The sequence below is a fragment of the Aurantiacibacter sediminis genome (genome assembly GCF_016019885.1).
Classification (GTDB): Bacteria; Pseudomonadota; Alphaproteobacteria; order Sphingomonadales; family Sphingomonadaceae; genus Alteraurantiacibacter; species Alteraurantiacibacter sediminis.
This window is the reverse complement of record NZ_JAEANY010000003.1, coordinates 225,762-337,814: the sequence shown is the minus strand read 5'-3', so window position 1 is coordinate 337,814 and position 112,053 is coordinate 225,762. Positions and strand designations below refer to the sequence as shown.

Annotated in this window: 111 protein-coding genes and 1 tRNA gene (2 of these 112 running past the window's edge); 43 read left to right on the top strand and 69 right to left on the bottom strand. The window is 60.6% G+C overall.

Features of this window, described 5'->3' with window-relative positions; translation table 11 throughout:
• The 5 genes from I5L03_RS11020 to infA form a co-directional block, all read right to left on the bottom strand.
• Positions 1-53, bottom strand: a tRNA-Phe gene (locus I5L03_RS11020) (it extends 22 nt beyond the left edge of the window).
• Positions 54-143: 90 nt separating this feature from the next.
• Positions 144-308: a DNA gyrase inhibitor YacG gene (locus I5L03_RS11015; RefSeq protein ID WP_197921818.1), complete on the bottom strand. Its 165-nt coding sequence runs from the start codon at positions 306-308 to the stop codon at positions 144-146.
• Positions 305-1,264: an Rne/Rng family ribonuclease gene (locus I5L03_RS11010; RefSeq protein ID WP_197921817.1), complete on the bottom strand. Its 960-nt coding sequence runs from the start codon at positions 1,262-1,264 to the stop codon at positions 305-307. Before I5L03_RS11010 ends, I5L03_RS11015 begins: the two co-directional genes overlap by 4 nt.
• On the bottom strand, positions 1,257-1,838 hold the full coding sequence (locus I5L03_RS11005) for a Maf family protein (RefSeq protein WP_197921816.1): 582 nt from the start codon (positions 1,836-1,838) through the stop codon (positions 1,257-1,259). The genes I5L03_RS11010 and I5L03_RS11005 overlap by 8 nt, the downstream gene beginning before the upstream one ends.
• Before the next feature lie 10 nt (positions 1,839-1,848).
• Positions 1,849-2,103: a translation initiation factor IF-1 gene (infA, locus tag I5L03_RS11000; protein WP_197921815.1), complete on the bottom strand. Its 255-nt coding sequence runs from the start codon at positions 2,101-2,103 to the stop codon at positions 1,849-1,851.
• A 212-nt stretch (positions 2,104-2,315) separates the two neighbouring features.
• Between infA and I5L03_RS10995 the strand changes: the two genes are divergently transcribed.
• Positions 2,316-5,126 (top strand): TonB-dependent receptor, encoded by a 2,811-nt coding sequence (locus I5L03_RS10995; RefSeq protein WP_197921814.1) that lies wholly within the window; start codon positions 2,316-2,318, stop codon positions 5,124-5,126.
• Here I5L03_RS10995 and I5L03_RS10990 read toward each other — a convergent pair.
• Both I5L03_RS10990 and I5L03_RS10985 read right to left on the bottom strand, forming a co-directional pair.
• Positions 5,123-6,304 carry a BaiN/RdsA family NAD(P)/FAD-dependent oxidoreductase gene (locus tag I5L03_RS10990; protein ID WP_197921813.1) on the bottom strand — a complete coding sequence of 394 codons (1,182 nt, stop codon included), beginning with the start codon at positions 6,302-6,304 and terminating at the stop codon, positions 5,123-5,125. The two genes, I5L03_RS10995 and I5L03_RS10990, sit on opposite strands and share 4 nt — an antisense overlap.
• Positions 6,305-6,308: 4 nt before the next feature.
• The gene (locus I5L03_RS10985; RefSeq protein WP_197921812.1) at positions 6,309-7,607 is read right to left on the bottom strand and encodes an APC family permease; all 1,299 of its coding nucleotides are present in this window, start codon (positions 7,605-7,607) and stop codon (positions 6,309-6,311) included.
• A gap of 76 nt (positions 7,608-7,683) precedes the next feature.
• Here I5L03_RS10985 and uvrC point away from each other — a divergent pair, with 76 nt between their 5' ends.
• Both uvrC and I5L03_RS10975 read left to right on the top strand, forming a co-directional pair.
• Positions 7,684-9,642, top strand: coding sequence for an excinuclease ABC subunit UvrC (gene uvrC / locus I5L03_RS10980; protein ID WP_197921811.1), 1,959 nt, complete (start codon positions 7,684-7,686; stop codon positions 9,640-9,642).
• A 10-nt stretch (positions 9,643-9,652) separates the two neighbouring features.
• On the top strand, positions 9,653-10,090 hold the full coding sequence (locus I5L03_RS10975) for an energy transducer TonB (RefSeq protein WP_197921810.1): 438 nt from the start codon (positions 9,653-9,655) through the stop codon (positions 10,088-10,090).
• A 1-nt stretch (position 10,091) separates the two neighbouring features.
• On the opposite strand, the gene I5L03_RS10970 is transcribed toward I5L03_RS10975, so the two are convergent.
• From I5L03_RS10970 to I5L03_RS10910, 13 genes are all read right to left on the bottom strand, one after another.
• Complete coding sequence (locus tag I5L03_RS10970; RefSeq protein ID WP_197921809.1) at positions 10,092-11,711, bottom strand: serine hydrolase; 1,620 nt, start codon at positions 11,709-11,711, stop codon at positions 10,092-10,094.
• Between the two features lie 22 nt (positions 11,712-11,733).
• Positions 11,734-12,630: an acyl-CoA thioesterase gene (locus tag I5L03_RS10965; RefSeq protein WP_234035206.1), complete on the bottom strand. Its 897-nt coding sequence runs from the start codon at positions 12,628-12,630 to the stop codon at positions 11,734-11,736.
• Positions 12,631-12,663: 33 nt separating this feature from the next.
• Positions 12,664-13,548, bottom strand: coding sequence for a cupin-like domain-containing protein (locus I5L03_RS10960; protein ID WP_197921808.1), 885 nt, complete (start codon positions 13,546-13,548; stop codon positions 12,664-12,666).
• A 306-nt stretch (positions 13,549-13,854) separates the two neighbouring features.
• Positions 13,855-16,008 carry a sodium-translocating pyrophosphatase gene (locus tag I5L03_RS10955; protein ID WP_197921807.1) on the bottom strand — a complete coding sequence of 718 codons (2,154 nt, stop codon included), beginning with the start codon at positions 16,006-16,008 and terminating at the stop codon, positions 13,855-13,857.
• A gap of 135 nt (positions 16,009-16,143) precedes the next feature.
• On the bottom strand, positions 16,144-17,013 hold the full coding sequence (gene thiL / locus I5L03_RS10950) for a thiamine-phosphate kinase (RefSeq protein WP_197921806.1): 870 nt from the start codon (positions 17,011-17,013) through the stop codon (positions 16,144-16,146).
• 115 nt (positions 17,014-17,128) lie between these two features.
• Entirely contained in the window at positions 17,129-17,581 is a 453-nt protein-coding gene (gene nusB, locus I5L03_RS10945; RefSeq protein ID WP_197921805.1) for a transcription antitermination factor NusB, read from the bottom strand.
• Positions 17,578-18,873: a histidinol dehydrogenase gene (hisD, locus tag I5L03_RS10940; protein ID WP_197921804.1), complete on the bottom strand. Its 1,296-nt coding sequence runs from the start codon at positions 18,871-18,873 to the stop codon at positions 17,578-17,580. The genes nusB and hisD overlap by 4 nt, the downstream gene beginning before the upstream one ends.
• Complete coding sequence (gene hisG / locus I5L03_RS10935) at positions 18,873-19,553, bottom strand: ATP phosphoribosyltransferase (RefSeq protein ID WP_197921803.1); 681 nt, start codon at positions 19,551-19,553, stop codon at positions 18,873-18,875. Before hisG ends, hisD begins: the two co-directional genes overlap by 1 nt.
• Positions 19,554-19,613: 60 nt before the next feature.
• The gene (locus I5L03_RS10930) at positions 19,614-20,513 is read right to left on the bottom strand and encodes an alpha/beta fold hydrolase (protein ID WP_197921802.1); all 900 of its coding nucleotides are present in this window, start codon (positions 20,511-20,513) and stop codon (positions 19,614-19,616) included.
• Positions 20,510-21,010 (bottom strand): FKBP-type peptidyl-prolyl cis-trans isomerase, encoded by a 501-nt coding sequence (locus I5L03_RS10925; RefSeq protein WP_197921801.1) that lies wholly within the window; start codon positions 21,008-21,010, stop codon positions 20,510-20,512. Before I5L03_RS10925 ends, I5L03_RS10930 begins: the two co-directional genes overlap by 4 nt.
• Before the next feature lie 171 nt (positions 21,011-21,181).
• Complete coding sequence (locus I5L03_RS10920) at positions 21,182-22,069, bottom strand: pirin family protein (protein WP_197921800.1); 888 nt, start codon at positions 22,067-22,069, stop codon at positions 21,182-21,184.
• A gap of 14 nt (positions 22,070-22,083) precedes the next feature.
• A complete protein-coding gene (locus tag I5L03_RS10915) occupies positions 22,084-22,791 on the bottom strand; it encodes a glutathione S-transferase (protein ID WP_197921799.1) in 708 nt (235 codons plus the stop codon).
• Positions 22,788-23,081 (bottom strand): BolA family protein, encoded by a 294-nt coding sequence (locus I5L03_RS10910; protein ID WP_197921798.1) that lies wholly within the window; start codon positions 23,079-23,081, stop codon positions 22,788-22,790. The genes I5L03_RS10915 and I5L03_RS10910 overlap by 4 nt, the downstream gene beginning before the upstream one ends.
• A gap of 55 nt (positions 23,082-23,136) precedes the next feature.
• Between I5L03_RS10910 and I5L03_RS10905 the strand changes: the two genes are divergently transcribed.
• Positions 23,137-23,727 carry a J domain-containing protein gene (locus I5L03_RS10905; protein WP_197921797.1) on the top strand — a complete coding sequence of 197 codons (591 nt, stop codon included), beginning with the start codon at positions 23,137-23,139 and terminating at the stop codon, positions 23,725-23,727.
• 1 nt (position 23,728) lies between these two features.
• Here the strand turns inward: I5L03_RS10905 and I5L03_RS10900 are convergent, their stop codons facing one another.
• Positions 23,729-24,592, bottom strand: coding sequence for an oxygenase MpaB family protein (locus tag I5L03_RS10900; protein WP_197921796.1), 864 nt, complete (start codon positions 24,590-24,592; stop codon positions 23,729-23,731).
• Between the two features lie 73 nt (positions 24,593-24,665).
• Entirely contained in the window at positions 24,666-25,025 is a 360-nt protein-coding gene (locus I5L03_RS10895; RefSeq protein WP_197921795.1) for a DUF1428 domain-containing protein, read from the bottom strand.
• Positions 25,026-25,098: 73 nt separating this feature from the next.
• On the opposite strand from I5L03_RS10895, the gene cobS reads away from it, so the two are divergent.
• The 3 genes from cobS (at position 25,099) to I5L03_RS10880 (ending at position 30,099) form a co-directional block, all read left to right on the top strand.
• Complete coding sequence (cobS, locus tag I5L03_RS10890) at positions 25,099-26,082, top strand: cobaltochelatase subunit CobS (RefSeq protein WP_407647623.1); 984 nt, start codon at positions 25,099-25,101, stop codon at positions 26,080-26,082.
• A 99-nt stretch (positions 26,083-26,181) separates the two neighbouring features.
• Positions 26,182-27,807, top strand: a complete 1,626-nt coding sequence (locus tag I5L03_RS10885; protein WP_197921794.1) for a M28 family peptidase — start codon at positions 26,182-26,184, stop codon at positions 27,805-27,807.
• Positions 27,808-27,930: 123 nt separating this feature from the next.
• Entirely contained in the window at positions 27,931-30,099 is a 2,169-nt protein-coding gene (locus I5L03_RS10880) for a transglycosylase domain-containing protein (protein WP_197921793.1), read from the top strand.
• 5 nt (positions 30,100-30,104) lie between these two features.
• Here the strand turns inward: I5L03_RS10880 and I5L03_RS10875 are convergent, their stop codons facing one another.
• From I5L03_RS10875 to fmt, 4 genes are read right to left on the bottom strand one after another with little or no spacing between them, the layout of a single operon-like run.
• Positions 30,105-30,512, bottom strand: coding sequence for a hypothetical protein (locus I5L03_RS10875; protein WP_197921792.1), 408 nt, complete (start codon positions 30,510-30,512; stop codon positions 30,105-30,107).
• Entirely contained in the window at positions 30,505-31,614 is a 1,110-nt protein-coding gene (locus I5L03_RS10870; RefSeq protein ID WP_197921791.1) for an alcohol dehydrogenase catalytic domain-containing protein, read from the bottom strand. The genes I5L03_RS10875 and I5L03_RS10870 overlap by 8 nt, the downstream gene beginning before the upstream one ends.
• Positions 31,615-31,623: 9 nt before the next feature.
• Complete coding sequence (gene truA / locus I5L03_RS10865) at positions 31,624-32,373, bottom strand: tRNA pseudouridine(38-40) synthase TruA (RefSeq protein WP_197921790.1); 750 nt, start codon at positions 32,371-32,373, stop codon at positions 31,624-31,626.
• The gene (fmt, locus tag I5L03_RS10860) at positions 32,370-33,275 is read right to left on the bottom strand and encodes a methionyl-tRNA formyltransferase (protein ID WP_197921789.1); all 906 of its coding nucleotides are present in this window, start codon (positions 33,273-33,275) and stop codon (positions 32,370-32,372) included. Before fmt ends, truA begins: the two co-directional genes overlap by 4 nt.
• Positions 33,276-33,319: 44 nt before the next feature.
• Between fmt and recR the strand changes: the two genes are divergently transcribed.
• From recR to I5L03_RS10845, 3 genes are all read left to right on the top strand, one after another.
• Positions 33,320-33,916 carry a recombination mediator RecR gene (gene recR, locus I5L03_RS10855; RefSeq protein ID WP_197921788.1) on the top strand — a complete coding sequence of 199 codons (597 nt, stop codon included), beginning with the start codon at positions 33,320-33,322 and terminating at the stop codon, positions 33,914-33,916.
• Between the two features lie 122 nt (positions 33,917-34,038).
• Entirely contained in the window at positions 34,039-34,605 is a 567-nt protein-coding gene (gene def / locus I5L03_RS10850; RefSeq protein ID WP_197921787.1) for a peptide deformylase, read from the top strand.
• Positions 34,602-34,805, top strand: a complete 204-nt coding sequence (locus tag I5L03_RS10845) for a hypothetical protein (protein WP_197921786.1) — start codon at positions 34,602-34,604, stop codon at positions 34,803-34,805. The genes def and I5L03_RS10845 overlap by 4 nt, the downstream gene beginning before the upstream one ends.
• 55 nt (positions 34,806-34,860) lie before the next feature.
• Here the strand turns inward: I5L03_RS10845 and I5L03_RS10840 are convergent, their stop codons facing one another.
• Positions 34,861-36,933, bottom strand: coding sequence for a spermine/spermidine synthase domain-containing protein (locus tag I5L03_RS10840; protein WP_325100175.1), 2,073 nt, complete (start codon positions 36,931-36,933; stop codon positions 34,861-34,863).
• Positions 36,934-37,036: 103 nt separating this feature from the next.
• Complete coding sequence (locus I5L03_RS10835) at positions 37,037-37,441, bottom strand: four-helix bundle copper-binding protein (RefSeq protein ID WP_197921785.1); 405 nt, start codon at positions 37,439-37,441, stop codon at positions 37,037-37,039.
• A gap of 102 nt (positions 37,442-37,543) precedes the next feature.
• Between I5L03_RS10835 and rmuC the strand changes: the two genes are divergently transcribed.
• A complete protein-coding gene (gene rmuC, locus I5L03_RS10830; protein ID WP_197921915.1) occupies positions 37,544-38,941 on the top strand; it encodes a DNA recombination protein RmuC in 1,398 nt (465 codons plus the stop codon).
• A gap of 18 nt (positions 38,942-38,959) precedes the next feature.
• Here the strand turns inward: rmuC and I5L03_RS10825 are convergent, their stop codons facing one another.
• From I5L03_RS10825 to I5L03_RS10795, 7 genes are read right to left on the bottom strand one after another with little or no spacing between them, the layout of a single operon-like run.
• On the bottom strand, positions 38,960-39,760 hold the full coding sequence (locus I5L03_RS10825; protein ID WP_197921784.1) for a TrmH family RNA methyltransferase: 801 nt from the start codon (positions 39,758-39,760) through the stop codon (positions 38,960-38,962).
• A 35-nt stretch (positions 39,761-39,795) separates the two neighbouring features.
• On the bottom strand, positions 39,796-40,071 hold the full coding sequence (locus I5L03_RS10820; protein ID WP_197921783.1) for an HPr family phosphocarrier protein: 276 nt from the start codon (positions 40,069-40,071) through the stop codon (positions 39,796-39,798).
• A gap of 15 nt (positions 40,072-40,086) precedes the next feature.
• Positions 40,087-40,491, bottom strand: coding sequence for a PTS sugar transporter subunit IIA (locus I5L03_RS10815; RefSeq protein ID WP_197921782.1), 405 nt, complete (start codon positions 40,489-40,491; stop codon positions 40,087-40,089).
• A gap of 55 nt (positions 40,492-40,546) precedes the next feature.
• A complete protein-coding gene (gene rapZ, locus I5L03_RS10810) occupies positions 40,547-41,455 on the bottom strand; it encodes an RNase adapter RapZ (RefSeq protein ID WP_197921781.1) in 909 nt (302 codons plus the stop codon).
• Between the two features lie 45 nt (positions 41,456-41,500).
• Positions 41,501-41,932 carry an HPr kinase/phosphorylase gene (locus I5L03_RS10805; RefSeq protein ID WP_234035205.1) on the bottom strand — a complete coding sequence of 144 codons (432 nt, stop codon included), beginning with the start codon at positions 41,930-41,932 and terminating at the stop codon, positions 41,501-41,503.
• A 19-nt stretch (positions 41,933-41,951) separates the two neighbouring features.
• The gene (locus I5L03_RS10800; protein WP_197921780.1) at positions 41,952-43,508 is read right to left on the bottom strand and encodes a sensor histidine kinase; all 1,557 of its coding nucleotides are present in this window, start codon (positions 43,506-43,508) and stop codon (positions 41,952-41,954) included.
• Between the two features lie 8 nt (positions 43,509-43,516).
• Positions 43,517-44,314, bottom strand: coding sequence for a response regulator transcription factor (locus I5L03_RS10795; RefSeq protein ID WP_197921779.1), 798 nt, complete (start codon positions 44,312-44,314; stop codon positions 43,517-43,519).
• A 238-nt stretch (positions 44,315-44,552) separates the two neighbouring features.
• On the opposite strand from I5L03_RS10795, the gene I5L03_RS10790 reads away from it, so the two are divergent.
• From I5L03_RS10790 to I5L03_RS10775, 4 genes are all read left to right on the top strand, one after another.
• A complete protein-coding gene (locus tag I5L03_RS10790; protein WP_407647622.1) occupies positions 44,553-46,160 on the top strand; it encodes a phosphoenolpyruvate carboxykinase in 1,608 nt (535 codons plus the stop codon).
• Positions 46,161-46,295: 135 nt separating this feature from the next.
• Positions 46,296-46,616 carry a hypothetical protein gene (locus I5L03_RS10785; protein WP_197921777.1) on the top strand — a complete coding sequence of 107 codons (321 nt, stop codon included), beginning with the start codon at positions 46,296-46,298 and terminating at the stop codon, positions 46,614-46,616.
• Between the two features lie 3 nt (positions 46,617-46,619).
• A complete protein-coding gene (locus tag I5L03_RS10780) occupies positions 46,620-47,135 on the top strand; it encodes a DUF937 domain-containing protein (RefSeq protein WP_197921776.1) in 516 nt (171 codons plus the stop codon).
• A gap of 37 nt (positions 47,136-47,172) precedes the next feature.
• The gene (locus I5L03_RS10775; RefSeq protein WP_197921775.1) at positions 47,173-48,075 is read left to right on the top strand and encodes a glutaminyl-peptide cyclotransferase; all 903 of its coding nucleotides are present in this window, start codon (positions 47,173-47,175) and stop codon (positions 48,073-48,075) included.
• A 7-nt stretch (positions 48,076-48,082) separates the two neighbouring features.
• Here the strand turns inward: I5L03_RS10775 and I5L03_RS10770 are convergent, their stop codons facing one another.
• The gene (locus tag I5L03_RS10770; protein ID WP_197921774.1) at positions 48,083-49,942 is read right to left on the bottom strand and encodes a DUF885 domain-containing protein; all 1,860 of its coding nucleotides are present in this window, start codon (positions 49,940-49,942) and stop codon (positions 48,083-48,085) included.
• A gap of 62 nt (positions 49,943-50,004) precedes the next feature.
• Between I5L03_RS10770 and I5L03_RS10765 the strand changes: the two genes are divergently transcribed.
• On the top strand, positions 50,005-50,211 hold the full coding sequence (locus tag I5L03_RS10765) for a hypothetical protein (protein ID WP_197921773.1): 207 nt from the start codon (positions 50,005-50,007) through the stop codon (positions 50,209-50,211).
• Between the two features lie 56 nt (positions 50,212-50,267).
• Here I5L03_RS10765 and I5L03_RS13545 read toward each other — a convergent pair whose 3' ends face one another.
• Both I5L03_RS13545 and I5L03_RS10755 read right to left on the bottom strand, forming a co-directional pair.
• Positions 50,268-50,954 (bottom strand): energy transducer TonB, encoded by a 687-nt coding sequence (locus I5L03_RS13545; RefSeq protein WP_197921772.1) that lies wholly within the window; start codon positions 50,952-50,954, stop codon positions 50,268-50,270.
• A 190-nt stretch (positions 50,955-51,144) separates the two neighbouring features.
• Positions 51,145-51,801 (bottom strand): alpha/beta hydrolase, encoded by a 657-nt coding sequence (locus I5L03_RS10755; protein ID WP_197921771.1) that lies wholly within the window; start codon positions 51,799-51,801, stop codon positions 51,145-51,147.
• 117 nt (positions 51,802-51,918) lie between these two features.
• On the opposite strand from I5L03_RS10755, the gene I5L03_RS10750 reads away from it, so the two are divergent.
• Genes I5L03_RS10750 through I5L03_RS10735 form a run of 4 tightly spaced genes read left to right on the top strand, consistent with a single transcriptional unit; the run spans position 51,919 to position 55,164 of the window.
• Complete coding sequence (locus I5L03_RS10750) at positions 51,919-52,956, top strand: cysteine desulfurase family protein (RefSeq protein ID WP_197921770.1); 1,038 nt, start codon at positions 51,919-51,921, stop codon at positions 52,954-52,956.
• Entirely contained in the window at positions 52,953-54,023 is a 1,071-nt protein-coding gene (locus I5L03_RS10745; RefSeq protein WP_197921769.1) for a cysteine desulfurase family protein, read from the top strand. The genes I5L03_RS10750 and I5L03_RS10745 overlap by 4 nt, the downstream gene beginning before the upstream one ends.
• Entirely contained in the window at positions 54,020-54,349 is a 330-nt protein-coding gene (locus I5L03_RS10740; RefSeq protein ID WP_197921768.1) for a 2Fe-2S iron-sulfur cluster-binding protein, read from the top strand. The genes I5L03_RS10745 and I5L03_RS10740 overlap by 4 nt, the downstream gene beginning before the upstream one ends.
• Before the next feature lie 26 nt (positions 54,350-54,375).
• Positions 54,376-55,164 carry an ion transporter gene (locus I5L03_RS10735; protein WP_197921767.1) on the top strand — a complete coding sequence of 263 codons (789 nt, stop codon included), beginning with the start codon at positions 54,376-54,378 and terminating at the stop codon, positions 55,162-55,164.
• A gap of 17 nt (positions 55,165-55,181) precedes the next feature.
• Here the strand turns inward: I5L03_RS10735 and I5L03_RS10730 are convergent, their stop codons facing one another.
• Both I5L03_RS10730 and I5L03_RS10725 read right to left on the bottom strand, forming a co-directional pair.
• Entirely contained in the window at positions 55,182-56,888 is a 1,707-nt protein-coding gene (locus tag I5L03_RS10730) for a mechanosensitive ion channel family protein (RefSeq protein WP_197921766.1), read from the bottom strand.
• Between the two features lie 107 nt (positions 56,889-56,995).
• Complete coding sequence (locus I5L03_RS10725) at positions 56,996-57,556, bottom strand: type 1 glutamine amidotransferase domain-containing protein (protein ID WP_197921765.1); 561 nt, start codon at positions 57,554-57,556, stop codon at positions 56,996-56,998.
• 104 nt (positions 57,557-57,660) lie between these two features.
• Here I5L03_RS10725 and parC point away from each other — a divergent pair, with 104 nt between their 5' ends.
• Complete coding sequence (parC, locus tag I5L03_RS10720) at positions 57,661-59,958, top strand: DNA topoisomerase IV subunit A (RefSeq protein WP_197921764.1); 2,298 nt, start codon at positions 57,661-57,663, stop codon at positions 59,956-59,958.
• 100 nt (positions 59,959-60,058) lie between these two features.
• Here parC and I5L03_RS10715 read toward each other — a convergent pair whose 3' ends face one another.
• The 6 genes from I5L03_RS10715 to I5L03_RS10690 all read right to left on the bottom strand — a co-directional run bounded on the left by I5L03_RS10715 (position 60,059) and on the right by I5L03_RS10690 (position 64,926).
• Positions 60,059-60,553 (bottom strand): hypothetical protein, encoded by a 495-nt coding sequence (locus I5L03_RS10715; RefSeq protein ID WP_197921763.1) that lies wholly within the window; start codon positions 60,551-60,553, stop codon positions 60,059-60,061.
• 247 nt (positions 60,554-60,800) lie between these two features.
• Positions 60,801-61,982 carry a CCA tRNA nucleotidyltransferase gene (locus I5L03_RS10710; protein ID WP_325100173.1) on the bottom strand — a complete coding sequence of 394 codons (1,182 nt, stop codon included), beginning with the start codon at positions 61,980-61,982 and terminating at the stop codon, positions 60,801-60,803.
• Positions 61,975-62,577 carry a CoA pyrophosphatase gene (locus I5L03_RS10705; protein WP_197921762.1) on the bottom strand — a complete coding sequence of 201 codons (603 nt, stop codon included), beginning with the start codon at positions 62,575-62,577 and terminating at the stop codon, positions 61,975-61,977. Before I5L03_RS10705 ends, I5L03_RS10710 begins: the two co-directional genes overlap by 8 nt.
• A complete protein-coding gene (locus I5L03_RS10700; RefSeq protein ID WP_197921912.1) occupies positions 62,574-63,125 on the bottom strand; it encodes a DUF1285 domain-containing protein in 552 nt (183 codons plus the stop codon). Before I5L03_RS10700 ends, I5L03_RS10705 begins: the two co-directional genes overlap by 4 nt.
• A 26-nt stretch (positions 63,126-63,151) precedes the next feature.
• On the bottom strand, positions 63,152-63,667 hold the full coding sequence (locus I5L03_RS10695; RefSeq protein WP_197921761.1) for a GNAT family N-acetyltransferase: 516 nt from the start codon (positions 63,665-63,667) through the stop codon (positions 63,152-63,154).
• 59 nt (positions 63,668-63,726) lie between these two features.
• Entirely contained in the window at positions 63,727-64,926 is a 1,200-nt protein-coding gene (locus tag I5L03_RS10690) for a PQQ-dependent sugar dehydrogenase (RefSeq protein WP_197921760.1), read from the bottom strand.
• Between I5L03_RS10690 and I5L03_RS10685 the strand changes: the two genes are divergently transcribed.
• The 5 genes from I5L03_RS10685 to folP all read left to right on the top strand — a co-directional run bounded on the left by I5L03_RS10685 (position 64,925) and on the right by folP (position 70,212).
• A complete protein-coding gene (locus tag I5L03_RS10685) occupies positions 64,925-65,563 on the top strand; it encodes a ribonuclease HII (protein ID WP_197921759.1) in 639 nt (212 codons plus the stop codon). The genes I5L03_RS10690 and I5L03_RS10685 overlap by 2 nt on opposite strands.
• Before the next feature lie 9 nt (positions 65,564-65,572).
• Positions 65,573-66,493, top strand: a complete 921-nt coding sequence (locus I5L03_RS10680; protein WP_197921758.1) for a calcium/sodium antiporter — start codon at positions 65,573-65,575, stop codon at positions 66,491-66,493.
• Between the two features lie 60 nt (positions 66,494-66,553).
• The gene (locus I5L03_RS10675) at positions 66,554-67,456 is read left to right on the top strand and encodes an oxidoreductase (RefSeq protein ID WP_197921757.1); all 903 of its coding nucleotides are present in this window, start codon (positions 66,554-66,556) and stop codon (positions 67,454-67,456) included.
• Positions 67,457-67,658: 202 nt separating this feature from the next.
• Entirely contained in the window at positions 67,659-68,792 is a 1,134-nt protein-coding gene (locus I5L03_RS10670; protein WP_407647627.1) for a site-specific DNA-methyltransferase, read from the top strand.
• Positions 68,793-69,099: 307 nt separating this feature from the next.
• Positions 69,100-70,212: a dihydropteroate synthase gene (folP, locus tag I5L03_RS10665; protein ID WP_197921756.1), complete on the top strand. Its 1,113-nt coding sequence runs from the start codon at positions 69,100-69,102 to the stop codon at positions 70,210-70,212.
• Positions 70,213-70,385: 173 nt separating this feature from the next.
• Here the strand turns inward: folP and I5L03_RS10660 are convergent, their stop codons facing one another.
• Positions 70,386-71,804 carry a sigma-54-dependent transcriptional regulator gene (locus tag I5L03_RS10660; protein ID WP_197921755.1) on the bottom strand — a complete coding sequence of 473 codons (1,419 nt, stop codon included), beginning with the start codon at positions 71,802-71,804 and terminating at the stop codon, positions 70,386-70,388.
• Positions 71,805-71,995: 191 nt separating this feature from the next.
• Between I5L03_RS10660 and I5L03_RS10655 the strand changes: the two genes are divergently transcribed.
• The 10 genes from I5L03_RS10655 to I5L03_RS10610 all read left to right on the top strand — a co-directional run bounded on the left by I5L03_RS10655 (position 71,996) and on the right by I5L03_RS10610 (position 79,277).
• Positions 71,996-72,118: an aa3-type cytochrome c oxidase subunit IV gene (locus I5L03_RS10655; RefSeq protein WP_197921754.1), complete on the top strand. Its 123-nt coding sequence runs from the start codon at positions 71,996-71,998 to the stop codon at positions 72,116-72,118.
• Between the two features lie 19 nt (positions 72,119-72,137).
• Complete coding sequence (locus I5L03_RS10650; RefSeq protein WP_197921753.1) at positions 72,138-73,259, top strand: NAD(P) transhydrogenase subunit alpha; 1,122 nt, start codon at positions 72,138-72,140, stop codon at positions 73,257-73,259.
• Positions 73,256-73,639, top strand: coding sequence for a hypothetical protein (locus I5L03_RS10645; RefSeq protein WP_197921752.1), 384 nt, complete (start codon positions 73,256-73,258; stop codon positions 73,637-73,639). The genes I5L03_RS10650 and I5L03_RS10645 overlap by 4 nt, the downstream gene beginning before the upstream one ends.
• A 1-nt stretch (position 73,640) precedes the next feature.
• A complete protein-coding gene (locus I5L03_RS10640; protein ID WP_197921751.1) occupies positions 73,641-73,922 on the top strand; it encodes an NAD(P) transhydrogenase subunit alpha in 282 nt (93 codons plus the stop codon).
• 104 nt (positions 73,923-74,026) lie between these two features.
• On the top strand, positions 74,027-75,496 hold the full coding sequence (locus tag I5L03_RS10635) for an NAD(P)(+) transhydrogenase (Re/Si-specific) subunit beta (protein WP_197921910.1): 1,470 nt from the start codon (positions 74,027-74,029) through the stop codon (positions 75,494-75,496).
• Between the two features lie 73 nt (positions 75,497-75,569).
• On the top strand, positions 75,570-76,262 hold the full coding sequence (locus I5L03_RS10630) for an aspartate/glutamate racemase family protein (protein WP_197921750.1): 693 nt from the start codon (positions 75,570-75,572) through the stop codon (positions 76,260-76,262).
• Between the two features lie 94 nt (positions 76,263-76,356).
• Positions 76,357-77,517, top strand: a complete 1,161-nt coding sequence (locus I5L03_RS10625) for a deoxyguanosinetriphosphate triphosphohydrolase (RefSeq protein ID WP_197921749.1) — start codon at positions 76,357-76,359, stop codon at positions 77,515-77,517.
• Entirely contained in the window at positions 77,510-78,220 is a 711-nt protein-coding gene (locus I5L03_RS10620; RefSeq protein WP_197921748.1) for an NAD(P)H-binding protein, read from the top strand. The genes I5L03_RS10625 and I5L03_RS10620 overlap by 8 nt, the downstream gene beginning before the upstream one ends.
• Entirely contained in the window at positions 78,217-78,687 is a 471-nt protein-coding gene (locus tag I5L03_RS10615; protein ID WP_197921747.1) for an ABA4-like family protein, read from the top strand. Before I5L03_RS10620 ends, I5L03_RS10615 begins: the two co-directional genes overlap by 4 nt.
• A complete protein-coding gene (locus I5L03_RS10610) occupies positions 78,684-79,277 on the top strand; it encodes a DUF938 domain-containing protein (RefSeq protein ID WP_197921746.1) in 594 nt (197 codons plus the stop codon). Before I5L03_RS10615 ends, I5L03_RS10610 begins: the two co-directional genes overlap by 4 nt.
• 66 nt (positions 79,278-79,343) lie before the next feature.
• Here I5L03_RS10610 and I5L03_RS10605 read toward each other — a convergent pair whose 3' ends face one another.
• Together I5L03_RS10605 and I5L03_RS10600 are read right to left on the bottom strand one after the other, a co-directional pair.
• Positions 79,344-79,472: an Entericidin EcnA/B family protein gene (locus I5L03_RS10605; RefSeq protein WP_197921745.1), complete on the bottom strand. Its 129-nt coding sequence runs from the start codon at positions 79,470-79,472 to the stop codon at positions 79,344-79,346.
• 74 nt (positions 79,473-79,546) lie between these two features.
• Positions 79,547-80,488, bottom strand: coding sequence for a DMT family transporter (locus I5L03_RS10600; RefSeq protein ID WP_234035203.1), 942 nt, complete (start codon positions 80,486-80,488; stop codon positions 79,547-79,549).
• 35 nt (positions 80,489-80,523) lie between these two features.
• On the opposite strand from I5L03_RS10600, the gene I5L03_RS10595 reads away from it, so the two are divergent.
• The gene (locus I5L03_RS10595; RefSeq protein WP_197921744.1) at positions 80,524-80,754 is read left to right on the top strand and encodes a hypothetical protein; all 231 of its coding nucleotides are present in this window, start codon (positions 80,524-80,526) and stop codon (positions 80,752-80,754) included.
• 262 nt (positions 80,755-81,016) lie between these two features.
• Here I5L03_RS10595 and I5L03_RS10590 read toward each other — a convergent pair whose 3' ends face one another.
• The gene (locus tag I5L03_RS10590; RefSeq protein ID WP_197921743.1) at positions 81,017-82,546 is read right to left on the bottom strand and encodes a CpaF family protein; all 1,530 of its coding nucleotides are present in this window, start codon (positions 82,544-82,546) and stop codon (positions 81,017-81,019) included.
• Positions 82,547-82,730: 184 nt separating this feature from the next.
• Here I5L03_RS10590 and I5L03_RS10585 point away from each other — a divergent pair, with 184 nt between their 5' ends.
• A complete protein-coding gene (locus tag I5L03_RS10585) occupies positions 82,731-83,918 on the top strand; it encodes a glycosyltransferase (RefSeq protein WP_197921742.1) in 1,188 nt (395 codons plus the stop codon).
• Here the strand turns inward: I5L03_RS10585 and I5L03_RS10580 are convergent.
• The 4 genes from I5L03_RS10580 to I5L03_RS10565 are packed head-to-tail and all read right to left on the bottom strand — an operon-like array spanning position 83,902 to position 88,485.
• Positions 83,902-84,912: a hypothetical protein gene (locus I5L03_RS10580; protein ID WP_197921741.1), complete on the bottom strand. Its 1,011-nt coding sequence runs from the start codon at positions 84,910-84,912 to the stop codon at positions 83,902-83,904. The genes I5L03_RS10585 and I5L03_RS10580 overlap by 17 nt on opposite strands.
• 3 nt (positions 84,913-84,915) lie before the next feature.
• The gene (locus I5L03_RS10575; protein ID WP_197921740.1) at positions 84,916-85,818 is read right to left on the bottom strand and encodes a hypothetical protein; all 903 of its coding nucleotides are present in this window, start codon (positions 85,816-85,818) and stop codon (positions 84,916-84,918) included.
• On the bottom strand, positions 85,805-87,487 hold the full coding sequence (locus tag I5L03_RS10570) for an ArnT family glycosyltransferase (protein WP_197921739.1): 1,683 nt from the start codon (positions 87,485-87,487) through the stop codon (positions 85,805-85,807). Before I5L03_RS10570 ends, I5L03_RS10575 begins: the two co-directional genes overlap by 14 nt.
• Entirely contained in the window at positions 87,484-88,485 is a 1,002-nt protein-coding gene (locus I5L03_RS10565) for a glycosyltransferase family 2 protein (protein ID WP_197921738.1), read from the bottom strand. The genes I5L03_RS10570 and I5L03_RS10565 overlap by 4 nt, the downstream gene beginning before the upstream one ends.
• A gap of 174 nt (positions 88,486-88,659) precedes the next feature.
• Here I5L03_RS10565 and I5L03_RS10560 point away from each other — a divergent pair, with 174 nt between their 5' ends.
• Positions 88,660-89,586 carry a DMT family transporter gene (locus tag I5L03_RS10560; RefSeq protein WP_197921737.1) on the top strand — a complete coding sequence of 309 codons (927 nt, stop codon included), beginning with the start codon at positions 88,660-88,662 and terminating at the stop codon, positions 89,584-89,586.
• On the opposite strand, the gene I5L03_RS10555 is transcribed toward I5L03_RS10560, so the two are convergent.
• Positions 89,561-91,051, bottom strand: coding sequence for an ArnT family glycosyltransferase (locus tag I5L03_RS10555; protein WP_197921736.1), 1,491 nt, complete (start codon positions 91,049-91,051; stop codon positions 89,561-89,563). The two genes, I5L03_RS10560 and I5L03_RS10555, sit on opposite strands and share 26 nt — an antisense overlap.
• A gap of 54 nt (positions 91,052-91,105) precedes the next feature.
• On the opposite strand from I5L03_RS10555, the gene I5L03_RS10550 reads away from it, so the two are divergent.
• Positions 91,106-91,390 carry an HNH endonuclease gene (locus I5L03_RS10550; RefSeq protein ID WP_197921735.1) on the top strand — a complete coding sequence of 95 codons (285 nt, stop codon included), beginning with the start codon at positions 91,106-91,108 and terminating at the stop codon, positions 91,388-91,390.
• Positions 91,391-91,457: 67 nt separating this feature from the next.
• Here I5L03_RS10550 and I5L03_RS10545 read toward each other — a convergent pair whose 3' ends face one another.
• Positions 91,458-93,605 (bottom strand): prolyl oligopeptidase family serine peptidase, encoded by a 2,148-nt coding sequence (locus I5L03_RS10545; RefSeq protein WP_197921734.1) that lies wholly within the window; start codon positions 93,603-93,605, stop codon positions 91,458-91,460.
• Between the two features lie 153 nt (positions 93,606-93,758).
• Here I5L03_RS10545 and I5L03_RS10540 point away from each other — a divergent pair, with 153 nt between their 5' ends.
• Positions 93,759-94,397: an SOUL family heme-binding protein gene (locus tag I5L03_RS10540; RefSeq protein ID WP_197921733.1), complete on the top strand. Its 639-nt coding sequence runs from the start codon at positions 93,759-93,761 to the stop codon at positions 94,395-94,397.
• A 71-nt stretch (positions 94,398-94,468) separates the two neighbouring features.
• Here I5L03_RS10540 and I5L03_RS10535 read toward each other — a convergent pair whose 3' ends face one another.
• The 8 genes from I5L03_RS10535 to I5L03_RS10500 form a co-directional block, all read right to left on the bottom strand.
• The gene (locus tag I5L03_RS10535; RefSeq protein ID WP_197921732.1) at positions 94,469-94,726 is read right to left on the bottom strand and encodes an ATP synthase F1 subunit epsilon; all 258 of its coding nucleotides are present in this window, start codon (positions 94,724-94,726) and stop codon (positions 94,469-94,471) included.
• A gap of 2 nt (positions 94,727-94,728) precedes the next feature.
• Entirely contained in the window at positions 94,729-95,199 is a 471-nt protein-coding gene (locus I5L03_RS10530; RefSeq protein WP_197921731.1) for a hypothetical protein, read from the bottom strand.
• A 6-nt stretch (positions 95,200-95,205) separates the two neighbouring features.
• Positions 95,206-96,663 (bottom strand): F0F1 ATP synthase subunit beta, encoded by a 1,458-nt coding sequence (gene atpD, locus I5L03_RS10525; RefSeq protein WP_197921730.1) that lies wholly within the window; start codon positions 96,661-96,663, stop codon positions 95,206-95,208.
• A 43-nt stretch (positions 96,664-96,706) separates the two neighbouring features.
• Positions 96,707-97,048, bottom strand: coding sequence for a hypothetical protein (locus I5L03_RS10520; protein WP_197921729.1), 342 nt, complete (start codon positions 97,046-97,048; stop codon positions 96,707-96,709).
• 16 nt (positions 97,049-97,064) lie between these two features.
• On the bottom strand, positions 97,065-97,934 hold the full coding sequence (locus tag I5L03_RS10515) for a F0F1 ATP synthase subunit gamma (RefSeq protein ID WP_197921728.1): 870 nt from the start codon (positions 97,932-97,934) through the stop codon (positions 97,065-97,067).
• A 29-nt stretch (positions 97,935-97,963) separates the two neighbouring features.
• Positions 97,964-99,493, bottom strand: a complete 1,530-nt coding sequence (gene atpA, locus I5L03_RS10510; protein WP_197921727.1) for a F0F1 ATP synthase subunit alpha — start codon at positions 99,491-99,493, stop codon at positions 97,964-97,966.
• Between the two features lie 29 nt (positions 99,494-99,522).
• Complete coding sequence (locus I5L03_RS10505) at positions 99,523-100,080, bottom strand: F0F1 ATP synthase subunit delta (RefSeq protein ID WP_197921726.1); 558 nt, start codon at positions 100,078-100,080, stop codon at positions 99,523-99,525.
• 214 nt (positions 100,081-100,294) lie between these two features.
• Positions 100,295-101,866, bottom strand: a complete 1,572-nt coding sequence (locus I5L03_RS10500) for a S1C family serine protease (RefSeq protein WP_197921725.1) — start codon at positions 101,864-101,866, stop codon at positions 100,295-100,297.
• Positions 101,867-101,945: 79 nt separating this feature from the next.
• Between I5L03_RS10500 and ada the strand changes: the two genes are divergently transcribed.
• Positions 101,946-102,983: a bifunctional DNA-binding transcriptional regulator/O6-methylguanine-DNA methyltransferase Ada gene (gene ada, locus I5L03_RS10495; RefSeq protein WP_197921724.1), complete on the top strand. Its 1,038-nt coding sequence runs from the start codon at positions 101,946-101,948 to the stop codon at positions 102,981-102,983.
• A 124-nt stretch (positions 102,984-103,107) separates the two neighbouring features.
• Positions 103,108-104,805: a SulP family inorganic anion transporter gene (locus I5L03_RS10490; protein WP_197921723.1), complete on the top strand. Its 1,698-nt coding sequence runs from the start codon at positions 103,108-103,110 to the stop codon at positions 104,803-104,805.
• A gap of 11 nt (positions 104,806-104,816) precedes the next feature.
• Here I5L03_RS10490 and I5L03_RS10485 read toward each other — a convergent pair whose 3' ends face one another.
• The 5 genes from I5L03_RS10485 to metF form a co-directional block, all read right to left on the bottom strand.
• Positions 104,817-106,391 carry a cryptochrome/photolyase family protein gene (locus tag I5L03_RS10485; protein ID WP_197921722.1) on the bottom strand — a complete coding sequence of 525 codons (1,575 nt, stop codon included), beginning with the start codon at positions 106,389-106,391 and terminating at the stop codon, positions 104,817-104,819.
• A gap of 85 nt (positions 106,392-106,476) precedes the next feature.
• A complete protein-coding gene (locus tag I5L03_RS10480; RefSeq protein WP_197921721.1) occupies positions 106,477-108,111 on the bottom strand; it encodes a tetratricopeptide repeat protein in 1,635 nt (544 codons plus the stop codon).
• Between the two features lie 84 nt (positions 108,112-108,195).
• Entirely contained in the window at positions 108,196-110,811 is a 2,616-nt protein-coding gene (metH, locus tag I5L03_RS10475) for a methionine synthase (RefSeq protein ID WP_197921720.1), read from the bottom strand.
• A 14-nt stretch (positions 110,812-110,825) separates the two neighbouring features.
• Positions 110,826-111,872 carry a homocysteine S-methyltransferase family protein gene (locus I5L03_RS10470; protein ID WP_197921719.1) on the bottom strand — a complete coding sequence of 349 codons (1,047 nt, stop codon included), beginning with the start codon at positions 111,870-111,872 and terminating at the stop codon, positions 110,826-110,828.
• On the bottom strand, positions 111,869-112,053 hold the end of the coding sequence (metF, locus tag I5L03_RS10465) for a methylenetetrahydrofolate reductase [NAD(P)H] (protein ID WP_197921718.1). The gene runs 778 nt beyond the window's last position; the window shows 185 of its 963 coding nt (coding positions 779-963); the start codon falls outside the window, past its right edge; it ends in the stop codon at positions 111,869-111,871. The genes I5L03_RS10470 and metF overlap by 4 nt, the downstream gene beginning before the upstream one ends.

Genomic DNA, 112,053 nt, shown 5'->3' with positions numbered 1-112,053 from the left:
ACCACCGACACGACGATTTTCAGTCGTCTGCTCTACCCCTGAGCTACCCAGGCATTCTCAGGCTGCGGGCCGCCACATGGCTTGCTCGCGGTCAAGGGAAGCGCGCCTATGGCGAAGCGCGCGCCGCTTGGCAAGGGGGTAATCTAATCTTCGCGCGCGATATCTTCAGGCGCGGCCGGCTCGCCCGGCACGGCGTAGCCGTCGGTAAACCACTGGGCGAGATCCTTGTCGCGGCAGCGCTCCGAACAGAACGGCGTGAATTGTTGTGTACGCGGCTTTTTGCAGATGGGGCAGGGGCGTGTGCTCATTGCGAAATGATCTGGGCATGCCAGCCAAAGTTCGCAAGTGCCGCGTCCTCTCTCAATTCAATCGGCCGCGCAGTCCGCCTTTGCAATTGAGTGAGCCAGTCCTTTTGCATCGCTTTCAGCACCGAAGGATGTGCCGTTATTTGTGTGACCCCCGGGTCCCGAAGTGCGGCAGCGTGATTCACGGCGTAGCGTGCTGCAGCCCCGGCACGATCAAAGTGAAGGCGGTGCAGAAGCGAAGGTCGCTCCAGCCGTGCGACGATCTGGACGAAGCCAAATCCGTTCATTGCGGTGTGTTCGTGCGGCCAATCAGACAAAGCGCTCTGCAAAGCCTCGTCCACCGCCTTGCGATCCGCCCGATTGGCCAGGGTGGGAAAATCGATCCCGATCGAACCGGCGAGGCCGAGCCATCCCAATGCAGTCGCCAGAGGCTTGACCGCAGCCAAGGCCAATTCTCGAGGAGGGCGGTCACCATCGATATCGATTAGCGTCATTGCCGGCGTGGCATGAAAAACCAATTCGCCGTTCGGGAATTCCCATTTGCCCTCCCACGCCGCGCTCCAGACTTCAGCCCAGTCATCACGATAAAGAGTTCCCAGGACCGTCGCGCCCAACTGCTCCGCCAGCGTTGGTGCTGGACGGACTTCCTGCTGCGTGGGGCGAGCCTGCGCCAATTTGGCGCGCCCGAATTCGCGCATCGCAGATCGGGTAACGCGAAGGCGGATGCGCGCACCTTCGCTGGCGTCACGCGGGAGACGATCCAAAAGCGCCTCTTCACCGCTGTCGAAGCGTGCGCGACCACGCGGTGACCGGCTTCGTCGCTCCAGAAGGACCGCGTCTTCCACCTGCCCGGGCGACAATGTCCCTGGCCAATCGATTTGTGCTGCAAGAATGCGGTGTCCTTCCTTCAGAACCGCCCGGTGTTCACCGATGCCTTCCGTGACGAACCACTCAGCCAAGGGTGAAGCCCGCCGCTTTCAGCAGCGCCCGCGTCTCAAACAGTGGAAGGCCGACGACGCCCGAGTGGCTACCTTGGATCCAAGGGATCAGCGCTTCGGCCATGCCCTGGATGGCATAGCCGCCCGCTTTGCCTTCCCATTCGCCGCTGGCGATGTAAGCGTCGATTTCTTCTGCTGAGAGGCGTTTGAATTTGAGCTGCGTTTCGCTCAGCCGCTCGCGCATACTGCCATCAGGCGCGGCCAGGGCGATAGCGGAGAGTACGCGATGACGACGTCCGGAAAGCAATTCCAGGCAACGGCGCGCTGTCGCCTGATCCTCAGCCTTAGGCAGGATTCGGCGACCGCAAGCAACCACGGTGTCCCCCGCCAACACGTGAGCATTACCGCCATCCACCGCAGCCGCCTTTTCGCGAGCCATGCGTGTCGCATAGTTGCGGGGAAGCTCGCCCTTACGCGGACTCTCGTCGATATCGGCGGGCGCAATCGCGTCGGGCTCGACACCAAGGCGTGCGAGCAGCTCCCGCCTGCGTGGGCTGGCCGATGCGAGAATTAGCGTGGGTGCGGGCGTGCTCATGCCCGGCAGCTTAGGACGGGTTATAGCCCGGCGGGCCACCGCGGCCCGGCATAAAGCGGTAGGTGATGCGCGCCTTCGTCAAATCGTAAGGCGTCAATTCGCACAGCACTTCGTCGCCCACCAGCACGCGGATGCGGTTCTTGCGCATGCGTCCGGCGGTGTGACCCAGCACTTCGTGGCCGTTTTCGAGCTCTACCCGGAACATCGCGTTGGGCAGCAGCTCTACTACCTTGCCGCGCATTTCGAGGAGTTCTTCTTTTGCCATTCAGTCCTGTATCCTTGCGTGAGGTGTAGAAAAATCTGTCGGGCGCGCATAGCGGCCTCCCTGCGAAAAGGAAAGGGCGGTGATGCGCGGGAACGCCGGATCGGTTTCAAGCCTTGTTCATTTAGTGCAAAATACCAGCTTGTAACATTTCGGGGTCACGACCATTCCCGCAACCGGCGGAATTGGATTGCGCTCAAAATCAGGGAGTGACCGTGCGTTCGAGATTTACTGTCAGTACGCTCGCAGTTGCAGCGGCTCTTATCTGCCAGCCATACGGCATCGCGCTTGCCCAGGACGCCCCGCCGGAACCTGAGCAGGACGGCGATGATAGCGCAGTGGAGCCGCCTGAGACGGACGACGATCTCGACACCATTGTCGTGATCGGGACGAGCCTTGCGGGGCGTGTCGATGCTGCAGAGCCCCCCATCCTCTCGCTCGATGAAGATGAGATTGCCGCCTATGGCGCAGGCTCAATCGCCGAGCTCGTGCAATCTCTCGGCCCCGAAATTTCGAGTGGGCGCGGCAGCGGACCGCCGGTGTTCCTCGTCAATGGCGTGCGTATCTCGTCATTTCGCGAATTGCGTAGCTACCCGCCCGAAGTGATCGAACGCACCGAAGTGCTGAGCGAGGAAGTCGCGCAGCAATATGGTTATTCGGCTGACCAGCGGGTGGTGAACTTTATCCTCAAGGATAATTTCCAAACCCTCGCGGTCGAGCTGGAATATAATCAGCTTTTCGATGGCGGACTTTCCGGCAATGAAGTCGAGGCGACGTATCTGCGGATCGACGGGCCAAACCGCATCAATCTCAACGTAGAAGCGGAAGACGTTTCGACGCTGACAGAAGGCGAGCGCGGCATCATCCAGTCAACCGGTGGCGCGCCAATACTCGCCAGCGATCCGGACCCTGCCAATTTCCGTACCCTGGTCTCCGATACGTCCAGCTATCAGGCCGACGTAAACTGGACGACAGGCCTTGGTGAAGGGGGCGATTCGCTGTCTCTGAATGGCAGTTATGAACGCAACAACAGCCTCAGCCTGCAGGGCCTCGATAGCGTGGTGCTGACCGATCCGAATGGCGACACGCTGCTGCGGACATTCAATTCACTGAACCCGCTGGCTGTGGATCGTACGAGTGACAGCTATTCGCTGGGCGGTGGTATCGCGACCCGGGTTGGCCTGTGGGAGCTGAACCTCACCGCCGACGCCAATCTCACCGATACCCTGACGCGCATCCAGCAACGCATAGACACGTCCGACCTCGTGACATCGGCAGCCAACGGGACACTCGCCCTTGATGCGGAGCTTGGGCCATTCGGTGAAGCCGGTTTCGATGAAGCGGAAAGTTCGACCTACCGGGTCGCCAGCCTGGCCACTGCACGCGGCATCCTGCTTGCGTTGCCAGCCGGCGATGTGAACGCCACGCTGTCGGCCAATTTCGTCGCCAATGGCATCGAAAGCACTGATACGCGCAATCCCGGCATCGTGACCGACCTCGATCGCCAGCGCTTGGGCGGAGCGGCTAATCTGGCGATCCCACTGACGAGCCGCGATGAAGATTTCGGCGGCGCGGTGGGCGATTTCACGCTCAATTTGAATGCGAGCCTGAGCGACGTATCCGATTTCGGCACTTTGTACAGCCTGTCGGCAGGGCTCACCTGGGGCATTACCGACACACTGACGCTGGGCTACAATCGCGAGCTTTCGGAGGAAGCGCCATCGCTCACCCAGCTGGGCTCGCCGCAAATCGCAACTCCCAACGTGCCAGTATTCGATATCGTCAACAACGAAACGGTGCTCGCAACGGTTATTTCCGGCGGTAACGATGCGCTGCCCGCACGCTCGCAGGATGATTGGCGCGTCAGCCTGAACTGGCAGATGCCCATTTTAGACCGCGCCTCCATGCGCCTGGAATATTTCAACAATTCCTCCGAGGATGTGACCGAAGGATTTCCGCTGCTTACACCGGAAATTGAGGCAGCTTTTCCTGACCGGATTACGCGTGACAGTGCGGACCAGTTGATTACGCTCGACAATCGCTTCGTGACCTTTGCCGAGCGCGATGTGGAGCGCGTGCGACTCGGGCTATTTCTGGGCGGCGAAATCAATCCGCGAGGATCGGATGAGAATGAGGGCGATGCGCCGCCGGGCGAAGGCAGGCGCGGTCCGCCTCCGGGTGCAGGTGGCCCCGGCGGTGGAGGCCGCGCAGCGCAATTCGCTGCCATGCGCGAACGTTTCTGCTCGACCGAGCCTGATGTCCTGATCGATCTCTTCAACCGCGCACTCGCCGCGCAGGCTGCCGGTGAAGACCCGCCGCTCGATGAGAACGGCGAGCCCATTTATATTCCGCCGCAGATGTTGCAGAGACTGGCTGGCGAAGACGGTCAGATCGATCCCGAACGCTTCGCCAGCGTGCGCGAGCGGATCTGCGGCAGCGAAGGTCGCCCGCAGGCCGGGCAAGGCGGCGGCGGTGGCAACCGTGGCGGTCGGCGCGGCGGCCGCGGATTCAGAGGTGGATTTGGTGGCGGCGACGGACCGCCGGTAATCCGCTGGTTCGCCAATCTGACCTATTCGCTGGAGCTGGAAGACAGCGTTCTGATCGCTCCGGGTCTCGCGCGCCTAGACCTCCTCGATGGAGATGCCCTCTCGGGCGGCGGCACAGCGCGCAATTCCGTGAACTTTCGCAGTGGCGCGTTTTACGATGGCTGGGGCACGTTGCTCTTCGCCGATTATCAGGGATCATCGCGCATTAATGGGTCCGGGCTCCAAGGGAGCACAGACCTGTTCTTCAGCGATAATTTGACCGTGAATTGGCGCGGCTTCGTCGATCTTTCGGAGCGTACTTCGCTAATCGAATCTGCGCCCTTCCTCGACAATGTGCGCATTTCGGTTCGGGTTGATAATCTTTTCGATTCTCGCCAGAGCGTGGTGGACAGCAATGGCGAAACCCCGCTGCGTTACCAGCCCTTCCTCATCGACCCGCGCGGGCGCAGCTTCGGGGTAGAGGTCCGTAAGTTGTTTTAGAGAGCCTGGGCAGCAGCATAGCCGCTCGCCCAGGCCCATTGGAAGTTATATCCGCCGAGCCATCCGGTGACGTCTACCGCTTCGCCGATGGCGTAGAGGCCGGCCACTTTCTTCGCTTCCATGGTCTTGGACGATAGCTCTGCCGTCGAAATCCCGCCTGCGGTTACTTCGGCTTTGGCGAACCCTTCGCTGCCATTCGGGTTAAAGCGCCAGTTTGCAAGGCGATCCTCTGCTGCGCGCAGCTTCTTGTCCGGTACATTTCCAAGGTCGCCGTCGATCCCGATCTGATCGGCGAGCACATCGGCTAGACGATCTGGCAATTCCTCCCTCAGGATCGAACGGAACCGCGCGGATGGCGACTCGCGCTTGGCATCGAGCAGCCACCCTTGCGGCTTGTCTGGCAGGAAACGGATCGCGACAGGATCGCCGTGCTTCCAATAGCTGGAGACTTGCAAGATGGAGGGGCCTGACAGACCGCGATGGGTGAACAGCGCAGCTTCACGAAATTTGGTTTTGCCTGCCTCCGCCTCGACTTCTGCCGAGACGCCTGACAGCTCGCGAAACAGCACCTCCTCGCCGCCTAGTGTCAGCGGTACGAGGGCAGGGCGCGGCTCGACGATTTTGAGGCCGAATTGGCGCGCCAGACCGTAGGCGAAATCGCTCGCACCCATTTTTGGAATACTCGGCCCGCCGGTGGCGATGACGAGAGCAGGCGCGGTGAATGAGCCATATTGCGTGGTGACGCGATAGGTCTCGCCATCGCGCGACCACTCGGACACTTCTTCATTGCAGCGGATCGTCACATTGCCGGGACCGGCGTTGCACTCCTCCAGCAGCATGTCGACAATTTGGCGCGACGAGCCGTCGCAGAACAGCTGGCCCAGAGTTTTCTCATGCCACGCGATGTCGTGCTTCTCGACCAGATCGAGGAAATCGCGCGCTGTATAGCGGCTGAGCGCGCTCTTCGCGAAATGCGGATTGGCGCTCAGATAATTGGCCGGACCAGCGCCAATATTGGTGAAATTGCAGCGCCCGCCGCCCGAAATCAGGATTTTCTTGCCGACCTTCTCGCTCTTTTCGAGCACCAGCACATTGCGCCCGCGCTGCCCCGCCATTGCTGCGCAGAACAGGCCGGCTGCCCCGCCGCCGAGGATGATGGCATCGAAGGTGTCGCTCATGAAATCAGCTTGCGGTTTGCGCCGTTTCTCCATCGCTGCCGCGTCGGGCTATGAAATAGAGCGCCGTGCCAGCGACAAGCAACACGCCGAACATCTGCCACGCCTCCATATTGGCATGGCTGGCAATCCACGCTGCGGCGATGAATGCCAGCACGGCGACTACGGCATGGAGAGCGTTAAGCGCGCCTTCGCGCTTCTCAATCACCGGCAGGGCGGCGGCAGTGATGGCATAGGTGAGCAGGCGGCACAGCGTGCTCGCGGCGGCAAGGGCGATGAACCCATCCCACACGGCGAAGGCAGCGGAGAAAATGCCGTAAAACACGATGGAGTTGGCAGGAGTCTTGTGCCGGTCGCTGATTTTGGCGAACCAGGCGGGCAGCATGTTCTGCTGCGCCATGCCGTAAGCCATACGTGGCACGATGATCAGTCCGCCGAAGCTGTTCGCCGCGATTGAGAAGCCTGCGCACAAAACGATCATCAGCGCGCCCCATTCGCCCAGTGCCACATCCGCCGCACCAGCCAGCGCGCTGACATCGGCATCGGGTGCGGGAGCGATGGTCTGATACGCCCAGATGATAATCGCATAAAGGATCGTCACCCCTGCCAGTACCGTCACCAGCACGCGCGGGATATCGCGCTTCGGGTCGCGCACTTCGCCCGCCGGGACGGTCACGCCTTCAAAGCCGATAAAGGCGTAGAATAGCAGCAGGACGATGGATTCGACCTCGCTAAACTGCGGCAACACGATCGCTGGCGATGTGAAATTGCCGAATACTGCAGCAAGGACCAGCACGCCCAGCGGCACCAGCTTGAGCGCCGTCAACCCGCCGAGCGTATTCACCGATTGGCGCATGGAGAACAAATTGATCGCGGTGAAAACCAGAATGGTGATCACAACCACGATTGTGGCGACGGTCACGTCCTCCAGCGCCGGAAAGATCGCCGCGAAATAGGCGACCATCACGTGCGTATTGGCCGCCATCGCAACCATGCCGGACGCGTAACGCCCCCAGCCTGCCTGAAAGCCTACGAAACTGCCAAATGCAGTCTTGCCGTAAAGGATCGGTCCGCCCGTCTCGTCAAACCGGGCAGAAAGCCATGCGAAAACGAGGATCAACGGCAGGAAGATGATCCCGCCGATCAGAATCATAACGGGTGCGAAACTGCCGACAGCGGCAAACAGAACCGCAGGCAGCGCAAAAATTCCGCTGCCAATCATTCCGTTCAGCTGGAAAAGGGATGAACCCCAGAAGCCGACGGTGCGCGGCGGTGCCGAGGTGGTGCTGGGTTCAATGCCTGCCATGGCGAAAACTCGTGCCTGCAAAGCCGCGTTGACGCAAGCAATTGAGAATTGCGCATCCCCCGCCTATCTCCCTTGCATGAGCCGCAGTGACGCCGGATCCCCGCCCAATCCCCATGGTGCCGAACGCTTCAACGAGGAGCGCGCGGCCTATACCGTGAAAGGCAGCGGCAAAGCAGGGGCCCAACCCGATCTGGAAGCGGGTGTGGGTGCGATCAGGGAAGTTGTGGCGACGCTCAAGCCCAAGCCCGGCGTATATCGCATGCTCGATGCTCGGGGCGATGTGCTTTATGTCGGCAAGGCGCGCAGCCTGAAGGCGCGCGTGGCGAATTATACGCAGATCAATGGGCTGACGAACCGCCTTCAGCGCATGGTCAGCCAGACGCGCGGCATGGAAATCGTCACAACCAATTCAGAGGCCGAGGCGCTGCTGCTTGAGGCGCAGTTCATCAAGAGATTTCGCCCGCCTTACAATGTGTTGCTGCGCGATGATAAGAGCTTTCCTTTCATCCTGTTGCGCGAGGGGCATGACTATCCGCGCATCATGAAACACCGCGGCGCGCGCCGGGCGAAGGGAAGCTATTACGGGCCGTTTGCGAGTGCGGGTTCGGTCAACACCACTATCAATGCGCTGCAAAAACTCTTTCTACTGAGAAGCTGCACCGACACTTTCTTTGAACGGCGCGAGCGGCCATGCCTGCTCTACCAGATCAAGCGCTGCTCGGCCCCCTGCGTCGGACGCATCGACCAGCAGGGCTATGACGAGCTGATCCGGCAGGCGAAGGATTTCCTCGGCGGTAAGTCCGGCGCTGTTCAGGCCAAGATCGAGAAGCAGATGGCGGAGGCTGCGGAAGCGCTCGATTTCGAGACCGCGGCTTTGTTGCGTGACCGGCTGCGTGCGGCAACATTCATCCAAGGCTCGCAAGCCATCAATGCGGAGGGTGTAGGCGATGCGGACGTGTTCGCGCTTCACGCAAAGGGCGGCCAGATCGGTATCCAGGCCTTCTTCATGCGGGGCGGGCAAAATTGGGGCCATCGCGCCTTCTTCCCTAAGAACATCAAGGAGACGGAAGAGGTAGAGGTGCTCGCCAACGTGCTGCTGCAATTCTACGAAGAGGTGCCGCCGCCGCCCACCATCCTCGTCGATCGCGAGCTGCCCGAACGCGAATTGCTGGAGGAGGCGTTTTGCGAGCTGGCGGGGCGCAAAGTCAGCATTTCCATTCCCCAGCGCGGCGATCGGCGCAAGTTGATGGCGCAGGCCAAGCGCAATGCTGTCGAAGCGCTGGACCGCCGCCTCGCCGAAAGCGGCACGCAGGCAAAAATCATGCGCGAAATGGCGGAATTCCTTGAGCTTCCCGAAGTGCCAGCGCGGATCGAAGTTTACGACAACTCGCACATTCAAGGCTCGAAAGCGGTCGGCGCAATGGTGGTCGCGGGGCCGGAAGGGTTCATCAAAAACCAGTATCGCAAATTCAACATAAAATCGGCGCAGACCAATGACGATTTCGGCATGATGCGCGAAGTGATGAAACGCCGTTTCAGCCGCGCGATGAAAGAAGATCCGGACCGCGAGAAGGTGGGGGTATGGCCCGATCTGGTGCTGATCGATGGCGGCAAAGGGCAGATGTCATCCGTACGCGATACGCTGGCCGAACTGGGCATCGAAGACGTGCCGCTGATCGCCATTGCTAAGGGACCGCATCACGGGCGCGAGGGTCGTGAGGTCTTTCACTTCCCCGATGGCCGCGAAAAGACGCTGCCGACAAATTCGCCCGTGCTGTTCTACCTCCAGCGCCTCCGCGACGAAGTGCATCGCTTCGCCATCGGCGCACACCGGGCAAAGCGTAGCAAGGCGATCACTGCATCACCGCTGGACGAGATTCCCGGCATCGGCCCGGCCAGAAAACGCGCGCTGCTGCTGCATTTCGGCACGGCGAGCAAAGTCCGCGCTGCTGCGCTGGATGATTTGAAAAGGGTGCCTGGCGTGAGTGAGAGCGTCGCGCAAACCGTTTTTGATTTTTATCACGCGAGTGGCTAGGGCGAGCGTAATGAACATTTCTCGGATAGTTCGCAAAAGTGGTTTTCCTGCTCTGGCGCTCGGAAGTTTGCTTTCAGTTGCCACGCCTTCGACAGCGCAAGAAATCGATGCCGAAATAGGTGATATAGAAACCGAGAAGCCCGAGACACCCGATCTCTCACGGCCCGTGCAACCTGAAAATCAAATTGTATGGGTTCGGAGGACAATGCGCGATTATCCTGCCGAAGCGATCCGCCAGAACCTTGCTGGCAGAGTCGCATTCGAATTGACGATCGATGCGAACGGAAACGTCACTGATTGTGATGTCGTTGGAAGCAGCGGACATCGTATACTTGACCGCGCCGCATGCCGCAGCATGTCACGATACGCGCGTTTTCAGCCGGCATTGGATGAGAACGGCAATCCCGTATCCGCGACGTGGGGCACGTCCATAGTTTACGGCAGGTAGTCTATTCCCTTCCCGCCACCGGCTCTAACCGCAAATCGTGGAAGTCATAGCTGAAATCGGTGAGGCTTGAGATGGCCTGCATCGTCACCAGCGTTACCTCGCCATCTTCAACCGTGAAGTCGACGAAGGCATCTGCTTTCAGCGAGCTGTCCGGCCAGAAGGCAGCGAAGCGGTTGCCATCGTAGTGAGTCAGCGCGCCGTCGAGCACTTCGCTGCGGCCCATGTCGATGTACAGACTCCCATCCTCGGTCTGTGAGATCACGACATCACCATACCACGGATCGCGATAGGTGCCGACATAGTCTGCCAGCGATAGCGCGTGCGGCTGCGCTGTTTCGGGCGCGACGAGCGTATCCGAAATCTGCTCGACCCCGCGCGCTTCGGCGGCGGCAAAGGCTGCCCCCCAATCGGCGATGAAGTCATTCTCCGGCGCACCGACGAGTGCGCTGGCCACGTGGTAATTGAACGCGCTCGCCGCTCCGCGATAATCGTTGGTGGCGGAGAAAATCACCGCGTCATATTCGGGCAGGATCAGGAAGTTGCTCACCACGCCCGGCGCACCGCCGCCATGGCCGACTGCTAGCGTTCCTTCGAAATCGTGAATGCTCCAGCCCAGCGCATACATGGCGAGATTGGTGGAGCCTGCCGCGCGCAATCCGCCGCGCGGACTCTGCGGAGTGACGCCCTGCCACAGTTCGCGTGCCTGGCCTTCGCTGATCAGGCGCACCCCATCGGCGGTCACTCCGCCATCTAGCCAGAATTGGCCCCATTCCATCATTTCGCCGGCTGGGCACCACAATCCGCCAGCTGCTGCCCAGGTGGTCGAGAAGTCGATGCGCGGATCGGTCGGCACGCCATCCTCCGCACCGGCAGCGCGTTCATGCCCGGAAACCACCGGAGCACCCGCAGAGATTAGCGGTTTGTCGGCTGCGCACTGATCCATGCCCACAGGAAGCAGGATTTCCTGCGTGACAAACTCGGTCCAGCTCTGGCCGGAAACGCGCGCCACGATTTCGCCCGCCACGATGTAGAGCAGATTGTCATACGCGTACTCGCTGCGAAAACCGCTGCTGGGGCGAAGGTGTTGGAGCGCGGCAATCACATCATCAGGCTCCGCATTGCCATCGGGCCAGATCAGCAGGTCACCCGCACCCAGCGGCAGACCAGAGCGGTGGGTGAGGGCATCGCGCACGGTGAAGTTCTCGCTCACCCAAGGATCCCACATGGCGAATTCCGGGATGTAAGTGCGGATCGGAGCGTCCCATTCCACCTCGCCGCGATCGACAAGGATGGCGAGGGCCGTGGTGGTGAAAGCCTTGGAGATCGAGGCGATCGGGAAGAGCATGTCTTGCGTAACGGGGCGGTTCGTGCCTTCCTCGGCCAGACCTGCGGCATCCAGATAGACGAGCTGTCCATCCACCTGCACGGCAGCCACCATTCCGGTAGAGTCGTAAGCTTCCATCGTTCGCCGCATGGCGTGATCGAAGTGAGGCGCCGACGAGACCTCATCCGCAGCCACGGCCATCTCTACCGGTGTATCGACGATCGGGCTTTCAGGCGTGTGTGCGCATCCGGTAAGCGTCACCAGGACTGTGAGAGAGATGACTGCGGTTTTGATCATGACACTTTGCTCTATCTCCTGCTTAATCGACGTGACGAAGCATTCCCTCTTGCGAAACGCTGGCAACCAATTTGCCTGAGCGGTCGAACACTTGGCCTCGCGCATAGCCGCGCCCACCGCCGCTCCACGGCGCTTCGGTAACGAAAAGCAGCCACTCATCGACCGCAAGGGGCTCGTGAAACCAGACTGCATGATCGAGGCTGGCGCCTTTTACCTGGCCGCTATGAATGCTCTTGCCATGCGGCTGCAGAGCGGTCGCAAGGATCTGGAAGTCAGAGATATATGCCAGCACAGCCCGGTGCAGCGCGCGATCGCTCGGCAGCGGCGCGACCGTCTTGAACCAGATATGGCTGATTGGCGGACGCTCCTGAGGACGCAGCCAGTCCCGCGGCTCAACCGAGCGGAAATCCACCGGGAAAGGCCGCATCAGGATATTTTTGATCGGGCCTTCTGGAACGACTTTCGCAATCTCGAGGCGGATTTCCGCATCTGGTCGCAAATCCTCGGGGCCAGGCACATCGGGCATTCGCGGATGCTGGTGGCCGGGACCTTCGACTGGTTCCTGAAAAGACGCGACCAGATTGAGGATCGGCTCGCCCTGCTGGCTCGCCACAACGCGGCGGTTGGAAAAGCTGCGTCCATCAAGATCGCGCTTCACCCGGAATTCGATTGGTAAATCATCGCTCCCGGGTCGCAGGAAATAGGCGTGGAGCGAGTGCACTTCGCGGGCGGCATCCACTGTACGGCTCGCCGCGCCCAGCGCCTGTGCAATCGCCTGTCCGCCGAACACGCGGCCCGTCCCGTCAGGCCGCCTGCGGCCGATGAAGACGTCAGCACCCTTGGCTTCCAGTTCGAGCAGGAAGACAAGATCGGCGAGAATGCGTTCGGGAGTCGGGTGATCGGGAGGCATCGTCGTCATTTGCGGCAGCCATGCGCGCGGGCGTTCGCGCCGTCAAGCGATGCCGCGAAACCGGCGCCAAAGGCGCATCGCCCTGGCTTTACCTGAATTGGTAGCGGGCCAGCGCTTGGGAGGCTTGGGGTCGATGCCGAGTTTTCGGATCAGTCCGTTGAATGCCCGGGCATCCGCCTCCGCATAGCTCCATTCGCTGCGCCACGTGAGCGACAGCGAAACCGACACAGCGGAACCGTATTGCACGTGATGTGGTGACATCGCAGGCACATAGACCCCTTCTGCCGGGCCAAGGGCGAAGGGCAAGCCTGCGCGTTCATGATTGCGGTGCCAGGGCAGTTCGCCCGTTCCGCCAAGATGATAATTCTCGTGGCTCTTATCCGAAGCGAAACGCCGATCTCCTGCCGGATAGACCGTTACCGTCTTGCTGCCGCGTAGCTGCATCAAGATGTTGTGCTCTGCATGGAAATGCAGCGGAGTGACGGCGTGGGGGCTGGAGACAACGATAAAGGCCTGCGGATTGAGAAGCGGTCCTGTCCGCTCTTCGATGACCGGCCTCAGCTCCTCCAGCAATTCGTGCAGCAATTCGGCGAAGGGCTTTTTCTGTTCGACATTTTTCAGGACCGCCCAACTGGCGGTCTTTTCAATATTGCGGATCGTCTCACCGATCGAAAGAGACTTGGCGCCCGGCTTGCTGTCGACACCTCGGGATGGATTGCTGCCGTTAAAATCAATACTCGCCGGCGGCAAGGATTCAGCCAGCAGGGCTAATTTGTCGATTTCCAGGAGCGGGTGATCGACCAGATTATGTTCGATTTTCAGCGCACCCTCGGGATAGGAAGTCGCGAGGAAGCTTTGTACGGCCGACGGGAATATTCGCCGCCCACCGAGCGAGCGCCCGTGAAAATTTTTGTATTGCCGCGTCATCAGTTTGCTTTCGTCGCAGCAGCAATGGGGACGCGACGCAGATGCGGATTGGCTGAGATCGCCACCGGATTTGGGCGCGTCTGTGCAATTGCTCCCACCAGGGGCCCTTGCATATTGGCGAAGGCAAAATCCTTACCCAATCCGTACGTTAACCTGTCCAGAGTTGTGACCGACTTGCGACAAGCTCTCTCTAAGGGGCAGAGGAGAAAGATTGCCTAAGGCAAGCGGTAAACAAAACCCTGCCAGGCGCAAACCTGGCAGGGCAGTGTTAACCAATATTGGCTGGTGGGACCAGCCGTTCGCGCCCTAGGCGGCCAGTGCTGCGAGCAGCAGTAGCGCGACGATATTGGTGATCTTGATCATCGGATTAACGGCAGGTCCCGCAGTATCCTTGTAAGGATCGCCAACCGTATCGCCCGTCACCGCGGCCTTATGGGCTTCGGAGCCCTTGCCGCCGTGATTGCCGTCTTCGATATATTTCTTCGCATTGTCCCATGCGCCGCCACCGGCGGTCATGGAAAGCGCGACGAAGATACCGCCGATAATCACGCCCAGCAGCAGAGCGCCGACAGCCGCAAACGCGTTTTCCTGACCTGCAAGCAGCAGGATCGAAAAATAGACGACGATCGGGGCGAGCAGTGGCAGCATCGAGGGAATAATCATTTCCTTGATGGCAGCCTTGGTCACCAGGTCGACCGTCCTAGCGTAGTTGGGCTTGGAGGTACCGGCCATGATGCCCGGATCATTCTTGAACTGATCACGCACATCGACAACCACGTCGCCCGCAGCGCGGCCCACGGCCGTCATGCCCATCGCACCGAACAGGTACGGGAGCAGTGCGCCGAGCAGAAGGCCGACGATGACGTATGGGTTCTCGAGACTGAAATCGACGTCAGCATCGGGGAACAGCTTCGCCAGATCGGTCGTATATGCCGCAAACAGCACCAGCGCGCCGAGGCCCGCCGAACCGATGGCATAGCCCTTGGTCACAGCCTTGGTGGTGTTGCCTACCGCATCGAGAAGGTCGGTCTTTTCACGAACGCTTTCATCGAGGCCGGACATCTCGGCAATACCGCCGGCATTGTCCGTCACCGGACCGTATGCATCGAGCGCGACGACCATGCCAGCGAGAGCCAGCATTGCGGTCGCCGCATAGGCGATGCCCATCAGGCCAGCGAGCTGGAAGGTGGCGATGATACCGGCAACGATCACGATCGTCGGCAGTGCCGTCGATTCAAGGCTGATGGCGAGGCCCTGGATCACATTGGTGCCGTGGCCCGTTTCCGAACTCTTGGCGATCGAGCGGACCGGACGGTAGTTCGTGCCGGTGTAATACTCAGTAATCCAAATGATGAGGCCGGTGATGGCAAGGCCGATGATCGAGCACCAGAACAGGTCCATGCCGGTAAAGCCTGTGACCTGTTCTGCGGTGCCTTCTTCCGCCAGCGGAGCACCCGGGTCCACACCCGCCACAGCCGCACCGATTTCCGTACCCATGCCGCCAAGCGCGTAGCTGATGACGAAATAGATGAGCGGAATGGCGAGCACCGCGGAGACGATGAAGCCCTTATACATCGCTCCCATCACATTCGTGCCGCCCTTGGATAGCTTCACGAAATAGGTGCCGATGATGCTGGTGACGATGCAGGCACCGCCGATCAGCAGTGGCAGGGCCATCATGGGCAACAGCAGATCGCCCAGAACCTCGCTGAAAAGCAGCGCTGTCAGGACCATCGTGACGCCCACGGTCACCACGTAAGTTTCAAACAGGTCGGCGGCCATACCGGCACAATCGCCGACATTGTCGCCCACATTGTCCGCGATCGTGGCAGGGTTACGGGGATCGTCTTCCGGAATACCGGCTTCGACCTTGCCGACAAGGTCCGCGCCAACGTCTGCGGCCTTGGTGAAGATACCGCCGCCAAGACGCGCGAAGATCGAAATGAGCGAGGCACCGAAAGCGAGGCCGACGAGGCCGTAAACGACTTCATCGCTATCCGCCGCATAGCCGCTCGGACCGACAAGGACGTAGAAGAACACGGCAATCGCCAGCAGCGCGAGGCCAGCCACCAGCATGCCGGTGATGGCACCTGCGCGGAAAGCTATGGTGAGGCCCTGCTGCAGGCCTTTCTCAGCCGCAGCAGCGGTCCGCACGTTGGCGCGCACCGAAATATTCATGCCAATATATCCGGCAACACCCGACAGCACGGCACCGATCAGGAAACCGACAGCGGGAATGACGCCGAGAAAAACGCCGACCAGGACGGCCACCACAACACCCACGATACCGATCGTGGTGTACTGGCGGTTCAGATAGGCCTGTGCGCCTTCCTGAATGGCTCCGGCAATTTCCTGCATCTTTTCGTTACCGGCAGATGCGCCAAGCACCTGTCGACTGGTAATAAAGCCGTAAACGACGGCAAGCGCACCAAGCGCAATACTTATGAGAACGAGTTCCATGACCCCGTTATCCCCTCTCTCCAAAATGAAACGACCCGGTTTGCCCGGGTTCGTATGTGAAGCAGGATTAACGAGGTTGCGCGGTTCTACAAGCGTAAATGCGGGGTTATGCCGCCTTTGAGAGCGGTGCCGCTGTTATTCGTGCAAATATCCGAGTCCTTCTGCGTTCACCAGCGGCTCTCCATCCAGAAACAGCGGCGCAAAGCCGCGCGGCTCGACAGCGCCGATGCATGCGGCGGGCACGGGAGGCAGCGTGCCTTCAGGCAGGGTGAAAAGCAGTTCGTAATCATCGCCCCAGCGCAACGCATCCTCGCGTCGCTCGGGGTCGGCTACAGGCACTTTGGTGCTATCGATGGCGAATGTAAGCTCGCTTGCCTCTGCCATGCGGAATGCATCGAGCAGCAGCCCGTCCGAGACATCCATGATGGCATTGGCAAGCGGCGCAAGGTCCATCCCTTCCATCACCCGCGCCATCGGGCGGGCATAGGCCGTGTCATCGCCGCCCGTCCCGTCGCGCAGCGCTTCAAAGCCGAGCATCGCCGCGCCAAGCGTGCCGGTCACAAAGATGGCATCGCCGATCTTTGCGCCTGCGCGTGACGGCACTGGAGTGCGGCTCGCGCGGCCAATCGCGGTTAGGCCGAAGGCGCGTGGTGCATCTCCGGACACGGTATCGCCGCCGAGCAAAGGCACGCCATAGTGCGTAAGCACTTCGTCCAGCCCTTCGACAAAACGCTCATCGTCCCCGCCGAGCATGTGTCCAAGGACTATGCCCAGCGGTTCCGCACCTTTCGCGGCAAGATCGGAGAGATTGGTCGCAACCAGCTTCCAGGCGACATCGGCCATGTCCTGCTGGGGAAGAAAGTGGCGGCCTTCCACGAGCATGTCATGGGTGATGATCAGCGTTTCGGAGCCGACTTCGAGGACAGCCGCGTCGTCTTCCAGACCGCGTGCGCTTTTATGCAACGGAAGCTTTCGCAGCGCCGCGATGAAGTCAGCTTCGTTCACAAGGATGCCCCCCAATTCCGCTCATCCTGAGCCTGTCGAAGGATTGTTTTTCCTTCTGGCGCAGCATTTAAAGTAAGGGCAACCCTTCGACAAGCTCAGGGTACTCGGGAATGACCTAAACCCGAACGTCTTTCGCCACGGCATCGAGAATGCCGTTCACGAATTTCGCCTCACGCTCGTCGAAAAACGCGTGCGCCACATCGACATATTCGGTGATCGCCGTGGCCTTAGGCACATCGGCGCGCGCCATCAGCTCATAGGTGCCGCAGCGCAGGATTTGCAGCATCGTCTTGTCGAGACGGGCGAGCGTCCAGCCCTCGGCCAATTTCTCGGTCAGTTTCCCGTCGATCTCGTCCTGCCGCGCGGCAACGCCGGACACCACATCGTCGAAGAAGTCGACTTCAGCATCTTCATACTGGTCGTCCTCGATTTCCTGACCCAGTCGGTGCTGGTGAAATTCGTCGAGCAGCTTGGCGAGCGCGGTCTTTTCCATGTGCTTCTGGTAAAGCGCCTGCACGGCGGCAAGACGCGCGGCGGAGCGGGCGCGGGAACGGGAGGATGCGGTCATTTCAAACGTACTTTCACACTGGCGGCATGGGCGGGAAGCCCTTCAATATCGGCGAGGATGGCTGCCGCCGGACCGATCGCGGCTAGCGCATCGGCATCGGCTTCGAGGAAACTGGTCCGCTTCATGAAATCGAGCACCGAGAGGCCGCTCGCGAAACGCGCACGGCGACCTGTCGGCAACACGTGGTTCGGCCCGGCAACATAATCGCCGATGGCTTCGGGCGTGTGACGACCGAGGAAAGCGCTTCCGGCATGGCGGATCTTGGTGAAGAAGGTGTCGGGTTCATCGACCATCAGCTCAATGTGCTCGGCAGCCAGCCGATTGGCGAGCGGCGGCGCATCGCGCAGCAGGTCTTCCACCACGATCAACACGCCGTGATCGTCCCAGCTCTTGCGCGCGGTTTCCTTCGTGGAGAGCTGCGCACAAAGGACGTCGACCGCATCTTCCACCATTTCGGCGAACACTGCATCATCGGTAATGAGGATGCTCTGCGATGTCGGATCGTGTTCGGCCTGGCTCAGCAGGTCGGCGGCCACCCAATCGGGATCGGACTTGTTATCCGAAATGACGAGGATTTCGCTGGGCCCCGCGACCATGTCGATGCCGACCACGCCGTACAGCTGACGCTTCGCCTCCGCCACCCAGGCATTGCCCGGCCCGGTGATCACATCGACGGGGCGGAATTTCTCTGTGCCATAGGCCATCGCGCCCACCGCATGGGCGCCGCCAACTCGCCAGATTTCTTCGATCTCGCACAGATGCGCAGCGGCCAGCACCATGTCGTTGACTTCGCCATTGGGTGTCGGTGTGCAGACAACAAGCCGCTCAACGCCTGCAACCTTTGCGGGGATCGCATTCATCAGCAGGCTGGACGGATAGGCCGCGCGGCCACCGGGCACGTAAAGTCCAGCCGCCTCCACCGGAAACCACTTCGCGCCCAGCCTCACATTGGCATCGTCGCGGAAATCGCGGTCTTTGGGCATTTGCCCTCCGTGATAGGCGCGGATGCGCGATGCGGCGAGTTCCAGCGCGCCGCGCGCTTCATCGCTGAGTGCTTCGAATGCGGCGGCGCAGCGGTCCTTCCCGATCGACCATGTTTCGGGGTCATCGGTCAGCGCGTATTTGTCGAACCGCATGGTGAGATTACGCAGGGTGTTGTCGCCATCGCGGCGGACTTCGGCGAGGATTTCCTGCACGTCCCGCGCCACGCCAGCATCGCTTTCGCGCCGGTCGTCCACGATCCGCGCGAACTTTGCTTCGAAATCGTCAGCGGTGGAGTTCAGGCGCTGCATCAGGCGGCATCCTTCATCATCGCAATGCGGAAGCGCTCAACCAGCGCGGCGACGCGCGGGTCTTTCTTCAATGCTGCGCGATTGACGATCAGGCGGCTGGTGACCTGCATGATTTCCTGCTTCTCGACGAGGCCATTCGACTTGAGTGTCTGCCCGGTGGAAACAAGGTCGACGATCCGCCCGGCAAGCCCGCTAAAGGGGGCAAGCTCCATCGCACCGTTCAGCTTGATGCATTCGGCCTGGATGCCTTGTCGTTCAAAATGGCGGCTGGTGATATTGGGATATTTGGTCGCCACGCGCAGATGGCTGGCATTGCCATATTTGTATTCGACCGGCTCCTTCGGCTCAGCGACCGAGAGGCGGCACGCCCCGATGCCGAGATCGACGGGAGCATAGAGTTCCGAATAATCGAATTCCTCGATGACATCGGAACCGACAATGCCTGCCTGCGCTGCACCGAAAGCCACGAATGTGGCGACGTCGAAAGCTCGCACGCGGAAAATGCGCATGTCGCCGCTGGTATCGGCAAAGCTCAGCGATCGGTCTTTCTTGTCGTGAAAGGCTGCCTCGGGCACAACGCCCGCACGTTCCATCAGCGGCACCGCTTCTTCAAGAATGCGGCCCTTGGGAACTGCGAAAATCAGCGGTCCGTGATCGGGTGTGGCACTGGTGTTTGTCATCGCCGCGCGATGTAGGGGCAAGCGGGCGAAAGGGCAATGAATATGGGTGCGGCGGAAAGGCTAGGTCTTCAGAAACGCATCCAGCGAAGCATTGACCGCGTCGGGCGCTTCCCAGGGGATGAAGTGAGCAGCGCCTTCGACACGCTCCACAGTAAGATTTTGCACCCAGTCGTCCAGCCCATCGAGATTGGCCGGAAGCAAAGCTTCATCGTCCGTACCCCACACAACCAGTGTCGGGATGGTGATGGGTGGGAAAGGCGGGTCGATATAGCCTTTCGGCAGGCCGATAGGTTCTTCCATCGGTGGAACGGCAATCCCGCTCGCGCGATACCAGTTCAGCATGGCGAAGGCGTTGTCCGGATTGGCCCATTGCGCGGCCAGCAGAGCCATTTCTTCAGGCGGATATTTCGGGCGGCTCGCCCAGCTTAGAGCCGTTTGCAGAAGACCGATCAGACCGCTCTCGCGAATGGCATCGTCATGCGCCGGATCGCGGAAGGCGCGCATATATTGGCTTGCTGCACGCTGCGCCTCGTCTTCGAACAACAGGCGCTGGAAAACCGCCGGATGCGGCGCATTGGCGATGACCAGGCGCTCCACAATTCCCATGGCTTGGCCGAATGCCGCAACGCCCCAAGCCAGCGCGCCGCCCCAATCGTGGCCGACAATGGTGAATTTTTCGACGCCCAGCTCCTTCGCCAGTGCGAAAATATCGCCGATCAAGGACTGCGCATCGTAATGCTCTGGCCCCCCAGGCTTGGAGGAATTGCCATAGCCGCGCTGGTCTGGCGCGATGCAGCGAAAGCGCTCGCTCAAGTGTGCGATCTGATCCCGCCACGTCCGATGATTTTCTGGAAAACCGTGCAAAAAGATGAGCGCAGGCGCATCTGTCGGCCCGCTATCCCAGACATCGAGCGTAATGCCGCTGGGCAGCTTGACGGGCGTCAGATCGCTCGGGGTCATACACCCTCGCTGGGGATGCCGAGAAGCTCGATCGTAAACAGCAAAGTTGCTCCGCCTGGAATCGGGCCGCGCCCGTCAAGGCCGTAGGCCTGCTCTGCCGGAATGACGATTTCAGCGGTGTCGCCTACGCCCATATAGGGGATCGCGGTCTGCCAGCCGGTGATAAGGCGTGAAAGCGGGAAGGTCGCCGGCTCGCCGCGCTCGACCGAACTGTCGAACACCTCGCCATCGGGGAAAGTGCCGGTGTAATGGATGGTGATTTCGTCAGAGACTTCGGGCGCAGGGCCGGAGCCATCGCCTGCAGTCCGCCGGAACATCACGCCTCCATCGAGCCTGTACCAGCCATCTTCAGCCGAAAGCGAATGCAATGCCTGCTGCTGCGCATTGTGCCACTCGATCGTGCCGGGAGTTCCGGGTTCCGGCGCGGCGGGTGCATCCTGCGCTACAGCGGGGGCGGAGAAAAGTAGGAGGGCGATGGGGAGAAATGCGTTTTTCATGGTTTCCCTTTTTCTTCTCCCTCGACGGGAGAAAGATGCGAAGACTTGCTGACTTGTTAGCTAGTCGAAGTTGGATGTGGGTGAAAGACCTGCACGGCACCCTCTCCCAAGCTTCGCTAGGGCGCTGCGCGACCAAGCTGCGCTATCCCTCTCCCGTCGAGGGAGAGGGGATTACGGATAGCTCACAGTTTTGGGCTGCCCATCGGGCAGCGGAATCCACTCGGCTTCATCACCGGGGACCTTGGCGAAACGGCCTTCGCGCCAGTCTACCTTGGCCTGCTCGATGCGCTCGCGATCGCTGCTAACGAAATTCCACCAGACATGGCGCTTGGTCTGGAAAGCTTCTCCGCCCAGCAGCATCGCGCGCGCTCCGTAGCGGCTCGAAAGCGTCATGGTCTCGCCGGGTTGAAGCACGACGAGATCGTAAAGCTTCAAGGCTTGACCATCGAGTGAGGCTTCGCCGCCGACCAGCATCACTGCCCGTTCGTCGGCCTCCGCATCGATCGGGATGGAGCCGCCTTCCTGCAGCACGATTTCGGCATAGATGGTCTCGGCGTGGCAAGTGGTGGAGGCACGCTCGCCCCACAGCTCACCCATGATCACGCAGGCACGCGCGCCATCGCCATCGATCCACGGCAAATCGCTGACCGACTCAAAGGCCGGGTCGATTTCTTCCTTGCCATCGGGCAGAGCGAGCCAGGTCTGCATGCCGTAGAGCGAAGGACCTTTTTCGCGCTCCACCATCGGGCTCCGCTCGGAATGAACGATGCCCGTTCCTGCGGTCATCAGATTCACCGTGCCAGGCCGAATGGTCGAAAACGTATCAAGGCTGTCACGGTGATCGATCGCGCCATCGAACAGCCATGTCACCGTCGCGAGATTGATATGCGGGTGCGGGCGCACATCCATGCCGCCGCCAAGATCAAGCTGCGCCGGCCCAAACTGGTCGACGAAAACGAAGGGCCCTACCATGCGGCATTCCTTGCTCGGCACGGCACGGCGCACGGTAAAGTCGCCAAGGTCATGCGACGTGGGCGTGACAGTCTTGAGTATGCTCATGCCCAATCAAGCCCCTACTGGTCGTCCAGTTCCTCATAATGGCGGAAGATGCCGTCTTCGTTGAATTCCATTCGCTGCTCGCTGGCAAGGTATTCAGCGAGTCCCTCGATTTCGGGCACTGCGCCCTGCAGCCCTTCGAGATAGGTCCACGTCCCCTGCATTTCCTTCATATAATTGGGGAACATGTAATCGAGCCCCTCCATGATCTGGAACAGGCTGGTGTCGACATGGCTGGGCTGCTGGCCAAGGCTGAAAGGCCCGCCATTGGCGGCGATCGCATTGTCGAAATGGATGAGGTATTTGGGGATGCGCTGGGCGCGGAAATAACCGGCCTTTTCGAAAGCCGAGTCCATCTGGTCAGCGTAATATACTTCGCTGGCGATGGGGTGATGGACGCTGTGCACTTCCTCCACGAAATCGGCGATATCGAGTTGGAGTTGGAGCAATTGCAGGTCGACCTCCATCTCGCCCGAGCCGTGCCCTTCCTTGTCGGAGAGATATTGCAGGATCAGCGGGGTCTGACCGATAGTGACATCGCCATCGACAATATAGGGCGGGGCGAACGGTCGGATGCCCTCAAGCCCGTGCATATGCTCGACAAGTGCGTCGGCATTCTGTTCACGCGCCATATCGGTATAGTCGATCTGGAAGGCCTCGCAGAACAAGCGGATGAATTCGCCGCGACCGGGAATATTCGGCCAATACCACAGCTCTACGCTCATTGCGCGCCTCCCCCTGAGGCCTCACCGGGCGCGTAGCATTTCATCGCAAAGGCGTGGACCCGCTCGCCCGGAATATCGCCCAGCGCGGCAAGCACCATGCGCTGGCGGACGAGGCGGTTCTTGCCTGCAAATTCGGGGCTTTCCACGATGACGGTGAAATGGCTTTCACCGCTGCCGTCATCGCCCGAATGGCCCGCGTGATGCGCGCTATCGTTGATGACTTCGAGCCGTGTGGGCTTGAGAGCATGGGTGAGGAGCTGGGTGATCTCGTTTGCAACTGGTCCGGTCATGCGGACTAAACTGGGGGTTTCCAACAGCGGGTGCAATCCCCATTTGTCGCGGCTCATGCGAAACGAGAAGTTCCACGGCCGGTATGAGAGCGAGGGAAGGGTGTGCGAGCATCCCACCTGCCGCGAACCCGGAGAATTCCGCGCGCCGGGCGGGGCAGGCAATTCCTTCGATGGTCCGGGCGAATGGCGCTGGTTCTGCCTCGAACATGTGCGGGAGTTCAACGCCGGGTACGACTGGTTCGAAGGAATGAGCGCTGACGAGATTTATCGCGCTCAGGCTCCCGGCTCCGGCTGGCAGACCGAGTCTCCGGCGTTCAAGCCGACCGCTGGCGTCGATGGCATGCCGCGCTGGGCGGACTTTGCCGATCCACTCGACGCGATTGGCGCGCGGGCGGGCGATATCAAGCGCGCCGCCGCTGGGCGCAAGCATGAGAATTTCAGCCGTTTCACGCCGCGAGAGCGCGAGGCTTTGCAAGTCATGGGGCTGGGGCCGAAGACGGACAGGCCCGAGCTGCGGCGCCGCTATTCCGCGCTCGTCCGGCGTTACCACCCTGATCGCAATGGCGGAGACCGCGCGCATGAAGCGCGTTTGCAACGCGTGGTAGAGGCCTACCAGCTGCTGCGGCGCGCGGCGGCTTTCGCCTGATCTAGCCGCGCGGTTTTTGCTGGAATGCCCAGCGCATCGTCCCGCCAAGCGCGCCTGTCACAAGCTTTGACGGCAAAGCCGAAAGGCCCGGCGCATCGAGATCGAGCATGGTGCGCGCAAAAGGCGGTAGAAGCGACACGGCAGCGTTCGCCATAAACGGCTGGATGGTTCCCGTTGCGCCTTGCGGTCGATGCTCAAGCACCAGCTCGGCGACTTCGCGCGCTTGCGGCGTCGCGCGCAGGTCAGACCGCAAGGTGCGGAACACCTCTTGTGCCTCTGCCTTCGACTCCGGCACGGGATCGGCGCCAAGCTTGCGCGCGATCAGAGCAAATTGGCGAAAGTATTCGTCCTGTTCGGAAAGCGGCATTTCCGGCCGGACGTGGACAAGCCAAGCTTCGAGAAACATCAGCGCTTCTGTCACATGGACCCAAGCCAGCGTGCGCGGATTGGTCGCTTCGTAGGCGGAGCCATCGGGAAGAGTGCCGCGAACCTTGGAGTGGATGCGATTGACCCGCTCAATTGCAGCCTCCGCATCGTCACGATGGCCGTAGGTCGTCACCGCGATAAAGCGAGCAGTGCGGCGCAACCGGCCGTGCATGTCCGCGCGAAAATTCGAAAAATCGAGCACACCTTGCAGGGCATGTGGGTGCAGCATTTGCAACAGCAGCGCGGACATCCCGCCTATCATCATGCCGACGAGATCGGCATGCACCATGCGGATCGGCGTATTGGCAGCGAAGTATGCTTCATCGGAAGGAGGGATGGGTGCCTCGCCCTTGGACGCATCGTTAAACGCCGCGCGCACCCGCTCGACCAGCTTCAGCCGGGTGAATTCGACCGGATCGGGGAAGGGGCGGCGCGCCATTGGCTTAATCTAGGCGCATTGCTGCCGAATGCGAGTGGTCTTAAGTCTGGCGACGTCCGTATTGCAAAGCTTGCTATTCCGCCTCACTCATTACGATTGGCCGGAAGCCGCCCCACATCATTCGCATGCCGTCGAACGGCATTGCGGAAAATTCTTCCTTCCAGAAAGAATCGTTCTCCATCTTCTCATGCGAGGCATCGTAGGCAGCCTTGTCGCGCCAGATCATCCACGAAAAGACGATCCTTTCACCTTCCTTGGCAAGCGTCGCGCGGCGGAAATCGGTGACGCGGCCGTCGGCTATTTCATCCTCCCACGCCTCCACGATTTGGACGACGCCATATTCGTGAAACTTCGTCGCCGCGCGCTTCGCCATCGCCACATATTCGGCCTTCTTGTCCTCCGGCACGGCGAGCAGAAAACCCTGAATGTACATTCCCCATTCCTCCTCCATACGGCCCCAATACCTTGTTGCAGCATGCGGCGCGCGCGTCTAGGCAGCGCGGCATATGAACGAGATGACAAACAGCAGCGAAACCGGAACCACCGTAATGGCCGCGCCCGACATGGAAGTCGATGTGCGTGAAACCTTTGGCATCGATATCGACATGAAAGTGCCCGCCTTTTCCAAGGCTGATGAGCGCGTGCCCGACACCGATGAAAGCTATGTTTTCGATCCGGACACGACGCTCGCGATCCTGGCCGGCTTTGCCCATAATCGCCGGGTGATGATCCAGGGTTATCACGGCACGGGTAAATCGACTCACATCGAACAGGTTGCCGCGCGTCTCAATTGGCCGACTGTTCGCATCAACCTCGACGCGCATATCAGCCGTATCGACCTGATCGGCCGCGATGCGATCGTGCTGCGTGACGGCTTGCAGGTGACCGAATTCCGCGAAGGCCTGCTGCCCTGGGCTTTGCAGCATCCCGTCGCGCTTGTGTTCGACGAATATGACGCTGGCCGGCCGGACGTGATGTTCGTGATCCAGCGTGTGCTGGAGCAGGCGGGCAAGCTGACTTTGCTCGATCAGAACCGCGTGATCCGCCCGGATCCGCATTTCCGCCTGTTCGCGACGGCCAACACTGTCGGCCTCGGCGATACGAGCGGCCTCTATCATGGGACGCAGGCAATCAATCAGGGCCAGATGGATCGCTGGAATATCGTGGTCGGCCTGAATTACCTGCCTGCCGAAACCGAGCGCGAGATCGTAGGCGCGAAGACCACGCTCGGCGCCGATCTGGTGGCAGACATGATCCGCGTGGCAGACCTCAGCCGTCAGGGCTTCATGAATGGCGATATCTCCACGGTGATGAGCCCGCGTACGGTCATCACTTGGGCGCAGAACACCGAAATTTTCGGTGATCCCGGCTTCTCTTTCCGCCTCAGCTTCCTCAACAAATGCGATGAGGCAGAGCGGATGCTGGTGGCGGAGTATTACCAGCGCGTATTCGGCACAGAATTGCCCGAAAGCGTCGTTTCGAAGGATTGATGCGCGCCCTGCCGTTGCGGCAAGGCTCTTGCACGTCACGCATTAGCGTGTAGCACTCGGCGCTGCTTGAGATTTGCGCTGATGGGCGGGGGAATTTCCATGAGAAAACTGAGTGTTCTTGCCGCTTTGGCTGCGTCCTTCCTGGCGATGCCGGGTTCGGCGCAGCAAGCGATTTCCGACCGGGCTACGTTGGAAGACGACGTCCGCATCCTCGCCGATGACGACATGGAAGGGCGCGAAGCGGGCACGCCCGGCTATGATCGCGCCGCGGAATATGTCGCTGGCCGCTTTGCCGAGGTCGGCCTGCTGCCGGGCGGAGACGATGGCAGCTGGTATCAGAATTTCGAGCTGGTCCGCGTCCGCCAGGCGCGCGACACAAGCGTTTCTATCGTCGATGCCGAGGGCAATTCGCGCAAAGTCGATTACGGCACGGATATCGTCGGCGGAGGCCTGCCGAATGCAGGCAGTGGCAGGTTCGAGGCCGAGATGGTCTTCGTCGGCTACGGCTATGATCGGCCCGATCTTGGTTATGACGATCTTTCCGGCGTCGATCTCGAAGGCAAGATCGCCCTGTGGGTCTATGGCGCGCCCGAAGGGCTCGATCCGCTCGAAACGCGCATCCTGCAGAACCAGGCGACTTCGCGGCTTGCGGAACGGGGCGCTATCGGTGCGATAATGCTGTGGACGCCGGAGCTTTCGGCGCGCATCCCCTTTGCTCGCGGGGCTGCTTTTTTCGCAGGTGGCGGTGGGCTGACCTGGCTCGGCCCGGACGGTGTGCCGGGTCATCCGGTCGACGGCGTGCAGGTCTCGCTTGTGGCATCGGAAGAGCTGTCCCGGAGCTTGCTGCAAGGCGAGCAAATCTCCCTCGATGAAGTGTCGATGGCGCAGGCAAATGGCATGGCCCCGCTTCCCAGCTTCGACATTTCATCGCGCGCCCGGATCAGCTTCGCGAATGAAATCCAGCCGGCACTGGCAACTTCGAATGTCATCGGGATGCTGCCCGGCACCGATCCGGCATTGGCAGACCAATATGTCGTCGTGACAGCGCATCTCGATCACGAAGGCATCTCGCGATATCCGACCGAGGACGGTGATCGCATTTATAACGGCGCGATGGATAATGCGACGGGCGTTGCAGCGCTGATGGAAATGGCCCGGCTTCTTCGCGAGGAGCCGGTACGCCGTCCCACGCTGTTTGTCGCATTGGGAGCAGAGGAATTGGGGCTGATCGGATCATCCTATCACGCGGCCAATCCCGGCCTTGGCGAGGGCGAATTGGTCGCAAACGTGAATGTCGACATGCCTATCCTGACATGGCCCTTCTCCGACATCGTGGCCTTTGGCGCGGATCGCTCCAATCTCGGCCCGGCAGTGGCCACTGCAGTGAGCGAATATGGCCTTGAGCTGGTGCCCGATCCCAACCCGGGCGAAGCTTTCTTTTTCCGGTCCGACCAATACTCCTATGTCGAGCGCGGTATCCCGGCAGTCTATGTAGACCTCGGCTTCGGCAATGGCGGAGAGGCGATCCAGACTGGTTTCCTGGCCACGCATTACCATGAGCCTTCGGATGAAGCCGACCTGATCGAATATGAGCAGCTCGGCCGCTTTACCGATATCGCTTATCTCGTGCTGCGCAATGTTGCCAACATGGATGCGCGCCCCGGTTGGTTGCCGGAAGACTATTTCGGCCGCGCCTTCGGTGGCCATATAGCGGCCAGCGAATAGGCGGTCATCAGCGAGCATTCAGCTTGGGTGGGCGAGAGGTCCGGCTTCGCCATAGAGGCCGCTGCGACCAATGACCAAAATTCGCTCGCAAAGGCTGTATTGCCTTGCTAACACAGCTGGGTAATGGGAATTTTCCGCAAGCTCTTTGTGCGGCGTCAGCCGGACAACCTCTGGTCTGAGCGCGATCTCGCATTGGAGAACGCGCCGTGGAGCCCGTTGCATGGGCTCGACGATGATGATGATCTCCCTGGCCGCTATGACAGCGCCGGTTTCACTCGTCCGCATCCCAAATATTCGCGCGGCTGGCGGCGCATCATTCCCGCGCGCTTGCAGGACAAGAGCTGGCTTTGGTGGATCAGCCGCTGGGCCGCTCTCTTTCTGGCGATAGTCATACTGCTGATCGGCTATCTGGCTGTCACCGCGCCGCTTTCCAAAAGCCTGGAGCCGATCGCCGCGCCGCAAATCACCCTGCTCGCCGCAGACGGCACACCGATTGCTCGCAATGGCGCCGTGGTGGATGAGCCGGTGCAGGCAGCACACCTGCCGGACCATGTGATAGAGCCGTTTCTCGCTATCGAGGACAGGCGCTTCTATTCGCATTGGGGCATCGACCCGCGCGGTGTCGGGCGCGCCGTTTTCACAGGCGTGGGCGGCGGCTCCACGATCACGCAGCAGCTCGCCAAATTCACGTTTCTGACCCCAGAACAGACGCTGACGCGCAAGGCGCGAGAGGCGCTCATTGCACTTTGGCTGGAAGCGTGGCTTACCAAGGATGAGATCCTTGAGCGGTACCTCTCCAACGCCTATTTCGGCGACAATATGTATGGCATCCGTGCCGCAAGCCTGCACTATTTCTACCGCCATCCGGAGAATTTGCGGCCCGAACAGGCGGCGATGCTGGCGGGGCTGCTGCAAGCTCCCAGCCGCCTCGCGCCCACGCGCAATCCCGATCTCGCCGCCGCGCGATATGGGCTGGTGAAAAACGCCATGGTCGCTGCCGGCTACATCACGCAGGAAGAGGCCGCTGCGATGGCGGTGCCAACGCTCGACGTGCGTACGCGCAACGATCTGCCCACAGGAACTTACTTCGCCGATTGGGCGCTGCCAGAAGCGCGCGAAATTGCGGGCATGTCCTATTCGCGCGAGACGCTGACCACGACGCTGGACTCGCGTCTTCAGAACATTGCCCGCCGCGTGGTCGAACGCGCGCCGCTGGGTGAAGCGCAGGTCGCACTGGTGGCCATGCGCACCAATGGCGAAGTTGTGGCGATGATCGGTGGGCGCGATTATTCCGAAAGTGCGTTCAACCGCGCAACGCAGGCGCGCCGACAGCCGGGGTCCACTTTCAAGCTGTTCGTGTATCTCGCCGCCCTGCGTGCAGGGTGGAGCCCGGGCGATACCATCGCGAATACCGAGTTCACGCAAGGCAGCTACCAGCCCGGCAATTACGGCGATCGATATTCGGAAGAAATCACGCTGCGCAATGCCTTTGCGCAAAGCTCCAATGTCGCCGCAGTTCGGCTGTTCAACGAAGTGGGCAGCGAGGCTGTGATCGAGACTGCGCGAGAGCTGGGTATCACGACCGCTCTGCCACAAGGCGACCCCTCACTTGCGCTGGGCACGTCCACCATGAGCCTGCTCGAACTCACCGCTGCCTATGCCGGAGTGGCAGGCAATTCCTTCCCGGTTCGCCCGCGCGCCTTTCCGTTAGAAGAGGAGGGGTGGTTCGAATGGCTCTCCAGCGGCCGGGGCAGCCTGAATGCAAGCGATCACGAGGACATGCAGGACATGCTGCGCGCCGCGATAAACGATGGCACGGGCAGGGCGGCCAGTCTGTCAGTCGCCAATTTCGGCAAGACAGGTACAACGCAGGACAATCGTGATGCACTGTTCGTTGGCTATGCGGGCGATCTGGTGGTCGGCGTGTGGATCGGGAACGATGACAATTCATCGCTAGACGGCGTGACCGGCGGAGGCCTGCCTGCACGCATTTGGCGCGATTTCATGCGCGGCGCTCTGGGCGCGGAAGCCGCGCCCCCGCGCGCCACACCATCGCCCGACCCTAGCGGGCCGGTGGAGCCATTGGACGTTCCCAACCTTGAGGACATCCCCATGGGCGAGCGCAGTCGCCTGACCATTCGCGATGGCGAAGCCGTGCTCAGCACAGATTTCGAAGGCGTGCCGCTGCAGATCGGCGTGCGCGATGGTGAGCTTACGTTAGATGTTGACGAGGACGCTGCTGCACAGGGGTTGGAGGAGACTAACAATCAGCCTGCCGGCCAGCAACGCTAATTTGTCTAGCCTTCGCTAGCCTCGGAAGCAGGCTTAAAGCGGGGCAATAATTCCAGCACGATGACCATTGCAGTCCATACCGCCAATGTCGGCTGCAATTTTGGCGGCACTGCGATCTGGGCCATTTCCAGAAGTTCAGGCAGAGCGGCGACCAGACCGATGGCCATCAGTCCGTAGAACAGTTTGTAGACGCTCGATCCCAAGTAAAGAATGATAACGACTAACGTCGCCGACATCAGCAGCAACAGAGCAAAGTCATAGTTCTCGAGTGAGCGACTGTCTGCCAGCACAAAACCAAGCACGGCACCGAATACAACATTCAAGCCGCGAATATTCGCGTGATACTCAGCTTCCGTTACGGCGAGCGTTATCGGGATGTGATACCACTTAGGTGTCGAAGGCGTTTTAGCCATGCGGCGTCACCAGGTATTTCTCGCCCGTCTTCATTTGCGAATAATCCATGATCGCATCCTTCGTAAGCATCTCTTCCAGCCCGACACGCTCTTTGTAAGAACTTGCGAACGTCGTTTTCAGCCCGTTCGCCACACGTTGGCGGAGGGCCATCATCGTAGGAAGATCGCAGCTTTCAAGGAAGGGCATCAGCAGCCACCCTGAGACAGTCCAGCCGAAACCGTAGCTTGGCGTCAGGATCGTGGGCGAGAGATCGAGGCGGCCGTAGATGTACATCTTCTTGGCCTGATTGGAGCCGTAGCGGCTGTATTCGGTCATCTGCGATGCCGCCACCCGCTCCATGGCGCGCAGGCAGGTGTCGGTGGTCGCGCCGCCGCCGATTGGATCGAAGCCGAGATAGGCACCGCTATCGGAAATTGCCGAGGCGAGATCTTTCTCGAAATCGCCATCGGATGAATTAACGACATGGCTCGCGCCGATGCCTTTCAGCAGCTCGACCTGCTCCTGCTTACGCACGATATTGACGAGCGCGATCTCGTCTTCCTGACAAATGCGATTGAGCATTCGTCCAAGGTTTGACGCGGCAGCGGCATGGATGATCGCATCATGCCCTTCGCGCTTGGCGGTCTCGACAAAACCCAAAGCAGTCAATGGGTTGACGAAGGAACTTGCCCCTTCTTCTGCAGTGTGATCGCCAAGCGGCAGGCACATCATCGCATCGGCGATCGCATATTCGCTGAAGGCATTACCGGGCACGCAGGACACGCGCTGGCCCATCAGCGCCTGCGCCATCTCGCCATCGCCCGCCGCGATGACTGTGCCAGCACCTTCATTGCCCACCGTCTGCGGCTTTCCATGCCGCGCAGCTTGCCCGGCGGCCACTTGCGGATGCACCTTGGCGACTATCTTGCCAGCAGAATATTCCGCATTTCCCAGATCGGCACCCGTCGTCATCAGGAAAAGGTCCGACGGGTTGATTGGCGCTGCCTCCATCTGCACCAGCACCTGATTACCTGTCGGCGCAGGAAATTCTTTTGTCTCGAGCGCCAAGGTCAGCGTTCCGTCGGAAGTGAGCGTCGATACAAGCTGGCGTCCGGTGGTCATGGTTCTCTCCTAATCCTCGTCTGGATAATGCGCGGCGACGAAATAGAGCCCCTCTGGCGGGGCGTTGAGGCCGAGCGCTGCGCGGTCTTTCGCTTCCAACGCCTCGGCTACCTGATGGGTCCGCCACTGCCCCTGGCCGACAAGAGCCAGCGTGCCGACCATTGAGCGGACCTGATGATGCAGGAAACTGCGCGCGGCGGCGCGGATAATCACGGCGTCGCCTTCACGCGACACATCGAGCCTATCCAGAGTCCTTACCGGGCTGGCAGACTGGCAATGCGCGCTGCGAAAAGTCGTAAAGTCGTGGCTTCCAACAAGCAGCTGTGCAGCCTCATGCATGGCGTCGCTGTCGAGATCGCGGGCGATGTGCCAGGCGCGGCCTTTCTCGATTGTCAGCGGCGCACGGCGATTGCGGATGCGATATTCATAAGAACGGCCAATGCAGGAAAAGCGCGCGTGCCAGTCATCGGGTTTCTCCTCGCAACCGATGATGGCGATGGGATCAGGGCGAAGGTTCGCGTTGAGCGCTTCCATCAGCCGGAATGGCGCGATGTCTTTTGCGATATCCATATGGCTGCGCATCGCGAGGGCATGCACGCCGCTATCGGTGCGGCCAGCGCTGTGCAACGTCACCGCTTCTCCCGTTACCGTGTGGGCCGCCTCCTCGATCGCCTGCTGGACAGAGGGCGAGTGCTGCTGGCGCTGGAGGCCGCAAAACGGCCCGCCATCGAATTCGATAGTAAGGGCAAAGCGTGTCACGAAAGCTGCGTTCCCTCGCACACGGGATTTCCGCGCAGGAATTGCTCCCGGCTCATGGTCGGTTTGCCGGCCTTTTGCAGCGTCACAGGCCGGAGAGCTTTCTCTCCGCAAGCAATCGTCATCTCATCGTCGATCAGCGTACCGGGTTCGCCCGAAGCATTGATGATCTCGGCCCGCAGCAATTTGACGCGAACATCGTTTAGCTCGAACCATGCGCCCGGAAATGGCGCGAAGGCGCGGACATTGCGCTCGATATCCTCGGCCGGCTGGGCAAAATCGATATGAGCTTCGGCCTTGTCGATCTTCGGCGCGTAGGTGGCGAGCGTATCGTCCTGCTCCTCCGGCTCCAGCTCCTCCAGCTGCGCCAGCGCCTCCACCATTAGCCGCGCACCCATCTGCGCCAATTCGTCGTGCAATTCGCCGGTCGTCTTGCAAACAATTGGAGTGCTACTCTTCAGCAGCATGGGGCCTGTATCGAGGCCCGCCTCCATCTGCATGATGGTGATGCCGGTTTCCTCATCGCCTGCCTGGATCGCCCGATGGATCGGCGCAGCACCACGCCAGCGCGGCAACAGGGATCCGTGGACGTTTAAGCAGCCATGCTTGGGTGCGTCGAGAACAGCTTGCGGCAAGAGCATTCCATAGGCAGCGACCACCGCAACATCCGCGCCCAGGGCGGCCAAAGCCTCCTGCTCCTCTGCGCTTTTCAAGCTGGTCGGCGTGCGCACTTCGATCCCCAGTTCCTCAGCGCGCGCATGGACCGGGGAAGGGCGCTCTTTCTTGCCGCGGCCCGAACGGCGCGGGGGCTGCGAATAGACTGCCGCCACATGATGATCCGCCTCCACCAGCGCATCGAGCACCGGCACGGCGAAATCGGGCGTTCCCATAAAGATTATGCGCAAACTGCACCTTCCTATCTGCTCCGCATGGCCCTATCTGCGAGGGGATGGCATCGCAAGAGATTGAAAATCTGGCAGCAGCCTTGGCCCGCCTTCCCGGGCTCGGGCCGCGATCCGCGCGGCGGGCGGTGCTGTGGCTGGTCAAGCATCGTGAGACTGCTTTGAAACAGGTTCTGGATGCTCTGGGTGCCGTTCAGGACAAGCTCGTCGAATGCGACTCTTGCGGCAATGTCGACACACAGAACCCCTGCACGATTTGCGCCGATCCGCGCCGCGATGCCAAGAGCATTTGCGTGGTGGAAGATGTTGCCGACCTATGGGCGCTCGACCGGGCGCGGCTGTTCACCGGCAAATACCATGTGCTCGGCGGGAGGCTGTCCGCGCTGGACGGCGTAAGGCCCGAGGACCTGACCATCGACCAGCTGCTGGGCCGCGTGGCAGAAGGCGGAGTAGATGAAGTGGTCCTTGCGATGAATGCGACGCTGGAGGGGCAGACTACCGCGCATTACATCGCCGAAAAGCTCGAAGACCGCCCCGTTCGGATCACCCAGCTCGCCCACGGCTTGCCGGTAGGCGGAGAGCTCGATTACCTCGACGAAGGGACGCTGGCGCAGGCGCTGCGGGCGCGGCGACCACTTGGTTAGCCCACCCCGCTGCGACTAGCTCGCTGCGCTCGACAAGTCTCGCTCCCCTCCCGCAGGCGGCAGGGGTTGGGGGTGGGCCAGCGGCGTTGAATACTTTGTTCAGCGGAACTATATCTCGCCCCATGGCTATCAGAGAAATCCTTGAAGCGCCGGATCCCCGGCTCAAAACCGTGTCCAAGCCCGTCGATACCTTCGACGATGATCTCAAAACGCTCGTCGATGACATGTTCGAGACGATGTATGCAGCGCATGGCATCGGCCTTGCGGCGATCCAGGTGGGCGAACCCATCCGCCTGCTGGTGATCGACCTGCAGGAAGAGGACAAGGACGCAGAGCCTGTCGAATGCGAGCATGACGGCACGAAGCACACCCACCAGCCGGTTATCAATGACCCGCGCGTTTTCGTGAATCCGGAAATCCTCGACCCCAGCGATGACATGGGCACCTATCAGGAAGGCTGCCTTTCGGTCCCCGATATCTATGCCGATGTGGAGCGCCCAGCGCGATGCCGCGTTCGCTATCAGGATCTGGACGGCAACCAGCACGAGGAAGAAATGTCAGGCATGCTGGCGACCTGCATCCAGCATGAAATGGACCATTTGAACGGCATCCTCTTCATCGATCACCTCAGCCGCCTAAAGCGGTCGATGGCTTTGAAGAAGCTGAAGAAGATGCGCGAAGCCGCGTGAACGGGCCGCTGAGCCTGCGCAAGGCTGCGATTGGCGGGTTTCTCTACGCGGTCGCGATGTGCATCTGGCGCTATGTCACCTCTGATGACACGCTGGATGTGCTGAGCGTCAAGTTCGCGGTCTATTTCGCGTTCTTCACGACGGGCTTCTGGATCCTCTACAATCTCTTCGCCACGTGGAAGTCGCGCGGCGACGACTGAAAAGAAAAAGAGCCGCTCCATCGGGGCGGCCCTTTTCGTTCTTTGGTGTCGCAGGTTAGCCAGCGCCGGTAACCTGCGGTCGGACCTTCGGGATGAGAGCGAAGGCTAGCAGGTAGAGCGCACCGACCACAATCAGCAGATTGTTGTAGCCGGTGAACAGCGCCGCATATTCCAGGCATCCGCCAAGGATTGTGCCGAGCAGGTTCACGGCAAAGGCGCTGCGCGTATCGCCGCTTTCGCGGAAACGCTTGGAGAAGGCCACATTCGCGATGAAGATCGGAATGAAGGCCAGCAGCACCGCAGCCACGACGCGCGGCCAGAACGGCATGGCGAGCAGCCATTCTTCGGGGACAAAGAAGGCAGCAAGCAATGATGCGAGCATCGCCGCATAGCACCAGCCAATGGGCGGTGTTTTGAATTTACGGGTATATTCCACCGCTGCCAGCACGACCACCAGCACTCCGCCAAACACCAATGCGTTGACGAACCATGTCGTGCCAAAGAGCAGCGCGTAGGTCGCGATATTCTTTGTTTCCAGCAGCATGAAAGCCGCGCCCATGAAGAACAGGTCTGCATAGGCACGCATTTCCTTCAGCGGGCCGCCGAGCGTGCGGACGGTGATAAGCGATGCCAGCAGGATCAGCCCCAACGTCACGATGTATAGTGGCGGGAAGTTGTCGCCTTTGAAGTAAATGAAAGGCGAATTGTCAGTTGCGGGCTGCATATCCGCTTCTGCGCTGACAGGCTCCCACACGCCTTGGCACGCCTGGTCTGCCGGGGTCAGGCCGATCGTAATCACGGCCTGCGCATCGTCGAACGTGTCGACACAGGGCGCGTGGCCGAACGCCGCTGTAGTGGTGTTAGCTAACCGATCGATCAGCCAGTCCTCGCGATAGTAATTGTACATCGCGAAAGTGCCGCCGGGATTGAGGCGATCGCGAACCGATTGCATGGCTTCTTCGGTGAAGAGGAAGCTTTCCAGGCGGATCTGCGATGCACCGTTTACCAGCGTCAGACTGTCCGGCAGTGCGAAGAGGATGAAATCGTAGGTCTTGTCGGTGCCTTCCAGAAAGGCGCGGCCATCATTGATATGACGGGTGACGCGCGGATCCTGATAGGGGCGGTCGATATTTTGCTCGACACCGACTTCCATGATGCGCGGATCAATATCGACAGCATCGACACTTCGCGCTCCATTATCGAGCGCGATAGCCAGATCGGAGCCGGAACCGGCCCCCACGATCAGAACATCGCCAAGCTCTGCAGACGCCCTGCGCTCGTAAGGAGTGAAATAGATATCATATTGCATCGCCCGGCGAAGCTCGAGCGGAGCCATGATCTGGTGGGGTACGCCATTGGCGCGGATATTGACCACGCCATCGATGGGCGGATCGGAATCGAGAGTCTGGATCTTGTAATAGGGCGACCAGCTGATATTCTCATCGGTGCTTTCGTTGAAAAGTATGACGAGCAGCGGCAAGGTCCATGCCGCCATCGCAAGGCGGCGCTTCTTCTCAGACAGGGCGACATATAGGACGCCGGCGACCAGGCCCCAGATCAGGCTTGGTGCATGCATGAAGCTGAGCATGGAAAAGGCGACGATGCCTGCGAGCGAGCCGATCAAATCCCAGCGATAGGCCTTGAGCGCAGGCAGCTTGGCAAAGCAGCGCCCGACCAGCTCGGCAGGGCCGGCAAGGATTACGGCGACAAGGCAGAAGATTAGCGGAAGCGCGAGCCATGCGGGCGGTCCGCCCAGTTCCAGCGCGGTCCAATAGAGTATCTCTCCGCCCTCATGCTGGATGCTCATCGGGTAACGGATCACGCCGACGGTCAGCAGGGTGAGCAGTGGGAGCGACCACGGCCAGATCGACCAGCTTTTGCGGCTGATCAGAAAGCCTGCGCCGATGCCGAGAAAGCTTCCCAGCAGCACGAAGTTGGAAAAGTAGGAAAGGTGGATCACATTCGATCCGAGCCAGCGGATCAATGCCAGCTCCACAAACAGCATCAGCGTGGCCGACGCGACCAGCCGCGTGGCGACTCTGCCCTCGCTCTCGGCGCGGTGGCCTTCAGCCGATACTTTTTCCGGCGCGTCGGTCAGAGCGGCCGGATTCTTTTCTGCAATGTCCACGTAGACGTCCCCTGTATCTCGATCAGGCCGAGCTACAGGGGACGCGTTAAAAAGGTTTTAACCATAACAGCCGCGCGATGACGCGACTTGGCGCAGGCTCAGATCAGGCGGTCGCTGCGTCGACCATGCCGTCCAGCGCTTTCATGCAATCTTCCATGCATTCGCGGCACATTTTCTCGCAGCGGCGGCAGTGGTCATTATCGTGCTTGGCGCATTCTTCTGCGCAGACCTTGCAGGCGATGATGCAGGCTTCCAGCAGCGACTTGATGACGACAGTATTGCCATGCGTACGCCGAGCGGCAACGGTGCTGACGGCTTGGCAAATGTCGGAGCAATCCGAGCATTTGCGGATGCACTCTGACATATCGCCGGCTTCGGCATTGCACGCATCGACGCAAGAATTGCAGATTGCCGCGCAATACATGGCGTATTTCACTGCCTGAGCGAGCTGCTCGTTGTAATCGTCACCTACATTGGGATGCTCGCTAATCATTTCCTTGATCGACATGGCTTTTCTCCTTGGTTGTCTGGAGAGCGAACGGGGCGGGGGATTGGTTCCAACTGAAGGTTTGACGGTTGGTGCGTTCCGGCTATGTTCACGCCTATGGAAATGACTGCTCTTATCGTGGGACTGGTGGCGCTGGTGATCGGCGCTGGCCTTGGCTGGTTCTTTGGATCGCGCCCCGTCGCCGATTGGAAAGCCCGCCATGCCGAACGCGATGTGGAGGCGAAGGCGCTGGATGAGAAATTCCGCAAGGCCATCGTCGATCTGGAGAACGCGACCGTGCGTGCGGAGCGGGCTGACGGGCTCGAAAAGCGGCTGGATGAAGCGCGTGAGGAGCTGACCGGGCTCAAGGCCCAGGCAGCAGGTTTTGCCGAGCAAAAGCGCCTGCTCGAGGAAAGCCGCGAGAAGCTGTTGAAGGAATTCGAGAATACCGGCGCTGCGGTGCTGGGGAAGGCGCAGGAAGCGTTTCTCGCCCGGGCGAACGAACGCTTCGCCCATTCGGAAAAGGCTAGCGCGGAGAAGCTTTCGACATTGCTGAAGCCGGTCGATGATCGCCTGAAGAAATACGAGGCGCAGGTCGAGCAATTGGAAGCCAAACGCGTCGATGCCTTCGGTCAGCTGACGGGCCTGATCGAGAATATGCGGCGCGGGCAGGAAGAGGTGCGGCGCGAGGCGCAGCGGCTCGGCAATTCGCTCACCAATGCTCCCAAGGCTCGCGGGCGCTGGGGAGAGCGGGCACTGCAGAACGTGCTCGAGCAGTGCGGCCTATCCGAACATACGGATTTCCACCTGGAGCAATCGGTCGATACCGAAGACGGACGGCTGCGGCCCGATGCCATCGTGCATGTCCCGGGGCAGAAGAAACTGGTGATCGATGCCAAGGTCTCGCTCAACGCATATCAGGCTGCATTCGAGGCGGATGACGATGATGAACGCGCGCGTTTAATGGGGCTGCATGCGAAAAGCATGCGCAACCATGTGCAAACGCTGGGTGCTAAAAGCTACCAGAGCCAGTTCGACGATGCGCCTGACTATGTGGTGATGTTCGTTCCGGGTGAGCACTTCGTCGCCGCTGCATTGGAAGCCGATCCCAAGCTGTGGGACTTCGCGTTTGAGAACCGTGTTTTGCTCGCAACACCGACCAATCTGGTCGCCATCGCGCGGACTGTCGCGCAGGTCTGGCGGCAGGACAAGATGGCTGCGGAAGCGCAGGAAATCGGCAAGATGGGCGCGGAGCTCTACGATCGGCTGCGTGTGGCCGCCGAACACATGAAGCGCGTGGGTGGCGGGCTCGAAACGGCAGTCAGCAACTACAACAAATTCGTCGGCAGCTTTGAGCGCAACGTCCTCACATCGGGCAAGCGCATGGCGGAGAAAGGTCTCGAAATCTCCAAGGAAATTGAAGATGTGCCGCTCGTCGAAGGCGCGCCGCGCTATACGGCGGAAGACATTTCGGAAGATGATCCCGCGCTGCTGTTACAGGGTGATGGTGAGAAGAAATAAGCGGCGGCGTTTGCCAAGCTAGCAATCAAGGCTAGCCAGCACCTCATAGCCTAACACCGCCGCTGCCACAGCCGCGTTGAGCGAGTCAGCGCGACCGCGCATCGGCATGGTGACGCGCAAGTCGCAGGAAGTTTCGTACTCTTCTGGCAGGCCTTGGGACTCATTACCCACCATCACGAAGCACGGCGCGGCATAGGGTGCCCCGCGATAGGGCACAGCATCGCGCAAGGATGCGGCCACGAGTTGGCCTTCACCTTCGCGCAGCCAGTCATGAAAGTCGCTCCACGGCGCGCGGGCGATGTTCTGGGTGAAAATCGCGCCCATGCTGGCGCGCACGGCCTCCACGCTGAAGGGATCGGCGCAATCATCGATCAGGATGAGCCCGCCTGCGCCGATGGCATCGCCTGTACGCAGCATTGTGCCGAGATTGCCGGGGTCGCGCAGCGCTTGCGCCACCAGCCAGATATTCGCGTTGGTCCGGTCCAGCGCAGCGAGCGACGTGTCGAATTCGGCAAAGACGCCGGCCACGCTTTGCGGATTGTCCTTACCGGTGATCTTGCCGAGAATCTCCGGGCCGGTGGTGATAACCTCGCCCCCGGCACTATCGACCGCGTTTTCCAGCGCGCTGAGCAGCGGATGGTCATCGCGCTGCTGCGCCATCACCAGCACTTCGGGCACACGGCCACTTTCGCGCGCATCGGTGAGCAATCGCAGACCCTCGGCAAGAAATTTGCCTTCGCGCTTGCGGTGCTTTTTCTCGCGCAGGCTGCGCAGATATTTGACCGTGGGATTGGAAAAGCCGGTGATGTGCTTGCGCATGGCGCTGTCTATTCGCCGCGCAAACGGCGCTCCATTCAGTCTTCGCCGAAGCCGTTTTCCACCAGCATGACAAGCTCGGCCAGCCGCTCCTCGGCGTTGTCGCCCTCAACCGACAGGACGACTGTATCGCCCTTCGCTGCGCCGAGCATCATCAGACCGAGGATCGAGGTGCCAAGCGCATCATTGCCATCCTTGGCAACTTTGACCGTGGTGCCTTCCATCTCCGCCGCCGCAGCGACGAATTTGGCGCTGGCGCGTGCGTGCAGGCCGCGTTTGTTGACGATCAGAACTTCCTTGATGTTGTCGCTCAACCCCAAAAACCCCTTTCAGGCATCCTGGCCGAGAAACTCGGATGCCATCGTAATGTAATTGCGCCCCGCGTCGCGGGCGGCTTCGGCTGCCGCAGCCAAGGCCATTTCCTTGCGCGCACCAGCCAAGCGGATCAGCATCGGCAGATTGATTCCGGCGATCACCTCGGTCTTGCCCGGCTGCAGCAGCGAAATCGCGAGATTGGATGGCGTGCCGCCGAATAGATCGGTCAGCAGGATCGCGCCTTTTCCGGTGTCCACGTCCTTGATTGCCTTGGCAATATCGGCGCGGCGCAGTTCCATGTCGTCATTGGGACCGATGCAGATCGTGGCAACGCCTTCCTGCTGCCCCACCACATGTTCCATGGCGGACACGAACTCATCGGCCAGCTGGCCATGCGTGACGAGGATAATTCCGATCATCGACGAATAAAGCTCTTAGTGGGCGACCAGCTTTTCTGCGGAACCATCACACTCATCACGTTTGCTGCGTGCCTTCTACCAGTTCCGCTGCGCGGGACCCCAGATTGCGATGCAGGACCGTGGGCGAAAAGCCGCCATCGCGCAAGACCTGCGCCATTTTCTCGGCGGTGTAGACGCTGCGATGTCTCCCTCCGGTACAGCCGAAGGCAATGTTCACATAAGCCTTGCCCTGATCGGCATAGCGCGGGAGCAGTTCCAGGAGCAGCGATTTGATCTTGTCGAAAGTGGAGGCGAAAACTGCGCTCTTCTCGATAAAATCGCCGACATCTTTATCGAGCCCTGTCTGCTCTTTCAGCCCCGGCTCCCAATGCGGATTGTCGAGATAGCGCATGTCGAAGACCAGATCGGCCGTCGGCGGCTTGCCTCGCGCAAAGCCGAAGCTGGAAACAGTGACAGTCATATCCTTGGGCGCGGTCTGCGAAAATTGGTCGCGAATCGTCTGTTTCAAATCGTTGACGGTAAAGTCGGTGGTGTCGATCAGAACATCGGCCCAGCGGCGCAGCGGTGCGAGCAGTTCCCGCTCCGCCGCGATGCCGGATGCGACCGGCAAATCCTGCGCCAGAAAATGGCGCCGCCGTGTCTCGTTGAAGCGGCGTTCCAGCTCATTGCCCGCGCAATCGAGGAAAAGCGTGGTGATCGGAATATCGTCTTCTTCAAGCCAGCCTTTGACCTGTTCGATGATATCTTCCGGCTTGAACCCGCGCGTGCGGCAGTCGAAGCCGATGGCGAGCGAGAAAGGCTCATCATCATGGCCGACAAGCCTGTCGAGCAGGCGGATCGGAAAATTATCGATCGACTCCCAGCCCAGGTCCTCCAGCTCGCGCAGGGCGGTGGATTTGCCGGCGCCCAGCATGCCGGTGACCAGCAGGATGCGTTGCGGCTTGGGGCGAGTTGGATCAGCCATACAGTGCGATGTGCGCCTTCATTCTGCAAAAGGGAACACTAAACCTTAGGCGGTATTGGCAATTTGCCCATGGATTTCGAGCGCGGCCTCGGCGCGCAAGGGAAGGGCGGGTGTGTCCGGATAGAGATCGACCTGCGGAACCGGATGGCCGAGCAGCAGCGCTTCATTCGCACCCAATGGCATCCGCTCCGCATCGGGATTGAGATTGATGATGATTGAAATGGGCGCGCTGGTGGTCGGCACTTCCAGCAGGCCGACATTGCGGATCTCGATCAATCCCTCGGTGATGGGCGGCGGTGACGCGACGATCTGCCCGTCCTGTTCGGCCAGTGCGACACCATCATCGCCGACCAACTCAGCCCCGCGATCGAGCAGGGCAAGCGCGAGGCTCGATTTTCCGCTTCCGGGTTCGCCTGTAATCAGCATTCCGCGCCCGCGCATGGAAACGCAGCTTACATTCGCCATCACGTCAGTCATGTTTCTTTGTCACCATCCTTCAGGCAGCCGGCAGTTCCAGCACCAAGCATGCGCCGCCCAATTCTCCACCATCATCATCCACGCTCAGCGACCCGTCATGCGCCTCTGCAATTGTCCGGCCGATGGCGAGGCCCAGGCCGCTATGATCGCCAAAGGTTTCCGCATCGGGCCGGTGGGAGTGGAAACGGCGGAAGACTTTCTCGCGCTCATTTTCGGGGATGCCCGGCCCTTCATCGCACACGCTCGCCTGCACGCGGCCCTCGCTGTGGCGAATCTCTACGAGAATGCGTCCACCATCGGGCGAGAAGGATATGGCGTTATCGAGCAGGTTTTCGGCGATCCGCTCCAGTCGGATGGGCACGCCCATGACGGTCGCCCGCTCGCTTGGACAGCGCACTTCGATCGAGGAGCCGCTCGCTTCGCCGCGATCCTCTTTTCGCGCGACGACATTAGTGAAAAGAGCGCACAGATCGACCGGCTCGAATGTCGCGCGGCTCAGCTCTGCATCGATACGGCTGGCTTCGGAAATTTCGGTGACGAGGCGATCGATCCGGCGCACATCATGCGCCGCGACATCGACCAGCTGCGCGCGTAGGTCCGGATCCTCGACCTTGGGCAGGCTTTCGGTCGCACTGCGAAGGCTAGCAAGCGGATTCTTGATCTCATGCGCGACATCGGCGGCGAAGGTCTCCACCGCGTCGATCCGCTGGCGGAGCGTTGCGGTCATGTCGGACACTGCGCGGGCGAGCAGGCCGATCTCATCGCGCCTCTCCTGCATGCGCGGCACTTCGATATCGCGTTCGCGGCCGAGCCGAACGCGCTGGGTCGATTGCACCAGCCGTCGCAGCGGTTCGATGATCGTATTGGCGAGATAAAGTGAAAGGATTGTCGACACTGCCAGCGCGAGAAGGATAATAGTCATCAAGCTTGTGCGCGCAGAGCGCACGGCCTGGGTGATATCGACAGCGTTGCGCGTCGTCAGCAGGCTCGCACCATTCACGCCGACAGGCGCGGCGGCGTTGATAACGGGTGTGCCATCGGGCGCGCGCCGCAATTCGATTTGCGAGAGGCCCTGTTGCCGAACGCGGGCGAGCTCTGGCCAATTGTCGGCCATGGTATCGGCAGGCTCGACGTAGTCGGGAGGGCTGGGCGCCCCCACCACGATATTGACGGCATTATCGGTCCAGCGCGCCAGATCTTCGACAAGAGGCTCTGCAACCGGGTCATCGAAGGCGAAGCTTGGCTCATCAAGCGTGAAGCTATCTGCGATAAGCGTTCCGGAGGCATCATACATGCGCAACCGCATTCGCTGTTCACGGCCGATCTGGCTGAGCAGGGCCTCTTGCCGCTCAACCGTGGCTCCTGCCAGAGCTTCGGCCGTGATCTGTGCCTCGATACGAGCTAGCTTGAAGCGCTCATCAAGCAATTGGCGGCGATAGGAGTCGAGAAAGAACAGGCTGCCCGCCAACACTAGCAGCGGGATCAGATTCACCATCAGGATGCGCGTAGTGAGCGAAACGCCGAGCGGGAAGGCGAGCCGTTCGAAGCGCGAGGATGCCTGATCGGTGTCAGCCATGATCGGTCTCAACCATCGGCGAAGCTGTAACCGGCGCCGTACAGCGTTTCGATCGCGCCGAATTCAGGGTCTGCCTTGCGGAATTTCCGGCGCAGCCGCTTGATGTGCGAATCCACCGTGCGATCATCAACAAAGATGTCGTCCGGATAGGCGGCATCCATCAGCTGGTTGCGGCTCTTGATAACGCCGGGGCGCTGGGCGAGCGCTTCCAGGATCAGGAATTCGGTGACTGTCAGGCTGACCGGATCGCCTTGCCACGTCACTTGGTGCCGTGCCGGATCCATAACCAATCGGCCGCGCACCATCATGCCGTTATCAGCAGATGCGGGTGCGGCAGAGCCCTCGCTGGCTGGCTCCAGCGGAGCGGCACGGCGCAGGATAGCGCGTATGCGGGCGAGCAGGAGGCGTTGGCTGAAAGGCTTGGCGATGTAATCGTCCGCGCCCATGGCAAGGCCGGCTTCCTCGTCCGCTTCCTGATCTTTGCTGGTCAGGAAGATCACCGGCAGGTCCGACGTCGCCCGCAGTTTCTGCAGCAATTCCATCCCATCCATGCGGGGCATCTTGATGTCGAATACAGCCAGATCGGGCGGGTTGCTTTTCAGCGCATCGAGCGCTGCTTCGCCGTCCGAATACACACGGGTGGCATAACCTTCTGCCTGTAGGGCGATGGAAAGAGTGGTCAGAATATTGCGATCATCATCGACCAAGGCGATGACGCGCTGGCTCGTTTCAGGCACGGCGTCGCCACCTCCTGCGTTCTCGCCTGCAATCGTGGTGTCTGCATTATCCTGATTGGGATGCGTCATTGCGTGCCTCTCTTGCGACGGGCCTAACTTTTCGCTCACAGATAAACAACTTTTGTCGGCCTGCACGCATGGGAAAACCTCGATTTCGTAAATGTGAACGATAACAATACGATTGGGCCGGGAATTGCGCTGCACTGCAAATTGACGCAGGTCATTTCGGCTCCTATGCGGACCTCAAACCGGTCACGCATACGAATGCGTAATGAGCCGGATTCGCCGCATATTGAGGAGCTTAGTCTTGTCCGTTTCGCTTTCCGTGCCGTTGTCCGAACAGGGCATTGCCACCTCCGCCACGATCCATGCCAATCTGGGTACGCCTGCCTTGGTGGAGCACGCAATCGCGAATGGAGAAGGTCGACTCGCAAAGCATGGTCCTCTGGTGGTGGAAACCGGCAAGCACACGGGGCGCAGCGCGAAGGACAAGTTCATTGTGCGCGATGGCGAGACCGAAGACACCGTATGGTGGGACAACAACGCCAGCATGAGCCCCGAGCATTTCGCCAATCTGAAAAAAGATTTCATGGCGGCGCTGGGCGAGAAGGACACGCTCTATGTGGCCGACCTGTTTGGTGGCAGCCAGCCAGAACACCGCGTCAAAGTGCGCGTGATCAATGAATTCGCGTGGCACAACATGTTCATCCGCACGATGCTGTGCCGCCCCACGGCGGAAGAGCTGGATGGGTTCATGCCAGAATACACCGTGATCGACCTGCCGAGCTTCAAAGCCGATGCGGAACGCCACGGCACGCGCAGCGAGACTGTTGTTGCGGTGAACCTGTCCGAAAAGCTGATCCTAATCGGTGGCACGCAATATGCGGGCGAGATGAAGAAGAGCGTCTTCGGCATTCTCAATTATCTGCTGCCGGTGAAAGGCGTGATGCCGATGCATTGCTCGGCCAATACCGGCCCTGACGGCAAGACGGCGGTGTTCTTCGGCCTTTCCGGTACTGGCAAGACGACGCTTTCCGCCGATGCCAGCCGTACGCTGATCGGCGATGATGAGCATGGCTGGAGCGATCAGGCGGTCTTTAATTTCGAAGGCGGCTGCTATGCGAAGATGATCCGCCTGTCCGAAGAGGCAGAGCCGGAAATCTACGCCACCACACGCATGTTCGGCACGGTGCTGGAAAATGTGGTGATGGACCCGGACACGCGCGAGCTCGATTTCGACGACAACTCGCTCGCCGAAAATAGCCGCGGCGCTTACCCGATCGACTTCATCCCGAACACGTCGGAGGAAAACCTCGGGCCGGTCCCGAGCAATGTCATCATGCTGACGGCTGACGCTTTCGGCGTGCTGCCTCCGATCGCGCGGCTGACGCCCGATCAGGCCATGTATCACTTCCTTTCAGGCTATACCGCGAAAGTTGCAGGCACCGAAATCGGCGTGACCGAGCCTGAGGCAACCTTCAGCACCTGCTTCGGCGCGCCTTTCATGCCACGTCACCCGAGCGTTTACGGCAATTTGCTGAAAGAGCGCATTGCCGAGGGCGGGGTGCAGTGCTGGCTGCTCAACACCGGCTGGACCGGCGGCAAGTACGGCGTCGGTAATCGCATGCCCATCAAGGCGACGCGCGCCCTGCTGAATGCGGCGCTCGACGGCAAGATGGACAATGTCGAATACCGCAAGGATGCGAATTTCGGGTTTGAAGTGCCGGTGAGCGTGCCTGCTCTTGAAGAAGCGAGGATCGATCAGGGCATTCTCGATCCGCGCAGTACTTGGTCTGACAAGGACGAATATGATCGCACCGCCGAGAAGCTGGTGCAGCTCTTCGTCGACAATTTCGAACCCTTCGCAGCCCATGTCGATGAGAGCGTCCGTCAGGCCGCTCCGCAACCCGCATAATCGCACCGCGACACGATTTTACAGTTGGAGAGGAAGGCCCCGATCGGTTTATGCCGGACGAGGCCTTTTTCTTGCAACTTTCATCCGCTAGCCTTGTTCTGTCTTCAGATACGCAATTAGCAAGGAGAGAGCACGATGAGCATTTTCGACCAGATCAAGAACATGGCCCATAATCACCCGACGGTGAAGAACATGGCAGACAAGCTGGGCATCGATCAGGAAACCGCAGAAAAGGCGATTGCGGCTCTTACCGAAGGCCATCAGGCCGAGGGCGATACGCTGGACGTTGCCGCTGACAAGAGCGGCATCGACAAGGGCATTTTGGGCCAGGTGATGGAGCATGTCGGCGGCGAGGGTTCGCTTAACGGCTTTATGCAGATGCTGGACAAGGATCACGATGGTAATCCGATGAACGATGTCGCCGATATGGCGGGCAAATTCTTCGGAAAGAAGTAAGTCATGAGCCTTGCACAAATCCTGCAGCAGACCGGCGTCATCGATAGCATGGCGCGCGAGCTCAATATCGATGAGCAGACCGCGCGCGCCGGCGCCGGTGCGCTTTTGCCCGCAATCGTCGCGGGGATGGGGCGCAGCTCGACATCGGGCGGCGGCTCCGATCCGCTTGGTGGATTGGGCGGTCTCGCAGGCGCTGTGCTGGGCGGTTCTGGTGGAGGGGGCGGCCTTGGCGGCGGCCTCCTCGACATGGTGCTGGGTCAGCAGCCTACGCCGACACAGCCGGGTAACGACATTCTCGGCAATATCTTCGGCTCGAAAGATGTGAGTCGGTCTGTGGCAGGCGAAGTCGCTGCGGTGACCGGGCTCGATGAGAACCTGCTGAAGCGCATGCTTCCCATTCTCGCGATGGCGGTCGTCGGATATATGACCCGGCAGGCGAGCGAGGACGCTCCCGGCGCTCAGGGCGGCGGGCTTGGAGGCATACTCGGCTCCATCGTCGGCGGCCTCGCCCGGCGATAACGCTTCATTCGACAGACAGACAAACCATGCGAGGGGGATGGTTATGAAAGACTGGCTGAAAGGTACCTCTGCGCCTGTCGCGCTGTTCGCGGCAGTAGCTATTGGCGGTTGCACTCCGCTAGCGGCACAGACCGATCCGGTCTCCACTTCCCCTGCCGGTGAACAGGAACAGGCAGCGCCAGCCGATCCCGTTGAATGGGGCGTGGAGATTGTCGCGGAGCACCCGCACGATGCCACCGCATTTACGCAAGGCCTTCTGTGGCATGACGGGTATCTGTATGAGAGCACCGGCCGACTGGGCACATCGCAAGTGCGCAAGCTCGATCTGGAAACGGGCGAGGTTCTCGCCGCCAGCGATATTCCTGCCGACCAGTTCGGCGAAGGGCTGGCCATCTGGAACGATCAGCTTATCAGCCTCACCTGGACGCACGGCATCGTGCATCGCTGGAACATCGAAGACCTGTCCCTGATCGAAAGCGTGGATGGCTTTCCTTACGAATTTTGGGGTCTCACCACCTTGGGCGATCAGCTGGTGTTTTCCGATGGCTCCTCCACCCTGCGCTTCGTCAATCCTGAGACTTTCGCGGTCGAACGCGAGATGGATGTCGAATTTTTCGGCGAGCCGCTTGTCGACATCAATGAACTTGAAGTGATGGGCGGGCTGATCTGGGCGAACGTCTGGTTCACGCGCTACATCGTCGGCATCGATCCGGAGACGGGCCGCGTCGTGCAATGGGCGAATTTGCGCACCATCACCGATCGCATAGCCATGTCAGAGGAAGGCGCTGTGCTGAACGGGATCGCCTACGATGCGGAAAACGATCGCCTATTCGTGACCGGCAAACTTTGGCCCAGCCTGTTTGAGATCAGGCTGGTACCACTGATGGAAATTGGCGAGGATATCGCCCAGCAGCAGGACGGCGAAGTCGCGCTCCCGTAAAATGGCGCTAATCGCCTGCGCTCCGTACATAGCGCGCGACATTTGCAGCCAGCACATCGAGCGGCGCGTTGCCGCCCTCGACCACGGCCATGTTGAAATTACGCAGATCATACCGGCGGCCTAGTGAAGTGCGGGCCATTTCGCGCTGGCGCAGGATTTCCAGCTTGCCGACCATGTAACCGGTCGCCTGACCCGGCCAGCTGCAATAGCGGTCGATTTCATTGGTCGTCTCGGCCACACCCACGCCGCTATTGGTATGGAAGTAGTCGATTGCCTGCTGGCGACCCCAACCCTGCGCGTGCAGGCCAGTGTCCACCACCAGCCGGATTGCCCGGTAAGCCGCTGCCTGGTGATAGCCCAGCCGCCATGCCGGATTGTCGCTGTAAGCGCCCAGCTCGTCGCCCAATTGTTCGGCATAAAGCGCCCAGCCTTCGCTGAAGGCATTGAAGGCGAGGATCGCGCGGATCAGCGGTAGCTGGTTCGAATATTCGCCTTCCCACACATGGCCGGGGATGGCTTCATGGTGGGTAAGAGTGACCAGATCATAGGTGCGGTGCAGATCGGTATCGCGCAGATTGATCCAGAACGTGCCGGGGCGCGAACCGTCGACAGCAGGCGCGCCGCCATAGGCTGTGGGCGCTCCCAGCTCCTCATTGGGCGGGATGCGTTTCACCTGCACCGCGGGGTCAACAACGCGGGCAAAGGCGCGTGGCATTTCACCGCGGATCCATTCGATGCGGTCTTCAAGGAAGCTGATGATTTGCGCGCGGCCTTCATCGCCCTCTGCAAATTTGAAGCGGTCATCCTGCGATAGCTGGATCATGCGCTGGCCGGGATTGCCCTCGGTATAGCCAAGATCGCGCAGGATCGGGTCCATTTCGGAATGGATGTCTGCCAGCGTATCCATGCCCAGCTGGTGGATTTCGGCAGGCGACATATTGGTCGTGGTGCTGGATTTGAGGCTCCAGCGATACCATTCGCCGCCCTCCGGCTGCGCATCCATACCCGGCGCGCTGCCCGCCATTCCGCGCTGTAGGCGCAATTCGGCGAGCTGGCGTTCCAGCGCTACAGCGACGTCGGTCGTGACGATGGCATTGGCGCGTTCCTGCCAGCTTCCGGCAATCCCTTCTTCTGCCGTGCGGCGCACGAGGGATTCGACGAGGGAGCCACCCTGCATCGCGTCCGTCAACTGGCGCTGCATCTGATCGAGCGCGCGGTCGAGCAGGAAATCGGGCGGCACAACGCCCATTTCGCGGCCCGCCCGCATCCGCTCGAGTTCGCCTTGGAGCACGCCCGGAATTTCCTCCAGCCGCGCGATATAGGCTTCCGCATCTGCTTCGTCGCGGATCGGATGATCGCTATCGAGCGCGCGGGGAAGGTCGATATAGGCACCGACATTTTGGATGACGGGGTAAGGCGCGGTGCGCCAGCTGCCGACGGGAATGTCGCCATAGGGAAGCGCGAGCCCCTCCAGCGCGGTTTCATAAGCGCTCTCGACCACTTCGAAGCTGGTGCGTGTCGCCGGATCGAGTCCGCCTTTCGGGAAGGCGCGGGCACGTTCCAGATCGGCGGCAAGCGTCGCGGCCTTGGCATCCTGACCAGCCTGAGATGCATCGCCCAACTGGCTGCGCAAATACGCGTATTCGCCCGTATCGACCCCAAGGCTGCTCGCCCGCAGCGGCTCGTGGCGTAGCAGGTTCCATGCGAAATCATCGAGCAGTGCTTGGCCCGCGGCCTCTCCGGCAGCGGGAGTAGTGCTGGCAATCGTCCCAGTGGCACATCCGGGAAGCACGGTGAGGGCAGTGGAAGTGCCCAGCGCCCCGATGAACTGGCGGCGGGAAAGCGAAGCGTCGATGGGATTTTTCATGAACTGATTGGTCGCGCAAGCTAGTGCTTCCGTCAAGGCATAGCAGACGCTAGGAAAAGCCCATGTTCGATATCGTCATGTCCGTCATCGTGCTTGCGGCGGTCGCGCTGGTCGCCGGAGCGATTGCCATGCTGCGCCGGGGCAATCGCAAGCAGGGCATGCTGATGCTGCTGCTCGCTGCCGTCATGGTCGCGAATGTGGCAATCTGGCTTATTCCAACCGAAAGCGGCGACACCCTTGCAGATGCCGCCGCCAGCTCCGATGACTAGGCCTGTCAGTGCGCTCAGCCCAATCACGAAGTCCTGAATAGACCGTTGGAGAGAGCCTATTCAGGGATTTGCCAGGTCACAGTGCCGGTATAGGTGCCGACCACCTGTTCTCCCTGGTTGTTCGTCGCCGGATTGAAGCGCGCACGCTGCGTGATCAGGCGGCAGGTTGAACGGTCGAGCGAGCTGTGGCCGGTGCTGGATGTGATATCGCAGGCATCGACGCGGCCATCGCTGCCGATGACGAGGCGATAGCGCGCAGTACCTTCATTTCCGCGTCGTAAATCGCGCCCTGAATAGTCGTTCGTGGTAATCCAGCTGCCCATGTTATTGCGCGGCACGGGCGGTGCAGGAGTGTAGGATGGCGCAGGAGGCGGTGGCGGCTCCACTGCAATTGGCCCCCTGATCGGCGGATCGACCGGAACGCGCGTGGTGATAGGTGGCAGGGTGAAGTCCGGCTCCGCGACTTGCACCGGGTTATTGGTAGGAATATCGAGCGGCGGCACTGGCGCAGCTGGCGGAGTGACAGGCACCACGGCATCTGTCGGCACTGGCTCGGGCGGTGGCGGCGGCACATCGGGAATGTGGAAGACAGTCGGATTATCCTCGATCGGTGGATCGACGATGTAAGTTGTCACTGCCAAACCGGCGACAAGGCCCGCGCCGAGCAAAGCATGGACTCCGACTACGGTCCCAGCGGCCTTGATACGTTCTGCTGGTGAAATGGTTGCGTTTGCATAAGACATGACGCTCTCCTCTTCCTTCGTCAGGATATACCATAACGTCACAGAATTGCTGGAAAGTCAAATATACGACAATTTCCAACCCTTTGGCGCTTCTCTTGTCTTTGAATACTTCGCCTTCCTCATATAGCAAAACGCGCCCCCGCCGTGGCAGGAGCGCGTTTGTTTCCTTAGCCGCAAAGCGGCGCGGAAATCAGGTGATCGGGCAGCTCGGATCGAGGCGGAAGTCGAGATAATTGTCGACCGACTTCATCAGCTCTTCCTGCTCGTTCTCGAAGAAGTGATTGGCGCGCGGAATTTCATCGTGATGGATCGTGATGTGCTTTTGCGTGCGCAGCTTGTCGACCAGCTTCTGCACGGCCTGCGGCTGTACCACCGTATCCGCCGTACCCTGCACGAAAATGCCCGAAGCGGGGCAGGGCGCAAGGAAGCTGAAATCATACATATTTGCAGGCGGCGCAATCGAGATGAAGCCGCGGATTTCCGGACGGCGCATCAGCAGTTGCATGCCAATCAGCGCGCCAAAGCTCACCCCGGCAACCCATGTCACCTGCGCTTCGGGATGGATCTGCTGCACCCAGTCGAGCGCGCTTGCGGCATCGGATAGTTCGCCAATGCCATTGTCAAAGCTGCCCTGGCTGCGGCCGACACCGCGAAAGTTGAAGCGCAGCGTGGCAAAACCCCGGTTGACGAAAGTCTTGTAAAGCTGCTGGACGATCCGGTCATTCATCGTGCCGCCGCCCTGCGAATGCGGGTGCAGGATCATGGCAACGGGCGCGCGCGGGCGCGGACCGGGAGAGAAACGACCTTCAAGACGGCCTTCGGGGCCGGGAAAAATGACGTGCGGCATGGGCGGGTAGGGCCTTCGCAAGAATGGTTGAAGCGCGCGCACTGGCGCTGCGCAAGTGGGCGGCTATATAGGCATTATGCGCGAATTCGCAATCATTCTCGAAGGGTGCGTCCGTATATGAGCCGCATCTATCTGGACCATGCCGCCACCAGCCCGCTCCGCCCCGAAGCCAAGGCCGCCATGGAGGAAGGTTTCGCCATTTGGGCGAACCCGTCTTCGCCCCATGCAGAAGGGCGCAAGGCCAAGGCTGCACTGGAGGATGCCCGCGAACGGTGTAAGGCCGCACTCGGCTGGGATGGCGAGCTGATTTTTACCAGCGGCGCGAGTGAGGCGGCGGCTCTGGCGCTGAACCATGCGAAGGCGGGCGCGCGGTTGGTCAGCACAGTTGAGCATGATTGCATTCTCGGCACAGCGAAGGATGCCGAGCGGCTGCGCGTGCACAGCGATGGCGCGCTCGATCTGGAAAACTTGCGCGAGGCCGTGCAGCGCGAAAAGCCGCTCGTGGCGGTCCAACATGTGAATTCGGAGACGGGCAACAGGATGGACCTGTCGGCGGTCTATGCGATTACGCAGGACGCAGGCGGACTGTTGCTCGCCGATTGCGCGCAGAGCGCAGCGAAAATGCCGCTGCCGCCCTGCGACATGGCCATCGTTTCTGCACACAAATTCGGCGGTCCGATTGGCGTGGGCGCTTTGCTGGTGCGCGATTATGCCATGTTGGAGCCTGTCGGCGGACATGAGCGTGGCTATCGCCGTGGGACGGAGAATATGCCTGCGGCGCTAGGCATGGCGACCGCGCTTGAGGCGATTGGCGAGCGCTATTGCGCCGCGTCGTTCGCTACTTTGGCTGACACGGTGCGTAACGCGGGAGGAACATGGCTCGGCGATCAATTGTCCGATCCGACACCGTTCGTTGCGTCCATAACGCACCCGTCGATGAGCGGCACGGCGCAGGTCATGCGGCTCGACATGGCGGGTTTTGCTGTTTCGCAGGGCAGTGCTTGTTCCAGCGGCACGATGAAAACCAGCCACGTGCTTGGCGCTATGGGGACCGACGAGGACGTAGCGCGGCGAACGATCCGCGTTTCGCTCGGCTGGAACACGAGTGAGGCAGATGTCGACGCGTTCTGCCGTGCGTGGGAGAACCTCACATGATCTATCTCGACAATCAGGCGACGACGCCTTTGGCGCCCGAAGCGCGCGATGCGATGCTGCAATGGCTCGACGGGCCGGATGGGTCCGGCTTTGGCAATCCCCATTCGCCGCACCGCATGGGACGGCAGGCGGCGGCCGCGATAGAGCTGGCGCGCGAGCACGTGGCGGGCCTGCTGCCACCGGGCGGAAAAGTGCATTTCACCGGCAGCGCGTGCGAGGCGATCAATCTGGCCATGCGCGGTACGCCGGGCGATGGGCCCATTTCCGTCAGCGGCATTGAGCATGCAGCCGTTTGGGATACAGCGAAAGCGCTAGGCAAACGGCATGTCCTGAATGTCGCAGCCAATGGCCAGTGCAACACCAATCAGGATGTGCCGCAGGGCACGAAGCTGGTCTGCGTGATGCAGGTGAACAATGAAATCGGCACAATCCAGCCGACCGTCGAATGGCACCGCAAGGCTAGGTCAGAGAACGCGCTTTTCCTGTGCGATGCAGTGCAAAGCTATGGCAAGATGGAAGTCACCGGCGCTGATATGATCGCCATTTCGGCGCACAAGATCTACGGGCCGAAAGGCATCGGCGCGTTGTGGGTGCGGAACGGGTTGGAGCTTAATCCGCAGATTACCGGTGGGTTGCAGGAAGGCGTGCGTTCCGGAACGCTGTCTACCGCTCTGGTCGCAGGATTCGGGGCAGCGGCTGCAGAGGCGAAAGACCGAATGGACCAGGATGCCGAGCATGCCGAGGGACTTTGGCAGGTGGCGCGCGACATGTTCCACGGCAATTGGGCGCTGAATGGCGACGAAGACACGCGGCTCCACAGCAATCTCAACATCCGGCGCAAGGGGCTCGATGTGAACCGCCTCATGAGCGATTGCCGCAATGTGATGTTTTCTGCCGGTTCCGCCTGCGCCAGCGGATCGGGCAAGCCAAGCCATGTCCTGAAAGCCATCGGCCTGTCCGACGAACAAGCGAAATCCTCTATCCGCATCGGCTGGGGCCGCTATACGACCCGCAGCGATCTGGAGGACGGTGTGCAGCAAATACTCGATGCGGCGAACGCGCAGTGAAAGTGACGTTCATCACCCGCGACGGCGATAAGGTTGAAGCCAGCGCTTCGGCTGGCGATCGCTTGCTTGAGGTCGGGCAGGCGGCGGGCATGCCGCTCGAAGGGACATGCGAGGGCCAGATGGCCTGCTCCACCTGTCATGTGATCGTAACGCGCGAATGGTTTGGCAAATTGCCAGAAGCGGTGGAGGAAGAGGAAGACATGCTTGATCTTGCCTCCGATGTTCAGGCAACGAGCCGCCTCTCATGCCAGATCGTGCTGACGGATGATTTGGACGGGCTGACCGTGCAAATTCCAGACGACAGCGTGAATGCGCAGAGCTTTTAACAATTTTTGAAATAAAGGAGTACGCCGTGCGCGAGGGGGCAAAGCGGCTGGTTTCTTCCAGTTGGTTCGAGAATTTTATTATCACGGTGATCGTGATCAACGCGATTGGGCTGGGGATGGAAACCTCGCCCGCCATTATGAGCCGTTACGGCGATGTCGTTTCCATGCTGGACCGCATTGCGCTCGGCATATTTGTGGTGGAGCTGGCGCTCAAAATGTTCGCCTATCGATTCGCTTTTTTCAAGAACGGCTGGAATGTCTTCGATTTGGCGATCGTAGGCGCAGCGCTGTTCCCGGCGTCGGCTGAACTCAGCGTACTGCGTGCGTTGCGAATCCTGCGTGCGCTACGCCTCGTGTCCGTCGTGCCGAGCATGCGCAAGGTCATCGCCGGCCTGTTCCGCGCGATACCCAGTATCGGCACGGTTATCGTGATGCTGCTGCTGCTGTTCTATATCAGCTCCGTCATGGCGACGAAGCTGTTCGGTGAAGCCTTCCCGGACTGGTTCGGCGATATCGGCCTGTCGCTATATTCGCTGTTCCAGATCATGACGCTGGAAAGCTGGAGCATGGGCATCGTGCGCCCGGTCATGGAAGTCTATCCATACGCGTGGGTTTTCTTCGTGCCCTTTATCCTTCTGACCAGTTTCATTGTCCTCAATCTCTTCATCGGTGTCATCGTCAACGCCATGAGCGAGGCGACCGATGAAGAGGCTCACACCGAGCGCGAGATGATTCTCGGCGAATTGCGCGGCCTTAAAGACGAGATCGCCGGCATGCGCCGCGATCTGGACAGAGGTCTAAGCCCAGGATCCTGAGTTCGGCTGCTGCCGGGTCAGGTCGCCTCGTCCATCCGGACTTCGCGCTCTCGTGAAAGATAGGCGGGGGTGGGTTCGTTGCTTGCCGCAGCGTCCATCCCCGCAATCTTTGCGAGCATGAACTCGCGCAATCGGCACTGCATCGCCCAGCCACGTTTGGGATCCGCCGCGCGTGCCATGAAGCGCACGACCATGGCCTTCGCATCTTGCGAAACCACTTCGACGACGGCGTCTTCCGGGTCTAACACGTCATCATCATTGGCGACGAATTCGCAGAATACCGGGCGTATCGCTTCGATATCGGCGCGATTGTCCAGCCGCACTTCGACATGCACCATCAGGCTCGGGTCCTGCTTGGTCCAGTTTTCGAAACTCTCGCTGGTAAATGCGCTGACAGGGGCGATGACGCGGCGTTCATCCCAAGTGCGCAGGCGCAGATGAGTGAAACCGATTTTTTCGACATAGCACCATTGATTATCGAAATAGACGGCATCACCAATGCGCGCGGTCTGTGCAAAGGCGATCTGGACGCTGGACATGATGTCGCCCAGCACTTTGCGCGCGGCGAAGACGAGGACCAGACCAAGGACGCCTGCCGATGCCATGATCGAAAAGCCGAGCGTGTCGGAAACATTGCTCGCCACCAGGACGAAGCCAGCACCTGCCAAAAGGATTATTGCTGTCACGATCCGGCGGATGGCGCTCATTTTCGTGTAGAAATTGCGATCCGAATTGTTTTCCGGGGCTTCCAGCTCTTCAGTCCTGCGGCTGGTGGCGAAGTCGAACAGCGCTTCGATTACGGAAAGCATGATGCCGATTATCGCCGCGATAATCAGGATGAGCTGCAGCGGGTCGAGGATATCGTGCACCGGGCCGGAAAGGCGGAAGAATGTCGCGCGAACAAGCGCAAATGTGCCGGCAAAAGCGAGCAGCGTTGCAGGCAGATGGACAGCCTCGAGAACGCCGTAAGCCTTGGTGTCCTCATCCAGTTTGGAGCGCCATTTCTCGATAGCCTTGTAGGTCAGGGCCGCTGCGAACGCCCCGATAAGCAAAATCAGCGGCAGGGCGATGACTTCCCACCAGGCCAATGTCCAGAAAGCCTGTTCGCGCAATGCCGGGGGAAGCGATTGCTCAAACTGTGTAGGCCCGTAGGCTTCGTAGAGACCACTGACATTCGCCACGGTCTGGCGGCTGAATACCCAGACGGGCTCTCCGCCGGGAGCCTGCACCCGTGCGATACGGATTGAGTAGGGTCGGCCATCAGTGGCGAGACTGGAAATGGCGATGGAGCGGCGCGGCTCACCAGCCATCGGATTTTCGGCGCTTGATTGGGTGTCAACGGCATCGGGCCTGTCAGACAATCCGGCCCAATCGATCTGCACCGAACGATGCATCAGATCGTAAAGCTGCGCGGTTGTCTCTTCCCGGTCAGCATCGGTCAAATCAGTAAAATCGAGCGCAGCGGCGGCATCATTCCACCGACCCTCTTCGCCCGCTGCCATAAAGCTCTCGATCAGGCCGCGCGGCGTTTCGAGATCGAGCGAAGACGAGCTGCCGCCATTCGCCAATTGTTCGACCTGATAGACATAGGGCTCTGGGCCCTGAGCCACCGAGCGATCTCCCTGTGCCGATGCGGGCGTAAGCGCGGCCATCATGCAAGTCAGAAGTGCGGCCAGGATGACTATCGTGCCGCGGATCAGGTCAGAATTTCGTGAAGCGATCATGTCTTGGCCAATGCGTGAGGCAGGTCAAAGGTCCGCATTCGCGCAAAAAGGCCCCGCCGCAATTCAACGGCGAGGCCTCTAGGATGTCAGGTTTTCAGCGCGATCGCTTATGCGTTTTCAAACTTGCCATGTTCTGCTGCCAGTTGTGATTCAAGCTGTTCGATCAATGCACTGGTGAAAGCCGGAATGTCATCCGGATTGCGGCTGGTGATGATGTTGCCGTCGACAGCAGCTTCCTGGTCGACGACATTGCCGCCCGCATTCTCCAGGTCGGTACGGACGCTCGGCCAACTGGTGACGGTCTTGCCGTCCACCAGGCCTGCTTCAATTAGGAGCCACGGTGCATGGCAAATTGCGGCGATCGGCTTGTTTTCTGCGGCGAAGTCGCGGATCAACTGTACCGCCTTGTCATTCATGCGGAGGCTGTCGGGATTGATTTGGCCACCTGGGAGGACAAGCGCATCGAACGCGTCGGTCGTGGCTTCGTCCACCGTCAAATCGACGGTAACGGGATCGCCCCATTCACCATCGGAAAAACCGCGGATCTGCCCGTCTTCCGGGCTTACGACGACCGCTTCGTAACCGGCTTTTTCAAGACGTGATTTGGGCTCTTCAAGCTCCGACTGTTCGAAACCATCGGTGGCGAGGATCATGATACGTTGGGTCATCAGGCGCGTTCCTTTTGTGTGTTTGCAATTACTCGACTAACGGCTGGGGAAACGCCTGTGTTCCGCGCTGTCCGACGAGGTGAGGCGGTGGTAGGGCGAGTGCCATGTCCGAAACTGACGACACCCCTGATTCTGAAAATGGCATCACGCGCGAACCGTTCGAAAGCGCTCTGTCGGAGCGCTATCTGGTCTATGCGCTGTCCACGATTACCGCGCGTTCGCTGCCCGATCTGCGCGACGGGCTGAAGCCGGTTCACCGCCGCCTGCTCTGGACGATGCGGCAGCTGCGCCTGTCTCCTGACAATGCCTTCAAAAAGAGCGCCCGCGTCGTTGGCGATGTTATCGGAAAATACCACCCGCATGGCGACGTGGCCGTTTACGATGCGATGGTGCGCCTCGCGCAGGACTGGACGCTGCGCTACCCGCTGGTGGAGGGGCAGGGCAACTTCGGCAATATCGATGGCGATAATGCTGCGGCCTATCGTTACACCGAAGCCCGGCTGACGCGCACCGCGATGCAGCTGATGGCGGGACTGGATGAAGGCACCGTCGAGTTCGTCCCGACTTACAACGGCGAAGAGGAAGAGCCCGAGCTGATGCCCGGCCTGTTCCCCAACCTTCTCGCCAACGGCGCGAGCGGGATCGCGGTGGGCATGGCGACCAACATTCCCAGCCACAATGTCGCCGAAGTGCTCGATGCGGCAGAGCTGGTGCTGTTCAACAAGGACGTTACGCACGAAGAGCTTATCGGCGTGTTTCACGGCCCGGATTTTGCCACCGGCGGCCTGATCGTGGACGGACCGGATGCGATTTCCAAGGCTTACGAAACGGGTCGAGGCAGCTTCCGGGTGCGTGGGCGTTTCCATGCAGCTGAAGCCGAAAATGCCGAAGACCGCGATGCCGGGATCGAGCGCCAGAAGGGCGGGGGATACCAGCTCGTCATTTCGGAAATTCCCTATCAGGTGCCCAAGGGCAAGCTGATCGAACAGATCGCGCAGGCGATTGCCGACAAGAAGCTGCCGATCCTCGATGATGTGCGCGACGAAAGCGACGAGAACATCCGCATCGTGCTTGTCCCGCGCAGCCGCAATGTCGATCCGGAGCTGCTGAAGGAAAGCGTCTACAAACTCACCGATTTGGAAACGCGCTTCGGCCTCAACATGAACGTGCTCGATCACACGCGCACGCCGATGGTGATGGGGCTCAAGGAATTCCTGTCGAACTGGATCGTCCACCAGATCGAGATCCTGCAAAAGCGCACGCAGCACCGGCTGGACAAGATTGCCGATCGGCTGGAACTGCTCGAAGGCTATATCATTGCCTTCCTCAATCTCGACCGGGTGATCGAAATCATCCGTTACGAGGATGAACCCAAGGCGGAGCTGATGGCCGAGTTCAAGCTGACCGACCGGCAGGCAGAAGCGATCCTCAATATGCGGCTGCGCAGTCTGCGAAAGCTGGAAGAGATGGCATTGCGGACCGAAAAGGACGAACTGCTGAAGGAACAGGAGGAGCTGCAAAAGCTGCTCGACAGTCCCGCTCGCCAAAAAACGCGCCTCAAAAAGGATATGGCGGCGCTGCGCAAGGAATACGGGCCGGAGACCGCGCTCGGCAAACGCCGCACGACGATCACCGATGAGTCGCCTGCGGTCGAATTCGATCCCAACGCCATGATCGAGAAAGAGCCTGTCACCGTCATCCTCAGCCAGAAGGGTTGGGTGCGCGGCGCGAAAGGCCATGTCGATTTCGGCAAGGATGGCGCGGGCGATTTCAAATATAAGGAAGGCGATGGACCGGCCTTTGCGCTCCATTGCCAGACGACCGACCGCGTGCTGCTCGCCTGCGACGACGGCCGCTTCTTCACACTGGGCGCGGACAAACTGCCCGGTGCGCGCGGCTTTGGCGAGCCGGTGCGCAACACGCTCGATATCGAGGCCTCGGCGAAAATCATCGCGGTTATCGTGCATGAGAAAGACAAGCAGGTCCTGCTCGCCAGCACGCTCGGCAAGGGCTTTGTCGCGGTGACGGACGAACTGCTCGCCGAAACCCGCAAAGGCCGCCAGGTGGTGAATCTCAAAGGCGATGCTGTCCTGACGGTCGCGCGCCCCATCGCGGCCGAGCATGATCATGTTGCCGTGGCGGGAGAGAACCGCAAGCTCGTCGTTTTTGCGCTGGAAGAAATGCCGGTGATGAGCCGCGGGCAGGGCGTCATGCTGCAGCGCTACCGCGATGGCGGCCTATCCGATGCGACGACCTTCGCGCTCGAAGAGGGGCTAAGCTGGGCAATGGGCGGAGACACGGGTCGCACGCGCACTGAGAACGAAATCGGCATGTGGAAAGTGGCGCGCGGTGCAGCTGGCCGATTGCCGCCGCAGGGATTTCCTAAAACGAATAAATTCTAGTTTTGCGAAGCGGCATCCGCCGCTTCGCAAAACAATCCCCTTAAACAAAAACCCGGCAGCTTTCGCCACCGGGTTTTTCGATTAAATAAGCTGAGAAAGCTTAGCCAGCCTGTGCTTCGAGAGCGGCCATGATGTCGGCATGGTTGGCCAGCACGATCAGTGCGCCTTCAGCGTCCAGCGCGAACAGGTTGAGCGGCAGTGCGATGCGCTCTTCACCGTCGGCGAGAAGAACTGCGTCTTCGCCCACTTCTTCGATCACGCCGAGGGCCTGCGCATCTACGGTAGCGACTGCGGTGCCGGGGACCAGAGCGGCAGCAAGGGCAGCTTCCTGCTCGGCCATGATTGCGCCGTAAGCGGTTTCGAGTTCGGCCTTGGTGGTGTTCAGTGTCCACACGCCATCGGTTTCAGCAAAAGCATCTGTGCCCAGCGGAACCTGGTAGGTGCCGGTATTCACGACCACGGTGGTGCCGTCATTCTGCTCGACAGTGCCGATCACGGCTTCGTCATTGCCGACGATGTCGGTGCCAACGTCCTGAGCCATGGCAGGGGTGGAAAAAGCGATTGCTGCAGCAGCTGCAGCGAAAGCGATACGCATATACAAAACTTCCCTTCATTCCGGCGACGCGCGAACGCCGTCCGGCTGTTAAAATTCGTCCGACCGGATTGCTCCGATAAATGCCGGATTGTTCAAGCGGGTGGCACACCCCGATGGGGGTAGATTCTCTGCACGCCAGAAGGCGCGATCCCGTTATCAAAGGTAATAGAGGATACCTTGTGAATGTTCCCTGACCAATTTCGCATCTGATTTCAACCTATATGCCGCAGATGCGAAGAGGAGGGTTTCAACGCGAAAGCTCCTCCTCAAGCAAGATGTCGACACGGTCGGCGGCGGGAAATCCTTCGGCAATCCAGCGCCGTTCGACTGCCTGAAGTATGCGCGCAACTTCCGGCCCCGCGCCCACGCCGCGCGCCACGATCGCGCCGCCTTTGAGAGGGAATTCAGGAACTTCCCAATTGTCTAGCGGGGCCGGGGAAACACTGTTCAGCAGCAGTAGGTCGCGCGCTTGATGGCTCCCCTCCCGATAGGCAAGGGCGCGTATGTCAGCATCGCTCGGTAAGGCGTCGGGCAGTCCATCGGCAAGGCGAGCAAGCGTTTTGCGGTTTGCGTTGGATAGACGCAGCCGTGCGGCGACTTGTTCGGCAAGCTTGCGATCGGGCGGCAAAAGCGCAGCAAGTCGGCGCAATGGATCGGCGGCAGCGCCCTGCGCGATTTCAAAAGCGATCAGGGTTTCGAGGCGGTCGATTTGCTCTGCGCCAGTTTCCGGCAGAACTTCTGCCAGCACTCCGCGCTCATACATTCGGCTCACGGTATCGGACGGGTCAGGCAAAGCCAGCAGGGCAAGCATTTCCATCGCCACCCGTTCGCGGCTGAGGCCTTTCAGCGTCGAAGCAAGCTCGGCGCAGGCCTCTTCCGCTTCCTCATCCAGCGCCGCACCGAAGCGAGCCTGGAATCGGTAATATCGCAGAATGCGCAAGTGATCCTCGCGAATACGCTCGCGCGCATCGCCGATAAAACGCACCCGCCGCTCCGCCAGGTCATCCAACCCGCCGAAGTAATCGGAGATTTCCAGCGTTTCTGGATGGGCGAAAAGGGCGTTGATGGTGAAATCGCGCCGTGCGGCATCGTCTTTCCACTCGCTGGCAAAAGCTACCGTCGCGCGGCGACCATCGGTCGCCACATCCTTGCGCAGTGTGGTGATCTCGACATTGCCTTCGGGAAGCACCGCAGTGACAGTGCCGTGATCGATGCCGGTCGGGATCGGCTTGATCCCTGCCGCTTTGAGCGTTCTCATCACGGCGTCGGGCAATAGCGTGGTCGCGGCATCAACATCGCGCACGTCGCTGCCAAGAAGCGTGTCGCGCACCGCGCCGCCCACCCAGCGCATATTCTCCGCGCCGAGCACGCTGACAAGCCGCGCCAGATCCTCTCGCTGCGTCCAGTCTGCTGCCGGCAGCTTAGTCACCGATCAATTCCTCCCACACCAGCCGATGCGACAAATTCGCGATGATGCCAGCTGTGATGCCCCAGATCCTATGGCCTTCCCAGACGATCTCCGTATAGGGCAATTCCAGCGGGCCGAACTGCCCCATCTTCTGCACATGATTGCGGCGATCGAGCACATAGCGAAGCGGGGCTTCGAACCAGCCATCGACTTCACGCGGGTCGGGAGTAATTTGCAAATCGTGCGGCACAAGGCCCAGCACCGGTGTCAAATTGAACCCCGTGCCCGTCATAAAGTGTTGTGCCGTCCCAACTACGCGCACTGTGGTTTGCGGGATGGCGAGCTCTTCTTCGGCTTCACGCAGCGCAGCGGTGATGGCATCCTCGCCTTCTTCCAGCTTGCCGCCGGGGAAGGACACCTGCCCCGGATGTGCTGCCATCGTCTTTGGGCGATGCGTCAGCAGCAGACCGGGCTCCTTGCGATCTGTGACGGCCATCAGCACCGCTGCATCGCGTGGTTGGCGCGTCACCCAGGCACTATCGTCGCGAATGCCTTCAATGCCGATATGTTCGGTTTCGCCGAACAGCTTGCTCAGGCGATCGAAAAGCGCGCTCATTCCGGACTGAGCGAGAAAGTCTCGCCCTGACTGGTGACATTCGTGCCATCGCCTTGCTGAAGCGCGATTTCCGCAAGCTGGAGCCATGTGGACCGATCAAGCCGCGCTTCGCAGCCGTGTCGGAAAGCCAGATAGATTGCAGGCGTGTCCGCATCTCCGGCCGCGCGCAAGGGATAGTCAGGCCCAGGCATGACATTCTCATCGATGTTGAGCCGGAAGGCGAGAACCTCGTCCTCGATATGCTTGCAGTCGACCGCTATGAAGGCCGCGTCCTCCACCTCTATTTCCTGCTTATAGTGCGGTGTGACGAGGAAATAGCGCTTATCCTCCTCGCGGCGCAGCAGGCTGGCAAAGGCACGGACCATGGCGGGGCGCGTGATCTGTCCGCCATCGTGATACCATTTGCCATCTGCGGCGATGCGCATCTTGCTGTGATCGGTTTCGGGTGGATCCCACTCATCGATCGGCGGCAATTGGCGCGATGCGCTCAGCTCGGCGATTTCGGCGAGAGACAGGCCTGCAAGATCGGGGGGAGGAGTGTAGGGCATCTGGTAAGGAGCGATGCCAGAGAGTGTCAGCCAATCCAAGGGCCAAGCGTGCCGGTGCCGGGCAAAATCGACGGATAGGCCGTTCGGACGAGCAGGCGATGCGGCTCATACGGGCCGGGGACGGACCAATCCTTCGTAGGCGCGGCCGAGAAGCCGAAGCGTCCGTAATATTCGGGATCGCCGATCATCACCTGCGGCAAATTGGCCTCTGAATCCATGGCCTGGGTCATGGCGGCCATCAGCGCGAGGCCAAAGCCTTCGCCTTGCCGATCGGGCACGACAGCGACCGGGCCGACCATCAGCATGGGATGCCTGCGATCTTGCGGATCGCTGAGGGCAACGGGCCATACCTGAATGGTGCCGACGAGCATGTCCTCATCGTCCAGCGCTGCGAAACTAAGCGCGGGAAGCCATTCCACGCCCGCGCGCACTTTGTAGGCTGTCCTGCCATGCCGATCGGCGCCAAAAGCGCGGTCCAGCACTTCCTCGAACATATCGGCAGGGACCGCTTCGAGCGGGATCAGCTTGGCGTTGTCCTTCATGATGGGCGGGGCGATAAAGAGCCGCTACAGCGAGGGCAACCATTTCACGCTGAGAAAAACTATCCCTTTGGCGTCAGCCTCAGCAGCCGTCCATCTTCGCCATCTTCGATCACCCAGATCGCGCCATCCGGCGCGATTGCAATATCCCGCAGGCGATCAGGCATTTCGTAGCGCGCTGCTTCATCGGCGCTGTTGGCGCCTGCATTCACGGTGACGCGGCTGATCGATTGGGTGCGCAGATTGGCAATCAGGAGCTGCCCGTTCCAGTCGGAGAACATCGAGCCTTCGTAAAATTGCATGCCGCCCGGCGCGATGACGGGGTTCCAGTAGATGGCCGGCTTGGCAAAGCCATCACCCGCCGTGTGATCGGGAATCGGATCGCCATTGTAGTTTTCACCATAGGAGCGGGTCGGCCAGCCGTAATTGTTGCCAGCAACGACCAGGTTCAGCTCGTCACCACCGGCGGGGCCATGCTCGAGCTCCCACAAATGGCCTTGGCTGTCGAAATCGAGACCCAGGAGGTTGCGCTGGCCGTATGTCCAGATCTGGTCCTGCGGCGAGCCCTGACCTGCAAAGGGATTACCGGCTGCGGCCGTGCCATCGAGGTTCAGGCGCACGACCGTGCCGAGATTGTTCGACATGTCCTGTGCCGGAGTCTGCTCCTGACGATCCCCGCTTGTCACAAAGAGATACTGGCCATCTGGCGAGAATGCCATGCGGTGGGAATAGTGCCCGCGGCGCTCACCGCCACGGCTCTGCTGCCAGATTTCGGTAAGACCTTCTACGCGGCATTCGGTTTCGCTGTCACAAACCAGCGTGCCGCGACCGACTGCTGCGCCGGTCAGGTCATTGCCCATATCCTTGGCCCAGCTGAGATAGATCATGTTGCTCGTCGCATAATCGGGCGCAAACGCAATCGCGCCAAGTCCGCCTTGGCCGGCATAGACCACATCGGGCATTCCGGTGACATTGCCGGTGGTGCCGGTGGTAGGATTATAGAATTTCATCGTGCCGGGCTGCTCGGTCAGGAAAATCACGCCTGTGCCGGGCTCGAAAGCAAGCGCCCATGGCTCATTGAAAGCGCCGTGGCTCTCCGCCGCGAAGGGCGAAGTGCTTTGCAATTCAATCATTTCGCCGCCAGCCATCGCGCTGGAGGATGAGGCTGATGGAGCGGGAGTTTCCCCCGTTTGCGCGCCCGAGCAACTTGCGAGCAAGATGGCGAGCGGGGATAGGGCGGAGGCGAGGAGATGCTTTGTCATGCTGTCAGGAACGCCTTCTGCCGATTTTTGTGCCCGTCTGGGCAAAAATCCGCTGGTGGCCGGTGTGGACGAGGCGGGACGTGGTCCCTTGGCGGGCCCCGTGGTCGCTGCGGCAGTGGTGCTGTGTGAGCCTGTGCCCGATGGCGTGAACGATTCCAAAAAGCTTTCCGCGAAAGCGCGTGCGGATGCAGAAACGCGTATCCTTAGAAGCTGCGCCTACGGCATCGGCGTGGTCGATGTGGGTTCGATCGACGAGCTCAATATCTTCGGCGCGACCATGCTTGCGATGAGTCTGGCGATGGAGCGATTATGCGAAGCTGTGGGCGAGACCGCGCTCCATACGCTGATCGACGGGAACCTCACGCCCGAAGGCCGCTGCGATCGTTGGCGCTGGCCCGCCACACCTATCGTCGGCGGCGATGGAAAAGAGGCCTGCATCGGCGCTGCGAGTATTATCGCCAAGGAATATCGCGATCGCATCATGGTGGATGCGGCTGAACGCCATCCGCACTATGGCTGGGAGCGCAATAAGGGCTATGGATCCAAGGAACATATGGAGGCTCTGCGCGTCCATGGTCCAACACCTTTTCACCGTCGATCCTTCGCCCCAGTGGCACAAATGGAATTGAGCCTCTAAAAGCGCGCCATGCTCACCCTCATTGCAAGCATCATTGGCGGCCTTGTCGCCCTTTTTGTCGGCGGCGAATTGCTTGTGCGCGGCGCAGTCTCGATTGCAGAGCGGCTCGGTCTTTCGCATCTTGTGACAGGTATCGTGATTGTCGGCGCGGCAACCTCCATGCCGGAAATGGTGGCGAGCATCGAAGCTGCCATGCTCGGCTCCCCCGGCATTGCCTGGGGTAACGTGGTGGGCTCCAATCTCGCCAATTCACTGCTGATCCTAGGCGCGACCGCACTGGTGACGCCCATTGCTATGCACGGCGTGGGCAAGCGCGATGCTATAGTGGCTCTGGCGGCCACCGCGCTGCTTTATGCGATTACCGTTTCGCAGGGTGCAAGCCCGTGGATTGGTGCCGCGCTGCTTGCCCTGCTTGTCGTCTACATCATCTGGCGCGTGAAGCATCCGCCCGAAAGCCTGGAGGACGAGGATAGCCCGCCGCCGCTCGGCCTGCTGCTGGCCGTCGCCTTGTTTGCAGGCGGTGTCGGCATATTGATCGTCGGTGGCCAGCTTTTGGTCGCAGGTTCGATCGAGCTTGCGCAACTGGCCGGCGTGTCAGACGCGGTCATCGGTCTCACCATCGTTGCTATCGGCACATCGCTGCCCGAACTCGCCGCATCTCTCGCTGCCGCGCTGAAGGGGCGGGCGGAAATGGCAGTCGGCAATGTGGTTGGCTCCAACATCTACAATATCCTGCTGATCGGCGGGGCAACGATGAGCATCGCGCCGCTACCAATTTCGGCCGAGCTCATCGATGTTGAAATGCCGGTGCTGCTTGCCTCAGCCGTGCTGATCCTGCTGCTATGCCGTTTCTTCAAACATATCAGCCGCTGGCTTGGCGCTGCGCTGCTCGGCGCATTTGCCCTCAACACCGCGCTTCTTTTCGCATAAGCCGGAACGCTTGAGCCGCGCGGCGCATTGCTGGATTAGAACCTTCCAGCGGAGCACCTCATGGCCGATTTCACTTTTACCGATATTCCCAAACAGTCTCCCAAAACCGCCATCGTGACGGGCGCGAATACGGGGATCGGTTTCGAAATCGCGCGGCATCTGGCGCGGGTGGGGGCAAAGGTCCTGCTAGCCTGCCGCAATGAGGAAAAAGCGCAAGACGCCATTGACCGGATCGGTGCCGAATATCCGATGGCGAAGCTCGATTTCCTGCCGCTCGATCTCAACGATCTGGACAGCATTCATGCTGCTGCCGAGCAGGCCAAGGCTGAGAAGCGGATCGATATCCTCGTGAACAATGCGGGCATCATGGTGCCGCCGCTGGACCACGGCATTGGCGGGGTGGAATCGCAGTTCGCCGTGAACCATCTCGGACACTTTGCCCTGACCGCCCTGCTTTTTGAAAAGCTGGAAGAGAAGGGCGGGCGGGTCGTCGTCCAATCCAGCATCGCCCATAAAAAGGGCCAGATCGATATTTATAATCTCGATGCCTATCGCGGATATGAGCCGTGGCGTTTTTACCAGCAGAGCAAGCTCGCCAACCTGATGTTCGCGCTGGAACTGGACCGCCGCCTGCGCGCCGCCAACTCGCGGGTGGCCGCGATTGCGTGCCATCCGGGCGTCGCCGCATCGGACCTGGCACGCCATATGAAATATGGCAGTGCCATGCAGCCTGTTATGAAAACCGTGCTCAACACCTCTGAGCAGGGCGCGCTTCCCGCTTTGCAAGCCGCGACCGATCCAGCCGCCGAGAGCGGAGATTACTATGGGCCGCGCGGCCTGATGGAAGCGCGCGGCAATAGCTCGGGCCGAGCCTTTATCGCCTATCAGGCAAGGGAAGAGCAGGTGGCCAAGCGCCTGTGGGACAAGTCTGAAGAGCTGACCGGAGTGACCTTTTCCGTTTAGCGCGCGCAGGTGAGTCCTTAGCGCCACACCCCATGATCTCGAGTCCGCGTTAGGGCGGGGGACTCAATATGTTGTGCCGGACTCGTTTCGTTCCTCTCTAGCTCTGGTATGGCGCGGCAAAATTGCCGCTTGACCAGGGACTCCCGCGAACTCTACCCCCTGTGGATAACTCAGGGAGTATGACGTGGGCAGTCTGACGAAAATCCGTGCGCCTAAGGCGAAAACGCGCACGCCAAAGGTCGATCAATCTGCGGTGAGGGCTTCCTTGCCGCTCGGCCAAATCCTGGCGGGCGACTGCGTGGAGGAAATGCGCAAGCTGCCCGATGCGAGTATCGACCTCGTTTTCGCCGATCCGCCCTACAACCTGCAACTTGGCGGCGATCTCAACCGCCCCGATGGCAGCCATGTCGATGCGGTGACGGACGATTGGGACCAGTTCGACAGCTTCCAGATTTATGACAATTTCACAAGGGATTGGCTGACAGAGTGTAGACGCGTTCTGAAGCCCGACGGCGCGCTTTGGGTGATCGGCAGCTATCACAATATCTACCGCGTGGGCGCGATCCTGCAGGACCTCGGATTCTGGATCCTGAACGACATTGTGTGGCGCAAGACCAATCCGATGCCGAACTTCCGCGGCACGCGCTTCACCAATGCGCATGAGACGCTGCTGTGGTGCTCGCAGGGCGAGAAATCGAAATATCACTTCAACTACCGCGCAATGAAGACGCTGAATGACGAGCTGCAAATGCGTTCGGACTGGACCTTTCCGATCTGCTCGGGCGGGGAGCGTTTGAAGGACGAGGCAGGCCACAAGGCGCATCCGACGCAGAAGCCCGAGGCGCTGCTCTACCGCGTGCTGCTGGCAACGACCGAGAAGGGCGACGTGGTGCTCGACCCGTTCTTCGGCACCGGCACCACCGGCGCGATTGCCAAGCGCCTTGGCCGCGAATGGATCGGTTGCGAGCGCGAGGCGGGCTACCGCAAGGTTGCCACCGCGCGCATCGAAAAGGAATTGCCGCTCGACGAAAGCGCGCTCACCACGATGCAAAGCCGCAAGACCCAGCCTCGCGTGGCCTTCGGCGCTGTGGTGGAAGCAGGTCTGCTCAAACCCGGCACCGAGATTTTCGACAAGAAACGCCGCTGGAAAGCGACCGTGCGCGCGGATGGCTCCATCGAATGCGGTAAGGAAACCGGTTCAATCCACGGCGTGGGCAAGACGATCCAGGACGCACCCAGCTGCAACGGCTGGACCTTCTGGCACTATGAGGCTGGCGGCGAAGTGAAGCCGATTGATGCGGCCAGAGGGCTGTATCTGCTGGCGAGCGAGGATTAGTCTGCGCCGCGCAACAAACATTCCACCGTCACCCCGGACTTGATCCGGGGTCAAGCTTCCTTCTCGCAAGGACCAAGCCTGATCCCGGCTCGGGGGCCGGGATGACGTATCGTGTTGGCGCGGCGCTTTCCTACAACTCCCCCGCCATGCTCAATCCGGTGCATGATCTTCTTCACCACCTTGATCGCAGGCCGTTTGCCCGCTTCAAATCAACCAAATTCTGCACCCGACAATTTCTTCGTCAGAACACTGTCACACCTGTCACACCCCCATCGTCACGATGTGGTAAGTCACTGAAAGCAAAGCCATGAGCCAGAGCGTCTACATCCAGCCGATCACCATGGTCTCCGGGCCTCAGGCGGTGGAGGGGGATGCGATTCGGTTGGCGGGCGGCATGGCCTATGCGCGCGAGTTTGCGGTGATCGTGCGCGAGGGCGGGGCGGTGACGTCTCGCCGGATTGCGACCAAGGCGAGCATGGCTCAGGCGCTTGCGGCGCTTCCCGCAGAGCTTGGCGCGGAAGGCGAGATGCAGTGGTCCTACCTCCAGATGGCGCATCCGCCGCTGGAGCTTGGCGGGCGCACTATCCGGCTCGACCAGCCGCAGGTGATGGGCATCCTCAACGTTACGCCCGACAGCTTCAGCGATGGCGGCGAGTTCATGGACGATCCCGACGCGATGAAGGCGCACGCAGCGGCCATGCACGAGGCAGGCGCGGCGATCATCGACATCGGCGGCGAAAGCACCCGGCCGGGCGCAAAAGCGGTGTGGGAAGGCGAGGAGGCCAAGCGCGTCGTCCCCGCGATCGAGCATTGCGTCGGCATGGGCGCGGCGGTGAGTGTCGACACGCGCCGCCCGGCAGTGATGGAAGCGGCGCTGGAAGCAGGCGCGCACATCATCAACGACGTGTCGGCGCTTCGCTACGATCCGCGCAGCCTCGAGCTCGCAGCGGCGAGCGGGAAGCCCGTCATCCTGATGCATGCTCCGGGGACGGGAGAGGATTTGCACGCCGATCCCGACTATACGGCGGTGGCCTTCGATGTGTTCGACTTCCTGAAGGAAGCGCGTGATCGGGCGATTGGGGCAGGCATTGCGGCGGAGCGCATCGTGCTCGATCCCGGCATCGGCTTCGGCAAATCGCTGGCGGACAACCTCACCATCCTCAACCACCTGCCAATGTACCACGCGCTCGGCTGCCCGCTGCTTCTGGGCGCAAGCCGCAAGCGCATGATCGGCGCGCTATCGAACGAGGTCGCGGCGCACCAGCGCGTCGGCGGCTCGCTCACATTGGCGCAGCACGGCATGGATGCAGGCGTGCAATTGCTGCGCGTGCATGACGTGTTCGAAACCGTGCAGGCGCGCAATGTCTGGCGCGGCCTGCGCGATGCGGCGCTGACCGATTTCAGCGGATTAGAGGCTTAGGGCTTTCCTACAGGTAGGCCTTCTACCAATCGCCCTTCGACAAGCTCAGGACGAGCGGAGAAGGGGGAAAGCAGGAGACCAAGCCGGAGGCGAAGGCAAGGCCGAACGGCCGCCCAAGCTTTTGCGAGAAGCCAAGCGCACGGATGTGCGCGCCCGGCGTTTGAGGGCCAGAGTCAGGCGGCGTTGTCGATGCCGAGGTCGCTAAGCTTGCGGTAGAGCGTTGAGCGCCCGATACCGAGCCGCCGCGCGACTTCGGTCATGCGGCCGCGGTAGTGGCCGATGGCGAGGCGGATGACGTCGGCTTCGATGTCCTCGAGCGGGCGCAGGTTACCGTCCTCGCAATAGAGCTGCACCCCGGCGCTCTCACGCATCGGCGTGGTTGGAGCTTCGGTCTCGCCGACGATCTCGCGCAGTTGCGGGAAGTCTTCAGTGGTCAGCGCATCGCCATCGCAGAACACGGCGGCGCGGAAGAGGACGGCTTGTAGCTGGCGGACATTGCCCGGCCAGTCGAAAGCGGAAAGGAGGCGCAGCGCATCGTCGGTAATGCCGAGCGGGCGAAGACCCGGCTGCTCGCCAATGCGGCCAAGGAAGTGCCGGGTGAGGGCAGGAACGTCCTCGCTCCGCTTACGAAGCGGTGGCAGTTCGATGGAGGTGCGGGAAAGCGCGGCCAGCAACTGCTCGCGGAAATGCCCGGTCGCAACAAGGTCTGCGAGCGGCAAATTGGAGGCAGCGATGATGCGGATATCGACCTTGAAAGCATATTGCGCGCCGAGCGGCTTGATCTGTCCGGTCTCTATCACTTCAGCGAGTCGATCCTGCAGATCCATCGACAGGCGATCGATCTCGTCGAGCACCAGCGTGCCGCCATCGCAGTTCTGGATCGCGCCGGTCTGCTGGTCGAAAGCGCCGGGGAATGCACCCTTCTCATGGCCGAACAGGACAGATTCGAGACTGCTCGCCGGGATGCCCGCAATGTTCAGCATGCGAAACTCGGTCTTGGCGCGCGGGGAGGCGGCATGCATGGCGCGCACCAGCATTTCCTTGCCGGTGCCGCTTTCGCCTTCGATCAGCACATGGCCGTGACCGCGCGCCGCCTTGGCCGCCTTTGCCAAAGCATCGCGGAACGGGGTTGCGGTGCCGACCATCGCGTCGAAATCAAGGTCGCCTTCAAACTTCTCGGCGAGCGGTGTCAGCTCATCGCGCGGCGTTTCCCGCGTCGTCGCATTGCGCAGCGCCTGCATCAGGCGATCCGGCGCAACGGGTTTGACGAGGTAGTCGGTGGCCCCGGCGCGCATCGCCTCGACGGCAAGCTGCGGACTGGTGCTTGTGGTGAGCATGAGGATCGGTAGCGCGGGGCGGCGCTCCTTGAGTTCGGCAATCAACTCGCAGGCACGCTCACCCGGAACCCATTGGTCGAGGATAATGGCGGAAAGCTGCATCCCTTGCCGCGTGCCGAGCGTGGCGATAGCTGTTTCGCTGTCCCCTACCACCAGCGTGCGCCAGCCTTCGCGCCCGGCAAGCGCGGAAATGAGCCGGCTTTGCGCCGGTTCATCGTCAATCAGCATCAGCAGGCGCTGTTCAGCCTCGGCCATTCAATTCCACCACTCAGGGGCCCGAAACGGGCGTTGAACAGCCGCGCTACCAGTGAGGGGTAAAAAGGCCATTAAGCGCGTTCGACAAGAAACGGCCGGACTTGAGCGGAGCGGACTTGCCCTTTAGGGACTTCGCCATCTAAAGAATTGGCCAATCGATTTTGGCTCCCAGAAAGGCTGCAGAAAATACAATGAGCAATCCGCACGATATGAAAGCTGCGAAAGGCACGTATTCGAGCTTCATCAGCATGACGAAATGGGCAATCCCGGTGATCGCGATCATCGTGTTCATCGTCGTCCTGCTGATTTCCTGAGCCGGACTGAAGAGCGCGGATGCGGATAGCGGTTCTTAAAGAGCAGGCAGCGGGCGAAACCCGCGTCGCTGCCACACCGGAAACGGTCAAGAAACTGAGCGCGCTGGGCGCGATAGTTGCTGTTGAGGAAGGCGCCGGGATCCGCGCCAATATTACGGACGAAGCTTACCGCGAGGCGGGGGCGGAGCTTGGCTCCGCTGCTGCCGTGGTGAAAGACGCCGACATCGTGATGGGCGTGCAGGCGCCTGATGCAGCTGCGCTTTCGGGCGCCAAAAAAGGCGCGTGGGTCGCGGCCACTTTCGATCCGTTCGGTCAGAAAGACCGCGTCGAAGCGTATGCCATGGCCGGGCTCGAAGCGCTGGCGATGGAATTTATGCCGCGCATCACACGTGCGCAAAGCATGGACGTGCTCTCCAGCCAGTCCAATCTGTCGGGTTACAAAGCAGTGATCGCCGCAGGAAATCTTTACGGGCGCGCCTTCCCGATGATGATGACTGCCGCTGGCACTGTCAGCGCGGCGAAAGTGTTCGTTATGGGTGTCGGCGTTGCCGGCCTGCAGGCCATCGCCACTGCCAAGCGCCTAGGCGCGCAAGTGAGTGCTACCGATGTCCGCTCGGCCACCAAGGAACAGATCCAGTCGCTGGGCGCCAAGCCGATCTTCGTCGAAAATGTCGAAGGGATCGAGGGAGAGGGTAGTGGCGGCTATGCCACCGAAATGAGCGAGGAATACCAGAAGGCGCAGGCCGAACTGGTCAGCAGTCACATCGCCAAGCAGGATATCGTCATCACCACCGCGCTGATCCCGGGCCGTGCTGCGCCGCGGCTGATCAGCGATGCGCAGACCGCGACCATGCGCCAAGGCAGCGTGATTTTCGATCTCGCCGTCGCGCAGGGCGGCAATGTCGAAGGCAGCGTTGCCGACGAAGTGGTCGAGCAGCACGGCGTGAAGATCATGGGCTTTTCCAACACGCCCGCGCATCTGGCAGCCGACGCAAGTGCGCTGTTCAGCCGGAACTTGTTCAATTTTCTCAATGCCTTTTGGAACGAAGAGAAGAAAGCGCCTGAACTCGATGAAGAGATTGGCGACGCTATCCGCCTGACCAAACACGGGGCGATTGTGAATGAAAGGTTGCAGGAGTGAGGGGAGCATTCCTCGCTTTTGCTTTCGCGCTGTTTGCCGCACCTGCCGTGGCGCAAGATGAACGCGAAGCGGAACCGCCGCACCCGATGGAAGGCGAATGGACCGTCGACCTGCGTTTGAACATTGGCGACGAGCCCTATTCGCAGCCGATGGTGCTTCGCTTTTCACATGCAAACCAGGTGACCGGCGAGTTCTATGGATCGCCAATTGAGGCAGGGCAGCTCGGCAGTGGGCAGGGGCGTGACTGCATAGCGTTTCGCACAAGCGACAATTCCGGAGTGTATCAGCATTCAGCGTGCCTGATTGGAGCGGTGCTGGTGGGGCAAAGCTGGTCGGAAGGGCGGGGTTTCGTCCTGCCATGGACCGCAACAAAGGACTGACATGGACTTCATTGCGATCCTCTCGATTTTCGTGCTGGCGTGTTTCGTCGGCTATTATGTGGTCTGGTCGGTAACGCCTGCGCTGCATACGCCGCTGATGGCGGTGACGAATGCGATCTCCTCGGTGATTATCGTTGGAGGGTTGATTGCGGCAGCGGCGGCTGAAGTGGCCTCGGCGAAGTGGCTGGGGCTGGCCGCAGTCGTTTTGGCCAGCGTGAATATCTTCGGCGGCTTTGCCGTCACGGAGCGGATGCTCGCCATGTACAGGAAGAAGGAGAAATGAGCGTGACGTCATTTCTCACGGCCGCCGTCATCGCTCCTCCCCCGCCCGAACCTCCGACGCTCGCCGATTGCACGCCCGAAATGAGCGCGGCGGAATGCAATGAGATGCTGACATGGTATGGCGATGCCAGCGTGCAGATTGCCGACGGCGCTGCCGCGCAAGGTGCGGTAAACCCATGGGTCGCGCTCGCCTATCTCGTGGCCGGGGTTTTCTTCATCCTTGCCTTGCGTGGACTCTCCAGTCCGCAGACAAGCCGAACGGGTAACCGCTTCGGCATGATCGGCATGGGCATTGCGGTCATCACCACGCTGGTGACCCACGATATCGCCAATATCGTGGAGATCGGCATAGCGATCGCAATTGGCGGTATCATCGGCTTCACGATCGCTCGCAAGATCGCCATGACGGCGATGCCCGAACTGGTTGCCGCGTTTCACTCGCTCGTCGGCCTTGCCGCCGTCCTCGTGGGGTGGGCGGCCTATCTCAATCCGGATGCCTTCGGATTGCTGGTGGGCGACAGTATCGGCGCGGTCAGCAAGGTCGAAATGGGCCTCGGCATCGCCATCGGTGCAATCACTTTTTCGGGCTCTGTCATCGCTTTTGCCAAGCTAAGCGGCAAGATGAGCGGATCGCCGATCCTGCTTCCCGCGCGCCACCTGATCAATCTGGGCACGCTGGCAGCAATTGTGGTGCTGACCGCGATGTTCGCGATGGCTACCGGCCCGGAGGAGACATTCCCGCTGATCGTGGCGATTACGGTGCTTGCCTTCGCGATCGGCTTCCTGCTGATCATCCCCATCGGCGGTGCGGATATGCCGGTCGTCGTGTCAATGCTGAACAGCTATTCTGGATGGGCAGCGGCGGCGATGGGCTTTACGCTCGGCAATACCGCGATGATCATCACCGGCGCGCTGGTGGGCGCATCGGGCGCGATCCTCAGCTACATCATGTGCAAGGCGATGAACCGTAGCTTCATCAGCGTGATCGCGGGCGGATTTGGCGCCGAAAGCGGCGGCAGTGACGGCGGTGAGCCGCGCGAACAACGCCCTTACAAACAGGGCAGCGCAGCCGATGCAGCTTTCATGTTGGAGCAGGCGGAAAAAGTCATCATCATCCCGGGATACGGCATGGCGGTGGCGCAGGCACAGCACGCGCTTCGGGAAATGACCGATCTGCTCGAGGAAAAAGGCATCGATGTGAAATTCGCCATCCACCCGGTCGCAGGTCGGATGCCCGGGCATATGAACGTGCTGCTGGCCGAAGCGTCCGTCGATTATGACAAGGTGTTCGAACTGGAAGACATCAATAGCGAATTCGCGCAGGCCGATGTCGCTTTCATCATCGGCGCGAACGATGTGGTGAACCCGGCTGCCAAGTCTGACAAGTCCAGCCCCATTTACGGCATGCCGGTATTCGATGTGGACAAGGCTAAACAGGTCTTCTTCATCAAGCGCAGCATGGGCGGGGTCGGCTATGCCGGTGTCGACAATGACGTGTTCTATATGGATCAGACCATGATGCTGCTCAGCGATGCCAAGAAAATGGTCGAGGAAATCGTCAAAGCTCTCGATTAGCGTTAAACGGCTGGCTTGGCTCCGAAAGTCTCGCTAGGCACGCGTGCAAATTTGAAGAACAGGGGCACGGATTTTGCGCAAGCTGGGCATGATTGGCGGAATGAGCTGGGTCTCCACACACCGCTATTACGAACGCATCAATCGGAAAATCCAGCGCGAGGTCGATCCGCGAGCCTCTGCGCCGCTATTGATCGAAAACCTCGATTTCGCGCAGATCTATTGCCTCGAGACGCCCGAGGATTGGGATCGCGGCGCTCAGGTGCTCACCGATTCCGCAAAGCGTCTCGCCGATGCGGGGGCCGAGCAGCTGATCATCTGCGCCAATTCCATGCACAAGGTCTATCGTGCGGTGCAGGCAGAGGTTGACGTGCCTATCCTGCATATCGCCGAATGCGTGGGCGAGCGGATGGCGGAGGATGGCGTGAAGCAGGCAGCCCTTATCGGCACGCGCAATGTCATGACCGAAAGTTTTTATCGCCGCAGGCTGGTGGCGCATGGTGTGGACCTGTTGCCGCCGGAGATGAGCGATGTCGATCAGCTCAATCGCATCATTTACGAAGAGCTGATGGTCGGGAAAGTGCGCAAGGACTCAGAGCGGACCTTGAAAACCATGTTCTCTCGTCTCGCGAATGATGGCGCAAAGGCCATCGTGCTGGCGAATACGGAGATGGAATTGCTCGTCGATGTCAGTGCCAATGTCCTACCGATCTACGATGGCATGCGCATTCACGCCGATGCCGCAGCGAAGTGGATTATCGGCGGATAAGCGCGGCCAAATGCGCCGGTGATGCGCCAATTCTGCGGCGTTCCCGCCCTGTTCCCGTTGTCAGATAGCGGCCATTTGCTTAGCGAACGTGGCCATGTCACGCGCGCCCTATGCAGCCGATCCCGCGGCCAGTCGCGGGCGCGAATTCGATCAACCCGGACATACCGCGCGCGGTCCGCGCAGCGCTTTCCAGCGTGATCGCGACAGGATCATCCACTCGATTGCTTTCCGCCGCCTGGCGGGGAAAACGCAGGTCTTTATCGCTCCCGATGGCGATCACTATCGCGTCCGACTGACGCATAGCCTGGAGGTCGCGCAGATCGGCCGCGTCGTCGCGCGCAATCTGGGTCTGGATGAGGATCTTACGGAGGCTCTGTGCCTGGCGCATGACCTTGGCCATCCCCCTTTCGGCCATTCGGGGGAGGAGGCGCTGGATGCGGCGCTAAAACCGCGCGGCGGTTTCGATCATAACGGTCATACGCTGCGCACGGTAATGCGGCTCGATAGCCCCTATATCGGGATCGAGGGGCTCAACCTCAGTTGGGAAGTCCTGGAAGGCCTTGCAAAGCACAACGGACCGGTCGACGATCCGCAATGGGCGCTCGCCGAGTTGAATGCCGCCATGCCGCTGGACCTGTCGCTCTGGCCTTCGCTGGAGGCACAGGTCGCCGCGCTGGCGGACGATATCGCCTATGATAATCACGATATCGACGACGGCGTGCGCGCCGGTTTTCTCGATCTCGATGACCTGCTGACGCTCGATTTCCTCGCCGATCTTTGGCGCGAGGTGAAAGGCCGCTTTCCCCATGCGAGCCAGAGCGAACTATTACGCGAATTCACCCGTACGCAGATCGGCGTCATGGTGAATGACTTGCTCGAGACGACCCGCAAAGGCCTCAAAGGTATCGATACGATCGAGCAGGTTCGCGGCGCAGGCGGGCCCATCGCGCGCTTTTCTCCCGGAATGGCGCAGCAAGAACGCCAGCTGAAACGCTTCATGTATGACAGGCTGTACCACCATCCCGAGCAAATGCGCACGGCGGACCGGGCTAAGGATGTGATTGCGCGGCTTTATGCCGCCTATGACCAACAGCCGGACCTTATGAACGCGGAATGGCATGACAAGCTGCCAGAGGAAGAGCCTGCGCGTGGACGCCACATCGCCGACTACATCGCGGGAATGACCGACTATTTTGCCATCCGCCAATATGCGGAGATTTTCGGCAGCGTGCCTGAGGGGCTATCCAATGTCTGATACGGCTTCTGAAAAAAAGCGCGTGCTGCTTGTCGGCGCAACGGGTCTGGTCGGGCGGAGTGTAATCACCCGCTCCATCGACATGTCCCAGTTCGCATTGCAGGGCCTTGCCCGCAGCGAAATGCAGTTTCCTGACGGCGCACGGATGGAGCTGGTGCTCGCCGACAGCGAGGATTGGGGCGAAGTCGTCAAAATGATTGCCCCGGAAGCGGTCATATGCGCGCTGGGTACGACGATCAAAAAGGCGGGCAGCGAGGAGGCGTTTCGCGCTGTGGATCATGATCTGGTGATGGATGTCGCACGCGCCGCCAAAGCAGCGGGGACGACAGGCTTCGTGTATGTCTCATCGGTCGGCGCCGACACGGGCTCGCGCAATTTCTACCTGCGCACGAAGGGCGAGGTCGAGCGCGACCTTAAGGCGCTAAAGTTCCGGCGGCTCGATATCTTGCGGCCGGGCCTTCTGCGCGGACAGCGGCGAGGGGATGCGCGTTTTCTCGAGGGGATCGGGCAAGTCGCAGCTCCGGTCGCGGACCTGTTCCTGCAGGGCTCCTACAGCAAATTTCGCTCGATCCGGGCAAGCGATCTTGCGGCGGCTGCCTTGCAATGCGTGCGGGAAAAACCCGCGGGTCAATTCATCCACGAGCATGAGGGATTGAAGCGCCTGATCGCCAAGCTGGACAAGTCCGAAGGGAGCGGAAAATGAGCTGGGACACTATCTTTCAACTGGCGAATGGCTGGGCGTTCCTGATGTGGATCGTGCTGATCTTCCTTCCGCGCAAACCATTTCCGCTAGCCGTGGTGTTTTACGCCGGTGTGGGACTGCTCTGCCTCGCCTACGCATCTCTGATGGCGCTCTTGCTGACCGGCACTATCGATCCCGTCCCTGTTGCTGACAGCGAAGGGGGCGGCAATTTCACAAGCATTGAAGGGGTGCGCGCTCTGTTCGCCAGTGACGGCGGGATCGTGATCGGCTGGATCCATTACCTTGCCTTCGATCTCTTCGCCGGATTGTGGATCGCTAAGGATGCCGATTCAAAAGGTTTTTCGCGCATCCTGCAGGCGCCGATACTCGCGCTGACATTCGTGGCGGGTCCCGCAGGACTGCTCATCTGGTTCATCATTCGCGAAAGGCGAGCCCGCGCGGCGGCTGGCCTGCGCAAAGTCAATTGAAACGCCACGCGCCAGCGACCGAGCGAAATCGGGATGCGATTGCTGCGATTTTGCGATTGGAATTGCCCGATAGCGGGACCGTTTTGGAAATCGCCAGCGGAAGCGGAGAGCACGCGCTTTATTTTGCTGGCTTGTTTGCGCAATTGCGCTGGGTACCGAGTGACCCAGATCCTGAGGCAGTGACATCGATCGCAGCCTATCGCGATGAAGCTGAATCGACCAATCTTGCCGCGCCGTTGCATTTCGCCACGACTGATAGCGATTGGCCCGTTGAAAGCGCCGATGCGATTTTTTGCGCCAACATGATCCATATCAGCCCATGGAAATCGACTACCGCGATGTTTCACCACGCCCAGTCAATGCTCAGCAAAATCGCGCCCCTGATCCTTTATGGCCCTTTCATAGAGGCGAATATCGAGACCGCCGCATCCAATATCGCTTTCGATCAAAGCCTGAGGATGCGTAACCCGGATTGGGGCATTCGGCATCTTGGTGAGCTTGACGAACTCGCAGACGCCAGCGGTTTTCGCCGCGCCGCGCGCCATGAAATGCCGGCCAATAATCTGGCGATCGTCTACCGGCGCATATAAAAACGCCCGCGAATTGCTTCGCGAGCGCTCTTCTCTCCCCGTAGGAGGTATGTAGAGGGTGAAGGCTTAGATCGCTTCATCCGCATCATCTGCTACATCTTCCAGATCCTGCCCAACGCCGCGCACAGTGTTGCAGGCTGTTGCAGTGAGCATGAAAATGCTGGCGGTGATGGCGATTACAATCTTGCGAGCCATGACGGGTCCTTTCGTCTCCCAAAAGTGGGATGCTGATAGGTCCTATAATCCGATAAGGGGGTGCAGGTTCCCGGTCAGGAGGCCTGTTCGACGAAGCGTTGCTTTCGCAGGACGTTCTCTCGCCACGCAATGGTGACTCCCGCAGCGACCACAAGAGGGGCGCCGAACCACAGGCTGGTGGTGGGCAAGACGGCGAAAATCAGCCATCCGTACAGCGTCGCCCAGATGAGGCTGGAATAATCCATCACGATGACGCTTGATACTTTGCCGAAGCGGAGTGCGACCGTGATCAGCACTTGCCCCCAGGTTCCCGTCAGGCCGACGCCCAGCAATAACAGCCATTGCCGCTGGGAAAGCGGTTCGTGAACGAAGAGGAGCGCCGGCAGCATCATTACGACTGTTGCGAGGCTAAACCAGAAGACGATAACGATCGGCTTGTCGGTCCGCCCCAGATCGCGGATTTGGATCGAAATGAGCGCAATCATGAATGCTGCGCCCAAAGCGACTAGCGCACCTTCCAGCGGGATCGCCCCGCCGCCCGGCTGCGCGATAATCACGATCCCGGCAAAACCCGCCAGAACGGCAGACCATCGCCAGATGCCGACGCTTTCCTTCAGTAGGAGAGCAGACAGTATCACGGCAAATATGGGCGCGGTGAAGCCGATGGTCGTCGCCTCTGCCAAGGGGAGCAGGATCACGGCGCCGAAATTCAGGATCATGCCTGCGATTCCATAGATGGCTCGCACAGCATGGGCCTTTGGGCGTTTGGTGGCGAATTGCGCGAGCCCGCCGGTTACCAACGCAAATCCGACAAGGAGCGGCAGCGAGACGAATTGCCTCCAGAACACGATCTCCAGAATATGGACACCGCTTTCCGAAGCGAGCTTAATCAGCGCCGCCATCAGCGCGAAGCCTGCAATGCCCAGCAGCCTGATCAGCAGGGCCAAAAGCGGCCGGTCATTCGCATTGTCGCTCACGCCCATCGCCATAGGCCAGCGCGCGCGGCGATCAAGCATTGTCGCTAGACAAGGGCGCCGCCATATGGCGCGCGATGCACTGGCCCGACTTAATCATTTTTGCGAGCGATGCGACGCGATATGTGATTGCAGGTGCAATGCTGCTGACGCTTTCGGCAGTTTCAGCGCTCGGCGATCGCAGGCGTTCACGCCGCAAGCATCCCGATGCGGTGGGCATCATGCCGTGGCGCGATATCGGCGCGCTGAGCCTGTTCGCAGGGCTGGCGCTGTGTGCGTTTGGTGTGGTGGGTTGGATACGGGGGTGAGTTTGTCTCATGCGACCACTTCCGTGGTCGCGTCCTCGGCGCTATTCGCTCCGGCGGGGCTGCGTTCCGCCCGCGCGGCACCTGCGGGCTTCGCGGTCGCTTGCTGTCGCTAGCCTGCGACCGGCGAGACTGGCGCTCCATTTGATTGGCGTCACGGAGCACGGGCGACCAGCCCGCAAGGCCGAACGGCCGCCCGCAGCGGGCGCAGCTTGCCTGCGCGTCTAGCGAGGATGAAGCGGCGGATGCCGCTTCGCAGGGAAAACTACAAACACGCCTCGAGATAGGCTTGATCGAAGCCGAACTGGCGCGCTTTTTCCAGCGTGTAGGGGCGCAGGCCCGAAGAGCGGTGCTCGCCGATGATCTTGCCGTCGTCGCTTTCATCGAGATATTCGAAGCTGAACAGCTCCTGCGTCACGATCACATCGCCTTCCATCCCGATTACTTCGGTGATGTTGGTGGTGCGGCGCGAACCGTCGCGAAGGCGCTTCACCTGCACGATCAAATCGACCGATTCAGCGATCTGGCGCGAGATGGCTTCTTTCGGGATCTTGATGTCGCCCATCAGGATCATGTTTTCCATACGGCCCAGGCATTCGCGCGGACTGTTGGCGTGAAGCGTACACATGGAGCCATCGTGGCCGGTGTTCATTGCGGCGAGAAGGTCGAAACACTCCGCGCCACGAATCTCACCCAGGATAATCCGGTCAGGACGCATACGCAGGGCGTTTTTCACCAGGTCACCGATGGTGATGGCGCCTTGGCCTTCGAGGTTAGGCGGACGGGTTTCGAGCGGCAGCCAGTGCGGCTGCTGCAGGCGGAGTTCTGCTGCGTCTTCAATCGTCAGCACACGCTCACCCGGGTCGATCATCTTCGACAGCGAGTTGAGCATCGTGGTTTTACCCGAACCCGTACCGCCCGAGATGACCACGTTCATGCGGCAGGCACCGGCGATTTTTAGCGCGGTACACATCTTGTCGCTCATCGAGCCCCAATCGCGCAAATTATCCAGCGTGATCGGTTTCTCGGAGAACTTACGAATGGAAATCGCGGTGCCGCGCAGCGAGAGTGGGGGCACGATCACGTTCACACGCGAGCCGTCTTTCAGGCGGGCGTCAGCCAGCGGTGTGGTCTGGTCCACGCGGCGGCCGACCTGGTTCACGATGCGCTGGGCGATCTGGAACAGATGGCCTTCGTCGCGGAATTTGATCGGCGCGACAGTCAGTTTGCCGTTCTTTTCAATGTAGGTCTGGTCCGGCCCGTTGACCATGATATCGGACACGTCCGGATCGTTTAGTAGCTCTTCGAGCGGACCAAAGCCGAGCAGCTCGTCAATCAGCACCTTCTCCAGCGCGAATTGCTCGCGGCGGTTCAGCGTGACTTTCAGCTCGGCCAGCACTTCCATGATGATCGGGCGGAATTCTTCGCTCAGCTCTTCCTTGGTGAGCGTCGCAGCAGCTTCCGGATCTACACGTTCGAGCAGGCGCGGCAGCACCTGTTCCTTGATCTTGTGGACGCTCTGTTCGAACCCGCCGATTTCCTGCTGCTCATGAATGGCATTTGCCCGTTCGGACAGGCGGTTCATCGCATCGGCATTCTTGCCGGTTGCCGGATCTACGGGCTCGCCCTCAGCTGGAATAGGCGGGAATTGATCGCCGCCCTCGTCCTTCTCGGCGTCTTTCTCGGCAGAGGAGGGCGCATTTCCGCCACCACGCATGGGCTTGGCAACGCCAAAGCTCGGGCGTGCGCCCTTGCCCATGCCACCAGCTCCGTTCTTGCGTCCGAAAGCGCTCATGCGATGCCTCTCTTCTCATATCATTGGGGAGCCCGAAGAACTCGGCCCCCCGCGTCGCAAACCTCTTTCGCGGAGTTTGGTAAACAATTCGCAAACTTTGTGCGGAAAGCACGGTGCAAATCGCCGTCCAGCTAGTGCGCAAATATGTGATTTGGCGTTACAGATGCAGGCTATGCACGTGCTGATGTTAACCTCGACCCTTCCGCGCTTTCTTGGAGATGCCCAGGCAAACTTCGTCGGCGAACAGGCCGCAGCGTGGAGCGACGCGCGACCAGAAGATGCGATCACAATTCTTGCGCCGCACGATAAAGGCGCTGCACACAAGGAGCACGCCGGGAGGGTCGCGATAGAACGGTTTCGCTATTTTGCGCCGGAAAGCTGGCAGAAGCTCGCATATCCAGCCATCCTGCCCAACATCCGTCGCAATCCGTTCTTGCTGACGCAAATCGCGCCTTTCATGGCTGCCGGGTATCGGGCGGCCTCGCGGATCGTGCGGGAACGCAATATCGATTTTATCTATGCGCATTGGGTAATGCCGCAGGGGTTGATCGCCCACCGGCTGCACAGGAAATTCGACATCCCCTATGTACTGCAAAACCATTCATCCGATCTCGCCGTTTTCGACAAATTGGGCGGAGCGGGGCGCAGGATGGCGCGCGCGATTATCCGCGAAGCGGTGCATTTCTTTTGCGTAAACAGCGATCAGCGCGAGGCTGCTTTGGCGATGGTGATGCCTGAAGAGCGCGAAGCCATTGCCCGCAAGATCACCGTTCTGCCGATGGGGGTTCAGCTACCTCAGCTGGAGGCAAAAGAAGGGCAGACTTACCATGTCGGCTCAATCGGTCGCCTTTCCAAGAAGAAAGGTCTGGATCGCCTAATCGACGCCGCAGAACTGTTGGCAGATAGGGGAATAACTCCGCGCATCGGCATCGCCGGAGATGGTGAGGAGAGCGCGGCTCTGCAGAGACGCCCCGAACAGGCGGACGTCAACTTTCCGGGTTTCGTCGCTGGGCCGGCCAAGGACCAGTTCATGGCGAGCTGTGAGCGCTTCGCGTTCCCGGCCAAGGCGTCACAGGGGGATGTCGAGGGGTTGCCAGTCGCCCTGCTTGAGGCGCTATGTACCGGGCGCCGCGTGCTTGCATCGACCGATACCAATATCCGCCTGCTGACCGAATGGGAGGAGCTGCGCGAGCATGTGGAATTCATCGCCGACCCGGACGATATCGCGGCACTGGCGGATGCGTTGCAGCGCCTGCTGGAACGACCTTCAACCCCCAACCCAGCGCAAGAAGAAATTGTGGCTCGCTATCGCTGGGACAGGCTGATTGAGGAGTACCTTCGACCGATTGAGGCAGTCATGCAGGGGCGGTGATCAACGAGGAGCCAAAGGCCTCCCGGTCGCTTTCACCGTTCATGGCGCGGGCGTTAATGAAGGTCATCTCGTCCAGACGTCCGATCACCTCTTCGACCAATTGCGCTTCGCACGCCCGATAGCTCGGATCGTCTACGATATTCGCGTAGAAGCTGCCGTTCAGATCAGCCGATTCCAGCACCCTATCCCGGGCGAGGGCGAGTTGAGCTTCATCGGCAAGGTCGAGCGTTTCTGTCTCCCCTTCGCGGCGCAGAAATACGAGCTTGGCCAACTGCGCGCTCGTGCCGAAGCGAACATCCATAAGATCTTCGACATGCGCGCGGGTCGCAATCAGGAATTTGCGCCTGCTCAACACATTCAAGGCGAAACGCACTACGTCTTTTGACCGGATCACCATTTCTAGCGGGAGCGGCACTTTCAGGCTCTTGAGATTGTAAGTGAAAAGGTGCAGCGGGCGGGCGAAGGCGTGCACCCTGCCGCTATCCGCCTCTATCATCAGCAAATCATCGCCCATCAGCTCAAACCCCTGCCGCGTCAGCGACAACGCAAGCGTGGTTTTGCCTGTGCCGCCATGCGCGGGGAACACATAGGCCTTGCCTTCCTTGGCAACACCCGCCGCGTGCATGAACAGGATTCCTGCCTCAGCCAACTTTATGTAAATCAGCGGCTCCAGCAATTGTCCCTGGATGAAAGACCCCAGCGCCGTCATCGCGGGCCATTCCAGCCAATGGCGTTCGAAGTGGAGGACAGGCGAGCCGGTCTCCAGACCTTCCACCGCATAGGCGAAGCGGAACAGATTATTGTACACCGTCTCGCGGCGGTTCGGCCTGGTGATGCGGTCGCAGACCTTCAGCGTGACTGACGGACGCTCATCCCGGATCGGGGCTCGGTCCATCCGCGCATATTCGTTGACGAAAAAGCGGCGATAGCGGGCAGGCCCTTCGACATGCAGGTCAATAAGCCCGTTGAGGCAAAAATGCTGGCTGGCTGACATGGCTTATCGCTCTTGCACGGAGGGCTGGATGGGTGCGGTAGGCTTTGGCAAGCCCACGAATGCTAAGGCACAGGCACCGTTTAATATCAATCCCACGAGGCGGTTGAGGCCGGTTGCAAGGAAGGCGGCTCCCGGCGCGATCTGGATCGGCAGAGCGAGCAGCGCGGCGAGACTTTCGCCCACGCCAATGCCGGTCGGTACCACCGCGCTCGCGGTTCCGGCGATAGTGGCGAAGGAAAATACGAACCCAGTCATTGGCGGCACTACCATGCCGATTGCCCAGAAGGCGACGAGCAGGCGCAGAGCGGTGAGCGAAACGCCGAAGATGCGCAAGGCCACGCACCATAGCGCGAAGCCAACACCGCCATGCAGTGCGAGCCAGCCTGCGAGGACTAAGCTGGCACCTGCGAGGGCGAGGGCGGCGATCCATGCTTCGGCGTGATAGGTGGTTAGGGCGAGCGCGCCGGCCGTCCCTGCCAGTGTGACCCACAGCAGCGATGATGCGATCACCAGCTCCCCGCTTTGACGCAGCCCCGTGCCGCGCTGCATGAGCGCCCCCGTACGCACAATCGCGCCGCCGGGTATCGGCAATAGCTCTGCCATTTGAGCGACAGCATTGATGCGTATCCCGTCGAGCAAAGAGAGCTCAACACTCGCACCCTTGGCCAGCACTTTCATGCTGATTGCGCTGTAGATCATGCTCAGAACGGCGAGGGCGAACAGGCTGGAGATGGCGAGCGGGTTGAGGTCGGCAAGGCTGACATCCAGCCTCTGCGCGAAATAGATGATCCCACCAGAAAATAGGGCGAGGCCGACTGCTAAGAACAGCTTGCGGTACGGCTGGAGCGCGCCTTTGACCCGTATGGCAATCGCCATGGCGTGGGATGCAAAGTCAGAAACCGACATAGATCGGTCCTTCCTGCAGCGCATTTTCGGGGACCTGCAGATTGTCACCCCAGACGAGCAAAGCTTCGCCGGCTTCGCCAACCGCGATGGAATACATGCCGCGTGTGATCTCGACTGTTTCGCCCGGCTCAAACTCAATGCCATCTATTGTCATCGCACCGCCGCGAACGGTGTAGGTGCCCGGGACGAGAAATTCATGCTGCACATCAGTGCCCGCAACAAATTTCTGACCTGCAACGTAAATAAATGGCGTAAGCGAAATGTAATTGTCGCGCAATGCGGCGGTGTCTTGCGGCAGAAGAACGGTGTCATCTCCGCGGTCTATAAGGTCCTGCAGGCCATCCCAATTGGCGAGCAACAGCGGAACCGTCCCGCGCTCCATTGCCATGCGATAGGCGGGCTGCCCTGCGTCATGATATTTCTGCAGTCCCCACGGCGTCATAAAGCGATTGGCTTTGGGCCACCCGCCCATCATGTAATTGTGATCGAAATAGGTGACAGGCTGCGGGAAGATCGCGCGCACATCGGCGTCAAGCTGGCGCTGGCGATCGATCGTGCTGCGATCCTCCACCGCGAACACAGTCAGCGTGACTGCGGCGAGGGCGACAGTCAGGATCATCGGCGAGAAACGCTGACGTGCCCACTCAAGCGCAGGAATGCAGCCCAGCGCCACAGGGGCGAGCATGAAGGCGTAAAAATAGGCCGCGCTATTGGTGTAGAAAAACGGCGTGAGCACCGGCAGCCATAGGCCGACCAGCGCCGCCTTCTCAGCCCGCGATCGATCCGAGCGAGCCAGCAAAAAAGGGCTCGCAAGAATGGCGGCGAAGAATACTGGCGCGAGCATGGCCGACTTGACCGCCATTTCCCAATATTGCGGCAGGCCAAGCACAAACATCCAGCTGAGCGAATCCGCAAGCAAGGTAGGCGGCGCGTTCACGGCCTGCGATCCTCCCGTGACGGCGGATGAATGCCACAAGAAGAGGCCAGCGAAAGCGAGTGCAGCCGTAACGCCGCAAAAGGCCAGTCGAATAAATTCGCTGCGTGCCCAATTCGCCTGAATTAACCACATGAGGGCGAGACCCGCGAACGCAGGAAGGTAAAGCACCACTTTGATCGTGATCATGGCGGCGAGGCCCGCGAGCAAGCCGAAGGCTGCGATGGATTTGGCATCGAGCCTGCTGCGCGCCAGCACCGCCAGCGATCCGACCAGCAAAGCGGTAGCCATCGGATCCACGCGGAAGGATGCGCCGTGCTGAAACACATATCCTGCCGAGAGATAGAGCAGCGGTACAAACAGCGCGTTCAACCGGTCCGTAAAGCGTCGCGCAATGGCGTACAGCCCGATCAGCGTTGCCGCCTCGAACAGCATCATCACCAGTCGAGCTACGACGATATGGTCTACGCTGCTGCCAAAGAGGCCGGGCAGCCAGAAAAAGAGGCGCGCATGGAATGTTTGTAGAGGACTTTCCAGCTCGCCGCCCGCAAAGGCCGCGACCTGATTGTAGAAATAGAACTCGTCCCAATTGACCGCGCGCGTGAAGCTGAGGCTGGCCTGAGCCACAAGCAGAAGGCCAAGCGCGGCAAGCGGCCACAGGCGCGCATCTGTCGATGCAGAGGCTTGGCTTTGCGCTGCATCGGGCAGCTGTGCCGCCATCGCGGCGCTGCTCATGAGGCGCGCTTTCGGCTTGCTGGTAATTCATTCACGCGGCTCGCATGCAACTCCGTAATGCGATCTTCGAGCGCGCGTGTGCGGGCGAGGTTTTCTTCAATCAGCTTGCGATTGGCAGCAATGAGATCGGCGACCATGCCAAGGATGGCGACCAGCGCGCCGAGCACGAGCAGCGCTCCGCCGATGACGAGCGACTGGATATGCCCGCTCCCGTCCCCCTGAGCAACGAACCAAAGGAACCTAAGGATGGGCAGCAGGCCGATAAACGCGATCAGCGATCCCGTGCCGACAAAGGCGCGCAGCGGTTTGTGCGCGGTAAAGGCGCGGGCCATTGTGATGCCGGTCTGCATGATAAAGCGCGGGATCGACTTGAATAGGCGGCTGGGGCGCACGGCGGCATGGGTGCGCACCGGCACTGTCAGGATCGCCATCTTCTTGCGACCCGCCTGGATCAGCATGTCGGTGGTGTAGGAAAATTCGGTGGTGATGTTGATGCGCTGCGCAGCCTCCCGGCTGATCGCGCGAAAACCGCTCACTGCGTCGGTCACTTTCGTGCCCGCCAGCGATTGCACCACGCCCGATCCCACACGCTGCATGAGCCGTTTGGCTGGGGAGAAATGCGCATTGTCCGCAACGCCCCGATCCCCGATCACGATGTCCGCGCGGCCCTCGACCACCGGGGTGACAAGCGCCGCAATATCCGCGCCCTCATATTGTCCGTCACCATCCGTATTCACGATGATATCCGCGCCTTCAGACAATGCCTTGTCCAGGCCGGAGCGGAAGGCGGCAGCAAGGCCGCGATTGCGCCGATGGCTCACCACATGATGCGCGCCGAACTGGCGAGCCACCACGGCCGTCCCATCGCTGGAGCCATCGTCCACCACCAGAAATTCGATCACATCCACGCCCGGAATGCGCCGGGGAAGCCGCGCGAGCGTCTCTGGCAGGCTTTCCGCCTCGTTCAGACACGGGATCTGGATGATCAGTTTAACCACGCTGTCTCCACGCAAAAAACGAGCCCCAGCGGGGCCGTGTATAGGTTTCTGTTAAGCATGACCGTTTAAGGCTTCGTAAACTTGGCGAGGCGGGTGCGGGCGGATTTTGCGATTGATGCGCACTGCCAGCAGGCCTAGGGGCCAGCGCAGTCATCGCCGCAAGGTTCTCATCGCATGCAACAATCGGACAAGGCCGGATTGGTCTTCGCGCTGGCGGGCTTCGTCCTGCTGTCGATTGGCGATGCAATTGTGAAAAGCATTGCCGATGAGTGGACACCCACTGCGCTCGCCGCCTTCCGCTATTCGCTAGGCTTCGCCGCGCTTTCGGCTTTGCTGGCGTATAAGGAGGGCGGGGCACCGTTTCGCACAATTTCGAAGCCTGCCATTCAGGCGATGCGCGGGCTGGGCGTGGGGATCGCGACGCTCGCTTTCTTCGGCAGCGTGTGGCTGATGCCGCTGGCGGATGCCGTGGCGATCACTTTCACCCAGCCGATGATCACCGCGCTGCTGGCAAGCGTCTTCCTCGGCGAGCGCCTTCGTGCCTCCACCATCATCGCCACCGTAGTGGCTTTCATCGGTGTGCTGATCATCCTGCGGCCCAATTTCGCGGAGATCGGCTTTGCTGCGCTTCTGCCGGTGCTGTGTGCTTTCGGCATGGCGGTGCTGATGACGGCAAACCGCGCGGCGAGAGGGGCGGGGAGCTCGCTCGCAGCGCAAGTCTATGTCGCGGGCGGGGCGACAGTCGTGTTGGTGACCGCCGCGGTTCTGGGCGAGGTGAGCGGATATGCTGCGGTCGATTTCTACTGGCCGGAATGGCACGTGCTTGCCCGCGCGGCTTGCGTGGCGGTAACGGCGACATGCGCGCACTGGCTGATCTTCATGGGCACACAGCGGGCGGGCGCCGCGACCATCGCCCCGATGACCTATGTGCAGATCCTGGTCGCAACGACGCTTGCCTGGATTTTCTTCAACGAAGCGCCTGACGCAATTGCGATGGGCGGCGCGGCGCTGATTATCGGATCGGGATTGTGGCTCTGGTATTTGGGCAGGCGGCGCGATGTCGCTGCCAAATCGGTCAGTCCCGGCGTATCCAAGCGGTAAGCGTCCGGTCGTGCATTTCGACCGAAAGGCGCTCTTCATAGTCACTGGCAAGGGCAGCTTCGACCAGCGCCGTCGCCTCCTCATTTTGGATGGTCATCGGGCGGCTGGCGGTCACGATCGCGCCGGGGCGGTTTGCCAGAATGCGTGCGACTTCTTCGCTTTGCGAAACCTCCAGCGCATTCACTTCCAGCGCATTGTTCAGATGGTCGGGATAGACAAAGCGCGTGGGCACGCAGCTATTCGTCATCCGGTAGAGCGCGGACGGGCCATCCCAGAGCCACAGGCAATTGTCCTCAGCATCCACATGCGGCGCGATAACGCTGGCGAGCTGCTCAGCCGCGGCGCGTTCTTCCAACGACGTCTGTCTGCGGTCGGGAATCGAAAGCAGCGCAAGAAAAGCCACGGCGATAAGGATGCCGGGCACAGCGCGAAGCGGGCTCTGGCGATCCAGCATTGGAAGGGCAACCAACGCGGCAGGCGCTGCCAACGCCGCATAATAATAGAGATAAACCGTGCCCGGCAGCAGGACGCTGGTGAGGCTCGACACTGCCCAGCCACAAAAGAACAGCCAGTCGCGAAATGGCTCAGGCGCGCGCATGCGGAATGCGCCGTAGATACCGCCGACGACCAGCAGCGCGATGGGAACAACGCCCAGAGCGTGATCGGCGCCCCAGCGGCCCTGCGGTGCGGGCGTCCGATCGAAAAAGGACAGGAAGTTGGCGAACATGAATGCGTCGAATTCGCCCAGAGCGGCGTAGAATACGGCGACAAGCAGGGTCGGCAACAAGCCGATGAGGGCGAATGCAGCACCGAGCCAGATCAGGCGAGAGAAAGCCGCGCCGCGCTTATGCTCCACCCAAAGCGCGTAAAGGCCGAAGAACAGGCACTGCGGGACCACGGTGTATTTGACTTGCAGAGCCAGCCCGCCAAGCAGCATGGCCATCATCGCGCGGCGGGTGAAATGCGGGTGATCGGCGTCTATGAGCAGCGCGACCATACCAAGCATCAGCGGCAGAAAGAAAACTTCGCTCTGCCCGGAATAGCTGGCGTAGGCGCACAGCAGCATCGTCGAAATCGCGGCGGCAAGCCATGCGGACAGGCGTCCGACAAGGCGGCGCGCGAGCATATAAACAAGCGCCGCACCTGCAAACGCGAACAGCGTGGCGACAATCTGATAGGCGAGGGGGCCGGGGCCGAACAGCCAGTGCGCAGCGCCGAAAATGGCAAACAGGCCAACGGGCTTACGATCCCACCAGTCGATGAAAGGCAATTCGCCTTCGGTCATGCGCCAGCCGATGAAACTGTAGAGCTGCTCGTCGAAATCGGCGACCGGATCGCCAAACCAGATGCCGCGCGTCAGCAGCACCAGCGCGCCGAGCAGCACAAGCGCCAGCGCGTCGCCGCGCAGCATCGCCGCAATATTGCCGGTCTTGCCTGCAGGTGTACTGGCTGCCACCACGGTCATCGTGCTGAATCTTTCATCGCATCCGCTTTGGCCAATCATGGTTAAGAAAGCTTTATGACTGCTGCTGAAGACGCGCTTTGCTGGCTATGCGAAAGGCCGCTTGGCAGGCGGGTGCAACAGCATCACGTGGTGCCAAAGTCCAAGAAGGGGCGCGAGACCGTTCCGGTTCATCCCATCTGCCACCGCACCATCCATGCGCATTTCACCAATGCTGAGCTTGTGCGGCTAAATGGTAAGCGTGCGCCGTTGCTTGAAAATGAGGAAGTGGCGAAATTCCTGCGCTGGATAGCTGACAAGCCACCCGATTTTCATGCCCCAACCCGGCGAAAGCGGAGCTGACACAAAACGGGCCGCAATGCGCTGTGCATCGCGGCCCGTTCTTGAAGGCGACATTCAGCCCGCCGGATCAGTCGTCCATCAGCTGCTGCATCAGGTAGACGATCTGCATGGCGCGCAGGCGGGCGCGCTGTTCATTATCGACCCCGCCGGAATGGCCACCGGTCATGTCCTCATAATACAGATACTCATCGCCATTTGCCGCCATGCGCGCAGCAGCCTTGCGGCCGTGGCTCGGATGGGTGCGGTCATCGGCGGTGGAGGTGACATAGAAAACGCGCGGGAAATCCTCGCCTGAATTCAGCGCCTGATAGGGTGAATAGCCTTCGATCCACTCGCGCTGTTCAGGGATGCGCGGATCGCCATATTCGCCGATCCATGACGCGCCGCGACCGATATATTGATAGCGTAGCATGTCGAAGAGTGGGATCTGCACGATGGCAGCATCGAACAGGTCAGGGCGCTGGGTGAACGCTGTGCCCACCAGCAATCCACCCTGGCTGCCGCCCTGAATGCCGAGGTGATCGGGGCTGGTAAAGCCGCGCTCGACCAGGTCTTCGGCCACCGCAATGAAGTCATCCCAGGTGCGCTGCTTGTTTTCACGGATAGCGCTCTGGTGCCATTCCGGGCCGAATTCGCCGCCGCCGCGAAGGTTTGCGAGCACATAGGCGCCGCCGCGCTCAACCCACATGCGGCCCGTGGTGCCGAGATAGCTTGGCACCTGTGAGACCTGGAAACCGCCATAGCCGTAAAGGAGCGTCGGCGTGCTGCCATCGTCTTCCATGCCTTCCGGCCGGACGATGAAGTACGGGATCTGCGTGCCGTCGGCGCTAGTGGCCTCATACTGCTCGATCTGCATGCCCGTCGCATCGAAGCGCTCGGGCGATTCCTTCACCGGTTCTGGCGTTACGCCATCGGCAGCGTAGTAATAGGTTCCGGGCGACAGGAAGTCGGTCGAATAGAACATGATCTGATCGGTCTCGTTCGAAGCCGTCGACACGCCCACACTTGCATTCTCCGGCAGGTCGATACGCTCCGATACCCACTCGCCATCGACATAGTCGAATTTGAGCACCTGACCGCGCACATTGTCGAGCAGTGTGACATAAAGCGAATTCGCCGTGGTGGACGCGCCGCGCTTCGTCTGCCGCTCCTGCGGAGACCAGACGAGGGTGCGATCCGTCGTGTTCGGATCAGCTTTGAAGGCTTCAAGGTCGACAGCGATAATCGAGTCAGCCGGGAAGACCTGTTCACCATCGTTCCACTCGACATCGGTGGAGAACAGCAGGTGGCCATCGACGATGCCATATGGGTTGGCCTTCGCCGGGATTTCCAGCGCAACCCATTCGCCATCGACTTCAAAGTAATAGGCGCGCTCGTGGAAGGAAATTCCGCGATAGGCCATGCGGCCGTGCACCGTGCCGGAAGCATCGCGCAGCAGGTAAGCGCCAGCAGAAACATCGCTCTCCTCGCCTCGGAAAATCTCGGGCGCATCCTCAATCGACGTACCGCGTGTCCAGAGGCGGGTGGTGAACGGATAGAAGCTTTCGGTCAGCGTGCCATCGCCAAAGTCACGACCGACCAGAAGGGTGTTTTCATCGACCCAGCTCGCGCCGCCCTGGCTTTCCGGCAGCTCGAAGCCGCCTTCGACGAAGCTCAGCGTTTCGAGGTCGAATTCGCGCATCACGCCGGCGTCCTGCCCGCCGTCAGAAAGCGAGACCAGGCAGCGTGTGCCGTCAGGCGGCAGGCAGCTCATGCCCTGATAGACCCAGTCGCGCCCCTCCGCCTCGGCGAGCGCATCGACATCGAGGATCGTCTCCCAGGTCGGATTATCGGTCCGCCAGCTATCCAGCGTGGTGCGGCGCACCACTCCCTTGGGATTGTCGGCATCCTGCCAGAAATTGACCATGCCGTAATGCGTGAAGCTGAGGCCGGGAATGCGGTCATCGGCATTATAAATGGCGAGCGCTTCTTCGCGCAGTTCTTCGAAACGCGGATCGGTTTGCAGCGCCGCGATGGTCAATTCGTTCTCGTTCGCGACCCATTCCATGGCGCGATCGCTGCGGGTTTCTTCCAGCCAGATGAAGGGATCGTTCTCGGCTTCGAATTCGGTATTCGCCACTGTGTCGGCATCCTGTGCGTATGCGGGGCCGGCCATTGTCATGCCGGTTGCGAGGGCAAGAGAAAGGGCGATGGCCCTAGTGGAAACGCTTTTCATGATTTTCTCCCGGGAATCAGATTTATGGACTGGACTGTCCCACTCCGGCGCGCAGCGATCAAGGCGTTTTTAGGTCGTATCGGGCGACGCGCTCGCCCGTCGCGGAACATGCTCATCGAAGGCGGGTTGATTGGGCAAACGGAGAAACACGTCATGCTCAAGAAAATTGCCATCGCCGCCGCCGGTATCGGTTTGCTCGTCGGCGGTAGCGCGTTCGCTTATGATCGATACATGGATAGCATCGAAGGCCCAGAATATAGCGTGCTGCAAAGCGATGGGGACGTGGAATTGCGCGAATATGCCCCGATGGTAGTCGCAGAAGTATGGAGCGAAGGGACGCGAGAGCAAGCTTCAAGCCGCGGTTTCCGCCGCCTCGCCGCCTACATCTTCGCCCAGGATCGCGGTGGGGAAGAGATCGCGATGACTTCTCCGGTGCTACAGGATGCAGGCGAGCCAGAGCAGATCGCCATGACGTCACCCGTCATCCAGGATGCAGGGGGCGAGGGCAGGTGGCGCACGCGTTTCGTGATGCCTGCCGAATACACGCTGGAAACGCTGCCACCCGCGCCGGACGATATCACGCTTACCGAAGTTCCCGCTCGCCGCATGGCGGTGGTCCAATTCTCCGGCAATGCCCGAAACGCCGAATTGGCTGAGCGCGAGGAGCAATTACGCGGTTGGATGGCCGATAATGGGCTGGAGGCAGCGGGCGGCGCTGAATATGCGTTCTACGATCCGCCATCAGTGCCCGGCGTCATGCGCCGCAATGAAGTGATGATCCCTATCGAGTAGGGCTCGCACCGTGAGGACACAAAAAAAGGCGCCGCAGAGGGCGCCCTTTTTGTTTCGTATGCGAGCTGCGATCAGGCTTCGACGTGCTCAGCAAGGACCGTCAGGCCTTTATCGCCGACTTCGGCAAAACCGCCCTTGACGACGATGCTTTCAGGCTCTGCGCCTTCGGTTTTGTAAACCTGCACCGCGCCATCGCGAATTGTCGACATGAAAGGCGCGTGGCCTTCCAGCACGCCGAATTCGCCTTCGCTGCCGGGGACCACCACCATGTGGACGTCTTCCGAGCGAACGAGCTTGGACGGAGTTACGAGTTCAAAATGCAGAGCCATTGTCAGTCACTTTCCAATTTGTCAGCGTCTCTAGCGTCATCCGGCTGTGAGTCCAGTCCGAGATAGAGCAACACGGCAATTGCACCGCAAATCGCGTAGCCGAGCGCCGTGAAGAATACTTCCCACAGCGTTTTGTACAACACCAGCTGCCAGGCGAATATCGGCACGATCGCAATAATCGCAGCGGTGACGACGTAGGGTTTGAAGAGCCCCCGGCTACGCCCTCGCGCCATTTGCACCATGCACCCGAAGTTCCAGATGACGGCTGGGAAGGCGATTGCATAGAGCCAGATCGGCTGGCCGGCCTGGCCCCATATGGCATTGGCCGTGTCGGCAAAAGTCTCGTCAAACAGGCGCCATTGCGGATCGAACGAGCGGCGCGTGTAATCGGCGGAAATTAGCAGGAAAACCGCGATTCCTGCCAAGGCAAGGCGGCGAAGGAGGCGCTGCTGCTGCAGTTCCCCCTTCGCCATGATTGCTTAGGCGTCCTCAGCCATCTTCTTGGCCTTCTCGACGGCTTCGTCGATGCCGCCGACCATGTAGAAGGCTGCTTCCGGCAGGTGGTCGTACTCACCGTCGACGACGGCCTTGAAGGACTTCACCGTGTCTTCCAGCTGCACGAACTTGCCCGGGATGTTGGTGAAGACCTCCGCAACGTGGAACGGCTGCGAGAGGAACTTCTGGATCTTGCGGGCACGCGCCACGGTGAGCTTATCTTCTTCCGAAAGCTCATCCATGCCGAGAATGGCGATGATGTCCTGCAGGCTCTTGTACTTCTGCAGGATTTCCTGGACGCGGCGAGCGGTGTCGTAGTGCTCCTGGCCGACAACCCGCGGTTCGAGAACGCGGCTGGTCGAGTCCAGCGGGTCCACGGCCGGGTAGATGCCCAGCTCCGAAATGGCGCGGTTCAGCGTGGTCGTTGCGTCAAGGTGAGCAAACGAGGTTGCAGGTGCCGGGTCGGTCAAGTCATCGGCAGGCACGTAAATGGCCTGCACCGAGGTGATTGAGCCCTTGGTGGTCGAGGTAATGCGTTCCTGTAGGTTACCCATGTCGGTCGACAGGGTCGGCTGGTAGCCCACAGCCGAAGGAATACGGCCGAGCAGTGCCGACACTTCCGAACCCGCCTGGGTGAAGCGGAAGATGTTGTCGACGAAGAACAGCACGTCCTGGCCTTCCTGATCGCGGAAATATTCCGCCATGGTAAGGCCGGAGAGAGCAACGCGGGCACGTGCGCCCGGAGGCTCGTTCATCTGGCCGAAGACGAGTGCCACTTTGGAGCCTTCGGAAATGGCTTCGCCAGCGTCGTTCTTGGCGATAACGCCAGCGTCGAGGAATTCGTGATAAAGGTCGTTACCTTCGCGGGTACGCTCACCCACACCGGCGAACACGGACACACCGCCGTGACCCTTTGCGATGTTGTTGATGAGCTCCTGAATGAGCACGGTCTTGCCCACGCCAGCGCCGCCGAACAGGCCGATCTTACCGCCCTTTGCGTAAGGTGCGAGCAAGTCGATCACCTTGATGCCCGTCACCAGGATGTCGGCTTCGGTCGACTGGTCGACGAAGGCCGGTGCTTCTGCGTGGATCGGCGAAGTCATGTCGGCGCCGATGGGGCCGCGCTCGTCGATCGGCTCACCCACAACGTTCATGATGCGGCCGAGCGTCTTCGGGCCAACCGGAACGGAGATCTGTGCGCCGGTGTTGGTCACTTCTTGACCACGCGTAAGGCCATCCGTGCCGTCCATCGCAATGGTGCGCACGGTGTTCTCACCAAGGTGCTGCGCCACTTCGAGAACGAGCGTCTGGTCGCCATTCTTCGTTTCGAGCGCGGAAAGGATCGGCGGCAGTTCGCCTTCGAATGCGACGTCGACGACGGCGCCGATGACCTGGGCAATCGTGCCGTTGGTCGTCTGGTTCAGTGCGGGTGCGGTGGCCATGTTGGTTTCCTGTGGCGTTCTAAAAAGTTGAAAGTCTTGAAACTTATTGCGGGCAGACGGCGTCGCCCTCGGTGAGCATCCAGGCATCGCCTGCTTCGTTCACTGCGATAGTGGCGGCGTTGCGGAGGTATTCGTCATCGCCCAGACCATATTCGCATACGGCTTCTTCCGCGCCCATGGCGCGGCGGCAAACGGCGGTGTTCACCGGTTCTGCGCCCGGGCACTGCTCTGCCAGCAGACCGGCGAAGAGTTCCTGGTCAGGGGCGGGCAGTTCGACAACTTCCTCGGCTGCAGGCGCAGCTTCAGGGGTGGGCTCCGGAGCAGGCTCTTCACCGCAAGCTGCGAGAGCGAGGATCGGGAGAAGCAGGGGGGCAATTTTCTTCATAGTTTCCTCAGATACCTTACAGCGCTTCCGCACCGGCAATAATTTCGATGAGTTCGGTCGTAATCGCGGCCTGACGGCTGCGGTTGTACTGAATTGTCAGCTTGTCGATGAGCTCGCCGGCGTTACGCGTGGCGTTGTCCATTGCGGTCATCGAAGCACCCTGTTCCGAAGCTTCACGCTCCAGCAGGGCACCGAACAGCTGGGTCTTAACGTAGCGCGGAAGTAGCTCGGCGAGGATTTCTTCCTCATCTGGCTCATATTCGACAGCTGCGTCCGATTCCTCGGCGGTTTCGGGTGAGGGTACGGGCAGCAGTTGGACCGTTGTCGGGTCCTGCGCCAGCGCGCTTTTGAAGATCGGGTATACGAGGTGGGCGATATCGAATTCGCCTTTCTCGAAACGCACAACCAGATCGTCTGCAATCGCTTCGGCTTCTTCGAAACCGATGTTGCGGACGCCCGAAGTGTCGAAGTGATGACCGATACGATCTTCGTAGGTACGCTTGATCGGCGCGCGGCCTTTCTTGCCCACGAGGTAGAAGGTCACGTCCTTGCCAGCAGCAATCAGCGCTTCGGCCTGCTTCTTGGCTTCCTTGACGATATTCGAGTTGAGACCACCGCACAGGCCCTTGTCCGTGTTCACGACGACAAGCAGGTGCTTCTGGTTCGAACCCGTACCGCGCAGCAGCAGCGGGGCGCTGTCGCCGCTCACCTTGCTGGCGAGCGAGCCCATTACATCGGCGAGGCGATTGGCATAAGGGCGCGCAGCTTCCGCCGCAGCCTGCGCCTTGCGCAGCTTTGCCGCGGCGACCATCTGCTTCGCCTTGGTGATCTTCTGGGTCGATTTGACCGACCCGATCCGATCCTTGAGTTCCTTCAAAGAGGCCATGTTGGCTCCCTAACCGTCTCGTTCCTGACTTACGCGAACTGCTTGGCGAACGTGTCGAGCGCGCTCACCACGGCAGCCTTGGTGTCGTCTTCAAACTTGCCGGTGTCGCGGATCGTCTTGAGGACATCTGCATGCTCATTACGCATATAGCTGAGCATGGCGGATTCGTACTCGGTTACGCGGTCAACGGCGACATCGTCGATATAGCCATTGGTACCAGCGAAGATCGACACGACCTGCTCCTCCACAGGCATCGGCGAGAATTGCGGCTGCTTCAGCAGCTCGGTCAGGCGCGCGCCGCGGTTCAGCAGGCGCTGGGTCGAGGCATCGAGGTCCGAACCGAACTGCGCGAAGGCAGCCATTTCACGGTACTGCGCGAGGTCCAGCTTGATCGAGCCGGCGACCTTCTTCATCGCCTTGGTCTGGGCAGCGCCGCCCACACGGCTAACCGACAGACCGACGTTAATGGCCGGACGGATACCCTGATAGAACAGGTCGGTTTCAAGGAAGATCTGGCCGTCGGTGATCGAAATCACGTTTGTCGGGATGTAGGCCGACACGTCGCCAGCCTGCGTTTCGATGATCGGCAGTGCGGTCAGCGAGCCGCCGCCTTCCGACTTATTCATCTTTGCAGCACGCTCAAGCAGGCGTGAGTGCAGGTAGAACACGTCACCCGGATAGGCTTCACGGCCCGGAGGACGACGCAGCAGCAGCGACATCTGGCGGTAAGCCACGGCCTGCTTCGAAAGGTCGTCGTAAACGATCACGGCGTGCATGCCGTTGTCGCGGAAGAATTCACCCATGGCAGCGCCGGTATAGGGGGCGAGATACTGCAGCGGAGCGGGCTCCGAAGCGGTAGCAGCCACGACGATGGAGTATTCCATCGCGCCATTTTCTTCGAGCTGCTTCACGATCTGCGCAACGGTGGAGCGCTTCTGGCCCACGGCGACATAGATGCAGTAAAGCTTCTTGCTTTCATCTTCCCCGGCATTGACGCCCTTCTGGTTGATGAAAGTGTCGATGGCGACAGCCGACTTACCGGTCTGACGGTCACCGATGATCAGCTCGCGCTGGCCACGGCCAACCGGAACGAGCGCGTCGATAGCCTTGAGGCCGGACTGTACAGGCTCGCTTACCGATTCACGCGGGATGATGCCCGGAGCTTTCTGCTCAACGCGCGCCTTGGTGACGTCGGTCAGCGGGCCCTTGCCGTCGATCGGGTTACCGAGAGCATCGACCACGCGGCCGAGCAGGCCCTTGCCGACGGGAACGTCCACAATCGTGCCGGTCCGCTTGACGACGTCGCCTTCCTTGATGTCTTGGTCCGAACCGAAGATCACGACACCGACATTGTCGGCTTCGAGGTTCAGAGCCATGCCTTCAACGCCATTGGCGAACTTGACCATTTCACCGGCCTGCACCTTGTCGAGGCCGTGAATACGGGCAATACCGTCACCGACGGAGAGAACGGAGCCGACTTCGCTGACTTCGGCCTCAGTACCGAAATTGGCGATCTGGTCCTTGATGACCTTGGAGATTTCTGCGGCGCGGATTTCCATTGCAATAAGCCTTCTTGGTGTGTGGCTACTCAGGCGCTCTTCATGGCCTGGGCGAGGGAGTTGAGACGGGTGCGGATCGAGCTGTCGATGCGCTGCGATCCAATGGTGACGACGAGCCCGCCCAGAAGGTCGGGATCGACGCGAGATTTCAATTTTACCGTGCGGCCTTCGCGGGCGCGCAGCTTGCCTTCCAACGTGGCGATCTGCTCATCAGTCAGCGCGTGGGCGCTGGCGACTTCGGCCTGCACTTCGCCGCGCTGGGCGGCAGCGATGGTGGTAAAGGCGCGGATCATGCCGGGCAGGGCGGAGACGCGGCGGTTTTCCGCCAGCACGCCGAGGAAGTGTCTCGTCAGCTCGGTCAGGCCAAGGTGATCGCCGAGACCAGCCATCACGCTGCCGATCTGGTTGCGGCTGATTTCAGGGTTGGTGATCAGCGCCCGCAGCTCTGCCGATTCGCGCAGGGCGCTATCGAGCTTGTCGAGATCGGACTCGACGGCGGTTACCGTGCCAGCTTCACTGGCAAGATCGAAAAGGGCAGCTGCATAACGCCCTGCCAGGCTGGCCTTGATACCGGCGGAAAGCTCCACGCGCGAATATCCTTTTGGGTCCGAGAAACGGAAAAATTCGAATGCCTTGGAATCGGATGCACGAAGCACCCTTCAAAGCTGGCGCGCGCCTAGCATCGGGTGGCAAGGGATGCAAGCCGAACCCCCATGGCTTTTCGTCACTCTTTGGTATGATTGTCAGGATGTCGCCGATGCCCAGCGGGCGCGCTGAGACGCAGGCGCTTGGCCGATCCTATCATTCAACCGCCTCTTCGCTGACTTCGACATTTAGCGTGCAGCTATAGACCAGCCGTTCGTTCGGCATATCGGGCAGGCTCGAAAGGATCGCGTTTTGCGATCCGCCAAGCTGGAGAGCAGCGTCCTGTCCGGCGCCGCAGCTGGGCGCCTGATACTGCGCGCGCGCAGAGCGGGCAGTCGTCATCGGCGCGCGGGACAGCAGATATCGCTCCATTATGAACTCGGCGTCAGCGGGATCGAATTTGTTCACGGACACCACCGCTTCGCTGCCCGGCACGAACACGCGCGTCCATTCGCCATTGTCGAGGCCGTATTGCGTCCTGCCATTGACGCAGCCGTCTTCGCTCCAATCGATGGTGAGGTCTTCTGTAGGATCGCCGACATAGCGGCTCCGCGCCGTTTCGAGCACGCAAGTGTAAGCGCCGGTTGTGGATGCGATCGGAATGGGGCCGGACCCTTCCGTATCGGGCATTCCCTCGCGCAGAGTTTCTTCCACCCGCTCGTCGATTTCGGAGAAGGCGGGGCGCGTGAACCAGGCGATGGCTGCGCCGATCACGGCAACCAAGGCGATCGCGCCGCCAATCGCGCGCATGCGATAATCGTGTGCCCTGTGAGCAAAGGCAGCAATGCCGCCCGCACCTGTGCCAATCAGCAGAAGCAGGAAAGCAAAGGCCAGCTTGTTGGAGCGTTCATCCATGACTTCATAGGTTATATTTCTGCGAAGCTCTGCCGTGCGATTGTCCAGCGCTGCTGCAGCGGCCAGCGCGCGCTCTTCCTCCCGGTTGCGTTCAGCCAATTCGCGCGCGCGCTCCTGCGCGTTCAGATCTTCCATGCTGCGGCATTCGGCAGAATTTATCCGCGGCGTCACACCATTCGCGCGCAGGAAGGGAAGCAGCTCGCGCGTCGAAACGGCGAAGAAAAATTCCGCATCCGAGCCCTGGCTTTCCGCACCGAAGGAATTGACGCCCAGCACGCGTCCGCATTGGTCCACCAACGGCCCGCCGCTATTGCCTGATGCGATGGGAGCTGTGTGAAGCAGCGTATCGAAATCGCGGCTCGGGCGGCGGCCTGACAGGAAGCCGGTGGCCGTAACAGGCGGCTGGGCGCGGAACATGTCGGAGAAAGAAAGGCCCTGCGCTCTGTCCACATTCAGCGGATAGCCAATCGCCGTCACCGGTCCGCTTTGTGCCGGGTTCCCAGCAATCGTCATCGGTGGGAGGCCGAGCGGCTCTGTCGTGGCGAGCAGGGCAAGATCATTGCGCTCGCTGACCGCGATAATGCGCGCATAGACCGCTTCGTCTCCGTCTGCCGGGACGATCCCGATATCCAGCCTATCGTCACGAACCGCATCCGCGACGACGTGGGCATTCGTGACAATCCGCTCCTGATCCACCGAAAAGCCTGTTCCGTGCGATATGGGAAAAAGCTCCGGACCGTCATTCCCGATGATCACCACGCGCACAACGCCCCTGGATGCCGCTTCGATATCGGCGGGATCTGCCGCTGCCGGGGCAGGCTGCAAAACGCTCGCAAACAGCGCGAAAGCAATCAAGGCGAAAAACCGAACCATCGCCGCTATCTCTACCGCCCGTGACATTGACCGCAAGCTCCGGGACGCGCAGCAATGTGAAAAGCGTAGGATGGGCGCCATGACGACACACAGCCTCACCGATAATGATCGCTGGCAGATCGCGCTGGCCAAGGATCGCCGTTTCGACGGCGTGTTCGTCACCGGCGTGCATTCGACCGGCATTTATTGTCGCCCCAGCTGCCCGGCGAGGAAACCGCTGCGCAAGAATGTGCGGTTTTACCCAGGCCCGACCGAGGCAGAGGCGGCGGGCCTGCGCGCCTGCAGGCGGTGCTCGCCCAATACGCAGAGCACGGAGGAAGCCTGCGTCCTTGCCGCAATAGCCGCGATCCGCGCGGATGGGGCGATGACCTTGGACCAGCTGGCCGACCTGACCGGCTATTCGCCCACACATTTCCAGCGCCTGTTCAAACGCACAGTGGGCCTTTCACCCGCCGCCTTCGCTCGCGCGCTTCGTGAAGAGCGGGTGCGGGAGGCTTTGGCGAAAGGCAATAGTGTCACCGACGCGCTCTATTCGGCTGGCTATTCTTCCCCATCACGCTTTTACGAAGAAACGAAAGACAGGCTCGGCATGACGGCAAGCGATTGGACAGATGGCGGCAAGGGCAGGGTAATCCATTGGAGCGTGGTGGAGACCTCGCTCGGCCAAATGCTCGTCGCGGCGACCGATGTGGGCGTGTGCTGCCTCTCCTTCTGCGAAGGCGAGGCCGAATTGCGCGCCCGCTTTCCCAAGGCTGAACTGGTGCAGGGCGGGGAGGCATTTCGCGATCTGCTCGACCAGGTCGTCGCCGCTGTCGAGCAGCCGGGGCAGGACAATTCCACCATTCCGCTCGATGCCAAAGGCACCGCTTTCCAGCAGCGCGTGTGGCAGGAACTGCGCCGCATCCCTGCGGGCGAGACCCGCAGCTATGGAGACCTTGCCGCAGCGCTTGGCAATCCCAACGCCAGCCGCGCAGTGGGCGGGGCGAATGGCGCGAACAATATTGCCGTACTGATCCCGTGCCACCGCGTGGTGCAGGCCGATGGCTCCATCGGCGGCTATGCTTATGGGCCGGAAATCAAGGCTGAATTGCTGAAACGCGAGAAATCGGAGCCATAAAAGAGGAGAGCAAGCGTAGCAATCGTCGCACGCAGTAACTCTTCTCCAGAGACCTATTGCCCTGATTTCTTGCCAATTTGCGCCGCTTCCCTACGGTGTACCGCGCAATGCAGAAGATATCGCGATGATTGGTGGTGCGCTGGTACCACGGCTTGGCTGGCTCAAGCACTATGGCGGCCACAAGGCCGTCAAGGATGTCATTGCCGGGCTAATCCTTGCGATCCTGCTTGTGCCGCAGGCGATGGCCTATGCGCAGCTCGCTGGGCTGCCTCCGCAAACCGGCCTGTTCGCAGCGCTCGTGCCGCCTGTGCTCTACATGGTTTTCGGGACGAGTAATTACGTGTCTATGGGGCCGGTGGCGCTGGTGTCGCTGATTGTGGCTGACGCAGTATCGGGCGGTGATCCGGCGCAGACAGCTCTGATTATCGCGGTGGAAGCGGGAATTTTGCTGGTTGTAATCGGCGCGCTCGGGCTTGGCCGCCTGGTCAATTTCGTCAGCGAGCCTGCTCTGCTTGGCTTCACCGCCGCCGCCGCAATATTGATCGCCTTCAGTCAATTGCCGACGCTTTTGGGGCTGAACGTGGAGAGAGCGGGCGACCTGCCCACGGCCTTTTCCGCCTTGGTGGGTGAGATAGCCAATATCCAGACGCGCACGGCGGTAATCGGCGGAGTTACGGTGTTGGTCCTACTGCTCCTCAATCGCTTCGCTGCGCCCGCCTTGTGGAAGATGGGCCTGCACCCGCCATATCGTCAGGCGGTCGCCAAATCGCTTCCGCTTCTGGTCATCGTTGCAGCGGCGCTGTTTGCGACGGGTGCATCGGGTGTCGAAACGGTCGAGCCCGTGGATGCAGCGCTGCCATCGGTCACGGTGCCCACAATTGACATGGCGCTCTGGATATCGCTTTTGCCGAGCAGCGCGGCCGTCGCCATCATCGTATTCGTCACGGCGACAGCTGTCGCCAAATCGCTTGCCGGAACGGATCGCAGCCATCTCGACACCAGCCGCGAAGCTGTCGGGCTCGGCATGGGCAATATCGCGGCAGCATTCACCGGCGGTTATGCCGTGGGTGCGAGCCTCAGCCGATCAGCATTGGTGGAAGAAAGCGGCGCTGCGTCGCGGGTCGCGTCGGTCGTGGGATCGCTCGTGGTGCTCGCCGTTTTGCTCTTTCTTGCGCCGCTACTCGTCTATCTGCCCAAGACGGCGCTCGCAGCTCTCGTGATCTCTGCGGTCTTCGGCCTGATCAAGCTCGCCGATATCAAGAATGTCTGGTCGCACGATCGGCTGGAAGGTGTCATCATCGCGGTCTGCTTCATCGCTACATTGATGCTCGGCGTACGGCTGGGCCTCGCGGTGGGCGCAGGCGTGAGCATCATGCACTTCCTGTGGTTCTCATCGCTTCCGCGCGTCACGCGCATCGGGACGGACGATGGCGGCAAGTCCTTCCGCTCAGTGTCGCGCAAAGACGTGAAGATGCTGGATGAACCCGTCCTTGTCGTGCGCATCGACCGCTCGCTATTTTTCGCCAACGCTGCATTCGCCGAGGAACAGATCATGGAGCGGGTCAGCAGGCATGACGATATCAATTGCCTCGTGCTCGACATGCGCTCGGTCAATGCCATCGATGCCAGCGGTGCGGCCATGCTGCGGCGGCTTTGCACACGGCTTAACCTCCAAGGCATAAACCTGCATTTTGCCGCCCTGCATGCGCCGGTTGAACAGAGCCTGCAGTCGATCGACACCAGCATAATCGGATTTCACCGTACCGTGGGCCAAGCGATGGATCATTGCTCTGTCGGTCAGGGTGACTCTGAGGAGAGGTAATAGGTCAGGCGCTAGTCAGCTCGCGCCCAGCTGCTGTCTGCGGGCGTCAACGTGTCGAGGAAGCTTTCGGCGCGGTCGAGATAGGCCTGCTTTTTCTCGTCATCCATCCGGTCCCAATTGGAATAGACGCGGCCGATGCGCGGATTGCTGCCGAAGCGGTCGCGGTGGCGATCCATGAAATACCAATAGAGCGAGTTAAAAGGACACGCATTCTCCTCGGTCTTCTTGCTAACCGAGTATTTGCAGTCTTTGCAGTAATTGCTCATCTTGTTGATGTAATTGCCGGAGGCCGAATAAGGCTTGGACGCCAGCTTGCCACCATCGGCGTAGAGGATCATCGCCGCGACATTGGGCAGCTCGACCCATTGATACGCATCGGCGTAGACCACCAGATACCAGTCCTGCACTTCGCGCGGGTTGATGCCGGCGAGCAGGCAGAAATTGCCCAACACCATCAGACGCTGGATGTGATGCGCATGGGCGTTTTCCTTGGTCGAGCGGATTGAGTCCGAAAGGCAGCGCATATCGGTGTCGCCGGTCCAGAAAAATTCGGGCAGGCCGCGCTGCGCATTCAGCTTGTTGTCGCTTTCCAGCCCCGGCATGAAACGCCAGTAGAAGCCGCGCACATATTCACGCCAGCCGATCAGCTGCCGGATGAACCCTTCGACCGAATTGATCGGTGCTGTGCCATCTTCATAGCATTTCTCCGCCCGCTCACAGAGTTCGAGCGGGTCGAGCAGGCCGAGATTGATGCTGGTCGAGAGCATGGAGTGGTAAAGGTCATCCTGACCGTAAACCATCGCGTCCTGATATTTGCCGAACTTCTCGATCCGCTCCTTGAAAAAAGCGTCAGCGGCTTTCTCCGCCTCATCACGCGTCACCGGCCAGCCGAACTTCTCCAGGTCGCCGAAATGGTCGCCGAATTCCTCCTCGACCAGAGCGATGCATTCCTGCGTGATCTCGTCCGGTTCGAATAGCGGGCGATCGGGTGGATCCATCTCCTCCTTGGGCGATGCGCGATTGTCCTCGTCGTAATTCCAGTCGCCGCCCTTCGGCTTGCCGTCCTCGGTCATCAGGATGCCGGTGCGCTTGCGCATCTCGCGGTAGAAATTCTCCATCCGCAGCGTGTCGCGATCATCGGCCCATTCGTTGAAATCGGACAGTGCGCAGATGTAGCGATCGTCCGGCAGAATCTCGACTTCGCAATCGAATTTATCGGGCCATTCCTCTATAGCCTGCTGCACACGCCATTCGCCAGCCTCGACAACATGGATGGCGCGGGGCGAATGCCGCTCCACCGCGCGCGCGACTTCGCCGGTGAAGCTGCCGGCATTGTCGTCATCCGTCAGCTTGACGTAGTCGACTTGCCACCCGGCATCCTCCAGCTCGGCTGCGAAATGGCGCATGGCGGAAAAGATCAGGGCGATCTTTTGCTTGTGGTGTTTGACGTAAGTCGCCTCGTCCCAGACTTCCATCATCAGGATGACGGTATCGTCTTTCGTGCGGCCCCTGATCGAAGCGAGATTGCGAGTCAGCTGGTCTCCCAGGACGGGGACGAGCACGGGGCCGGAATTGTCATTTGCCATAGGCCCAAAATGACTGCGGGCGGCCTGCGGTTCCTGAGAACCACGAGCCGCCCGCATTCGATAGGCTTAGACTGCTGTCTGTCGCTTAGTCGACTTCGCAGCCCAGAGCTTCAGCTTCTTCGCGGAATTCGTCGCGCTGCGCTTCACGCGCATCTTCGTCGAGATACTCGCCCGGGTGGTCCGGACGGATTTCTTCGAGAAGCTTTTCACGATCGCCATTCTCGTACTGCTCGAAATAATGGCGGTAGACGCAGGGACCAATGCCATTGCCGGTGATGTATTCCGCACCCACGACGCGCGCGGCATCATCGCGCTGTTCGAGAAGCAGCATGTGGACCAACGCCCGGCGCACACCGCCATCGAAAGCGGCGTAGGCGAAGGATGTTTCCAGCGCGGCCTTTGCGCCCTCCGGCACTTCATCCACGCTCGGATCGAGCAGGTAGCTGAGATAGTAACCGTAAAGCGGATAGGGATGGTCGTTCTCCATCAGGTTAGCATCGACGAAACGATCACGCGCGACTTCGTATTGCGTCGGATCTTCGAAAGACCGGCGCAGTGCGACGTCAGCGTAATAGTAAGCCGCCGTGGTATTTTCGGAGTCGATTTCGAGAACGCGCTGCGCAAGGCTCTCGGCCTCGTCATAGTTGCGCGCATCGAATTCGGCTTCCAGTGCAGCCAGCAGAACGGCTGTGCTGTTGGGATATTCGGCAACGAGATTACGTGCCACGCCGACAAGGCGCTCAGCCTCGTCTTCGTCGACACCGCGCTTGGAACGGATCATCAGTTCCATCCGCGCTTCTTCGTCGTCGTTGAGCTGGCGAATTTCGACTTCCGGCTCAGCCTGGACAGCATAAGGCACACGGAGGGTGCGCGCGCGACCGGTGCGGAATTCTTCAAGCTCGTCATAGAGAACATCGAGATCGCCGAATGCAATTTCCGCCGCTTCCATGATTGGGCGACCCTCTGCGATCGCCTGCATGTAGCCCGTCATCTGGCCCCGACGTTCAGGGTTTAGATTGAGGTGGCTCGCGATCAGCCAGCCATGCGCATAGGTGCGGCCTGTGGTGTAGCGATCACGTTGTGCAGGCGGATCGAAAGTTGCTTCCAGATCCAACGGAATGGTCGCAAGCGAAGCGCTGCGCCAAGTCGGAACTTCGCCGATAATGAAATAATCTTCTTCGAACTGCAGGTTCGAGAAAAGCTCGGCAAAGCCTTCACTGTACCAAAGCGGATATGGCGCATCGGCATGCTGGAACATGAAATAGTGCACATATTCGTGGAACAGCACAGCCTTCGGCTCAAGCTGCATCGCCGTGTCGAAGTCGCGCTGGCGGCTTCGGCCTGTCCGCGCATTGCGCTGACGCGGCACAAAAGCCACGGCACCGGTGGCACGCGGAATGAAGAACCCGCCGATACCGGCATTGCGATTGCCGACTGCCAGCGCCGCCATGTCGCGCGTCTGGCCGTAACGGAACACCGTTACCTTCGTGGAAGGCGGCAGGCTGCCATCATCGGCGCCCACGCCGGTCATCAGGCGAAGAACCTCATCGAGGCGCTCCAAATCCTGCACGTAATCAATTGTCGCTTCTTCGGAGTCCTCTGAATAAAGGATAAAGTGCGCGCTTTCAGCACGATACCAATCGCGTGCGGCGGCTGTCTGGGCCGTCAGACCCAGCGCCAATAATACAGCGGTAAACCCGCCAAAAATACGTTTGAACATTCCAGTGCCCGTCCCGTTAGCTGTCTGGTGGTAAGATTCGCGAGCTTATTGTGACCTTTGCGGCGTTGCAAGTGGCCCTTTGCCCTAATCCAGATTGGGGCGGAGCCAGCGCTCTGCTTCTGCCAGCGCTATGCCGCGGCGGGTCGCATAATCTTCCAGCTGATCGCTGCCCACGCGCGCCACGCCGAAATACTGGCTTTCGGGATGGCCGAAGTAAAAGCCGCTCACCGCCGCTGTCGGCAGCATGGCAAAGCTTTCGGTCAGCTCCAGCCCGACATTTTCCTGCGCATTCAGCAAATCAAACAGAATGGGCTTGAGCGAATGATCGGGGCAGGCCGGATAGCCGGGTGCCGGCCGAATACCGCGATATTCTTCCTTGATTAGCTGTGCGTTGGTCAGATTCTCGTCGACCGCATAGCCCCACAGATCGGTGCGGGTGTGCTGGTGCAGCCGCTCGGCAAAAGCTTCCGCCAGCCGGTCCGCCAGTGCCTTGAGCAGGATGTCCGAATAATCGTCCTTATCGGCCTGGAAGCGTTCGATATGTGGTTCGATCCCGTGGATGCCCACGGCAAAGCCGCCGATCCAGTCGCCCGCGGGGTCGATGAAATCGGCCAAGCACATATTCGCCCGGTCGCGCGATTTGCGCACCTGCTGGCGCAGGAAGGGTAGCAGCACGTGCTCTTCGTGATCGGCGAGATGGACGGTCACATCATCCCCGTCGCGCGCGCACGGCCAAAAGCCGGCGACGCCCCTCGCGGTCAGCCACTTCTCGCTCACGATCTGGTCGAGCATCGCATTGGCATCGGCGAAAAGCTGGGTCGCGGTCTCGCCCACGACCTCGTCCTTCAGGATCTTGGGATAGGTGCCGTGCAATTCCCACGCGCGGAAGAAGGGCGTCCAGTCTATGCAATCGCGCAAGTCCGCGAGGTCCCAGTCGTCGAACACATGCACGCCCGACTTGGCAGGCGGGGCAGGTTTGTCCGACAGGAAGGCGTCATAGAAATTGGCGCGCGCCTCCTCGATTGAAAGCAGCACACTCGGCGTCTTGCCTTCACGGGCGAGACGGACCTTTTCGTATTCGCCCGAGACTTCGCCGACGAATTCGGGCTTGGCCGTGTCGGAGAGGAGTTTGGAAGCGACACCAACCGCGCGGCTCGCATCGAGGACGTGGATCACTGGACCATCGTAATTCGTGTCGATCTTCAGTGCGGTGTGGACCTTGCTGGTGGTCGCCCCGCCGATGAGCAGCGGAATGTCCATCTCGGCATTCTGCATTTCTTCGGCCACCGTCACCATTTCATCCAGCGAAGGGGTGATCAGGCCCGATAGACCGATGATATCGGCTTTCTCCTGCCGCGCGGTTTCGAGGATATTGCTCCATGGCACCATCACGCCAAGGTCGATGACATCATAGCCATTACACTGCAGCACGACGCCGACGATATTCTTGCCGATATCGTGCACGTCGCCCTTCACGGTCGCCATGATGATCTTGCCCTTGGACTTGCGCTCCTCTTCGGGAAGCAGGTCTTTCTCCGCCTCGATGAAAGGGATGAGGTGGGCGACGGCTTTCTTCATCACGCGCGCGGATTTGACGACCTGCGGCAGAAACATCTTCCCGCTGCCGAAGAGGTCACCGACGACATTCATGCCGTCCATCAGCGGGCCTTCGATGACCTCGATCGGGCGATTTGCGGCCGCTCGTGCCTCTTCCGTGTCCTCCACGATATGCGCGTCAATGCCTTTGACGAGCGCGTGTTCGAGCCGCTTTGTGACGGGCAAAGAGCGCCATTCCTGCGCTGCTTTCTCGTCCTTTTCAGTCGTGCCGCGATAGCTTTCGGCGAGGTCGACCAATCGCTCTGCCGCATCCTCGCGGCGGGCAAGGATCACGTCTTCGCACAGCTCGCGCAATTGCGGGTCGATCGCGTCGTACACGTCAAGCTGGCCGGCATTGACGATCGCCATATCGAGGCCAGCGGGGATCGCGTGATAGAGAAAGACCGAGTGCATCGCGCGGCGCACGGTCTCATTGCCACGAAAACTGAAGCTGAGGTTGGAAAGGCCGCCGCTTGCCTTCGCATGGGGGCAGCGCTGCTTGATCTCGGCCACCGCCTCGATGAAGTCGAGCCCGTAGCGGTCATGTTCGGCAATGCCGGTGGCGACCGCGAAAATGTTGGGGTCGAAAATGATGTCTTCCGGCGGAAAACCGTTGGCGACCAGCAGATCGTAGGCGCGCGAGCAAATTTCGACCTTGCGCTCCTTGGTGTCCGCCTGGCCGACTTCGTCGAAAGCCATCACCACCACGGCAGCGCCGTAATCGCGGCATTTCCCGGCTTGCTCGAGGAATTGCTCCTCACCTTCTTTCATGCTGATGGAATTTACGATGGGTTTGCCCGAAACGCATTTCAGTCCCGCCTCAATCACGTCCCATTTGGAACTGTCGATCATGATCGGCACGCGGGCGATATCCGGCTCTGCAGCGATTAGCTTGAGGAAGGTCGTCATCGCTTTCTCAGCGTCGAGGAGCCCTTCATCCATGTTCACATCGATGATCTGCGCGCCGTTCTCGACCTGCTGGCGCGCGACTTCGACTGCCGTCGCATAATCATCGCCCATGATGAGCTTCTTGAACCGTGCGGAGCCGGTCACATTGGTGCGCTCACCAATATTGATGAAGCGGGCGGTGGAGTTGTCGGTCATTGTGTGTCCGTAGATCAGGCGGCGACGACGAAGGGCTCGAGCCCTGCCAGCCGCATCTTGGTGTCGCGTTCGGGCACTTTGCGCGGGGCAACCCCCTCGACGCGCTTGGCCATCGCGGCGATGTGATCGGGGGTGGAGCCGCAGCAGCCGCCGAGGATGTTCACGCGGCCATTGTCGGCCCAGATGCCGGTGAGTTTCGCGGTGGTCTCCGGCAGCTCGTCATATTCGCCGAGCTCGTTCGGCAGGCCCGCGTTCGGATAGGCGAGCAACAGCGTATCGGCGATGTCGGACAGCACCTGCACATGCGGACGCAGCTGATCTGCGCCGAAGCTGCAATTGAGGCCGATAGTGACAGGGTTGGCATGGCGCACTGCGTTCCAGAACGCCTCGACCGTGTGGCCGGACAAATTGCGGCCCGACAGGTCGGTGAGCGTCATCGACAGCATGATCGGCACATCCCGGCCCAGCTTTTCGGACAATTGCTTCACCGCCATAATCCCGGCCTTGGCGTTGAGCGTGTCGAAAATCGTCTCGATAAGGATGAAATCGACCCCGCCTTCAACCAGCGCCTCTGCCTGGTCGAGATAAACCGAGGTCAGGTAATCGAAGTCGATTTCGCGGTAGCCCGGGTCCTCGACATCGGGGCTGAGCGAAAGGGTCTTGTTGGTCGGCCCGATGGCCCCTGCGACGAAGCGCGGACGGCCGTCCTTTGCGGCATATTCGTCTGCACATTCGCGGGCGATGCGGGCGGAGGCGATATTGATATCACGCACCAGCGCCTCTGCCGCGTAATCGGCCTGGCTGATCGTGTTGGCGGAGAAGGTGTTGGTCGAAACCACATCCGATCCCGCTTCCAGATAGGCGTGGGTTATATCGGCGATCACATCGGGGCGGGTGAGGGCGAGGATGTCGTTATTGCCCTTCTGGTCAGCTTTCAGGCCAAGGTCGCCCGCGTAATCCTCTTCCGACAGCTTGCGCTCTTGGATCTGCGTGCCGAACGCCCCGTCGAAAATAAGGATGCGCTTGGCGGCTTCCGCATTAAGCTGTTCGCGGGCGTTCATGCTGAGACCTCCACCGGACGGCGACCGAGCATATGGCAAATGGCATAGGCAAGGTCGGCACGGTTCAATGTGTAGAAGTGGAACTGACGCACACCTCCTGCATAGAGGCGGCGGCAAAGCTCGGCGGCGACCGTGGCCGCGACAAGCTGGCGCGAGGCGGGGCGTTCATCGAGCCCTTCAA

Bases quoted from the DNA above. Each gene is read 5' to 3' on its own strand.
- I5L03_RS11015 (WP_197921818.1), bottom strand. From the start codon at position 308: ATGAGCACACGCCCCTGCCCCATCTGCAAAAAGCCGCGTACACAACAA.
- I5L03_RS11005 (WP_197921816.1), bottom strand. From the start codon at position 1,838: ATGAGCACGCCCGCACCCACGCTAATTCTCGCATCGGCCAGCCCACGC.
- infA (WP_197921815.1), bottom strand. From the start codon at position 2,103: ATGGCAAAAGAAGAACTCCTCGAAATGCGCGGCAAGGTAGTAGAGCTG.
- I5L03_RS10990 (WP_197921813.1), bottom strand. From the start codon at position 6,304: ATGAGCGACACCTTCGATGCCATCATCCTCGGCGGCGGGGCAGCCGGC.
- I5L03_RS10985 (WP_197921812.1), bottom strand. From the start codon at position 7,607: ATGGCAGGCATTGAACCCAGCACCACCTCGGCACCGCCGCGCACCGTC.
- uvrC (WP_197921811.1), top strand. From the start codon at position 7,684: ATGAGCCGCAGTGACGCCGGATCCCCGCCCAATCCCCATGGTGCCGAA.
- I5L03_RS10975 (WP_197921810.1), top strand. From the start codon at position 9,653: ATGAACATTTCTCGGATAGTTCGCAAAAGTGGTTTTCCTGCTCTGGCG.
- I5L03_RS10970 (WP_197921809.1), bottom strand. From the start codon at position 11,711: ATGATCAAAACCGCAGTCATCTCTCTCACAGTCCTGGTGACGCTTACC.
- I5L03_RS10965 (WP_234035206.1), bottom strand. From the start codon at position 12,630: ATGACGACGATGCCTCCCGATCACCCGACTCCCGAACGCATTCTCGCC.
- I5L03_RS10960 (WP_197921808.1), bottom strand. From the start codon at position 13,548: ATGACGCGGCAATACAAAAATTTTCACGGGCGCTCGCTCGGTGGGCGG.
- I5L03_RS10955 (WP_197921807.1), bottom strand. From the start codon at position 16,008: ATGGAACTCGTTCTCATAAGTATTGCGCTTGGTGCGCTTGCCGTCGTT.
- nusB (WP_197921805.1), bottom strand. From the start codon at position 17,581: ATGACCGCATCCTCCCGTTCCCGCGCCCGCTCCGCCGCGCGTCTTGCC.
- hisD (WP_197921804.1), bottom strand. From the start codon at position 18,873: ATGCAGCGCCTGAACTCCACCGCTGACGATTTCGAAGCAAAGTTCGCG.
- hisG (WP_197921803.1), bottom strand. From the start codon at position 19,553: ATGACAAACACCAGTGCCACACCCGATCACGGACCGCTGATTTTCGCA.
- I5L03_RS10930 (WP_197921802.1), bottom strand. From the start codon at position 20,513: ATGACCCCGAGCGATCTGACGCCCGTCAAGCTGCCCAGCGGCATTACG.
- I5L03_RS10925 (WP_197921801.1), bottom strand. From the start codon at position 21,010: ATGAAAAACGCATTTCTCCCCATCGCCCTCCTACTTTTCTCCGCCCCC.
- I5L03_RS10920 (WP_197921800.1), bottom strand. From the start codon at position 22,069: ATGAGCATACTCAAGACTGTCACGCCCACGTCGCATGACCTTGGCGAC.
- I5L03_RS10915 (WP_197921799.1), bottom strand. From the start codon at position 22,791: ATGAGCGTAGAGCTGTGGTATTGGCCGAATATTCCCGGTCGCGGCGAA.
- I5L03_RS10910 (WP_197921798.1), bottom strand. From the start codon at position 23,081: ATGACCGGACCAGTTGCAAACGAGATCACCCAGCTCCTCACCCATGCT.
- I5L03_RS10905 (WP_197921797.1), top strand. From the start codon at position 23,137: ATGCGAAACGAGAAGTTCCACGGCCGGTATGAGAGCGAGGGAAGGGTG.
- I5L03_RS10900 (WP_197921796.1), bottom strand. From the start codon at position 24,592: ATGGCGCGCCGCCCCTTCCCCGATCCGGTCGAATTCACCCGGCTGAAG.
- I5L03_RS10895 (WP_197921795.1), bottom strand. From the start codon at position 25,025: ATGTACATTCAGGGTTTTCTGCTCGCCGTGCCGGAGGACAAGAAGGCC.
- cobS (WP_407647623.1), top strand. From the start codon at position 25,099: ATGAACGAGATGACAAACAGCAGCGAAACCGGAACCACCGTAATGGCC.
- I5L03_RS10885 (WP_197921794.1), top strand. From the start codon at position 26,182: ATGAGAAAACTGAGTGTTCTTGCCGCTTTGGCTGCGTCCTTCCTGGCG.
- I5L03_RS10880 (WP_197921793.1), top strand. From the start codon at position 27,931: ATGGGAATTTTCCGCAAGCTCTTTGTGCGGCGTCAGCCGGACAACCTC.
- I5L03_RS10875 (WP_197921792.1), bottom strand. From the start codon at position 30,512: ATGGCTAAAACGCCTTCGACACCTAAGTGGTATCACATCCCGATAACG.
- I5L03_RS10870 (WP_197921791.1), bottom strand. From the start codon at position 31,614: ATGACCACCGGACGCCAGCTTGTATCGACGCTCACTTCCGACGGAACG.
- recR (WP_197921788.1), top strand. From the start codon at position 33,320: ATGGCATCGCAAGAGATTGAAAATCTGGCAGCAGCCTTGGCCCGCCTT.
- def (WP_197921787.1), top strand. From the start codon at position 34,039: ATGGCTATCAGAGAAATCCTTGAAGCGCCGGATCCCCGGCTCAAAACC.
- I5L03_RS10835 (WP_197921785.1), bottom strand. From the start codon at position 37,441: ATGTCGATCAAGGAAATGATTAGCGAGCATCCCAATGTAGGTGACGAT.
- rmuC (WP_197921915.1), top strand. From the start codon at position 37,544: ATGACTGCTCTTATCGTGGGACTGGTGGCGCTGGTGATCGGCGCTGGC.
- I5L03_RS10825 (WP_197921784.1), bottom strand. From the start codon at position 39,760: ATGCGCAAGCACATCACCGGCTTTTCCAATCCCACGGTCAAATATCTG.
- I5L03_RS10815 (WP_197921782.1), bottom strand. From the start codon at position 40,491: ATGATCGGAATTATCCTCGTCACGCATGGCCAGCTGGCCGATGAGTTC.
- rapZ (WP_197921781.1), bottom strand. From the start codon at position 41,455: ATGGCTGATCCAACTCGCCCCAAGCCGCAACGCATCCTGCTGGTCACC.
- I5L03_RS10805 (WP_234035205.1), bottom strand. From the start codon at position 41,932: ATGACTGACGTGATGGCGAATGTAAGCTGCGTTTCCATGCGCGGGCGC.
- I5L03_RS10800 (WP_197921780.1), bottom strand. From the start codon at position 43,508: ATGGCTGACACCGATCAGGCATCCTCGCGCTTCGAACGGCTCGCCTTC.
- I5L03_RS10795 (WP_197921779.1), bottom strand. From the start codon at position 44,314: ATGACGCATCCCAATCAGGATAATGCAGACACCACGATTGCAGGCGAG.
- I5L03_RS10785 (WP_197921777.1), top strand. From the start codon at position 46,296: ATGAGCATTTTCGACCAGATCAAGAACATGGCCCATAATCACCCGACG.
- I5L03_RS10780 (WP_197921776.1), top strand. From the start codon at position 46,620: ATGAGCCTTGCACAAATCCTGCAGCAGACCGGCGTCATCGATAGCATG.
- I5L03_RS10775 (WP_197921775.1), top strand. From the start codon at position 47,173: ATGGTTATGAAAGACTGGCTGAAAGGTACCTCTGCGCCTGTCGCGCTG.
- I5L03_RS10770 (WP_197921774.1), bottom strand. From the start codon at position 49,942: ATGAAAAATCCCATCGACGCTTCGCTTTCCCGCCGCCAGTTCATCGGG.
- I5L03_RS10765 (WP_197921773.1), top strand. From the start codon at position 50,005: ATGTTCGATATCGTCATGTCCGTCATCGTGCTTGCGGCGGTCGCGCTG.
- I5L03_RS13545 (WP_197921772.1), bottom strand. From the start codon at position 50,954: ATGTCTTATGCAAACGCAACCATTTCACCAGCAGAACGTATCAAGGCC.
- I5L03_RS10755 (WP_197921771.1), bottom strand. From the start codon at position 51,801: ATGCCGCACGTCATTTTTCCCGGCCCCGAAGGCCGTCTTGAAGGTCGT.
- I5L03_RS10750 (WP_197921770.1), top strand. From the start codon at position 51,919: ATGAGCCGCATCTATCTGGACCATGCCGCCACCAGCCCGCTCCGCCCC.
- I5L03_RS10745 (WP_197921769.1), top strand. From the start codon at position 52,953: ATGATCTATCTCGACAATCAGGCGACGACGCCTTTGGCGCCCGAAGCG.
- I5L03_RS10730 (WP_197921766.1), bottom strand. From the start codon at position 56,888: ATGATCGCTTCACGAAATTCTGACCTGATCCGCGGCACGATAGTCATC.
- I5L03_RS10725 (WP_197921765.1), bottom strand. From the start codon at position 57,556: ATGACCCAACGTATCATGATCCTCGCCACCGATGGTTTCGAACAGTCG.
- parC (WP_197921764.1), top strand. From the start codon at position 57,661: ATGTCCGAAACTGACGACACCCCTGATTCTGAAAATGGCATCACGCGC.
- I5L03_RS10715 (WP_197921763.1), bottom strand. From the start codon at position 60,553: ATGCGTATCGCTTTCGCTGCAGCTGCTGCAGCAATCGCTTTTTCCACC.
- I5L03_RS10705 (WP_197921762.1), bottom strand. From the start codon at position 62,577: ATGAGCGCGCTTTTCGATCGCCTGAGCAAGCTGTTCGGCGAAACCGAA.
- I5L03_RS10700 (WP_197921912.1), bottom strand. From the start codon at position 63,125: ATGCCCTACACTCCTCCCCCCGATCTTGCAGGCCTGTCTCTCGCCGAA.
- I5L03_RS10695 (WP_197921761.1), bottom strand. From the start codon at position 63,667: ATGAAGGACAACGCCAAGCTGATCCCGCTCGAAGCGGTCCCTGCCGAT.
- I5L03_RS10685 (WP_197921759.1), top strand. From the start codon at position 64,925: ATGCTGTCAGGAACGCCTTCTGCCGATTTTTGTGCCCGTCTGGGCAAA.
- I5L03_RS10690 (WP_197921760.1), bottom strand. From the start codon at position 64,926: ATGACAAAGCATCTCCTCGCCTCCGCCCTATCCCCGCTCGCCATCTTG.
- I5L03_RS10680 (WP_197921758.1), top strand. From the start codon at position 65,573: ATGCTCACCCTCATTGCAAGCATCATTGGCGGCCTTGTCGCCCTTTTT.
- I5L03_RS10675 (WP_197921757.1), top strand. From the start codon at position 66,554: ATGGCCGATTTCACTTTTACCGATATTCCCAAACAGTCTCCCAAAACC.
- folP (WP_197921756.1), top strand. From the start codon at position 69,100: ATGAGCCAGAGCGTCTACATCCAGCCGATCACCATGGTCTCCGGGCCT.
- I5L03_RS10660 (WP_197921755.1), bottom strand. From the start codon at position 71,804: ATGGCCGAGGCTGAACAGCGCCTGCTGATGCTGATTGACGATGAACCG.
- I5L03_RS10655 (WP_197921754.1), top strand. From the start codon at position 71,996: ATGAGCAATCCGCACGATATGAAAGCTGCGAAAGGCACGTATTCGAGC.
- I5L03_RS10650 (WP_197921753.1), top strand. From the start codon at position 72,138: ATGCGGATAGCGGTTCTTAAAGAGCAGGCAGCGGGCGAAACCCGCGTC.
- I5L03_RS10640 (WP_197921751.1), top strand. From the start codon at position 73,641: ATGGACTTCATTGCGATCCTCTCGATTTTCGTGCTGGCGTGTTTCGTC.
- I5L03_RS10635 (WP_197921910.1), top strand. From the start codon at position 74,027: ATGCTGACATGGTATGGCGATGCCAGCGTGCAGATTGCCGACGGCGCT.
- I5L03_RS10625 (WP_197921749.1), top strand. From the start codon at position 76,357: ATGTCACGCGCGCCCTATGCAGCCGATCCCGCGGCCAGTCGCGGGCGC.
- I5L03_RS10620 (WP_197921748.1), top strand. From the start codon at position 77,510: ATGTCTGATACGGCTTCTGAAAAAAAGCGCGTGCTGCTTGTCGGCGCA.
- I5L03_RS10615 (WP_197921747.1), top strand. From the start codon at position 78,217: ATGAGCTGGGACACTATCTTTCAACTGGCGAATGGCTGGGCGTTCCTG.
- I5L03_RS10605 (WP_197921745.1), bottom strand. From the start codon at position 79,472: ATGGCTCGCAAGATTGTAATCGCCATCACCGCCAGCATTTTCATGCTC.
- I5L03_RS10600 (WP_234035203.1), bottom strand. From the start codon at position 80,488: ATGCTTGATCGCCGCGCGCGCTGGCCTATGGCGATGGGCGTGAGCGAC.
- I5L03_RS10595 (WP_197921744.1), top strand. From the start codon at position 80,524: ATGCACTGGCCCGACTTAATCATTTTTGCGAGCGATGCGACGCGATAT.
- I5L03_RS10590 (WP_197921743.1), bottom strand. From the start codon at position 82,546: ATGAGCGCTTTCGGACGCAAGAACGGAGCTGGTGGCATGGGCAAGGGC.
- I5L03_RS10585 (WP_197921742.1), top strand. From the start codon at position 82,731: ATGTTAACCTCGACCCTTCCGCGCTTTCTTGGAGATGCCCAGGCAAAC.
- I5L03_RS10580 (WP_197921741.1), bottom strand. From the start codon at position 84,912: ATGTCAGCCAGCCAGCATTTTTGCCTCAACGGGCTTATTGACCTGCAT.
- I5L03_RS10575 (WP_197921740.1), bottom strand. From the start codon at position 85,818: ATGTCGGTTTCTGACTTTGCATCCCACGCCATGGCGATTGCCATACGG.
- I5L03_RS10570 (WP_197921739.1), bottom strand. From the start codon at position 87,487: ATGAGCAGCGCCGCGATGGCGGCACAGCTGCCCGATGCAGCGCAAAGC.
- I5L03_RS10560 (WP_197921737.1), top strand. From the start codon at position 88,660: ATGCAACAATCGGACAAGGCCGGATTGGTCTTCGCGCTGGCGGGCTTC.
- I5L03_RS10555 (WP_197921736.1), bottom strand. From the start codon at position 91,051: ATGACCGTGGTGGCAGCCAGTACACCTGCAGGCAAGACCGGCAATATT.
- I5L03_RS10550 (WP_197921735.1), top strand. From the start codon at position 91,106: ATGACTGCTGCTGAAGACGCGCTTTGCTGGCTATGCGAAAGGCCGCTT.
- I5L03_RS10545 (WP_197921734.1), bottom strand. From the start codon at position 93,605: ATGAAAAGCGTTTCCACTAGGGCCATCGCCCTTTCTCTTGCCCTCGCA.
- I5L03_RS10540 (WP_197921733.1), top strand. From the start codon at position 93,759: ATGCTCAAGAAAATTGCCATCGCCGCCGCCGGTATCGGTTTGCTCGTC.
- I5L03_RS10535 (WP_197921732.1), bottom strand. From the start codon at position 94,726: ATGGCTCTGCATTTTGAACTCGTAACTCCGTCCAAGCTCGTTCGCTCG.
- I5L03_RS10530 (WP_197921731.1), bottom strand. From the start codon at position 95,199: ATGGCGAAGGGGGAACTGCAGCAGCAGCGCCTCCTTCGCCGCCTTGCC.
- atpD (WP_197921730.1), bottom strand. From the start codon at position 96,663: ATGGCCACCGCACCCGCACTGAACCAGACGACCAACGGCACGATTGCC.
- I5L03_RS10520 (WP_197921729.1), bottom strand. From the start codon at position 97,048: ATGAAGAAAATTGCCCCCCTGCTTCTCCCGATCCTCGCTCTCGCAGCT.
- I5L03_RS10515 (WP_197921728.1), bottom strand. From the start codon at position 97,934: ATGGCCTCTTTGAAGGAACTCAAGGATCGGATCGGGTCGGTCAAATCG.
- atpA (WP_197921727.1), bottom strand. From the start codon at position 99,493: ATGGAAATCCGCGCCGCAGAAATCTCCAAGGTCATCAAGGACCAGATC.
- I5L03_RS10500 (WP_197921725.1), bottom strand. From the start codon at position 101,866: ATGGTTCGGTTTTTCGCCTTGATTGCTTTCGCGCTGTTTGCGAGCGTT.
- ada (WP_197921724.1), top strand. From the start codon at position 101,946: ATGACGACACACAGCCTCACCGATAATGATCGCTGGCAGATCGCGCTG.
- I5L03_RS10490 (WP_197921723.1), top strand. From the start codon at position 103,108: ATGATTGGTGGTGCGCTGGTACCACGGCTTGGCTGGCTCAAGCACTAT.
- I5L03_RS10485 (WP_197921722.1), bottom strand. From the start codon at position 106,391: ATGGCAAATGACAATTCCGGCCCCGTGCTCGTCCCCGTCCTGGGAGAC.
- I5L03_RS10480 (WP_197921721.1), bottom strand. From the start codon at position 108,111: ATGTTCAAACGTATTTTTGGCGGGTTTACCGCTGTATTATTGGCGCTG.
- metH (WP_197921720.1), bottom strand. From the start codon at position 110,811: ATGACCGACAACTCCACCGCCCGCTTCATCAATATTGGTGAGCGCACC.
- I5L03_RS10470 (WP_197921719.1), bottom strand. From the start codon at position 111,872: ATGAACGCCCGCGAACAGCTTAATGCGGAAGCCGCCAAGCGCATCCTT.